Origin of the sequence: Actinocatenispora rupis (assembly GCF_016861975.1) — a bacterium.
Taxonomy (GTDB): Bacteria; Actinomycetota; Actinomycetes; order Mycobacteriales; family Micromonosporaceae; genus Actinocatenispora; species Actinocatenispora rupis.
The window spans coordinates 1-113,963 of sequence record NZ_BOMB01000007.1; the positions used below are offsets into that span (position 1 = coordinate 1).

Sequence of the window (113,963 nt, forward strand, 5' to 3'; positions counted from 1 at the left end):
GAAGCGCCGGAAGATCGGTCCGTAAGGGCCTTGATCTTCCGGCGCTTTTTCTATGCGCTGAATACGGTGCCTGGGTACTGGGAGCTGCGCGGGAATCGTTGCCCGGGGTACCGCCATCAGATCGAGCGGTACCCCGGGGACAGGTCATGCGCGACGGCGACGGCGGGCCAGGAACACCGTGGTGAGGCCGGCGGCCAGGAGCGCGATGGCGGTGGCGACCAGGGCGGTCAGCTTGCCGCCGGTGACCGGCAGCGTCGGAGCTGCGGGCTTGGTCGCCGCGGCCTGTACGACCGGCGGGCTGGTACGGGGGCCGGTGTTCGTGGTGGGGGTCGGTACGGGGGTGTTGGGGCAGGAGGACGAGGCGGCCTCGGGGGCGCGCCGGGTCTTCGCCTCGGTGCTCTCGGAGCCGTAGCCGCCCTTGCTGCTCGTCGGGGACGGGCAGGCCGGCGGTGCGCTGGCGTCGGCGTCCGCGCCGCAGTGGCCGTTGGTACCCACTCCGACTCCGGCCACGCCGACGCCGTTGCCGCAGACGTTCACGGGCGCCTGGACGGGCGCGTGTACCTGCGTCCCGTTGCCGACGCCGGTGTTGCCGCCGGACGTGTCGGCGGCGTACGCGGCGGTCGGCAGCGCCAGGGCGAAGCCGGCGGCGATGACGCCTGTGGCGACGGCAAGTCTTCTGGTGTGGCGCATGTGCTTCCCTTCGGATCCGTACCCGGCGCGGGTGGACGGCGCGGTTGCCGCGTCCGGTGCCGGGGCTCGGCGAGAGTGCTCTCGGCCTGCTAACGGACCAGGCGTACGACGGAAACGGGGAGTAGGAAAGCAAGTGCGAAGCGTGATTGTGTTCACGCGGGCAGAGTCCCGCAACCCGGTCTGCTCGGGTATTTCGGCAGGTCAGGTTCGGATCGGGTAAATCGCCGCGAAGTGCCGGGCGGTTACCGTACGGGTGCCTCGGTCGGCAGTCCGGCGGCCTTGAGTACCTTCTTGCGGGTGCGCCGGGGCAGCCGGTCGACGTACACGAGGCCGTCGAGGTGGTCGGTCTCGTGTTGGAAGCAGCGCGCGAGCATGCCGGAGCCGTCGTAGCTGACGGGTTCGCCGGTGCGGTCGACACCGACGACGCCGGCGTACGCGGGGCGGGCCAGGTCGGCGTGCTGTCCGGGTACGGAGAGGCAGCCCTCGCTGTCGTCGTCGAGCTCGCGGGGCAGGTCGGGGAGCACCAGGGTCGGGTTGACGATGTGGCCGACCTGGTTGGTGTCGGTCTCGTCGGGGCAGTCGAAGACGAACACCCGCAGGTCGACGCCGATCTGGTTGGCGGCGAGGCCGACGCCGTCCGCCGCGTACATGCTGGCGAACATGTCGTCGATGAGGGCGGCGAGGTCGTCGTCGAAGGTGTCGACGGGGCGGCAGGGGCGGTGCAGGACCGGCGTGCCGTAACGGATGATCGGTCGTGCGGTGCCGGTCGTGCTCATCTCCACCTCGCTGCTGTACGGACCCCGGCCATCGTACCGGCGGCGGAAAGCGGAAGGGCCGCCCCGGTTGCTGCCGGGACGGCCCTTCGCGAGGTGGTACGGGTGGGTCAACCGCGCGAGGCGTGCTGCACGTACTTCGCGCCGTTGGGGGTACCGAGGCCGGTCACGTCGTCGTAGCCGCGGGCCGCGGCCAGCGACGAGTCGTGGTCGAACGTGACGAGCGCCGAGCCGGACGGGGTGGCGACCGCCACCGGCGTCCGCTGCGGCAGTACGTCCCGGTACGCGCTGGACTTGTACATCGAGTACAGCATCGGGTTGGCGAAGCCGATGGCCACGTGCCGGTGGGTGCTGGCGACGGCCTGGACGCCGGCGAACAGCGGGCACGCGAGGCTGGTGCCGCCCCACGTCTCGACGGTGTACGTGCCGTCGATGGTGCGGCCGACCGCCATCCCCGTGTACGGATCGGCGAGGGCCGCCACGTCCGGGACCACGCGGGCCGGCGTGCCGCCGTACGCGCGGGAGAGGCTGGACGGGACGACGCCGCGCTGGTAGCGGGGCTGGTCGAACAGGGTGCTGGTGCCGCCGCCGGCGCCGAACACGAACTCGCCGGGCGGGGTGCTCGCGTACGCCGCCGGGTTCTGCGTGTAGTCGACCTTGGCGACGTCGGTGCCCCAGCCGGTCTCGAACTGGTACGAGTTGTCGCTGCCGAGCGCCATGCTGGTGCCGCCGACCGCCGTCACGTACGGGTCGGAGGCGGGGAAGTCGGGCTGGGCCGACGGGGTGTTGCCGGCGGTGACCTCGTCGCCCGAGTCGCCGGACGAGAAGTACATGCCGATGCCCTCGGCGGCGGCCTGGACGAAGATGGTGTGCTCGGCCTTGACCGAGCTCGCCGGGATGTCCTCGCCGGTGTTGCCCCACGAGTCGGAGACGATGTCGGCGGACCGGTTCTGGATGATCCAGTTCAGCGCCTCGTCGAGCCCGGTGTCGCAGTTCTTGGCGCCGACGTACCTGATGGTGGCGCCGGGGGCGGTGGCGTGGGCGGCCTCGACGTCGATGGCCTCCTCACCGTTCCAGCCGTCCTCGCCGCCGCACTCGTCCTGCATGTCGAACGGCTTGAAGACCTTCTCCGAGTACTGGCCGGCCGCGTACGCGCCCTGCCCGTTCTCCTGCGCGTACCGGTCGGCGTCGGCCTGCATGGTGGGCGAGGCGTACGCGTCGACGATGGCGACGGTGGTGCCGCTGCCGTCGGTGCCCTTCGCGATGGGGCCCTTCACGCCGTACCCGGACTGGAGCTGGTCCGGCGTGTAGCCGCAGAGGTACGTGGGGAACTCGGTCCGGCCGTACGCCTTGGGCAGGGTCTGGTGGTGCTCGCCCCAGAAGGTGGAGCACTTCGCCGGGGCCGGAGCGGCGCTGGGTGCGGCGCTGCGGGTCTTGGCGCTCGCCGGGTCACTGGCCCGGTGGTGGAACGGGGTGCGCAGCGGCGCGGTCTCGGCCAGCCCGTTGACGGACAGCACGAGGTTCGCCACCGAACTCGGCAGGGTCGCCTGCCGGCTCGGCGCCCGCAGGCTGTGTCCCTTGTACCGGTAGGTCGACAGGGTGGTGCCGAACGCCTTGTCGAGCTGGGCGACGGTACCGCTGGCGTCGATGTACCGGTTGCCGGCGGCGGTGCCGTCGACGCTCAGCCCCTGGCCCTTCAGGTACGAGCTGACCTGCTGGACGCTCGCGTCGCTGGGGGCGAAGCGCTTGTTGAACTGGGCGGGGCTGAGGTAGTGCCCGTACTGCCGGTTGCCCGGGGTGGACACCGCGGTGGCGAGCCGTTCCGCGGAGTCGGCGTCGCGCAGGTTGAGGAACACCTGCACGCCGACCCGGTCGGACGACTGGGGCGTGCCGGACCGGTTGGCGGACGTGGCCCAGGCAGGCGTACTTCCCGGCACGGCGTGCCGGATCGGTGCGGCGGTCGCGGCGCTCGCTGCGAACGGCAGGACCAGCGCTGTGGCGCCGGCCGCGATCGCGGCGCGTCGGATGAGGGTGTGCCGCATTGGTCTCCTTCCGTGTACTCGAAAGGGGTGAGCGGTGCGTGTCGACCGCGAAACGGGTCTATCTCCCCGTGGTGGCCGTTCCGCTCGAATCCCGGAAGTATCAGATCGGTGGCCTACGTGCCTTGTCAAGGGAAGTTTTACCCATGTCCGGCCACGGATCAGGCACAACCGCGATTCCCATGTGGACGGTCGTGTCGTACGAGCGTGGATCGAAGGGGTGGGGCCAGACCCACCCGCGCCGTGGGGGTCGATGCATTACCGCCGGGCACGCCGGACCGTACCGTGGTGCTCGGCGGGTGGCGCGGACAGGCGCGGCAGTCCGTTTGAGGAGGGGCGATTCGTGACTGAGCGGCGGTTGGAGATCGACGCCGTGTCGAAACGGTACGGCGACGTGGTTGCGTTGTCGGACATGACATTCGACGTACGTGCGGGCGAGCTGTTCGGGTTCGTTGGCAGCAACGGCGCCGGGAAGACGACGACGATGCGCATCGCGCTCGGCGTACTGGCGGCCGATTCCGGTGTGGTGCGGTGGGATTCCCGACCGGTCACAGTGGACACCCGACGCCGGATCGGGTACATGCCGGAGGAACGCGGCCTGTACCCGCGGATGAAGGTCGGCGAGCAGCTGGAGTACCTGGCGGAGCTGCACGGGATGTCGCGGTCCGCGGCGCGGAGTTCGGCGCGGCGGTGGGCGGAGCGGCTCGGGGTGTCCGGCCGGCTCGGCGACGAGGTGCAGAAGCTCAGCCTCGGCAACCAGCAGCGCGTCCAGCTGGCCGCCGCGCTGGTACACGATCCGAGCATCCTGATCCTGGACGAGCCGTTCTCCGGGCTGGATCCGGTGGCGGTGGACGTGATGAGCGACGTGTTGCGGGAGAAGGCCGCGGAGGGCATCCCGGTGGTGTTCTCCAGTCACCAGCTGGATCTGGTGCAGCGGCTGTGCGACCGGGTCGGCATCGTCCGAAGTGGACGGATGGTGGCCTGCGGGCCGGTGGCCGAGCTGCGCGCCGGCGGTACGGCACGGCTCGTGGTCGGTGCGCCGGACGCGCCGAACGGTTGGGCCGCAGGCATTCCCGGCGTCTCGGTCGCCGAACACCGGGACGGTACGACGGTGCTGGAGCTGGCGGCCGGCGCGGACGACCAGGCGGTACTGCGGGCTGCGCTGGCCACCGGGCCGGTGCACGAGTTCGCCCGGCGGCTGCCGTCGCTCACCGAACTGTTCCGCAACGTCGTCAGCGAGCACGTCGGCGGGCACACCGGTACCGAGGAGGCGCGGGTATGAACATCAGCGCGACACGAGCCGTACGCCTGGTCGCGCGGCGGGAGCTGGCGACCCGGTTGCGTTCCAAGGCATTCGTCATCAGCACACTCATCATGCTGGTGTTCATCGGCGGGTACATCGTGCTGATGAACGTCATCGGCAGCAGCTCGAACCACAGTACGGTGGGGTTCACGCCGGCGACGGGATCGCTTGCGGTGTCGGTGAAGTCGACCGGCAAGGCGGTCGGCGAGGACATCACGACGCGGACGGTGTCGGAGGCGGCCGGCCGGAAACAGGTCTCCGACGGGAAACTGGACGCGCTCGTCGTCGGCGGCCCGGGCGACTTCACCGTGGTGGTGAAGAAGAGCCTGAAGTCGGGCCTGGCGAACACGTTCAACGTACTGGCCCGGCAGGAGGCGCTGAACACGCAGATCCGTTCCCTGGGCAAGGATCCGGCGGACGTGAACCGCGCGGTGGCGTCGGCGTCGGTGCACGTGCAACCGTTGCAGCCGGCCGGGGAGTACCAGACGCAGCGGCTCGTACTCGGGATCGTGGCCGTGGTCCTGCTGTACATGTCGTTGATGATCAACGGGCAGGCGGTCGCGCAGGGCGTCGTCGAGGAGAAGTCGAGCCGGGTGGTGGAGCTGCTGCTGGCCACCGTACGGCCGTGGCAGTTGATGGCCGGCAAGGTACTCGGCATCGCGGTCGTGGGCCTGGTGCAGATGATCGTGTTCGCCGCGGTCGGGTTGGGGCTGGGCCTCGCGACGGGGGTGTTGAGCATCCCGGCCGCGCTGCTCACCGGCACCGCGGTGTGGACGATCGTCTGGTACCTGATCGGCTTCTTCATGTACGCGGTGATGCTGGCCGCGGCGGGCGCGCTGGTGTCCCGGCAGGAGGACGCGAACAGCGTGGTCACCCCGGTGCTGATGCTCATCATCGTGCCGGCCGTGATCGGCTGGTCGGTGATCCCGGCGAACCCGGACAGCCAGCTCGGCCACGTACTGTCGATGATCCCGCTGTTCTCGCCGATGCTGATGCCGATGCGGATCGCGCTGGGGGTGGCGCCCGCGTGGGAGATCGCGCTGTCGGTGGTGCTGTCGGTGGCGCTGGTCGTCGGACTCGTGGCGCTCGCCGGCCGGGTGTACCGCAACGCGGTGTTGCGCACCGGTGCCCGGGTCAAGCTGTCCGACGCGCTGCGCTCCGCCTGAGCCCGCCCGGCCGAGCCGGCCGGTCACCGCGGCCCCGGGGTCCGACCCCGGGGCCGCTGCCGTGCCCTGACGTAGGGTCGGCCCATGCGCTATCGATCTCTGGGTACGTCCGGGCTTGAGGTCTCCGTGGTCGGGCTCGGCTGCAACAACTTCGGCCGCAAGGTGGACCTGGCCGGTACGCGTGCGGTGGTGGACGCTGCGATCGACGCCGGCATCACGCTGCTCGACACCGCCGACATGTACGGCGGGGGCGGGGTATCGGAGCGGTTGCTCGGCGAGGTGTTGCAGCACCGGCGGGACCGGGTGGTGCTGGCCACCAAGTTCGGGCACCAGGGCTTCGACATGGGGTACGGCCCGGCGGCCGGCGCCAAGGGCGGCCGGGCGTACGTGCGACGCGCGGTGGAGGCGTCGCTGCGCCGGCTGCGTACCGACCACATCGACCTGTACCAGATGCACACGCCGGACCCGGTGACGCCGATCGAGGAGACGCTGGCGGCGCTGACCGAGCTGGTCGCCGAGGGCAAGGTCCGGTACGTCGGGAACTCGAACTTCGCGGGCTGGCAGATCGCCGAGGCGGCGCACGTGGCGCGGGCCGGCGGGTACGTGCCGTTCGTGTCGGCGCAGAACCTCTGGTCGCTGCTGGACCGGGAGGCGGAGCGCGAGGTCGTACCCGCGGCGCGGCACTACGGTCTCGGCGTCCTGCCGTACTACCCGCTCGGCAACGGCCTGCTGACCGGCAATGTACGCAAGGGTCGGGCGCTGCCGGCAGGCAGCCGCATCGCCGAGCGCGCGCACCTGGCGACGGAGGAGCGGATCGACACGGTGGAGCGGCTGGCCGCGTGGGGCGAGAAGCGCGACCGGTCCGTGCTCGACGTCGCGATCGGCGGGCTGGCCGCGTTCCCGGGCTGCGGCTCGGTGATCGCCGGCGCCACCACCCCCGAGCAGGTGTACGCGAACGCCGCGGCCGGCGACTGGGAGCCCACGGCCGAGGAGCTGGCCGAGATCCGCGAACTGATCGGGTAGCTCTCCGCAGTCCGGCCGGTACCGTACGGGGCCGGGGTGGGCCGGCATTTCATTCTGTGCGGACCTCTAGGGAATGATGGGGGGCCGGACGAGCGGGAGGAGGAGCCGGTGCGCTTCGAGGTGTCACGGGCGCTGGACTCGATCGAGCGGCGGCTGACCACGGATCCGACGCTGGCGCGGGCGGTCGTCGACCTGGCGCCGATCGTACGGATGCAGGAGCTGGACGGCGGTCGGCCGATGTTCCTGCTCCGGCTCGGCATGGTGATCGACGCGCTCGGCCAGTCGCTCGGCGAGCCCGGCGCCCGGGTGTACGTGGTGGTCGACCGGGCGCTCACCTCCGACCTGGAGCTGACCTCCAACGAGAAGATGGTGCTGCGCCGCTGGTCCGACGACGGGCTCGTCGAGACGCTCGGCGAGGTCGACGACCGGGTACTGGAGCTGGCGGCGTACACGGGGCTGCCGGTGATCACCCGGGACGACTTCGCGCGGTTCGCCGGCCGGCATCCGTGGGTGCAGGCGGCGCCGTTCCTCGTACCGGTCGCCGGGGTCGGCGGCGCGGCGCTCATGACGCGCCCCAACTCGTCCCCGCAGTCCCGCCCCACACCCGACCCTGCCACCCAGGGCGTCCTCTCCCGCTACTGGCGCTGCAACGAGCCCGGCTGCGTCCTCTTCGGTACTCCCGGCCCGGCGCAGCCGCCGCCCCGGATCCGCGGTGGCCGGGCCGTGTGCCCGCGGCACGACGCGCCGATGCAGGACGCCGGGCCGCGGCTGGCGTCGGTACAGCTGACGATCTGGGTGGGCGGCGAGGACCGCGGCCGGTTCCCCGTCACCGCCGGGGCTCCCGTCGTGGTGGGCCGCTCGCCGGACGGCCCGGGTGGGATCCGGCTCGGCGAGCTGCTCGACGACGAGGCCGTGCAGTGGGTCAGCCGTAACCACGTCCGGTTCGACCTTGCCGGAACCGCGCTCACCGTCACCGACACCAGTACCAACGGCACCCTCGTACGGACGCGGTCCGGGCCGGACGCCGTACCGGGTGAGGTGACGTTGAGCCGCGGCCAGCAGTACGTGCTGGACGAGTGGGACGTGGTCGAGCTGCACACCGGTGTCGCGCTGGGGCGTGCGGACCGGCAGCCGCGGCGGGCGTCGGCCGAGGACGCGCCGGTGATGGCGGAGGCGCCGACCATGGCCATCCGGCTGCCTGGCCCCGGCCAGTCGCTCTGAACGCGTCCGCGCCTGCCGTACGGGCGCCGGGTTCGCCGCCGCGCGGCCCGCTGACGGTGGTGGCGCGGCACGGCGCGCGGATCGGCCGGGCGGGGTGTGATCGGGATTCGGGTGATGCGGGAGAGGACACCGTCCGCTCCCGCGCCTTCTGTCGCCACGAGGGCGAAACCGTTGGTACACAACGGAACCGGGCACCGCGCCGGCGTACCGACCGGGCGGGTGCCGTACCACAAGGTCGTGGCGCGGGCGCGGAACGGTGGCCCGGCGGACGATCCGGGGTCGATGGCGCGCCCGTGTGCCCGGCCGGTGCGGCGGTTCGGGCGGAGGCGGATCGACCCCGGTGGTTGTCGGGGCTGCGCGGGAGTGTGGGGGAACTTAGCGGGGGAGCGGAGCGGTCTGGTCGACCGCGACCCCGGAGGTACGGACGGAGACGGTGCGACGCACCACGCGCTGACCGCGCGGACCGAGCTCCCAGCCGGTGAGAAGAAGCCACGCGGCGCGCTCGGCCGGTCGGCCCTGCGCGGCGTCCACAGTGGACGGAAGTGGCGGCTCGGTGATCAGGAGGCGGAGGGGTTGGTCACGGAACTGCGGCGAGGCGTCACCGGTGAGGTGGACGGTCTGGCCGGGTTGGGGGACGATTCCGATCATCACGGGGACCATGGTGCCCCTTATCGTCCAGCCTGCCTAGCCCGTCGTTAACCTTCACCGGGAACACTCAGGAGTGCATGACGCTTCGCGGGAACCAGGGTACGCAGGGTGATCCCGATGAGCAGCGCGACCGCCACCAGACCCCCCGTGTACGCGATGGTTGCCGGCCAGCCGCCGTGGCCGTACGCGAGGCCGCCGACCGAACCGCCGACGCTGCTGCCGAGGTAGTAGCAGAGGAGGTAAACGGCTGCACCGTGGGCTTTTCGGGCCCGGCCACGGGCGCCGGCCCAGCCGCTCGCCACCGCGTGCCCGGCGAAGAACCCGCCGGTGACGACCACCAGTCCGAGTACGACGAGGGGCAGGTTGGTGGACAGGGTGAGCGCGAGCCCGGCGAGCGTCACGACGGCCGTGACCCAGAACACCCGGGGCCTGCCGTACCGGTCGGCGAGGCGGCCGGCGAGGGCGGAGGACACCGAACCCGCCAGGTACGTGACGAAGATGAGTCCGACGACCGTGGCGGACAGGTGGAACGGGGCGGCCAGCAACCGGAACCCGAGGAAGTTGTACACCGTCACGAAGCAGCCCATCAGCAGGAAACCCACCGCGTACAGCCGGATCAGGCCGGTGTCGGTGAACGCGCGGCCGACGGTGGCCGCGAGATGCCTGGCGCGCAACGGTTCCGGCGTGAAGCGGCGGGACGCGGGGATCGCGAGCCGGAAGATCAGCGTGCAGCAGAGCCCGAGTACGCCGATGACGGCGAGCGCCCAGCGCCAGTCGGCGACGTCCGCGACCAGGCTGGCGACGAGCCGCCCGGCCATGCCGCCGATGCCGTTGCCCGCGACGTACAGGCCGGTGGCGGCGCCGAGCGAGGACGGATGCACCTCCTCCGCCAGGTACGTCATCGCGACGGCCTGCAACCCGCCGAGCGCGATCCCTTGCAGCGCACGGAAAACGAGCAGCATCCCGAAACTCGGCGCGAACGCCGCGGCGAGCCCGAGTACGCCGGCGACGAGCAGCGAGACGGTCATCATCCGGATCCGGCCCACGGTGTTGGACAGCGCGGACAGCGGGATGATCGAGATCGCGAGCCCGCCGGTGGCCACCGACACGGCCAGGCTCGCCCGCGCCGGATCCAGCCGGTACGTCCCGGAGATGGCCGGCAGCAACGCCTGCGCGCAGTACAGGAGGGTGAAGGTGGCGAGGCCGGCGGCGAACAGGGCGAGCGTGATGCGGCGGAATCCGGTGCTGCCACGGCGATGCGCCTCGCCGATCGTGGCGTCGCCGCGCCGGGGCGCGACGGTCGCGCGGACGTCGGTGGCGGGGCGGGGATCGGAGGGCTCGGCACTCACCCCGCCGACGCTACTGTCGGTACATTCATCCGTCCAATACAGTGAGATGTCTGTACTCATTCACTGACGGATGGATCATTCCGATGGCCGACACCGACCCGGCGGACCTCGCCGCGGCCCTCGCGCCCCGGCTCGCCCTGCTGCGCGCCCTCGCCGCCGACGAACACGTCACCCGCGCCGCCGACGCCGTCGGAGTCCCGCAGCCCACCGTGAGCCGGTGGCTCGCCGACCTCGCCGACACCCTCGGCGGACCGGTACTGAGCCGGCACGGCCGCGGCGTACGGCTGACCCGGGCCGGTCGTGAACTCGCCGCCGCGGCCGGCGCCGCACTGTCCACAGTGGAGGCAGGAGTACGCCGCGCCGTCGCCGAGAACGACCCCGACGCCGGCACCGTCGTCTTCGCGTTCCTGCACACCATGGGCGGCGCGCGCGTCCCCGGACTGCTGCGCGCCTTCCGCACCCACCACCCCCGGGTACGGTTCTCGCTCGTGCAAGGCGCGCACGAAGAAATGCTCCACCGCGTACTCGCCGGCGACGTCGACCTCGCACTCACCGCACCACTGCCCGTCGACCACCCGCGCCTGCACGCCGCAGTACTCGAAGAACAGCCCCTCGTCCTCGCCGTGCCCGCCACCCACCGGCTCGCCGACCGCCGCCGCGTACGCATCGCCGAACTCGCCGACGAGGAGTTCATCGGCATGAAACCCGGGTACGGGCTGCGCCGCATCACCGACGACCTGTGCGCCGCCGCCGGATTCGCGCCACGGCTGTCGTTCACCGGCGAAGAGGTCGACACGATCCGCGGGCTCGTCGTCGCGGGGCTCGGCGTGGCGGTACTGCCACCAGCGGATCAGCATGCGCCGCGCGGGATGCGGGAGATCGCCATCGTGCCGCGGGCGTACCGGACGATCGGGCTCGTGTGGCCCGCGGACCGGCCTCTTTCGCCTGCGGCCGATGGGTTTCGCGACTTCGTACTGGGGTGAGACGGGGGCGGGCGGCGGGCCGGCCGAGGGGCCGGGCGCCGCCGCCCGCGATCGATCGTTTCAGTAATCGATTGTCCAATTGTTCAACTGTCTCATTGTTGAACAATTGGACAGAACCCGGTGAGTAACGCACCGACCACAACGAGTCGGCAAGTCATCGCCGGAGCGACACCTCAGCCGATCTGCACGCCGTACGTGCTGAGCGGCTCGGTCACCGGCTGGAAGAAGGTCTCCCCGCCGGAGGAGCAGTCGCCGCTGCCGCCGGAGGTCAGGCCGAGCGCGGTGCTGCCGTCGAACAGGGGCCCGCCGCTGTCGCCACCTTCGGCGCAGACGTTGGTCTGGATGAGCCCGTTGACGGTGCCTTCCTGGTAGTTGACGGTGGCGTCGAGCGCCTCGACGGATCCGCCCTGTACCTGGGTGGTGGAGCCGGACCGCTGGACGTTCTCGCCGACCTGTGCGTCGGCGGCCTGGGTGATGGGCTGGCTGCTGCCGTAGAGGTCGACTTCGCTGGGGTGGTCGACGCCGTCGGCGTACTTGACGAGGGCGAAGTCGTTGTCGGGGAACTGGCTGTCCTGGGTGGTGCCGACTTCGGTGCTCTGCCCGGAGTCGCTGTACCAGGTGCTGGCGACGTTGCCGCAGTGTCCGGCGGTGAGGAAGTACGCGCTGCTGCCGTCGGTGACGTTGAAGCCGAGGGAGCAGCGGTAGCCGCCGCCGTAGATGGCGTCGCCACCGGCGATCTTGGTACTGAAGGTGCCCTTGGTGGTCCGTACGGTGACGGCGTCGCCGTACTGGTTGGTGACGGACCGGACCTTGCTCATCTTGGTACCGGTGACGGTCCGGTCGGTGGTGACGAGGACCCGGTCGTTGCGCGGGTCGATGGCCCAGGCGGTGCCGGGGATGCGGGCGGAGCGGCCGAGTTCGGCGGTGATGCCGTGGAGGTGCGCGGCCGAGTACCGGACGAGCCTGGGGGTGAGCCCGGCCTGGCGTACTTTCGCGGCGGTGCCGGCGTCGGTCACGGTGACGATCTGGGTGCCGTGGTCGAGGTAGCTGCCGGCGGTGTGGGTGCCGAGGGTGTGGACGAGGGACTGCACGGCCTGCCGGGACGGTTGTGCGGGGGCCGCGTGTGCGCTGGCGGCGACGGCTGCGCCCATGGTCAGGGCCGCGGCGGTGACCGCGGCGGCGCGGAACGAGGTCCGTGTGGGCCTCATGTGAGCCTCCCAGGGGTTGTGGGTGCGGCTTTCGGGTGGGCCACACCCGGTCGGCTCGCACTGAATTGATCATGTTCAATGCGAGACGCCCGCAAGTATCCCTTTTGTGTTATCGATCGGCAATGTATAGATACGCTGGTATGGCCGGTGGTTATCGCCGCGGGAGCCGGGCGGGCGGGGCGGAACGGGCACCGGACATACTCGTGAGGTGGACGAACAGCCGATCTTCGAACTCGGCACCGACGGCCCGACGGTGATCGTCGCCGGCATCGACGGCTCGCCGACCTCGCTGCGCGCCGCCGCGTACGCGACGGGTCTGGCCCGCCGCCAGGGTTCCCGCCTCCTCTTCGCGTACGTGGCGCCGCTGCCGGCGCTGCCCGGCTTCGCCGCCGGGTACGTGGGGCCGTTGGAGGAGGGGTACCAGCAGATCGCCGACGAGCTGCGGCAGGAGGTCGCCGAGGCGGCGGCCGCGCGCGGGGTGGACGCGCGGTTCGTCGTGCGGCGCGGCGACGCGTACCTGGAGCTGACCCGGGTCGCGGAGGAGGAGCAGGCCGACGCGCTCGTGGTGGGTGCGTCCATGCAGGCCGGGCACAAGCTGGTCGGTTCGCTCGCCGGCCGCCTGGTCCGCGCCGGCCGCTGGCCGGTCACCGTGGTGCCGTGAGCGCGTACTCCGGCGTGACCGAGGTCGCCGCAACGCCGACGGCGGAGCCAAACGTGGTGTGCCCGGCCGGTACCGTCGCGGTCCGGTCGGATCTGGGGAGGGTGGATGACGGGGACAGGACGACGGGTGCTGGCCGCTGGCGTGGCGCTGGTGGCGGTGGCCGGGCTCGCCGCGTGCGGTGATTCGAAGGAGGACGCGGCGACGAAGGCGCTCACCGGCTTCCTCGCGAACTGGCGGGCCGGCACGCTCCAGAAGTCCGCGTACTCGGGGGCGAGCGGCGCGACCGTGGCCGCGGCGTACAAGAGGGTGGCGGGGGATCTGGCGGGCGTGCACCCGACGCTGAAGCCGGGGAAGGTGACCGTCAAGGGCTCCAAGGCGAGCGCGCCCGTGACGGTGTCGTGGCCGCTCGGCGGCAACACCTGGTCGTATCCGACGACGGTGCGGATGGTGGCGTCCGGCGACGCGTGGAAGGTGGCGTGGTCGGGCAGTACGGTCAATCCGAAGCTGTCGGGGGACGCCGCGATCACGGTGAGCCGGGACGCGGCACCGCGCGGGTCCATTGTGGACGGTGACGGAAAGCCGCTGGTGTCCGAGCAACCCGTCGTGTACGTCGGGGTCGAGCCGGACAAGGTGAAGGACCCGGCCGGGCTGACGAGGACGCTGAGCACCGCGCTGAAGACCGACCTGTCCGACCTGCCGGGGCGGATCAGGTCGGCGCCGCCGTCCTCGTTCGTGGACGTGATCACGTTGCGCCGCAACGATTACGAGGCGGTCCGCGACCGGATCCACGACCTGCCCGGCGTCCTCTTCCGGGAGGGTACGCTGCCGCTCGCGCCGACGCGGACGTTCGGCCGGGCGCTGCTCGGTACGGTCGGCGCGGTCACCAAGGAGCAGATGGAGAAGCATCCCGGCCGGTACGAGATCGGTGACCAGGCCGGGCAGTCCGGCCTCCAGGCCGCGTACGACACCCGGCTCGGTGGCAAGGCCGGTGTGACGGTGAAGGTCGGCGGGTCGGACCCGCGGGTGCTGTGGCAGCAGCGGCCGCAGGCCGGGCAGCCGCTCGCGACCACGCTCGACCCGACGGTACAGAAGGCGGCCGATGCCGCGCTCGCCACGGAGAAGAAGCACCGCACCGCGCTGGTGGCGATCCGGATCTCCACCGGCAAGGTCCTCGCCGTCGCCAACGGGCCGGACGGCGGGTCGGACGACCTGGCGCTCACCGCGTCGGTACCGCCGGGGTCGACGTTCAAGGTGGTGTCGTCGCTGGCGTACCTGCGGGCGGGGGTGACGCCGCAGACCACGGTGAACTGCCCGAAGACGGTGACGGTGGGCGGCCGGAAGTTCCACAACGAGAACTCGTTCGTCCTCGGGCAGGTGCCGTTCCACACGGACTTCGCGCAGTCGTGCAACACCGCGTTCGCGGGGCTGTCGTCGAAGCTGGGCAACGACACGCTCACCAAGCAGGCGGCGGCGCTCGGCGTCGGCGCGGACTGGAAGCTCGGCGTCGACGTCAACACCGGCTCGGTACCGGCGGCGAACTCGGCGGTGGACAGGGCCGCCGCGGCGTTCGGCCAGGGTCGTACGACGGTGAGCCCGATCGTGATGGCCGGCATCAGCGCGGCGGTGGCGCGCGGGCACTGGACGCAGCCGGTGCTGATCACCGATCCGAAGGTCACGCCGGCGGCGGACGGGCCGGCGCTGCCGGCCGCGGATGTCAAGGACCTCAAGGGAATGATGCGCGAGGTCGTCACGTCCGGCACCGCCACCGTACTGGCGAACGTGCCCGGTGGCCCGGTCTACGGCAAGACCGGGACCGCCGAGTACGGGTCGGGGTCGGAGCCGCCGAGCCACTCGTGGTTCACCGGGTGGCAGGGCGACATCGCGTTCGCGGCGTTCGTCGAGGACGGCGGTACGCACGAGAACGCGGTGGCCGCACCGCTCGCCGCGAAGTTCCTGAAGAACCTGAACGGATAGCGCGCGCCGCACGCGAAACGGCCTCCCGTCCACTGGGCGGGAGGCCGTTTGCCGTCCCCGCCACGAACACGATAGGTTCCGTTCAGTGAGATAGGCATACCAATATATGGGAGACGGGATGGCGGGGAGACGGCGCTGGCTGATCCTGGCGGTCGGGGTGTTCGCGCAGGCGTCGGCGTGCGCCTTCCTTTACGGCATCCCGTTTCTCGTCCCCGCGATGCGCTCCGCCGAAAGCCTCGACCTGGCTCAGGCCGGTACGGTCGTCGCCGGTCCCGGCGTCGGCCTGCTGCTCACCCTGATCGCCTGGGGCGCCGCCGCCGACCGGTACGGCGAGCGTGGCGTGATGGCCGTTGGCCTGGCGTCGACCGGGATCCTCGTCGCGGTCGCCGCGCTGGCCGTCCACCCGCTCGTCCCGTTCGTCGCCGTACTCGCGGCCGGTGGTGCCGCCGCGGCGAGCGTGAACGCGGCCAGCGGACGCATGGTGATGGGCTGGTTCGCCCGGCACGAGCGCGGTGTCGCGATGGGCATCCGGCAGACCGCGCAGCCGCTCGGTGTCGGCATCGCCGCGGTGTCGCTGCCCGTCCTCGCCGAACACGTCGACTTCCGTACCGCGCTGTTGCTGCCGGCCGGGCTGTGCCTGCTGGCCGCCGTACTGGTCGCGGTCCTCGCCGCCGATCCCCCGCGTACCGCCCGGGACGGGGGCGTCGCGGAGCGCTCGCCGTACCGGACGCCGACGTTGTGGCGGCTGCACGGCGCCAGCGCCCTGCTCGTCCTGCCGCAGTTCGCGATCGCCGCGTTCGCGCTGGAGTACCTGGTGCACGAACGGAACTGGGCGGCCGGCGCGGCGGGCGCGTTCCTGGCGGTGGTGCAGGTGTGCGGGGCCGCCGGCCGCATCGCCACCGGGTACTGGTCGGACCGGGTCGGCAGCAGGCTGCGCCCGATGCGGCAGCTCGCGGTGGCGAGCATGCTGGTGATGCTGGCGTTCGCGCTCGGCGACGCCGTGGCGCCGTGGCTGGCGGTCGCGGCGATCGCGGTCGGTTCGGTGGTGACGGTCGCCGACAACGGGCTCGCGTTCACCTCCACCGCGGAACTCGCCGGGCCGTCCTGGGCGGGCCGCGCCCTCGGCGTCCAGAACACCGGGCAGAACGTCGTGTCCTCGCTCGTACCGCCGCTGCTGGGGCTGGTCGTCGGCGGCTCCGGGTACGCGGTCGGGTTCCTCGTCGCGGCCCTGTTCCCGCTGCTCGCCGTCGCCGTCACCCCGGTCGCCGCGGAATCAGCCCAACCCGAACACGCCTGACCGCCGCCGGATCCGCGGTGCCGGAACGGGCCGGGCGGCGGGCGCGCCGCGGTCGGGATTCGCGCCGAATCAGCGCCCGCCGCGGCCGAGAGGTGCGCCGGGATCGGTGGCGTGTACGGGACCGGCGGTGCGGCGTGGTCAGGGGGCGGCGTCGACGATGGCGCGCAGTGCCGCCACGTGCCCGGCGTACGCGGTGCGGCCGGTGGCGGTCAGCGACAGCCACACGCGCTGGCGGGTGTCGCGGGTGGCGCGGCGCTGCGTGACGTACCCGGCGTCCATGAGGACGGCGACGTGCTTGCTGAGTACGGAGGCGGAGACGTCGAGCCGGTCCTGCACCGTACCGAACTCGGCGGACTCGACGGCGTCCAGCAGCGCGCAGATGCGCAGCCGGTTCGGCGCGTGCACGACCGGGTCGAACCGGGCCTGCTGCGCGCTCATGCCCGCGTCCGGGCGGTGCGGCGGACCACTCCGCCGAACACCAGGACGAGGGCGGCGACCAGCCCGCTGGCGGCGAACGACGGCCAGAGCGTGTCGTACGCGAGGTGCAGGATCGCGCCGGTGACCAGGATCGCGACCACGACCAGCAGGGGTGGCAGTACGTGGCGGCGTTGGACGCGCCGCAGTCGCGGGACGAACCCGATGCGCCGCACGAACGTACCGAGGACGAGGCCGAACAGGGCGGCCCAGCACACGATGCCGACCAGGGTCGCGGTGATGCCGAGGGCGGTCGCCGGCGCGAGTTCGACGACGGGGGTGACGGCGATGAGCGCCGCGAGCGACCCGAAATACCACCACGGGGGTACGGCGTGGGCGAGGGCTGCGGCGGCGTCGGCGTCCCGGAGCGCGGTGGCGGCCTCGTCCGGTCCGATCGGGCTCCCGTTGGTTTCCATGATGGAAAGTCTGCGCATCGGTTTCCATGTTGTCAAGACACGCCTTGCCGTACTGGAAACACTCGTACCCGGGTACTAGCGGCACCCGCTACCAGGGGGTCATGTCCCGCGCCGGGCCCGTGGCCTACCGTCGTGCGCGGTGGACGCATCGACGATGGACCGGGCGCGCGGGGTGATCCGCGCCGCTCGGCATGGGCTCTGGTACCTGCTGACCGCGCGCGACAGCCGGGTGCCGTGGCCGCGCGACCGGCTGCGGCTGGTCAAGTGGCTCGTACGGGTCGTGGTCGTGCTGGTGACCGCGATCCTCTCCCCGGTCGCCATGATCACCGTCAACAACGCGCACCCGCACGTGTCGCCGGGCCTGGTCCTCACTTTGGCGCTCGCCCAGGTACTGCCGCTGCCGCTCGTCGTCCGGTACCCGCTGCTCGGGTGGCGGATCGGTTTCCTCGCCGCGCTGTTCGAACCGCTCGCCCGGGTGTCGGACATGTGGGGGAGCTGGCCGTGGGATCCGGTGCAGATCCCGGTGTTCGCGGTCGCGTTCGTCGTACTCGGGCTGCGCCGGGGCCGCGCGGTGCTGTGGTGGATGTGGGCGCTGATGCTCGTGCCCCTCTTCCTGCACGTGCACACCATGGACAACCGGCTCGGCGGCACCGTCCTGCTCACCGTGGTGGCCGCGCTGCTCGACCTGGTCGGCGGGCGGTTGCGGGCGCAGCGGGCGCTCGTCGCCGAGACCGAACGTACCGAGCTGGAGAAGGCGCGCCGGGCCGTACTGGAGGAGAAGGCCCGGATCGCCCGCGAGCTGCACGACGTCGTCGCGCACCACATGTCGCTGATCGCCGTACAGGCGGAGACCGCGCGGTACCGGCGCGACGACGTGTCGGCGGGCGCGGCCGAGGAGTTCGAGTCGATCAGCGCGCAGGCCCGCAGCGCGCTCACCGAGATGCGCCGCCTGCTCGGCGTACTCCGGGGCGGCGAGGCGGCGATGCGCGCGCCGCAACCGGCCCTGTCGGACCTGGACGGGCTGGTCGCCGGGCTGCGCCGCGCGGGCGTACGGGTGGAGCTGGCCACGGTCGGACTCGACCGGGAGCTGCCGTCCCCGGTCCAGGTCTGCGTGTACCGCGTCGTCCAGGAGGCCCTGTCCAACGCCACCCGGCACGCCCCCGGCGCACCGGTCACCGCGTCCGTCACCGTCGCCGACGGCCACGTCGCCCTCCGCGTACGCAACGGGCCGGGTGCGTCCGTCACCACCGGTGGCGCCGGGCACGGCCTCATCGGCATGCGCGAACGGGTCGCCCTGCTCGGCGGTGACCTGACCGCCGGCCGCGACCCCGACGGCGGATTCACCGTCGCCGCAACGCTTCCGACCGCCAGTCCGTCCCTCGTCTGACCCGCGGTCCGCCCCGGTTTCCCGGCGGTGCCGGACCGCCGGGGCAGGGCGCCCGCGATTCATCCCCGCCCGCGATCCATCCCCGACCGCGACCCCGTCGGCCCGACCCACGCACCCACCGCCTCGCCGGCTCGACGGGTGCGCCGCCGGCGATCGGCGGTACCCGGGTGGCCCGGGGGTGAGGGCCGGGTGGTCCGGCGGGCTAGGCCGCGGGGCGGTGCGCGGCGGGGGCGGTTGTGGTCCGCGGCCCGATGCCGTACGCGGCGCGCTCCGGGACCGTCACTGGCATGACACCCACGCCCTCACCCGCCGGTATGACAACGGATCCCGCTCCGCGGGGTGACGCCCGCGACCCGGCCGCGTCCGTAGCTTTCGCCCCGGCACCGGACGGAAGGGGCGCGTGATGCGGCGTTGGCTGGTACGGACCGTCGTGGGGTTGGCATCCGCGGCAGTGATGGTCACGCCGACGGCGGGCACGCTGCTGTCGCCGGCGTCCGCGGCACCGGCGCGGGAACCGGTCGGCGCGGCGGCCTGGGACGCGCACCACCTGCCCGATCCGGTACGCACGGATCCCGTTGCGGCGCACCGGTTCCTGGCCGGTCGGGCGGACGCCGCGCGGCTGGCGCTGGAGTACCCGGGGGTGGTGGGGGGCCTGGACGGCGCGCCGGTGTCCCTGCGGTACGCGGCGAACCGGGTGGCGATGCGCGCGGCCGGCGGCCGGTACGCGGGCTGGCACGGGAACTTCCTGCTGTTCGACCCGCGCGGCAACGGCCGGGTGGCGCAGGTGTTCGGTGACCTGACGACGGCCGACCGGATCGCCGTACTCGTGCCGGGCGTGGACTCCCGCGCGGAGAACTTCGTCCGGGGGCTGGGCGGGAAGTCGTACCGGGCGCCGGCGACGCAGGCGGCGAACCTGTACCGGGCGGCGCACGACGACAGGCTCGCGGTGATCGCCTGGCTGGGGTACGACACGCCCCGCGGGGTCGGGGTGGCCGCGGCGCGCGAGGATTTGGCGGCGACCGGATCGGTTGCGCTGCAACGGTTCCTGACCGGCCTGACGGTGGTACGCCCGGGCGCGACGATCGCGCTGTTCGGGCACAGCTACGGCTCGACGGTGATCGGCCTGGCCGCGTCGCGGCTGCCCCGGCAGGTCACCGACATCGCCGTGTTCGGCAGCCCGGGCATGGGCGTGGACCGGGCCGCCGGCCTGCACACCCGGGCGACGGTGTGGGCCGGGCAGGCCGAACGCGACTGGATCGGCTGGGTACCGGCGGTACGGCTGTTCGGGCTGGGACACGGCACCCGGCCGGCCGACCCGGCGTTCGGGGCGCGCGTGTTCCCGACGGCGGACGTCCCGGACCACGACCACTACCTGGCGCCGGGCACCGACTCGCTGGTCCACCTGGCCCGCATCGCCACCGGTACGGAGGCCCGCTCGTGAACGGCTGGGTGCGTCGGGTCGCCGACGCGACCCCGGAGTACCGGGACCGGACCGTGGATCTGTTGCGGGCGTTGGCGATCGTCGGCGTGGTGCTCGGGCACTGGCTGGTCTCCGGTACGGTCTCCGACCCGGGGCAGCCGGCGCGGTTGCACGGCGCCAGCCCGCTGTCCCACCTGCCCGCGCTGGCGCCCGTGAGCTGGCTGTTCCAGACGCTCGCGCCGTTCTTCTTCGCCGGTGGGTACGCGGCGGCCCGCAGCCTGGCGCGGCGTGCCCAGGGCCGTGGTCCGTTGTCCTGGTTGGGTTCCCGGGTGCACCGGCTGGTACGGCCGGTCGCCGCGCTGGCCGCCCTCTGGGCACCGGGGCTGCTGCTGCTCGCCGCGGTCGGCGCCCCCGGCGACACCCGGCACCTGGTCTGGTCGCTGGTGTCCCATCCGATGTGGTTCCTCCTCGTGTACCTGGTGCTGACGGCGGCGACCCCGCTCCTGCTGGCCGCCGTACGCCGGGTGGGCGGTTGGGCCCTGCTGCCCCCGGTACTCGCCGTCGCGGGGGTGGATGCCTTGCGCGGCAACGGAATCCCGACCTGGCTCGGGCTCGCCGTGGTACCGGTCGGCTGGGCGGTGCCGTACCTGCTGGGCATCCTGTACGCGGACGGCCGGCTGGCCCGGTGGCACGGCGCGGTGCTGCTGGCGGCCGCGGTCGGCGGCGGCGCGGCGCTGATCGCGGCGGGCTACCCGGCCAGCGCGGTCGGCGTACCGGGTGACGCCTTCTCCAACCTCGACCCGCCGTCGCTGTTCGCGCTGGCCCTGGCCGCCGCCCAGCTCGGCCTGTTCCTCCTGGTACGCCCGTGGTTGGCGGGGCTGCTGCGGCGGCCCGCGGCGTGGGCGCCGGTGGTCGCGCTGAACCTGGTCGCGATGACCGTGTTCTGCTGGCACCAGACGGCGTTGCTGGTGGTCACGTTCGCCGGGCTGCTCGCCGGGCGGGTACCGGGGTTGACCGACGCGCCGGACGGCCTCGGCTGGGCCGGTCACCGCCTCGCGTGGCTCCCCGTCTTCGCCGCCGTACTCGCGGTGCTCGTGGCGCTGTTCCACCGGGTCGAACGGCTGCCGCGACCGGCTCCGGCGCCGGCCGTACCGGTGGGGCATAGCGGGCAGGTGGCGCCGGTGGGCGCCGAACGGGTGTGATCCGCCGGTGCCTCCCCGCCGCCCGCCGGGGGCCGCGGGGAGGCTGGCGTTAGGCTCGGTGCCGTGTCCCAGCACCTCGTCGCCGGCGTCGCCGGGCGCGTCACCGGTGTCCTGGCCGAGTTCCTGGCGGCCGAGGTCGACACCCTCCGCGCGCTCGATCCGGCCGTCGCCGACGCCGCCGCCCCGCTGACCGACCTGGTCCTGCGCGGCGGGAAGCGGCTCCGCCCCGCCTTCGCGTACTGGGGGTGGCGCGGCGTGGTCGCCGACGGCGCCGACGACGAGCCGGTCGTACGGGCGGTCGGCGCGCTGGAGTTGCTGCACGCGTTCGCGCTGGCGCACGACGACGTGATGGACGCCTCGGCGGTCCGCCGCGGCCGGCCCACGCTGCACCGCGAGTTCGCCGACCGGCACCGTACGGGTGGCTGGCGCGGCGACCCGGACCGGTTCGGCACCTCCGTCGCCGTCCTGCTCGGTGACCTCTGCGCGGTCTGGGCCGACCGCCTCATCGGTACCAGCGGGCTGCCCGCCCCGGTGCTGCTCGCCGCCCGCCGGGTGTACGACGCGATGCGCATCGAGGCCGTGGCCGGTCAGTACCTGGACGTGTTGCACGCGGCGGGTGGCAGCGACGGGGTGGCCGCCGCGGTGAAGGTCGCGCGGTTCAAGTCCGCGTCGTACACGGTGCAGCGGCCGCTGCGGTTCGGTGCGGCGCTCGCCGGGCCGGTGCCGCCGGACGCGGTCGCGGCGTACGACCGGTTCGGGGTGGCGGTCGGCGAGGCGTTCCAGCTCCGCGACGACATCCTCGGGGTGTACGGCGAGACCGCGGTGACCGGCAAGCCGGTCGGCGACGACCTCCGCCAGGGCAAGCCGACCGTACTGGCCGAGTTGGCCCGCTCGCGCGCCACGCCGCGGCAGCGCGCCCTGCTCGACCGGACACTCGGTGCCGCCGACGCGTCGGACGCCGAGCTGGCCGAGGTCACCGCCGTGATCACGGCGTGCGGGGCGCGGGCCGAGGTGGAGGGCATGATCTCGGCGCGGGTGTCGGCCGGGCTGGCCGCGCTGGCCGCCGCGCCGGTCGCGGACCCCGCCCGACGCGAACTGTCCGCGCTGGCGCTCGCCGCCGTCCAGCGCGCCACGTAGTGCGTACCGTCGCGGGCCCGACGGACCGGGTCGTCGTGGTGGGCGCCGGGCTCGGCGGGCTGTCCTGCGCGATCCGTCTGGCCGCGGCCGGACGCCGCGTCACGGTACTGGAACGCGCGTCGGTGCCGGGTGGTCGCGCCGGGCTGCTGGCGCGCGCCGGGTACCGGTTCGACACCGGGCCGACGGTCCTGACGCTGCCGCACCTGATCGCGGACACCCTGGCGACGGTCGGCGAGGACCTGACCGACTGGCTGGACCTGGTACGGCTGGATCCGGCGTACCGGGCGCATTTCGCGGACGGGTCCACGTTGGACGTACGGACCGACACGGCCGCGATGGCCGGGGAGATCGCACGGTTGTGCGGATCCCGGGAGGCCGACGGCTACCTGCGGTTCGTGGACTTCGCCCGCGAGCTGTACCGGATCGAGTGGTACGACTTCATCGACCGCAACCTGGACGGCCCGCTCGACCTGCTCACGCCGAACCTGGCGCGGCTGGTCGCCCGCGGCGGGCTCCGGCCGCTGTCCGCCAAGGTCGGGCAGTACCTGCGCGATCCGCGCACCCGGCGCATCTTCTCCTTCCAGGCCATGTACGCCGGGCTCGCCCCGCACCGCGCCCTCGCGCTCTACGCCGTCATCTCGTACCTGGACACCGTCGCCGGGGTGTACTTCCCGCGCGGCGGCATGCACGCCGTACCCACCGCGCTCGCCGCGGTCGCCGAGAAGCACGGCGTCGAGATCGCGTACGACACGGAGGTGTCCGGGGTCGAGGTGTCCGGCGGCCGGGCACGCGCGGTGACAACCGTTGCGGGGCAACGGATCCCGGCCGACGCGGTGGTGCTCAACCCGGACCTGCCGGTCGCCCGCCGCGACCTGCTGCACGCCCCGGTCCGCCGCCCCCTGACGTACTCGCCGTCCTGCGTGGTGCTGCACGTCGGCGCCACCGCCGCGTACGCCGGGGCCGCGCACCACAACATCCACTTCGGCCGGGCCTGGCGCGGCACGTTCGACGAGGTGATCCGGCGCGGGCGGGTGATGAGCGACCCGTCGCTGCTCGTCACCAACCCGACCCGCACCGACCCGTCGCTCGCCCCGCCCGGCCGCCACGGGTACTACGTGCTCGCTCCCGCGCCGAACCTCGTCCGTGGCCGGATCGACTGGGCCGCAACGGGTCCGCGGTACGCCGACGAGTTGCTGTCCACTTTGGAGCGTCGCGGGTACCGGGGGCTGACCGGCGCGGTCGAGCTGCGCGAGGTCGTCACGCCGGCCGACTGGGCGGCGGCGGGCATGGCCGCGGGGACACCGTTCGCGGCGGCGCACACATTCGCGCAGACCGGGCCGATGCGTCCGGGCAACCTCGCACCCGGCCTCGACAACGTCGTGTTCGTCGGCTCCGGCACCCAGCCCGGCGTCGGCGTACCGATGGTGCTGGTGTCGGGTCGCCTTGCGGCGCAACGGATCACGGGATGACCAGCGGCCGACTCATCATCCACAGTGGACGGATCGGTCACCCGGGATGACCGACGTCGACCTCGTACTCGTGGGCGGCGGTGGCGCGGCGCACTGCCTGCTGCACGCGCTCGGCGCGCTCCGCGGGCTGCGCGTCGCCGTGGTGGATCCCGTACGGCACAGCGGAAACGACCGTACCTGGTGCTTCTGGGACCGGGGCCGCAGTCCGGTCGAGCAGGCTGTCACCCGGCGCTGGTCGGCGCTGCGCGTCGTCGGCCCGGACGGCGCCGCGCACCCGCTCGCCGCGCGCGGCTGGTCGTACGCGCTGGTCCGGTCCGCCGACCTGTACGCCCTGGCCCGCGAGCGCGCCGCGCACCTCGACGTGACCTGGTACGACGAACCAGCCCTGGACGTACGAGACGGCGCGGAGCGGGCGCGCGTCACCACGCCGTCCGGCGAGCTGCGCGCCCGCTGGGTGTTCGACTCCCGCCCGCTGCCACCGCCACCACGCCGCCCGCTGCTCGCCGGCCGCCGGGAGGGCGCGGAAACCGCGCTGCTGCAACACTTCCGGGGCTGGTGGCTGTCCGGCGCCGACGTCGACCCGGACACCGCGACCCTGATGGACTTCGCCGTACCCCAGCCGCCCGAGGGCCTCGCCTTCGGTTACGTACTCCCGGTTTCCGCGTCGCGCGCGCTGGTCGAGTACACGGTGTTCTCGCGGCACCGGCTGCCGACCGAGGCGTACGACGTGCTGCGCGGGCGGTTCCCCGGGGCCCGCGTCGAGTCGACCGAGGACGGCGCGATCCCGATGACCGACGCGGCGTTCCCGCGGCGTACCGGACGGCGGGTGTTCCGGCTCGGCACCGGCGGCGGCGCCACCCGACCCGCCACCGGGTACACGTTCCGCGCGATGCTCCGGCAGGCCGCGTCCGTCGCCGCCGACCTCGCCGCCGGCCGCGTACCGCTGCCGCCCCGCCCGTACCCCAGGCGGCACCTCGGGTACGACGCGGTCCTGTTGCGCGCGCTCGACCGTGGCCTGGTCGACGGCCGGCGGCTGCTCACCGACCTGCTCGCCGGAAGCCCGGACACGCTCGCGTTCCTCGACGGCACCACCACCCCGCGCCAGGAACTGTCCCTGCTCGCCGTCACCCCGCGCGGCGCCATGGCCCGCGCCACCGCCCAGGTACTCCGGGCCCGCCTCACCGGCCGCTGACACGTTCGGCCGGGCGTACGCGACGAGTTTCCGCCCCGCCACCGGTCGGTACGGGTCAGGATGGACGGACGGGAGGGAGCGCGCGATGACGGACAGGTTCGCCGCACTCGGGGCCGCCGCCGAGAAGCACGTCGGCCCGTCGGACGTACCGGGGCTCGTGGCGCTGGTGTCGCAGGGCGACGAGGTACACGTCGAGGCGCGCGGCCGGCTCGCCGTGGACGGCCCGCCCGTACGACGGGACTCGCTGTTCCGGATCTCGTCCACCACCAAGCCGATCACCGCCGCGGCCACCCTCGCGCTGGCCGGCGAGGGACTGTTCGACCTGGCCGACCCGGTCGACCGGCTGCTCCCCGAACTCGCCGACCGGCGCGTCCTGCGCCACCTGCACAGCCCACTCGACGACACCGTCCCCGCCGTACGCCCGGTCACCGTGCGGGACCTGCTGACGTTCACGTTCGGCTTCGGGATGGTCGGAGAGATGTTCGCGGCGACCGAACCGTGGCCGGTCGTCACCGCCGCCGGCGAGCTGCACCTCGCCACCTTCGGCCCGCCCGAGCCGCAGACCAAACCCGACCCCGACACCTGGATCGCCCACCTCGGCTCCCTGCCGCTGATGGCCCAGCCCGGCGAACGCTGGATGTACAACACCGGCTCCGCCGTCCTCTCCGTACTGCTCGCCCGCGCCGCCGGCACCACGTACGGCGAGGTGCTGCGGACCCGGCTGTTCGAGCCGCTCGGCATGCGCGACACCGGGTTCTTCGCCGCGGACACCGGCCGGCTGGCCACCGCGTACCGGCCGTCGCCGGACGGGCTGACCGTCCTCGACGCGCCGGACGGGGCGTGGGGCCGACCGCCCGCGTTCGAGGACGGCGCCGACGGGCTGGTGTCCACTGTGGACGATCTGCACGCGTTCGGCCGGATGCTGCTGCGCGGCGGCGACCCGGTGCTCACCCCCGCCGCCGTCCGCGCCATGACCAGCGACCAGCTCACCCCCGGCCAGAAGGCCCGCGGCGGCCTCGGCGCCGACTTCTTCGCCGAACAGTCCTGGGGGTACGGCGGCGGCGTCCTCGACAACGGCTCGTACGGCTGGGCCGGCGGCCTCGGCACCACCTGGATGATCGACCCCGCCCACGACCTCACCATCGTCGTACTCACCCAGCGCGAGTTCGAGTCGCCCAGCGCCCCCGACGTCCACCACGACCTCCAGACCGCCGTGTACGCCGCCCTCTGACTGGCGCCCGACGCCCCCGACTTCGGCAACCGGTCACCGAAAGCAATCAGTGACAGTGATGTCGTTCGGTGTGATATTGGGTGAATGTATCGAAGGATCACGAGCGGGCAGAAAACGCCGGGCAGGCTGCTGCTGGCGCAGGTACCGGGGCGCCGCGCGGGCGACTCCGAGCTGCGCGACCTCGTGACGGACGCGCTCGACGGCGGCCTGGTCGTGACCGGCGACAACGCGATCCAGACGGTACGAAGCCTGCGCCGCGACACGAGCCCGGTACTCGTCGATCGCGCGCGGTACCAGGGCAACAGCCGCACGCTCGCCGACCAGGCGTTCGACCCGACGTGGATCCGCGACCAGCGCGCGCTCGGCCTGCCCTGGGTACTGCCGGACGCGGGGTACGTCGACGCCGACGACCGCGACGGCCTGCGCAGCGTGTTGCGCCGTACCGCGCAGCTCGGCGACGACGCGGTCGCGCTGCTCGCGCTGAACCTGGCCTGGCTGAAGAACCAGAGGGTGCCCGTACTGCTCGACGCCATCCGGACCGTCGGGGTACCCGTGGCGCTGGTCCTGGAACACAAGGACGATCCGCTCGGCGTGCAGGACGCGATGCGGGGGCTGCTGCGGGTGCTGGCGCTGCCCGTACCGGTGATGCTGTTGCGTTCGGACGTGTCCGCGGTCGGCGCGTTGTGCTTCGGCGCGGTCGCCGCCGCGGTGGGCGTGGACACGTCGCTCCGGCACCTGTATCCCCGTGGTGGCGGCGGCCCGCCGGGTCGTCCGCGAGAGGCGTCCGCGCTGTTCCGGCCGTGCCTGGCGTACAAGCGGATCGGGAACATCGCGGCGGCCGTCGCGCGCGACCCGGACAACCCCGTGTGGCAGTGCCGCTGCCGGTACTGCGCCGGCCGACCGATCACGATGCTGCGTACCGCGAGCGACGTCGGATGGGCGTCCGCGCTGCACTCGCTGGACCTGCTGTACCAATTGCGCGACGAGACGCTGCACCGAACACACACCGTCCTCGACAACCAGACGAGCTGGGTCGAGAAGTGCTCGCTGGCCGCCGGCGACTGCGCCGAACTGGCCGAGCGGTACCCCGGTGGCGGGTGGGCGCCCCCGAAGGCGTTGGAGAACTGGGTCGAGTTCGGCGGCGGGTCGATCAGGCGCCCGGTGGACCGGTGAGTACGCCGTCGAGGATGAGCCGCCGGTACACGATCTCTTCGGACTCGCGGCGCAGCGCCCCGTAGCGGGAGGTCGGTGCAGGGCCGTTGTGTCCGGACTGTACGAGCCGGACGCCGCCGTCGGGCGCGGCCCGCAGAACCCCGACGCCGTACCAGAGGGCGTTGAGCAGGCCCTCGTCGCCGGGGTCCCGTTCGACCAGGAACGCGGTGGCGGCGAACCCGGAGAGCCTGCCGGCGCCGGCCATGCCGCCGCGCCAGGTGCGGTACCGGCCGCAGATCCCGACCAGCCGCACCACCCGCGGCGGGACGGTCGGCCACAGCTCCGGGAGCTCGTCCCAGGAGGTCAGCGTCGCGGCGTCCATGACGGGCGCCCAGCCGGACGCGACCCGGTCGGCGTGCGCCTGGTGGTCGACGGTGGCGACGACGGTGACGCGCTCGCCGAACATCCGGACCCGGTCGACAACGGTACCGGTCCAGCCGAGCGCGTCGATGCCGTCGAGCAGCAGCGGGTCCGGCCCGGTACGGGTGGTCGGGCGGCTGGCAGGCACGGCAGAACCTCGGCGTTCTCGGGACACAGGTCGTCTCCTCACCGATCCTAGGGACCGGCCCGCAACACCGGTCTCCGTACCCAACCGGCCAGCCCAGCGCGCGACACGCGCCGGTGCGCCGATCGGAGGACAGACCCGACGACGCGGACGACCATGCCGGCCGCACGGCGCGCCCAGACAGGGAGCCGTCCGGGACAGCGCCGCGAGCAAGCCGCGTACCCAAAGAACTCGGCCCACGGGCGGGCGTGCGTTCGCCAGCGGGCCCTTGCGCACCGACTGGCGGCTCACACGAGGGGTGCGGCTGCCGCATCGACTTCCGGGCCGTTCCGCGCGATCGGCCCAGGCGGCGCGGGGCGGACCGGTAACGTGGCCGGCGAGAGTACGCCGTCCGCGGTGCGTGGCGCCCATGAGGGCGGGAGGTGCGCTCATGACGAGCGTGGAATCCGGCAACGGCCCACTGGCCCGGTTGGCCGACCGACTCGGTACGACGCTGTCGGTCTCGCAGGTGGTCGGTACGCCGATCGAGCGGAACGGCACGACCGTCGTACCGGTCGCCAAGGTGGGCCTCGGCTTCGGCGGCGGTGTCAGCACGGCACCGGACAAGCCCGGCGAGGGTGGCGGTGGCGGCGGGGGCGCCCGGCCGGTCGGCTTCATCGAGATCCGCGACGGAGCGGCCACGTACCATCCGGTCCGGGACCCGTGGCGCGATGTCGTGGTACCCGTCGCGGTGGTACTGGCCCTGGTGGCGCCCTGGATCGTCCGGGCGCTCACCCGCCCGCGCTGATCCCGGTCCCCGGGTACCGATGCGTGCGCGGCCCGCGCCACACGCCCTGTCGTGGCCGGGCCAACGACAAGGGCCAGCCCCCGGCAGTACGCCGATGAGCTGGCCCCTCCGGTGCCCCCGGCGCGATTCGAACGCGCGACACCCGCTTTAGGAGAGCGGTGCTCTATCCCCTGAGCTACGAGGGCGTAGGCCGGTGGGACCGACCCGCTGTGCACCCCGGGTCACGTGCCAAGCTCCCGGCTGCGACCGGGCGCCCGTGCGTACCCGTGGGCTCGGACCGAGCTTACCGGCCGGTCCGCCGCGGTCTCCAGCGACATCCGTCGCGCCGCGGTACGAGGTGGCGGAAAGCGCGACGCCGGTACCGGGGCGGGGGGTGCTCCGGTACCGGCGTCGCGTTGGGGGTGGGAGTGTGGCTCAGCGCACCCGGCCGTAGCCGTCGATCGGCATGGTGTCGATGCCCGCCTTCTTCACGGGCTCGCCGTACGTCGGGGCGTGGATCACGGTGCCGCCGCCGATGTAGATGGCGACGTGCTCGTTGTTGTAGTAGAAGACCAGGTCACCGGGCTGGAGGTCGCCGCGGCCGATGCGCGCGGTCTCGTTCCACTGGGAGTACGTGCTGTGCGACAGGGAACGTCCCGCGTTCGCCCACGCGGCCATGGTGAGGCCGGAGCAGTCGTACGCGCTGGGCCCTGCCGCGTTCATCTGGTACGGCTTGCCGAGCTGGTTCCAGGCGAAGGAGACGGCCTGGCCGGCGGTGCCGGGGATGTTCGGCGGCGGGCCGTAGTCGACGGTCTGCCCGTAGTTGTCGGGCGAGCCGTACGCCTGGGTGCGCATGTCGCGCAGCTTCTGGACGTCCGCGTCGAGCTTCTTCTTCTTGGCGGCCAGGTCCTTCTTCTGCTGGTTCTCCTTGTCGACCGTCGAGGTGAGCGCGTTCTTCTGCCGGTCGAGCTCGTTCTTGGCCTTGACGAGCGCGGAGACCTGTTGGTTCTGCTGGTGCGCGATCTGGTCGAGCATGGACAGCGAGTCGAGCAGGGTGTTGGCCGACCCGTTGGCCAGGATCGAGTTGACCGCGTTGGCGGTGCCCCCGCGGTACGCCGCGGACGCGATCGAGCCGACCTGCCGCTGTGCCTTGTCGACCTTGATCTCCAGCGGCTTCAGCTTCTTCTGCAGCGCGGCGATCTTCTTGTTGTTCTTCTTGAGGTCGACCATGAGCCGGTCGTACTGCTCGACGGCCTTGTTGAACTGGTTGGACTTGGCCTGGATCTGCTTGTCCAGGTCGGCCTCGGAGGGCGTGGCGTGCGCCGGGGTGGCGAGCGCCACGAGCGCGACCGCCGAGACGGCGGCGAACAGCGCCAGCGCGAGGGTCCGCAACGGTCTCGCGGTACGGGTGATGGACACCGGGGGCCGGCTCCTTCTTCCTCAACCGCCTGTTGGGTTAGCTGACGGGTTCGGGCGGGAAGAAGTTTCGCCCTACCGCGGCCCAGGGGGCGGGCAGCGGATTCACCCCGTGAATGTGGGTCCCCAGCTCGCCGCGACGCGACGGCGCGGCGATTCGGCGGTGTCGTCCGGTGCCACCCACGGGCGGATGGCAGACATCCGGGCAGACGGTGAGTCACCTTAGAGATAACCGTCAGTCGGTGGCAAGTCGGTCCCCGCCAGTTGGTACGCGATCGCTGCATGACCCTTCGCTTCGCGTACGCACGGCTGCGCGTGGTGAGTTTATACGGTAGGGGGGTAGGGTAGAGTCGAGGTCGCGGAGGGGGATGGTGACGATGACCGAATACTGGTACAGCGACGACAAAAAGGCGCTGCTGACCCGGTTGCGCCGAATCGAGGGACAGGTCCGCGGCGTCGCCCGGATGGTCGACGAGGACCAGTACTGCATCGACATCCTGACCCAGATCTCCGCCGCGACGCGTGCCCTGCAGGGCGTGGCACTCGGCCTGCTCGACGGGCACCTGTCACATTGTGTAGCCGAGGCGACAGCGAAGGGTGGCGAGGAGGCGGACGCCAAGGTCAAGGAGGCCACGGCGGCCATCGCCCGCCTCGTCCGCTCCTGACGACCCACACGACGGAGGCGAACGGATGGCAACGCAGACGTACACGGTGAGCGGCATGACCTGCGGGCACTGCGCCAGCTCGGTACGCGAGGAGATCGGCACGCTGCCCGGCGTGCAGGACGTACGCGTCGACGTGGCGAGCGGTCGCGTCGAGGTCGACGCCGACGGGCCGCTGGCCACCGACGCGGTCCGCGCGGCCGTCGACGAGGCCGGGTACGAGCTGGTGTGAGCCGGATGGCGAGCGTCGAGCTGCGGATCGGCGGGATGACCTGCGCGTCCTGCGCCGCCCGGGTGGAACGGAAGCTGAACAAGCTGCCCGGCGTGACGGCCAGCGTGAACTTCGCCACCGAAACCGCCCGCGTCGGGTACCCGGACGAGCTGACGGTCGCGGATCTCGTCGGCACCGTCGAGGCCACCGGGTACACGGCGCGGCCGCCGGAACCGGAGCCGGTGCCGGACGACGTACGGCCGTTGCGCCGGCGGCTGGTGGGTGCGGCGGCGCTGACCGTACCGGTGCTGCTGCTCACGATGGTGCCGGCGGTGCGGTTCCCGGGCTGGCAGTGGCTGGCGCTGGCGCTCGCGGCACCGGTCGTCACGTGGGGCGCCTGGCCGTTCCACCGCGCGGCACTCACGAACCTGCGGCACGGCGCCGCCACCATGGACACCCTCGTGTCGCTCGGCGCGGCCGTGTCGTACCTGTGGAGCGTGTGGGCGGTGGTGCGGGGCGGTGCCGGCGGCGGGATGGGCGGCGTGCTGTGGGGCGCCGCCGATCGGGGGCCCCAGCCGTACCTGGAGGTCAGCGCGACGCTCACCACGTTCCTGCTCGCCGGCCGGTACGCGGAGGCGCGGGCGCGGCGGCGTGCCGGCTCGGCGCTGCGCGCGCTGTTGTCGTTGGGCGCCAAGGACGTCACGGTGCTGACCGACGGCCGGGAGCGCACCGTACCGGTCGGGCGGCTCGCCGTCGGCGACACGTTCGTCGTACGGCCGGGGGAGCGGATCGCGACCGACGGCCGGGTGCTGTCCGGTACGAGCGCGGTCGACGCGTCGATGCTCACCGGCGAGTCCGTACCGGTCGAGGTCGGGCCGGGTGACGACGTGGTCGGCGCGACCGTCAACGCCGGCGGCCGGCTGGTCGTCCGCGCGACGCGGGTCGGCGCGGACACCCAGCTCGCGCAGCTCGGCCGGCTCGTCACCGAGGCGCAGAACGGCAAGGCCCGGGTGCAACGGCTGGCCGACCGGATCTCCGCGGTGTTCGTACCGGTGGTGCTGGCGCTGGCGGTCGGTACGGTCGCGGCCTGGCTGCTGCTCGGCCACCCGCCCGTCGCGGCGGTCACCGCGGGAGTCGCGGTCCTGATCGTGGCGTGCCCGTGCGCGCTCGGCCTCGCCACGCCGACCGCGTTGCTCGTCGGTACCGGGCGCGGCGCGCAGCTCGGCATCGTCATCAAGGGCCCCGAGGTACTGGAGTCGACGCGGCGGATCGACACCGTCGTCCTCGACAAGACCGGTACCGTCACCACCGGCCGCATGACCCACACCGGTACGGTCGCCGCCGCCGGCGAGACGCCCGCCGACGTCCTGCGGTACGCGGGGGCGGTGGAGCACGCGAGCGAGCATCCGATCGGCCGGGCGGTCGCGGCCGCGGCGGGGACGGTGCCGCCGGTCGAGGACTTCGCGGCGGTCTCCGGCTTCGGCGCCGTCGGTACGGTCGCGGGACGGCGCGTCGTCGTCGGCCGCGCCGCGCTGCTGGACCAGTACGGGATGACCGTGCCGGCGGAGCTGGACGGTGCGGTGAAGCAGGCCGGCGCGACCGGTGCCACCGCCGTACTGGTCGGCTGGGACGGCAGCGCCCGCGGCGTACTGGTGGTGTCGGACGCGGTCGCGGACGGCTCGGCCGAGGCGGTCGAGGAGCTACGCGCCCTCGGCCTGCACCCCGTACTGCTGACCGGCGACCACGCCGCCGCGGCCGAGACGGTCGCCGCGCGGGTCGGCATCACCGAGGTGCACGCCGAGGTACTGCCCGCCGGCAAGGTCGACGTGGTCGCCGAACTCCAGCGGCAGGGCCGGGTCGTGGCGATGGTCGGCGACGGCGTGAACGACGCCGCCGCGCTGGCCCGCGCCGATCTCGGCATCGCCCTCGGCACCGGCACGGACGTGGCGATCGAGGCGAGCGACCTGACGCTCGTCGGCGGCGACCTGCGCTCCGCGGTCGACGCGATCCGGCTCTCCCGCCGCACCCTCCGCACCATCCGCGGCAACCTGTTCTGGGCCTTCGCGTACAACGTGGCGGCGGTGCCGCTGGCCGCGCTGGGGCTGGTGACGCCGGTCGTGGCGGCTGCGGCGATGGCGTTCTCCAGCGTGTTCGTGGTGACGAACAGCTTGCGCCTCTTCGGTTTCCGCCCCCGCCGCTGAGTTCGTCGGGTCAGGTGTCGGTGGTGAGCCGGTCGGCGAGCAGCCGGCCGAGCGCCGGGTCGACCTGCCAGGTGTCGAGCAGCGCGCGGTAGCCGGCGCGCGCGGCCGTACGCTCGGCCGGGCCGGCGCCGCGGTGGGCGCGCAGCAGCAGGTTGCGCGGGGTGTGCTTCGAGTCGACGAACTCGACGACCTCGACGCTCCAGCCGAGCGCGCGCAGCAGCTCCGCGCGTACCGTGTCGGTCAGCACGTCGGCGAACCGTTCGCGGAGGATCCCGTTGCGTACCAAGGGATCGCGGTGGGTGCGCAGTTGGCCGGCCAGCTCGTGGTGGCAGCAGGGCGCGGCGAGCAGCCAGGGCGCGTCCCAGCCGACGGCGCGGGCGATCGCGTCGTCGGTCGCGGTGTCGCAGGCGTGCAGGGCGAGGACCACGTCGGCGCCGTCGACCGGGGCGTCGGTGATCGTGCCGGCCACGAACGACACCCGGTCCGCCGCGCCCAGCCGCTCGGCCAGCGCGGTGTTGCGGTCCCGCTGGTCGGCGCGGACGTCCACGCCCACCAGCCGTACGTCGGCGCCGCGGCGCGTCGTCAGCCACCGGTACGCCGCGAACGTCAGGTACGCGTTGCCGCAGCCCAGGTCGACGACCCGGAGCGGGCTCGGCAGCCGGTCCGGGAGTGTCGCGTCGAGCGCGCGCAGGAACGCGTCGACCTGGCGCCGCTTCGCCGCGGTGCCGCCGATCGTCGCGTACAGCTCGTCGTCGGGGGCCAGCAGGTACGACTTCGCCCGGTCGTGGCCGGTGTCGGGCCGTTCGCCGGTGCCCGCGGACCGGTGCACCTGCGCCTCGCCGCGCTTCGTGACCCGCAGCTGCACCGTCTCGTCGGTGCCGGTGACGTGCCAGTTTCCGTACGGCTCGGCGAGCAGTTCGTCGACCGCGGTGCCGGCCTCGGCGCCCCATGCCACGTTCCGCGTGGTGGGGCGCTGCCCGTCGGACGCGGAGATCTGGAGCCGCGGTCCGGCCGAGAGGTCCACCGGCCGCAACTCCACCCGCGGCATCGCCGGTACGGCGCCGCGCCGCTTCCCGCTGCCGACCGCGCGTACCAGGCGGTCGGGGTCGGTGAGCAGGGCGCGGAGGTCGGCGAGCGCGGCGGCGAGCGGTTCGGGCACCCCGCAAGCCTACGAGCTGGCGTACGGCTGCCAGGATGGCGCCATGGTCGTACGGCTGGTCCCGCCCTCGGAGATCCTCGTCGCGAACGGTGTCACGCTGCGCCGCTGGCGTACCGGTGACGCCCGTGCCCTGTGCGACGTCGTTCGGGCCTCGTTGAGCCATTTGCGGCCCTGGATGCCGTGGGCGACCGACGGGTACGACATCGACGACGCCCGCGCGTTCCTCACCCACAGCGTCGAGACCTGGGACGCCGGCCAGGACTTCCAGTACGCGGTGGTGCTGGGGGCGCGGCGCGTCGTCGGCAGTATCGGCCTGATGTCGCGGATCGGCCCCGGCGCCCTGGAGATCGGCTACTGGGTCGACGTCCGGCACACCGGCCAGGGCATCGCCACCCGCGCGACCGCCGCGGTGTCCGCCGCCGGCCTCGCCGTACCGGGCATCGGGTACGTGGAGATCCGGCACGACCCGGCCAACGCCGCGAGCGCCGCCGTACCGAACCGGCTCGGGTACCGGCGGGTCGACGACACCGTGGACGCCGACGGGCGCCCGTCCTGGGCGTGGCGCCTCAGCGGTGACGACCTCGCCGCCAGCCGCGTTCCCGACGCCCTCGGCCAGCGCCGCTTCCGCTGACTCCCACCGCGCCGGATCCCTTGCGTACCAAGGGGGTCAGGCGGTGGTGGCGCGTTGCCGGTAGGTGCGGGTCTTGTTGCGGTTGCCGCAGACGCGCATGGAGCACCAGCGGCGCGACGAGTTGCGCGAGGTGTCGTAGTAGACCCAGCGGCAGTCGTCGGCGGGGCAGATCTTGAGGCGGCGCCAGGTGCCGTCGTGGCTGGCGAGGGTGACGGCGGCGAGGATCTCGCCGAGGGTGCCGACGACGCCGGTGCCGGCGGGCGCGGGCCGGGCGCCGTCCGGGCCGAACGTGGCGGCCAGCGGGATGCCCGCCGCGATCCGGTCCAGCTCGGTACGGTCCCGGTCGGTGTCGACGCCGTGGTGGGTCGCGGCCTCGGCGCGCAGTTCGGTACGCAGCCGGCGGGCGAGATCGAGGTCGGTGTCGCGGGCGGGCGCGGGGTGGCCGTGGTCGGCGAGCCACCGACGGAACGTCGGCACGTCGACCAGGTCGTCGGCGCCGCTCTCCACGTCGACGGAGTTGAGGAACGACTCGACGAGTCGCAGCGGCGCCGGTACGGACTCGGCCACCTGCACCACCTCCCGACACCACTGTACTGATGTGACCGGTCACCCACGACCCGCCGCGGTGCCACGACCGTACGGCGGAGGGCAGCGACGCACGACCCCGTCCGGGCACGCCGTAGCATCGGCAGGCGTGGCCACTCCTCCGCTGTTGGAACTCCGCGGTGTCACCCGCGTGTACGGGGAACGGCAGGCGCTCGAACCGGTCGACCTGAGCCTGCGCGCCCGCAAGTGCGTCGTCCTGCTCGGCGCGAACGGGTCGGGCAAGTCGACCCTGCTGCGCATCGCGTGCGGCCGGGACACCCCCACCGAGGGCACGGTCCGGCTCGGCGGCGTACCGCTGACCGAGGAGGACGTGCGCACCCGGACGCAGATCGGCGTGGTGGCCGACAGCGTCGGGTACTACCCGGACCTGACCGTACGGGAGCACCTGCACCTGGTCGCGGTCGCGCACGGCGCCGGCGCCGAGGCGGACGGGATGGTCGAGTCGGCGCTCGTCGACTGCCGGCTCGACGACCACGCCGACGCGCTGCCCGGTTCGCTGTCCAGCGGGCAGACCCAGGCCCTCCTGCTCGCCTCGGTACTCGTCCGCCCCCGCAAGCTCCTCGTACTGGACGAGCCGGAGCAGCGGCTCGACCCGTTCGCCCGGGACTGGCTCGCGGGCGTACTGACGGCCGAGAAGAAGGCGGGCACCGCGCTGCTGGTCGCCACCCACCACACCGATCTCGCCGCCGCGGTCGCCGACCGCGTACTCGTGCTGCGCGAGGGGCAGGTCGTCGCCGACGGCAAACCGGACGAGGTGCTCGCCGGTGACATCGCCTGATCCGGTCCTGACCACGCCGCGGCCGGAGCCCGTCGACACGCTGGACCGGGCGACCGTCGCCGCGCGTACCCGGGAGACGTTGGCGCTGCTGCGTCGACTGCGCCGGGCGCACCTGCGGGAACAGGCGGGCAGCGCGGCGTTCGCGGCGTACGCCACGGCCATCGGCCTGCTCGTGTACGGCGGTGCCCTGCTGCCCTGGCTGCGTCGGCTGTCCGCCGGCCAGCAGCAGACCACCGACGCCGCCGTACTCGGTGCCGCGGCGCCGCCCGCGCTGATCGCCCTGACCCTCCTGCTGTTCGTCGCCGTACTGCGGGACGCGCTGTGGCGCGGTCCGGTCACCGTGCCCGTACCGGCGGCGAGCTGGTTGCTGCCGCTGCCGATCGACCGGGGCCGGATCCTGCGCCCGCGGCTGCGCAACCAGCTGGTCATCGGTGCCGTCGGCGGCGCGGTACTCGGTGTCGCCGTGGCGGTCGCGCTGACCACCGGCGGCCTCGCGGTCGGCCGGTTCGGTCCGCTGCTCGGCGCGTCGGCGGGCGGGTTCGCCGCCGCGGGCGTGCTGTCGTTCGGGGTGTCCGCGCTGGTGGAGCGGTACCAGCGGGCGGCCCGGCTGGTCCGGTTGCTGGCGCCGGTCGCGGTCCTCGTCGCGGTCGCCCTCGGCGTCCAGGCCGGCCTCGCCGCGTACGGGCACGACCTGCCGGTGCTGGTGCGGGTCGAGACGTGGACCGGACCGTGGGGCTGGGCCGTACAGCCGGTCCTCGCGGTCACCGGCCCGGTCGTACCCGGGTGGCCGGTGGGGTTCGCGCTGCTGGTCGTGGCCGCGCTCGCGGCGGCCGTCGTGGCGATGGTCGTCTGCCCCGGCGTCTCCGGCCGTACGTTGCGGATCCGGGCGCGGTCGGTCGCCGGCTTCACCGCCGGCCTGACCACCCTCAACCCGCGCGCCGCGGCCCTGGAGATCCGGGCCGCGCGCAGCCGACCCGCGCGTACGTTGCGGCTGCCGCGGCCACACCACCCGCGGCTGATCATCCCGTGGCGGGACGCGACCGCGCTGGTCCGCTCCCCGTCCCGGCCCGCCTGGGCGGTACTGCTGACCGCGGTCGGCTTCCTGCTGATCCGGCTGTCCACCGGCGCCGCCAACCTGTACCTGTCGCTCGCGTTGCTCGCCGCCGGGCTCGTCGCCGGCTACCTGGCCGCCGCGCAGCTCACCGAGCCGGCCCGGTTGGACGCCGACGACCCGCGCCGCGCCGGCTCCCTGCCGTACGCGTTCGACCGGTTGGCGTTGCGCCACGTGGTGGTGCCGCTCGTCGTCGCCGGCGTCCTGGCCGAGGTGTGCGCCGTGGTCGCGGTCGCCCTGACCGGCTCGGTCACCGCCCTGCTGGTACCGGTGATCTGCGTGCCGGCGCTGGTGTTCGCCGCGCTCGTCTCCGCGTACCGGGGGCCGGTGCCGGCCGCCGCGATGAACGGCCCCGACACCCCGGCCGGCAACCTCGGCATGGTCACCGTCGTCGCCTGGTACGTGGCGGGTCCGCTCGTCGCGGTCGTCCTGCTGCTGCCGCCGATGCACCTCACGCTGGGCGCGCACGCCCCCGGCTCGGTGCTCAACTACGTACTGTGGGGTCTCGCCGTCGCCGCGATCCTCGCCTTCTGGTCCGTACGCCGGGCGCACAACCGCGCCAACGACATCCACCCCTGAGCCGTCGTACCGCCCCGCCGGGTCAGACGGCGGCGGGGCGGGTGGCGGTGGTGAAGATCTCGTCGTACACGGTGGGGTCGTGGGACAGCACGATCGGGAAGCCGGCACCGCGCTCGCCGCCGGTCCACCGCACCTCGACGCCGGGGTTGTGCCACTCGCTGCCGTCCGGCAGGAACACGTGCGGGCTGCCGGCCACCGCCCGGTCCTTCGCCGTACGCCACTGGCTGATGACCTCGGGGCGCCCGGAACCCAGGTACAGCGCCTTGGTCAGCGCGGCGGTGTTGACGCTCGCGCAGGACTCGGCGACGGCCAGTACTTCCGGCAGCAGCGTGATGCAGCGGCTCTCCGCGAACAGCGCGTGCCGCAGCGCCGCGTCCAGTTCGTCGCTCGCGGCGAGACCGCCGACGTCCGGACGCTTCGCCGCCTGTACCGCCTCCTGCGGCAGCAGGGTGGACGCCGGCCAGAGCGAGTCCGCCGCCTGCCACATCTGCCAGCCGAGCGTCTCGTCCAGCCCGCCGATCACCGGGATCTCCGCGTCCACCACCCGTTTCGGGTTCGGCCGGCCGAGCAGCTCCTGCGGGTACGCGCGCAGGTCGATGCGTACGCGGGTGAGGCCGAGCCGGCGCCGTGCCCGCCGCAACCCGGTCAGCGCCAGGGTCGCCCACGGGCACGCGATCTCGGAGTAGACGGTCAGTACGCCAGGTTCCGGGTTGAACTCGGGTTCCTTACGCGGCACGGGACCTCCCGGGTGTGAGCACGTGATTGTCCAGGATCGCGCAGGGAGTGGCATCCGCGCGGCCCGGTCGGTCCATCCGGAGAGTGTTTCCCGGCGCCCCGAATGGGGGACAATCGCACTCGGGTACGCCGGCGTACGGCGGGAGGTGCGTGATGGAGCGGACCGTTCCGTTCGTGGTGGTGGGGATCGACGGCCAGGAGGCGTCGACCGCGGCGCTGCGCTGGGCCATCGCCGAGGCGTGGGCGCACCGCGCGCGGGTCGTCGCGGTGCACGCGTTCACCGAACCGGCGGTGAGTGACGTGACGATGGTGCCGCCGGACGCGTTGGCGCACGCCGAGGACGCGCACCGGGCCGCGGTGCAGTGGCGGGACGAGGCGCTGGCCGCGCTCCCCGAGTACCCGGAGGCCGACGTCGAGGTCCAGGTACGCCTGGGTCCGGCGGGTCCGGCGCTGACCGAGGCGGCGTGCGGCGCGCTGCTTCTGGTGGTCGGCAGCCACGGCCACCATCCCCTGCACCGCCTCGTGTACGGGTCGGTCAGTCACTACTGCGTGGGGCATGCCCCGTGCCCGGTGGTCGCCGTCCCGTTCCAGCCGCGGCTGCCGGTGGACGCACCTCGCCCGGAGTGACCGCCGTCGTATTGCACCGGTCGATGCAAAACCGGTAGCGTGCCGGTATGGCCCGACCGAGGACGTTCGACGAGGACCGCGCGCTGGACACGGCGATGCGCACGTTCTGGGCCAACGGGTACGAGGGCACCTCGACCCGCGACCTGTGCGACGCGCTGAACCTCGACCGCAGCAGCGTGTACAACGCCTTCCGCAGCAAGCACGAGCTGTTCGCCCGCGCGCTCGCCCGGTACATCGAGACGATGAACGCGCAGCAGCTCGCGATCCTCGCCGACCCCGACCTGTCCGCGGTGGCGCGGATCCGGGCACTGTTCGACCGGATCATCGACACCGAGTTCGAGCACCGGCGGCACGGGCGCGGCCTCGGCTGCCTCACCGTCAACAGCACCGTCGAACTCGCCGGCCGGGACGAGCGCGTCACCCGGATGCTCGACCGCGACCTTGCCGTACGGCTCGACGCGCTGCGTACCGTGATCGAGGCGGGGCGGGCGGCGGGCGAGGTGACCTCGGGTCGGGACGCCGACGATCTGGCCCGCTTCGTCAATGCGGTCATCGCCGGGATGCGGGTGGCCGCGCAGGGCGGCGCGTCCCGGGCGGCGCTGACCGCGATCGCCGCGACGGCGGTGGACGCCCTGACCGCCTGACCTCGTCGCGTGGAGCGACGCGCCTTCTGCTGTCTCAATTCTGCACCGATCGATGCAAAACCAGGAGACCCACCGTGCCCCGATCCACGTACGTCCTCGCGCTCGGCATCTTCGCGATGGTCACCAGCGAGTTCGCCGTCGCCGGTCTGATGCCCCAACTCGCCGCCGGCCTGCACGTCACCGTCCCGCAGGTCGGCTACCTCATCACCGCGTACGCCGTGGCCATGGCGCTCGGCGGCCCCCTCGTGTCCGCCGCCGTACTCCGGCTCCGCGCCCGCACCGCCCTCGTCGTACTCTCCGCCGTCTTCCTCGCCGGCAACGTGCTCGCCGCCGCCGCACCCACGTACCCGGTGATGGTCGTGGCGCGGATCGTCACCGGCGCCACCGCCCAGGCGTACTTCGGGGTCGCGGTGTCGCTCGCGGTCCGGCTCGCCCGGCCCGAGCTGCGCGGCCGCGCCGTCGCCGTCGTCATGAACGGGCTGATGCTCGGCACCCTGCTCGGCCTGCCGCTCGCCACCCTCGTCGGCGAACGCTTCGGCTGGCGCGCCGCGTTCGGCGCCGTCGGCATCCTCACCGTCCTCGCCGCCGCGGTCACCGGCCGCGCCGTCCCCAACATCGCGTACGCCGACGCCGACGGTGTCCCGCTGCGCCGGCGGCTCGCCGTCTTCACCCGCCCGCGACTCTGGCTCACCCTGTCGACCAGCACGTTCGTCATCGGCGCGACGTTCGCCGCGTTCAGCTACCTCAACCCGATCCTGACCGGCGTCACCGGCTTCCGGCCGTCCACCGTCCCGCTCCTGCTCATCGCGTACGGCGCGGCCACGGTCCTCGGCAACACCGTCGTCGGCCGCCTCGCCGACCGGTACGCCGTGCCCGTCGTCGCCAGCGGGCTCGCGCTCAACCTCGCGTTCCTGGTCGGGTTCGCGCTCTTCGCCCGGCACGCGCCGGTCGCCGTCGCGTGCCTGCTCGGCATCGGCCTCGTCGGCGTCACGATGAACCCCGCCCTGGCCACCCGCGTCCAACGCGCCGGCGACACCGGGCCGCTCGTCAACACCGTGCACTCGTCGTTCATCACCGGCGGGGTGGTCGTCGGATCCTCGCTCGGCGGCCTCGTCATCGCCGGCGCCGGGCTGCTCGGCACCCTCTGGCTCGGCGCCGCGCTCGCCGCCGTCGGCCTCCTCACCCTCGTCCCCGGCCTTCGCCGGACCGCCGCGGCCGCAGCGTCCGAACCGTCCCGCCAGCCGTGCCCAGCCACCAGCCCCGGCACGGAAGCCGCCTGACCCGGCCCCCGATCCCTTGGTACGAAAGGAAACGGGGCCGGTCGGTCCGTCGGTGGCTCGGCGATGTCGGGGTCAGGCGGAGTCGAGGCGGCGGGACTCGCCGATCGCGAGGTCCCACAGGTCCGCGGCGGGTCGGCCGGCGGCGGCCCACGCGGCGCGTACCCGGGTGAGTGGTTCGGTGGCCGGCTCGGTCGTCATCGCGAACGTGCCCCAGTGCATGGACGCCAGGTGCGGCGCGCCCAGCTCGACGCACGCCTGCACGGCCTCCTCCGGGTTCATGTGCACCGGCCGCATGAACCACCGCGGGTGGTACGCGCCGATCGGCAGCATCGCCACGTCGATCCCCGGGTACCGGCGGGCGATCTCACCGAACCAGCGGCCGTATCCGGTGTCGCCCGCGAAGTACGCCCGGTGGCCGCCCGGCGCGGTCAGTACCCAGCCGCCCCAGAGGCTGCGACAGGTGTCGGCGAGGCCGCGCTTGCTCCAGTGGTGCGCCGGTACGAAGTCGAACCGCACGCCGCCCAGCTCGGCCGACTCCCACCAGTCCAGCTCGGTCACGGCCCGGAAGCCGCGGCGCCGGAACCACTCGCCGAGCGCCGCCGGTACGAAGACCGCGGTGTCCCGCGGTAGCCGTTTGATGGTCGGCGCGTCGAGGTGGTCGTAGTGGTTGTGGCTGATCACGACGGCGTCGACGCGGCGCAGGTCGGCGAACGCCACGCCCGGCGGCACGAAGCGGGGCCGGATGCCGGGGATGCGCCGCGACCAGACCGGGTCGGTGAGCACCCGCAGCCCGCCGATCTGTACGACGAACGTGGCGTGCCCGACCCAGGTCAGCGCCGTGGTCGTGGCGGGGACGGTGGGCAGGCCGTCGCGCCGGACCGGGATCCGGTCGGTGTCGCCGATCGCCGCCAGCGGGCCGCCGACCCGTACCAGCCGGAGCATGTCGCGTACGCCGGGCAGCGGTTCGGTCAGCCGGTCCGCGAAGTTCTTCGGCCAGACCCGCCCCGTGTCGCGTGGGGTACTGGCGGGGCGGAGTGGGGAGGCGGTCTGGTCCATCCGGTGTCCTTCCCCGGGCGTCGCATCCGGTCCGGCCGGTCCCGGTTCGCCCGCTGCTGCGGCCCCGCGACCTCGTCCGGCATCCGTTGTACCGACGCGCGGTGAATCGGGGCCGGCGTCCCGGCCAACGATGTCGGTCGATCTCCTCACGACCTCAGTGTGCTGTGCCGAACGCCCGTTCGGACCGGATACGCTCGGCGCGAGGGCCGGCCCGCGGCCGGCGCGGGCGACCGGACGGCGGTCGCAGGAGGTACGACATCGGGAGCGACACGGTGGGCAGGTACGACGACGAGCGCGAGGTCGAGCTCGACGACGAGCAGGCGGTCCTGCCGGACCAGACCGCGGACGACACCGACGCCGGCTGGGGTGAGCGGCACCAGGACAACGACGACCGGCTGCTCGCCGACCGTCCGCCGCACTGGGACTGACCCCAGCCGACCGGCGACCGTCAGGCGGTCGGATCCACCTGCGCGGTGCAGAACGAGCAACGCGACGCCGCCGCCGGGATGCTCGACAGGCACTCCGGGCAGTCCCGCTTCGGTGCGTCCAGCTTCGCCGGGAAGAACCGCCGCAGCATCCGGTCCACCGGTACGACGACCAGGAAGTAGAGCACGGCGGCGACGATCAGGAACGCGAACACCGCGTTGATGAACACCCCGTACTTGAACTGGCTGCCGTTCAGCGTGAAGTAGAGACTGCTGAAGTCCTGCTTGCCGCCGATGGCCGCGATGAGCGGCGTGATGAAGCTGCTGACCAGCGCGTTGACCACGGCGGTGAACGCCGCGCCGATCACGATGCCGACCGCCAGGTCGACGACGTTGCCGCGCAGGATGAAGTCTCGGAAACCCTTGAGCACCGGTTCGCTCTCCTCGATGTGGTGCGCTCGGCACGCAGTACGTCAGCCGGGCCGGAGCGCGACCCCGATGCGGGCGGACGGCTCGGCACCGGCGACCCGGCGTGCCTCGTCTTCGGACATCGCCAAATACACCACGGAATCGCCCGCGGTGTCCGCTGAATGGCCGGGTGTCCCTCGAAGAACCAGCGCGCCGCGCACGATCACCTCGGCCGTACGGGAGTCGGCGCGGGTGACGGTCAGGTCCACCCGGTCGCCCGGTCGTACCAACCCGGTCACGTCGGGTTGGGCCACGGTCACCGCCAGCCCCACCTCGCCCGCCGGTACGCGGTCGCCCGGTGGCGCGGTCGCCCGGGTCGTCGGGCGCGGATGCACCGCGCACCGCTCGGCCGCCGCCGGCCCCGCTCCCGAGACCAGCACCCCGGCCGCCACGAGCAGCAGCGCCGCCACCGCGGCCCCGCGCAGCAGCCGCCCGCGCCGCCGCGGCGACCAGCGCACCGGGTCGAGCCGCTCGGCCCGCCGCCGGCCCCGCCCGGCACTCTTCTCCGACCTGTCCACGACAAACTCCCTCCGCCGCGGGGAACCGTAGACACCGGGTCGGGGTCGTCACCACCACCGGCCAGTACCTGTGGACAACGCCTGTGGACAACCGCCGGCCGATCCCGTACGCGTGGTAAAGGGGAGGGATGGCGTCGATGGACGGTGACGTGGTCGAACGACCGGTGCGGGTGCACCGGCCGGGCGGTGTCGTGCCCGGCGTGCTGTGGCTGCCGGCCGCCGCGTCCGCGCCGCCGCCCCTGGTACTGCTGGGACACGGCGGCAGCGGGCACAAGCGCAGCGCTCGGGTACTGGACCACGCGCGCTGGTTCGCGTCGGCCGGGCTCGCGTCGTACGCGATCGACGGGCCGTACCACGGGGAGCGGGTGACACGGCCGCTGGCGGCTGCCGAGTACCAGAAGCTGATGGTGGGGGCGGGGCTCGGGCGGGTCCTCGACGGGATGGTGGGCGACTGGGCGGCGGGGGTGGCGGCGCTGGCCGCGGAGGGGGTCGTGGACGGCGACCGGCTCGGCTACCTGGGGCTGTCGCTGGGGACCAGGTTCGGGTTACCGGTGGCGGCGGAGCTGGGCGACCGGCTCCGCTGCGCGGTGTTCGGCAAGTTTGGGCTGCGGCAGTGCGCCGCCATGGACCCGGGTCTGGACGCGCCGGAGCGGGTCGCCGCGGACGCCCGGCGCGTCACCGCGCCGCTGCTGTTCCACGTGCAGTGGCAGGACGAGATCTTTCCCCGGGACGGTCAGCTCGACCTCTTCGACACCCTGGGATCGGCGGACCGCACCCTGCTCGCCCACACCGGTACGCACGCGCAGACGCGCCCGGCCGCGTCGACGGCGTGGCGTCGGTTCGTCGCGGACCACCTGGCCGCGGGGGCGTGAGGCCGCGTCAGGCGCTGGCGGCGACCTTGCCGCCCGAACTGCCGCTGGAACTGGCGCCGGAGCCGCCACCCGAGGAGCCCGACGAACCGGACGAACCCGAGGTCGACGAGGACGAGCTGGACTTCGCGGAGTCCGACTTCGCGCCGTCGCCCGAACCCGACGACGAACCGGCGGAGTCGGCCGTGGACTTCGACTTCTCGCCGCTGATCGTGGACGAGGAGGAGCCGTTGCGTGAGTCGGTCCGGTAGAAACCCGAGCCCTTGAACACGACACCGACGGCCGAGAAGACCTTGCGCAGCTTGCCGCCGCAGTTGGGGCACTCGGTCAGCGGGCCGTCGGTGAACGACTGGACCGCTTCGAGCTGGTGGCCGCACTCGGTGCAGGCGTACTGATAGGTGGGCACCCTCTGCCTCCGCTGGCACTCTCAGTTTCTGAGTGCTAATCATCCGCCATCGGGGGCCCGTCCGTCCACCCGGGGTGGTGCGGTAGACAGCGTGGTCAGCCCGCCGTGGGGCCGATCCGGCGGAACCCGGCCGCCGGCGTGACCACCGCGTTGACCCGGCGGTCGTGCGGCTCGTGCGGCAACAGGTCGTCGACCAGTTCCCCGTCGTACAGCAGGGCGACGACGAGCGTGCGGCGCGGCACCCGGGACAGCGCCCGGTCGTACGACCCGCCGCCGCGGCCGAGGCGGGTGCCGGTCCGGTCCACCGCGAGCGCCGGCACCACCAACACCGACGCGGTACTCACGGCGCCGCGTCCGAGCCGCGGCCCGTCCGGTTCGCACAGCCGCCAGCGCGCCCGTTGCAGGCAGTCCGGCCCGGTGTACTCGGCCCAGTCGAGGTCCAGGTCGCTGCGCAGGACGGGGAGCAGCACCCGGTCGCCCCAGGTACCGAGGACGTCGGGGAGCGCGGCGCCGCCGGGTTCGCCGTCGGACGGCACGTACCCGGCGACGGAACGGCGGGCGGCGCCCACGGCGGGACGGCCCACCGGACGCCCGGCGCGCAGCAGATCCCGTACCACGGCGCGGATCGCGGCGTCGGCGGCGGAACGGTACGCCGGGGCACGATCGCGCCGTTCGGCGACCAACCGGTCGCGCAGGGACGACTTTTCGGAAAGTGCGTGCATTTCGCTGGGTCCAACCTCGCCGGGTGGGCGGTACCTCCGGATGCTGTGACAGCATCGCACCTGCGGGCTGTCGTCCCGGGCACGGATCGCCGAGACCGACACACCCATCGTGCACCGGCCGGAGCTACCACGGGAGGACGCGTGACGCTGCGCGCGCGGCTCACCGCCGCGTTCCTGGCCGTGGTGCTCGGGCCCGTGCTGATCGGGGCCGTGTTCGTCGGGATCACGGTGTCCGAGGTCAGCGCCCGGCGGGCGACCGAACGGTTGCAGATGGCGCAGACCACCGTCCGCACCACCGTCGACGCCGCCTGCCACGAGCTGCGGTCCGCCGCGCAGGTCGCCGCCCGGACGTACGGCGGGGGCACGGCGGGCGAGCGGGCCGCTGCCGCGCGCGAGGGCGTACAGACGGGGCTGGCGACGGCGGTGCAGGTGACCGACGAGGCGGGGGTGACCCGGTCGTCGGCCGGTCAGCTGCCCGGACCGTGGGCGGACTGCGCCGGCACCGGCACCACGAGTACGAACCGGCCGGAAACGCTGGTGGCGAAGGTACGGATGACCGACCGGGCCGGGCACACCATCGGCCAGGTCGTCGCCGGTACGCCGGTGGACCGGGCGTTCGTGACGCGGCTCGGCTCGGCCGCCGGCGTCGACGTGACGCTGCTCGACGACGGCGCGCCGGTGTCCACCGAAACCCGGCAGCAGGCCAACGAGGTCGCCGACACGGCGCTGCGGATGCGCGGCGACCAGGTGCGCGCCACCGGCGACGGGACGTACGTGCGGCTCGTGCCGGCGACCGTCGAGCAGCCGCTGCACCTCGCGCTGTCGTCCGGCCACTCCGGCTCCGAGGCGCTGTACGCGGTGCTCATCGGCGTGGTCGTGCTCGCCGGCCTGATCGCCGTCGGTGCCGCGTGGTGGCTCGCGAACTCCACCACCCGGCCGCTGTTCGAGCTGGCGTCGGCCGCCGACCGGGTCGCCGGCGGTGACCTCGACGCCCGGGTACCGGTGCGCAGCCGGGACGAGGTCGGCAAGCTGGGCAGCGCGTTCAACCGGATGACCCGCGAGATGCAGGCGTACGTGCACGCCCTGACGGCGAGCCGGGACCAGCTGCGCGGCAACCTCGGCCTGCTGGGCGACACCCTGTCCAGTACGCACGACCTGGACGGGATCCTCACCGTCATCCTGGAGACGGCGATGGCGGCGACCGGCGCGCAGTCCGGTGTCGTACTGCTGGTGGACAAGCCGGACGGCAAGTACCCGAACCAGCTGGTGGCGCGCTGCTCGGACGGCCTGGACGACCGGGCGCGGTCGCTGTCGGACATCCGGGTGGCGCTGGGCGAGGGCCTGCTGGGCGCGGTGGCGCAGGCCGGCGAGCCGCGCCGGGGCCGCGTCGACGGCATCGAACTCTCGCCGAACGAGCCGCGCTGCCGCACGTACATCGCGGTGCCGTTCTCCGGGGCGAGCCGCGCCACCGAACGCGAGGACGAGACCGGCCCGCAGCCCGGCCGGCTGCGCGGCGTCCTCGCCCTGTACGACCGGCTCGGCCAGGACGACTTCGACGACGCCGACCTCGGCACGCTGCGTACGTTCGCCGGGCAGGCCGCGGTCGCGGTGGACAACGTGCTGCTGCACCAGGAGACGGAGCGGCTGTCGCTCACCGACCCGCTCACCGACCTGTGGAACTACCGCTACCTGCGCGTCTCGCTGCACCGGGAGGTCGAGCGCGCGACCCGCTTCGACCGCCACCTGTCCGTACTCGCGATGGACCTGGACCGGTTCAAGGAGGTCAACGACACGTACGGGCACTCGGCCGGGGACGCGGTGCTCGTCGCGTTCGCGAACCGGATCCAGCAGGAGATCCGGGAGGTCGACCTGGCGTGCCGGCAGGGCGGCGAGGAGTTCGTCGTCCTGCTGCCGGAGACCGACGAGCACGGCGCCGGCCGGCTCGCCGAACGGATCTGCGGCGCCGTCCGCGACATGCGGGTACGGCTGCCCGATCCCGGCCCGGACGGCCCGATCGACATCGGTGTCACCGTCTCCATCGGCGTCGCCGTCTACCCCGAGCACGGCGCCACCGGCCAGGAGGTACTCGACGCCGCCGACGACGCGCTGTACGACGCGAAGGCGGACGGCCGGGACATCTGGCGGGTGGCGGCGGTCGGGCCGCGCCGCCGGCACCGTACGCGTGGGGGCGGCGACCGGGCGGCCGACGACTTCCCGCCCGCCGCGGACGGCTGGCCGGACGGCGACTCGGGCGGCGCGTCGCGGCGGGCACGACCGCCCAGGCAGACCCGGGGCGGTTAGTCTCGGCCCATGCCCGACCACGTCACCACCCCCGACTTCTCCTCCCCGGCCGACCGCGGGGTCCGCGCCACCAAGGCGGTCATCCCGGCGGCCGGGCTCGCCACCCGGTTCCTGCCCGCCAGCAAGGCGGTGCCCAAGGAACTGTTCCCGGTGGTGGACAAACCGGCCCTGCAGTACATCGTGGAAGAGGCCGCCACGGCCGGCATCAGCGACGTCCTGCTGATCACGGGGCGCGGCAAGAGTTCGATGGTGGACCACTTCGACCGGCGGCTCGACCTGGAGGCCGCGCTGGAGGCCAAGGGCGACACCGAACGCCTGGAGGCCGTGCGCCGCCCGGGTGAGCTGGCCGCGCTGCACTCGTCCCGCCAGCCGGAGCCGCTCGGCCTCGGGCACGCCGTGTCCTGCGCCGAGGACCATGTCGGCAACGTCCCCTTCGCCGTACTGCTGGGTGACGACCTGGTCGACGAGCGCGACCCGCTGCTGCCGACGATGCTCGACCTGCAGGCGGAGACCGGCGGCATCGTGCTCGCCCTGCTGGAGGTCCCGTGGGAGGAGGTCCACAAGTACGGCGTGGCCTCCGTGCGGGAGACCGACACGCCGGACGTCGTCGAGGTCACCGGCCTCGTCGAGAAGCCGGCTCGGGAGGACGCCCCCAGCAACCTCACCGTCGTCGGGCGGTACGTGCTGCCCGCGTCGATCTTCGACGCGATCCGGCGTACCGGTCCGGACAAGCGCGGCGAGATCCAGCTGACCGACGCGATGGCGCTGCTGCTGTCCGAGGGCACGCCGGTGCACGGCGTCGTCTTCCGCGGCCGGCGGTACGACACGGGCAACCCGACCGGATACCTGAAGGCCGTCGTGCAGCTCGCGACCGCGCGCTCCGACATCGGGCCGGACTTCCGCGCCTGGCTCGCGCAGTTCGTGGCGGACGGCTTCGACACGGTCGACGACAAGCCCGCCGGCACCGAGTAGACGAAGGGCGCCGATGGCCACCGTCACGCTGACCCCGCTGGCCGACTTCCTCCAGCAGGTACTCGCCAAGATCCGTCCGCTGCCCCCGCTGGACCTGGAGCTGACCCAGGCGTACGGCAACGTCTTCGCCGAGGACGTGGTGGCTCCCGGGCCGCTGCCGGCGTTCGACCACGCCGCCATCGACGGGTACGCGGTGCGGCTCGACGACGTGGCGGGCGCCCGCGAGGACCGGCCGGTGCGGCTGAACGTGGTCGGTGACGTCGGCGCGGCGTCGTGGCGGCCGGTCCGGGTCGGTTCGGGCAGCTGCCTGTCGATCGCGGCGGGCGCGCCGATGCCCGCCGCCGCCGACGCCGTCGTACCGATGGCGTGGACGGACGAGGGCATGGCGTCGGTGGAGATCTACGCGTCGCCCAAGCGCGGCCACGGCGTACGGCGGGCCGGTGACGAGCTGGCCGCCGGGTCCGCGGTCGCCTCCGCCGGTACCGCGGTGACCGCGCCGGTCGTCGCCCTGCTGGCCGCCGCCGGCGTCGCCCACGTCGTCGTACGCCCGTGCCCGCGCGTGGTGGTCGTCGCGACCGGCGACGAACTCGTCGAGACCGGCCGGATGTCCGCACCCGGCCAGGTCGTCGACGTCAACTCGCACGCGCTGACCGCGGCGGCGGTCGAGGCCGGCGCGCTCGCGTACCGGATCGGGATCTGTGACGACGACCCCGAGGGACTGCGCGCCGTCCTGGAGGACCAGACGCTGCGCAGCGACCTGATCGTGATGACCGGCGGCACCGGCCTCGGCCCCGGCGACATGGTCCGCCGCATCTTCGGCCGCGACGGCACCGTCCCCTTCACCGACCTCTCCGTGTACCCGTGTTCGTCGCTCGGGTTCGGCACCGTCGGCGTCGAGGAGGTCCCGATCGTCTGCCTGCCGGGCGATCCGGGCGCCGCCCTCATCGGCTTCGAGATCCTGGTACGCCCGGTCATCCAGCGGCTGTCCGGCGCGGAGCCCGTGTTCCGGCCGAGTATCAAGGCGCACCTGCTGGAGACGCTGTCGTCGCCGGCCGGGTTGCGCGAGTTCCGGCCGGCGCAGGTGTCGGAGCGCCGCGGCGGCGGTTACACCGTGCAGCCGCTGGCCGGTGGGCCGTACACTCTGTCGGGCCTTGCCGAGGCGAACGGGTTGCTGGTGCTGGGGGAGCGGGTCTCCACCGCCGCGGCAGGCTCCACAGTGGACGTACTGCTGATCGATCGGCGGAGATGAACGCGCATCCTGGCTGGCCGGCCGTCCTGACCGACGGCGACGTGACCCTCCGGCCGTACACCCGGGCCGACGCCGCCGCCTGGGTCGAGGTACGCCTCGCGAACGAGGCGTGGCTGTCGCCGTGGGAGCCGGACCCGCCGGGTCGCTGGCAGGACGTGCACACCGTCCGCGCCTTCCGGTACGTGTACCGCGACCTGAAACGGTCGGCCGCGGACGGCAGCACGATGCCATGGGCGGTGTGTTGGCAGGGCACGTTCGTCGGCCAGCTCACCATCGGCAACATCGTGCGCCGCGCCTTCTGCTCCGGCTACGCCGGCTACTGGATCGACCACCGGCACGCCGGAAAGGGCATCACGCCGACCGCGCTCGCGCTCGCCGTCGACCACGCGTTCGGCCGTGGCGGGCTGCACCGCGTCGAGGTCAACATCCGCCCGGAGAACAAGCCGAGCCGGCGCGTCGTGGAGAAGCTCGGCTTCCGCGAGGAGTCGTACCACCACCGGTACCTCTACATCGCCGGCGGCTGGCGCGACCACCTCGGGTACGCGCTGACCACCGAGGACGTCGCCGCCGACGGCGGCCTCCTCGCCCGCCTCCACCGAAACCGCAGCGACCGCCCCACCTCCTGACCCCCGTTACCGCCAGGTAGGCGCCCCGGTGTGGCGCCGCGGAAATGCAGCGTCCCGGCCGTAGCCTCGGATGACAGCATGTGACTACCTGACGGGAGGGGTCCGGGGGTGCCGACGTCGGTGCTCCTCGCCGTACTGGCGGCGGCGGGCCTGCTCGCTCTCGCACCGGCCCTCGTGCGCCGGTACGACACCACGGAGCGGCAGGTCGCGGAGCGCGAGTGGTCCACGGCGCGGGTCCTGTCCCGCCCGCGCCGCCGACGCACCGTGCCACGTGGCCGCCCGGTCAACCCGCCCCGCCGCGACGCCGCCCCGTCCACCGCCGTACCGGACGCGGCCGGCTCGCCCCGACGCGCCGACCGCCACGGCCCCGCCCGCCGCGACCTCGCCCGCCGGCGCCGGCGCCGCGCGTTCCGTCGGCTGCGCCGCGCCCCGCTGGCCCGGCTGCTGCGCGGCGGACTCCGCGGCCGCCCGCCCGCCGACCTCACCGACGAGCAGCGCCGCCGCTGGTGGCGCTACCACCGCCGCCGCGTACTCGTGGTCCTCCTCGCCGTACTGGTGGTCCAGCTCGGGCTCGGCGCCGGCCTCGCACCCGCGTTCTTCGTCGGCGCCGGCGCCACCGTGCTGCTCACCTGCGCGTACCTGGTGCACCTGCGGAACCGGGCGCTCGCCGACGCGCGTCGCCGCCGCGAGGCCGCCCGCCGGTACGCCGAGGAGGAGATTCGCGAGGCCCGCGCCCGGGCGCTGCGCCGCCGTCGTGCCGCGGCCCTCGCCGCCGCCCGCCGCGCCACCCTGGAACGCGAGTTCGCCGAGGCGCGGGAACGTGCGCTGGCCGCGGAGCGCGAACTCGCCGACGGTACGTACGGCGCGCCGTTCCTGCGGGGCCGTCCGTACCAGGCGCGCGCCGTCAACCTCTGACAACCGACCGGCCCGCCGCGCAGCGCGCGCCAGGAAACGAATGCTCCCGGGAGACGAATCAGGCGACGCCGTCCGCTTTCCCGCGGACACGCGTCGCCTGATTTCCGAACGTGGAGCTGAGGGGAGTTGAACCCCTGACCCCCTCGATGCGAACGAGGTGCGCTACCAGACTGCGCCACAGCCCCTTGCGGAATGAAGGTTAGCAGGTGGTGCCGGAGGGGTGCGAACCGATACCCCGGTGCCGCGGTCGAGTCGGGTCCGGGGCCTCGGGCGCCGGCGTCGACGGTGTGGCGGGGGCGACGCGGACGCGACCCGACGAGTACCGGACCTCGCGTCGGTGGCTGGTCGGCCCGCGCTGGCGTACGCGACGAAGGGGTGTCGACCGTTACGGTACGAGCGACCGTCTTCGTCACCCGCTGAGCGCACAGTCTGAAATCACGGATCGTGCTGGTGCAGGTGGGAGCGCTGTGACCCAGCTGTCGCACCTCTTGTGCGATCCGGGGGCGTCCGGTTAGGTGATGATCGGTCCGGTCGCCGGGGGACGCGACGTGAGTGGAGCCGACTGGACTGTTATGGTCTCCGATGTGCGCGTTTGCCCTGCGCGCGGCGATCATCGGGGCTCGGGTCGTTCGCCGTGGGTGGTCGCTCGGTGTCCCTGTTCGTTCCCTGTTCGTGTACGTTCCGTGATGAGGCCCGCCATCCATGAGCGTTCGCACCTGGTCGATTCGATCCCGACTCGTAGCCCTGGTGACCGTCCCGATCGTCTGCTTGGTCGTGTTCTGGGGGTTCGCCAACTACCTGACCCTCGGTGACGGTCTCCGGCTCTACAACCAGGGCACGCTGATCAACAAGCTCACCGTGCCCGTCGACAACATCGTCCGCGCGGTACAGGCGGAGCGGCGTGCCTCGGTGGTGTACCTGGCCGCCCCGTCGGCGCAGAACCAGGAGTCGCTGGCCGCGGCGCGCAAGGTCGTCGACCGCGACATCGCCGAGTACCGGAAGGATCTGTCGGACAGCTCGGTGCGCAGTGTCGCGACCGACCGGATGATGGGTCTCGCCCGCGACGAGCTGACCAGGCTCGACGGGTTGCGCAAGCTGCGCGACGACGTGGACGGGCGGAGCATCTCCACGCCCACCCTGATGTCGTCGATGACCGACATGCTGGACGGCGTCAACCTGCTGTACTCGCAGGTCACGAACTTCCCCGACGAGGAGACCGCCGCCGAGGGCCGGTCGCTGGCGATGCTGTCGCACGCCCGCGAGCTGCGGTCGCGCGAGGACGCGGTGCTGGCCGGGGCGCTCGCCACCGGCAAGTTCAGCGGCGAGTCGTACCGGATGTTCGTGCAGGCCGTGGGCGTGCAGCAGTACCAGTACCACGAGGCGTACGCCGCGCTGACGCCCGAGGACCAGAAGCTGTACGACGCGTTCGTCGCGAAGGCGCCGTTCCCCGAGCTTGCCGCGATGGAACGCAGCGCGATCGACAAGGGCAGGCCGGGCCATGCCGTACCGGTGAACGAGACGCAGTGGGCGCAGGCGAACGCCACCGCGCTCAGCTCGCAGTACACGTTCGAGCAGCACCTGAACGCGGTGCTCAGCGACCACGCGAAGGCCCCGTCGTACCTGATCTTCCTGCGGCTCGGGCTGGCCGGGCTGCTCGGCCTGATCGTGATCGTCATCTCGGTACTGGTGGCGCGCCGGGTGTCCCGCTCGCTGATCAAGCAGCTGCGCGCGCTGCGCGACTCGGCCCGCGACCTCGCCTGGGTACGACTGCCGGCGGTGGTGCAGCGGCTGAGTTCCGGGCAGTCGGTGGACGTCGACCGCGAGGTGCCGTCGCTGCCCGCGGGCAAGGACGAGATCGGCCAGGTCTCCGAGGCGTTCAACGAGGTCGGCCGTACCGCGGTCCGCGCGGCGAACGAGCAGGCCGAGCTGCGTTCCGGCGTGGCGAACGTGTTCCTCAACATCGCGCGGCGCAGCCAGACGCTGCTGCAGCGGCAGATCGGCCACCTCGACGTGATGGAGCGCAAGGCGGCCGAGCCGGAGGCGCTGGAGGACCTGTTCCGGATCGACCACCTGGCCACCCGGATGCGCCGCAACGCCGAGAACCTGGTCATCCTCGGTGGCGGCCAGCCCGGCCGGGTCTGGCACGAGCCGATGCCGCTGCTCGACGTGCTGCGCAGCGCGGCCAGCGAGGTCGAGCAGTACGAGCGGGTCCGGGTGCTGCCGTTCCCGCCGATGATGCTGGCCGGTTCGGTGATCTCCGACGTGGTGCACCTGACCGCGGAGCTGATCGACAACGCGACCGCGTTCTCGCCGCCGCACACCAAGGTGAACGTGACCGGCCAGGCCGTACCGAAGGGGTTCGCGGTCGAGATCGAGGACCGCGGTCTCGGCATGAAGCCGGAGGACGTGGCCGCGGCGAACCGCTGGCTCGCCACACCGCCCGAGTTCGACGTGCTGGCCCTGTCGGAGAACGCGCGGCTCGGCATGTTCGTGGTGGCGCGGATCGCCGCGCGGCACGGGATCCGCGTCCATCTGCGGCCCTCGCCGTACGGCGGGACGACGGCGATCATCCTGCTGCCGAGCGAGCTGGTCGCCGAGGCCGGCGCGGTGGACGAGCTGTCCGCCCGCGACGCGGACCGTACCGCGGTCGGGGAGGCGGACGACGAGGCGTTGGTACCGGCGGACGTCAGCCCGGTGCGCGGCCCGGTGCTCGTCTCCGCCGGCGTACGGGACGGCGACGAGTCGGAGGCCGCCGTCGCCGAGCCGACCCGCCTCCCCGTACGCAGTGGCGGGATGCACCGCGCGCCCAGCGAGCTGGAGGAGTCCGCCGGGCCGGACGAGTCGCCCGCGCCGGCCGACCCGGCGATCGCGGCGCGCACCGACGAGCAGTCGACGCGCCCCGAGGGCCCCACCCCGCGGTACGAGGAGCCGCCCGTGCGCCACGAGGACCCGGTGACGCGGTACGAGGAGTCGACGGTGCGGCACGAGGAACCGGCGACGTCCGGCTGGCCGACCCTGACGTACCCGTCGGGCGACGGCGAGCCGGCCGGGCTGACGCCACGGGCGGTACCGCCGGCCATGTCGGCGATCGACTCGCCGACCGTGGAGACCCGCATCATCGACGCCCGCCGGGTCGTCGCGCCGCCGGCCGAACCGCCGCGCGCCGAGCCGCCCCGGCCGGAGCCGCCCCGTGCGGACCCGCCACGGGTGGAACCGCCGCGGCCGAGTCCGCGCCCGGATTCGGCGCCGCCGAGCCCGCGGCCGCGTACCGAGCCGGTGGCGGCCGAGTCCACGGCCGAGGCACCGGCAGCGTCGCCGGAGTCGGACCCGGTGGAGGGTGGCACCCACCTCGGCCTTCCCAAGCGAGTGCGTCAGGCCAACCTGGCGCCCGGTCTCCGCAACGGCCCGCCCCGGCCCGGACCGAACGGTCCGCAGACGCCCAGCGCGCCGCAGCGCAGTCCGGAGGAGATCCGGAAGATGATGAGTTCGTACCAGCGGGGCACGACGCGCGGCCGGCTGCCGGACGCGCCGCCTGACGGTGAGAAGGGCGACGAGGCGCCAACCCTCGGCACCCCACCACAGGCACAGAATCTGACCACGGTCGAGAGCGGTAGGGAGGACGGCTGATGACGCAGCACACCACATCATCCAGAGATGCGGACTGGCTGCTCGAAGATCTGGTACATCGGGTGGCCGAGATCAAGCACGCGGTACTGCTGTCCGCCGACGGGCTGCTGATCGGCTCCTCCGACGCGCTGAGCCGCGCGGACGCCGAACACCTGGCAGCGGTCGCGTCCGGCTTCCAGAGCCTGGCGCGGGGCGCGGGTCGGCACTTCCAGGCCGGAGAGATCCGGCAGACGGTGATCGAGATGGACACCGCGTTCCTGTTCGTCACGGCTGCCGGCCACGGGGCCTGCCTGGCGGTGTTCGCGGACGCGGACTCCGACGTCGGGCTCGTCGCGTTCGAGATGAACCTGCTGGTCCAGCGGGTCGGGCAGAACCTGGCGACCACGGTGCGGTCGCCGCTGATGACCGCGCCACCATCGCCCGCCGACCCGCTCTTCCAGCAGTAGGTCGGGGGGCCGCGGTGTACCAGACGGGTCAACACGCAGTACCGGACGGCGCGGGGCCGCTGGTCCGCCCGTACGCGATGACGCATGGGCGGACCAGACCGTCGTCCGACAACTTCGACCTGATCGCGCTGGTCGTCGCGGCGGACGTACCCACGCCCACGGTCGGGCTGGAGCCGGAGCACCACGTGGTGCTCCGGCTGGCCCAGCAGCCGATCTCGGTGGCCGAGATCGCGGCGCACGCCGACCTTCCCGTCGGCGTGGTCCGGATCCTCCTGGACGACCTGCGCGCCGGTGGGTGCGTCCAGGTGAAGGCGCCGATGTCGGTGGCAAAGATGCCCAACACGCGGGTGCTGCGGGCCGTGATCAACGGCCTGCGTGCGCTGTAGCGCAATAGGACGACGACGGAGTGTCTACTGTGGACGAGATTCCCTACGCGATCAAGATCCTGATCGCGGGCGGTTTCGGCGCGGGAAAGACCACCATGGTCGGCTCGGTCTCCGAGATCGAGCCACTGCGCACCGAGGAGGTCATCACCGCCGAGTCCGTCGGCATCGACGACCTCGCCGGCGTCGAGGAGAAGACCACCACCACGGTGGCCATGGACTTCGGCCGGATCACCCTCAACGACGGGCTCGTGCTCTACCTGTTCGGTACGCCGGGGCAGGACCGGTTCTGGTTCATGTGGGACGAGCTGTCGCTCGGCGCGGTCGGCGCGGTCGTCCTCGCGGACACCCGGCGGCTCGCCGACTGCTTCCCCTCGATCGACTACTTCGAGCAGCGCGGCACGCCGTTCATCGTCGCCGTGAACTGCTTCGACGGGGCCAAGCAGTACCGGACGGAGGACGTGCGGATCGCGCTGGACCTGGACGACCACGTCCCGGTACTCCTGTGCGACGCGCGGAAGCGCGAGTCGAGCAAGAGCGTACTCATCACGCTGGTGGAGTACGTGTTGCAGCGGTTCTCCGGCGAGCTGGAGAACACGTCCGAGGTCATGGCCTGACCGCTGACGCACGACGGCGCGCCACCCGGCAGGGCGGCGCGCCGTTCGTCGTCGGAGGTGTCAGCCGACCTTCATGGCGGCCAGCCGGGCGCGCGCCTCGGCGACCGGGGCGCTGCCCTGGCCGATCAGGTTCACCGCGAGCTGCGCCGGAGTGCCGTCCGCGACGCTGGCCGACAGCGTGGGGACCCCGCTGCCGGACAACGCCACCGTGACGGTCGCCCCGGTACCGGCGGGTGCGGTGCTGGGGAGCCGGACCGCGCCGGCGCCGATCACCCGGTAGCCGTCCGGCGCGTACCGCGAGGTGGAGGGGCCGTCGGACTCCTCCAGCAGGGTGAAGTCGACCTGCCCCGCCCCGTCCGCGGTACTGGTCAGCTCGTGGCTGGTGGACGCCGGCAGCGCCGCGTGCGCCTCCACCACCACCGCGTACTCCGCGTCGTCGGTGAGGCGGGAGCCGGGCCGGGGCGCCAACGCGTACCCCCGGGCGGAGACGCGGCCGATGCTGCGCGCCGCCATCCGGTCCTCGGCGTCGGCGGACAGCCCGGACTGGCTGGCCATCCGCGCCGCGCCGGTCGTGTCGCCGGACGCGGCGAGCCGCCGGTACGTCTCCTCGAACGCGTACCACGCGGCGCCGCGGGCGACGGCCAGGTCCGGGTCGTGCAGCCGCGGCTCGATGCCGAACTCGGCGCCCACCCGCGCCGCGACAGCCGGCATCCGCGACGAGCCGCCGACCAGCAGTACCTCGTCGATCCGCGGTACGCCACGCTCGGCGGCGGCGGCCAGGACCTGCCGGGTCACCTCGATCGTGCGGTCCAGCAGGTCCGCGGTCAGCTCCTCGAACCGCTCCCGGGTGATCGGCACGGACGTGACCCGACCCTCGTGCATGACCCGGACGGTCCGCTCGGTCTCCTCGGACAGCCGGCGCTTCGCCTCCTCGACGCGCGCCCGGATGTCCTGCACCGTCGCCGAGTTGTCGAACGGGTGCGACACGTCCGGGTGCGCGGTGCAGAACGCGTCCACCACGTACTCCGCGAGGCGCTCGTCGAAGTCGACGCCGCCCAGCTCCACGTCGCCGCCGGTGGCGACCTCGTGCAGCCCCTTCGCGCTGACCGTGACGACCGTCGTGTCGAACGTGCCGCCACCCAGGTCGTACACGAGGATGGCGCGGTCGGCGCCGGTCTCGCCGACGCGGTAGCTGTGCGCGGCGGCCAGCGGCTCGGACAGTACGTCGATGACGGTCAGCCCGGCCAGCTCGCCCGCGCGCCGGGTCGCCGCGCGCTCCGCGAGCCCGAAGTACGCCGGGACGGTGATGACGGCCTCATCGATCTGCTCGCCGGTGGCGTCGGCCGCGTCGGACACGAGCCGGCGCAGGATCAGCGCGGAGACCTCCTCGGCGCTGAACGTCTGCCCGTGCATGGTCAGCGTCGTGTGCCGGCCCAGCTCGCGCTTGATCAGCTCGACCACCAGGTCCGGCTCCAGCACCGCGGTGTCCTTCGCCTTGGCGCCCACCACCACGCTGTCCGCGGTCGAGAAGTACACCGCGGAGGGGGTGGAGTCGCCGCCCTCGCGGCTGCGGACCACGGTGGGGCGACCAGTCGCGTCGAGGTACGCGACGCTGGAGTACGTCGTGCCCAGGTCAATCCCGAATACGGCCACGTTGTTCGCTTTCTCTCCGGTTCGCTCGGCGCCTGATCCCCGCGTCAGCGCCCGGTCAGTTGTGCCACCACCACGTCGGCCCGCCGGGCGATCTGCTCACCCCGGACGAAACCAGAAGATACCGTTTCGACCACGAGGCCGTCCCACGCCGGATCGTCCACCGGCACGGTGTCCACGGGGCGGTGCAGAGCCATGTCGTACCGCTCGCCCTTGGCGACGTCGAACGGCTCGACCCCGGTACGCCCCAGCACCTCGACGGTCTCCTCGGCGAACGCGGCGAACAGGGCGCCGACCTGGCCGGAGAACATCGCGTACAGCGAGGCGTCGGACTGCGGGTTGTTCGGGTCCGGGTTGTTCTCCCGGCCGGCCATCGACCAGCGGTCCGCCTCCCGGCGGGCGTAGTCGTACAGCCGGTAGAGGCCGGCGCGGACCGGCTCCAGCGTCGCCTCCAGTTCGCTGCGGCGCAGCGACTGGTTCTCCGAGTGCAGGCGGTCGATGATCTCCTCGCGGAACGCGGCGCGTTCCTGCTCGCGGGCGACCGCCGAGTGCAGCTCGGCGAGCCGCTCGGGCAGGTGGCTGAGCGCGGTGAGCTGCGCGCGGATCACGACAAGCTCGGCGCGCAGCGGTCCGAGCGCGTCGGCCCGTAGTGGACCGATCGCGCCGGAAACGTCGTCGGGCTCGGGCACCGCACACCCCCTCCGGCGGATCCCACCGCGCCCGGGTGCGCTTCACCCGGGCGCCGGTCGAGATGCCGCTGATGTCGAACTTATCGACCCGCCGCACGGACGCCGACGGCCGGCTGCGTCGCCGATGTTGTCGTCGGTCGTGGACGGTCTGGATTCAATCTAGTCACGCCGATGTGTGCCGCGCCGCATGCCTTGTCCGTCAGATCCATTTGTTACCGAGCCACATCCGCGCGAACCAGTCCGAGTACGGAATCGTCTCACCCACGTACAGCGGATAGAAGTACAGGAAGCAGAGGGCGACGATCGCCACGTACCCGCCGGCGACGAGTGCGCCGACGAGCCGTCGCTCGGCCGTCGCCGTCCGTGGTCCGATGACCATGCCGAGTGCCATGGTCACCGCGAGTACCAGGAAGGGTTCGGCGGGCAGCGCGTAGAAGTAGAACATGGTGCGGTGGTCGGAGAACTGGTAGTACAGCCACGGGACGATCCCCATCGCCGCGCCGACCAGGACGAACCAGCCGCGCCAGTCGCGCTTCGCGATCGCCCACCAGGCGGTCGCGCCCAGTGCCGGGACGAACGCCCACCACAGCGCCGGCGTACCGAGCAGCAGCACCTCGGCGGCGCACTGGTTCGAGCCGCACGGTCCGTTCGCCGAGTAGTAGTAGGACACCGGGCGGGCCAGCGTCAGCCACTGCAACGGCCACGACTGGTACCCGTGCTTGGTGGTCAGGCCGGTGTGGAACGCCAGGATGTCCCGGTGGTACTCGAACAGGTTGACCAGCGCGCCGATCACCGGCGGCTCCGGCATGTGGTGGTCGCGCAGCCAGTGCCGGTCCCAGCTGTGGTCGTTGGCGAACCAGCCGGACCAGGCCGCGAGGTACACCACGACGATCACCCCGAGCGACGCGAGCAGCCAGCCGAACTCGTCGAGGATCGCGTCCCGCCACGGATGCCGTACGCCGGCGGCGCGGCGCGCGTGCGCGTCCCACACGTACGCCAGCACGAAGAACAGCAGGATGTACCAGACGGCACTCCACTTGACGGCCATGCCGGCGCCGAGGAGTACCGCGGCGGCCAGCCGCCACCACGGAACGCCGTGCGCCGGGCGCTCGGTCGCCGGGTCGCCGCCCCGCTCCAGCAGGCCCAGCCAGCGCGCGCGGACCGCCTCCCGGTCCATCACCAGGCAGGCGAACGCGGCCAGGACGAACATCATCAGGAAGATGTCCAGCAGCGCCACCCGGCTGGACACGAACGCCATCCCGTCCAGCGTCATGAGCAGCCCGGCCGTACAGCCGAGGAGGGTGGAGCGGAACATCCGGCGCGCCAGCCGTACCAGGATCACGACCGAGACCACGCCGGCCACGACCGACATGATCCGCCAGCCGGTCTCGTTGTTCCCGAACAGCAACTCGCCGACGCCGATGATCCACTTACCGAGCGGCGGATGGGCGATGAACGAGCCGCTGTCGGTCTTGTCGTCCCACTCGACGCCGTGCAGCAGCAGGTTGTGCGCGTCGGTCGCGTAGTAGATCTCGTCGAAGATCTTGCCCTTGGGGTGGGCCAGGCCGACCAGCCGCAGCAGCGCCGCGACAGCCGCCACCGCGGCCGTGAACAGCCACGACGCCGGGCCGTCCGCCGGCATCGGCGGCCTCAGCCGGCGCCGCACGTCCGCACCGACGGGTCGCCGCTGGCCGGGCTCGACTGTCAACTCCGCGACTGGCACCCGACGATCGTAGGCTTCACTCACCATCGGCGGTACGGCCCCTGCCCGTCACCGCGGGCAGAGCGGCGGAAAGGGCACACGGTACGCATGGCGGACGATCACCGCGGACAACTGGTCCTGGCCGGGGCACCACTCGGCAACACGGCCGACGCCAGCGAACGGCTGCGCGCCGCGCTCGCCGACGCGGACCTCGTCGCCGCCGAGGACACCCGCCGCCTCCACCGGCTCGCCGCCGAACTGTCCGTGACCCTCCCACCCCGGATCGTCTCGTACTTCGAGGGCAACGAGGAACGCCGCACCCCCGAACTCCTCGCCGAACTCACCGCCGGCACCCGCGTCACGCTCATCACCGACGGCGGGATGCCGAGCGTCTCCGACCCCGGGTACCGGCTGGTGCGGGCGGCGATCGACGCCGGCGTGGCGGTGACCGCGGTGCCCGGCCCCAGCGCGGTGACCACGGCGCTCGCCGTCTCCGGGCTGCCCTGCGACCGCTTCTGCTTCGAGGGGTTCCCGCCGCGCAAGCCCGCCGAACGCCGCTCCCGGTACGCGGAGCTGGCGGCGGAGCCGCGCACGCTGGTGTTCTTCGAGTCGCCGCACCGGATCGCCGGGTCGCTCGCCGACCTGGCCGCGGCGTTCGGGGCGGACCGGCCGGCGGCGCTGTGCCGCGAGCTGACCAAGACGTACGAGCAGGTGCGGCGGGGTGCGCTCGGCGAGCTGGCCGCGGGCGTGGCCGACGACCCGCCGCGCGGCGAGATCACGCTGGTCGTGGCGGGCGCGCCGGCGGTACCGCGGGTGGCGCGCAGCGCGGCGGAACTGGCCGCGGCGGTCGACGCGCAGCAGGCCACCGGGCTGTCCCGGCGCGACGCGATAGCCGCCGTGGCCGCCGAGACCGGCACCCCGCGCCGCGAGGTGTACGCCGCGGCCGTCGCGCGCCGCTGACCGCGCGGTGTCTGCTGACCGCTGACCGCGGCCGTCCGCGCCGTGACCGCTGACCGCGGCGGCCGCGCGCCGCTGACCGCGCCGTGGCCGTCCGCGCGGTGACTTCGGCGAAGTCTTGACCTGGACCGCGCTCCAGGTGGCAGTGTCGCCCTCGTGCGGCGGTCCGCACCCGCCGTACGGACCGACAGTGGAAGGGACGGGCATGCGTACTCGCAGGCTGGGGCGGCTGGACCAGGACAGCTCGGTGATCATCTACGGCGCGGCGATGCTGGGCGGCGTCGATCAGGACACCGCCGACGAGTCGATCCAGTACGCGCTGGACAGCGGCATCAACCACTTCGACGTGGCCGCCTCGTACGGGGAGGCGGAGCTGCGGCTCGGACCGTGGATGCCGCGGATCCGGGACCGGATCTTCCTCGCCACCAAGACGGGCGAGAAGGACGCCGACGCGGCGTACCGGCAGATCAACGCGTCGCTGGAGCGGCTGCAGACCGACCACCTGGACCTGATCCAGCTGCACGCGGTGTGCGACCACGAGGACCTGGACCGGCGTACCGGGGCGGGTGGTGCGCTGGCCGGCGCCGTCCGGGCGCTCGACGCGGGGCTGGTCGGCGCGATCGGCATCACCGGGCACGGGCACGAGGCACCCGCCGTCCACCTGGAGGCGATCCGCCGGTACGACTTCGCCACGGTGATCACGCCGCTCAACCACGCGCTCACCCGCCAGCCCGGGTACTACGACGACTTCCGGGCGCTCGCCGCCGAGACCGCCCGGCGCGGCGTGGGGCTGATGACCATCAAGAGCGGCGCCCGGCGAAACTGGCCGTCGGGTGGCACCGACGGCCCCTACACCACCTGGTACGAGCCGCTCGACGAGCAGCGGTACATCACGGCGTCGGTGTCCTGGGTGCTGTCCCACCCGGAGATCACCGGCATCCCGACCGCCTCCGACGTCCGCCTGCTCCCGCTGTACGTCGAGGCGGAGCGGTCCACGGTCGGCGCCGAGGAGGCCGTCGCGACGCTCGCCGAGGTGGACGACTACACGTCGCCGTTCCTGCGCCAGGTGATCTGACGGCGGCGGGGTGTCCGGGAGCCGGGCACCCCGCCGCCGGGCGCTTCGCCGGCGGTACCGGGCGCGGGTTCGGCCGCGCGCCCGTCACCAGGCGGCGGCGAGCAGGCCGGCGGTGATGACCAGCGGGCCGAGCATGCTCAGCGTGCAGGCGACCGCGCGCTGCCGGCCGCGCAGCCGCCACGCGCCGGTGGCCAACGCGATCAGCAGGCCCAGCACCAGGACCAGCGCGAGCGGTACGGCCCAGCGCAGGAGCAGCCCGAGCGAGTCCCCGACGTACGCCTGGCGGCCGGTCTGCGACACCATCCGGGCCGGGCGCCGTACGCCGACCGGGGCGGCGTCCCCGCCGGACACCGGTACGCCACGCACCCGGTAGCGGTCGCCGCCGGCGGCGAAGTCGCCGACGCAGCGCTTCAGTACGCCGTGGCCGGTGCATCGGGTGACGGTGACGGTGCCGCGGTCGGCGTGCCCGACGGCCAGCCAGAACGGCTCCGCACCCACCCACGCGAAGAACGCCGCGAGCAGCGCGAACACCACCAGCAGCGGCAAGCCCACGCCGGGCCGGCGCGGCGCGCGGAACGGTACCGGTCGGGACTCGGGACGGGTGAGGGTCGCCGCGCGGGCGCGCCCCCCGTCCGGCCACAGCGGGAACTCGCCCGACCCGCCGACGTCGGCCGGGCGGACCGGACCACCGTCCACGTGGTACTCGTCGACCAGGCCGGTCTCCGGGTCGCGGGTCTCGTCGTCGAGATCGTCGTGGCGGTCGTCGTCGTGGAGGTCGAGGGGCGCCGCGCCCGGGGCGCCCGCGTCGGCCGAGTCGCGGTCGACCCGCGGCTCGGGCACCGGGTGACTGTCGGCGTCCTGAGTGGTCACGCCCCTCATTCCACACCTGTCGGGCAGCGGGGACGCGGTGCCACACCGGCGCCGGCGCCGGGAAATCGGCTCGCCGCCCCCGATAGAGTTGCCGCATGAGTCACGTCTTGACAGCAGTCGCCTGGCCGTACGCGAACGGCCCGCGACACATCGGCCACGTGTCCGGTTTCGGGGTGCCCTCCGATGTCTTCAGCCGGTACATGCGGATGGCCGGTCACGACGTGCTGATGGTCTCCGGCACCGACGAGCACGGCACCCCGATCCTGGTACAGGCGGAGCAGGAGGGCGTGTCGCCGCGCGCGCTCGCCGACCGGTACAACCGGGTGATCGTGGAGGACCTGCACGCGCTCGGCCTGTCGTACGACCTGTTCACGCGGACCACGACGCGCAACCACGCGGCGGTGGCGCAGGAGCTGTTCCGCACCGTGTACAAGAACGGCTACCTGATCGAGAAGAAGACGTCGGGGGCGATCTCGCCGTCGACCGGCCGCACCCTGCCCGACCGGTACATCGAGGGCACCTGCCCGATCTGCGGGTACGACGGGGCCCGCGGCGACCAGTGCGACAACTGCGGCAACCAGCTCGACCCGACGGACCTGATCAACCCGCGGTCCCGGATCAACGGCGAGAAGCCGAAGTTCATCGAGACCGAGCACTTCTTCCTCGACCTGCCGGCGCTGGCCGACGCGCTCGGCGACTGGCTGCGCAGCCGCCAGGGCTGGCGGCCGAACGTGCTGAAGTTCTCCCTCAACCTGCTCGACGACCTGCGGCCGCGGGCGATGACCCGGGACATCGACTGGGGCATCCCGGTGCCGCTGCCCGGCTGGGAGGAGAACCCCAACAAGCGGCTGTACGTGTGGTTCGACGCCGTCATCGGGTACCTGTCGGCGGCGATCGAGTGGGCCCGGCGGGGCAAGGACCCGGAGGCGTGGCGGCGCTGGTGGTCCGACCCGGCGGCCCGGCAGTACTACTTCATGGGCAAGGACAACATCACGTTCCACTCCCAGATCTGGCCGGCCGAGCTGCTGGCGTACGACGGGAAGGGCGCGAAGGGCGGCAGCCCGGGGAAGTACGGCGAGCTGAACCTGCCGACCGAGGTGGTGTCGAGCGAGTACCTGACGATCGGCGGGCAGCAGTTCTCCACCTCCCGCAACGTGGTGATCTACGTACGGGACATGCTCGCCCGGTACCAGCCCGACGCCCTGCGGTACTACATCGCCGTGGCCGGGCCGGAGACGCACGACGCGGCGTTCACCTGGCCGGAGTTCCTGCGGCGGACGAACGACGAGCTGGTCGCCGGCTGGGGCAACCTGGTCAACCGTTCGATCTCGATGGCCGCGAAGAACTTCGGCCGGGTGCCGGCGCCGGGCGAGCTGACCGGCACCGACCGGGCGCTGCTGGAGCACTCCCGCGCCGGGTTCGCCACGGTCGGCGAGCAGCTCGGCCGGCACCGGCAGAAGGCGGCGATCACCGAGGCGATGCGGGTCGTCGCCGAGGCGAACAAGTACATCTCGGAGTCGGCGCCGTGGAAGCTGGGCGACGACCCGGAGCGGCAGGGCACCATCCTGAACACCGCGCTGCAGGTGGTCAGCGACTGCAACACGATGCTGTCGCCGTTCCTGCCGCACTCGTCGCAGCGGGTGCACGAGCTGCTCGGCGGTACGGGGGAGTTCGCGCCGCAGCCGACGATCCAGGAGGTCGACGACCTGGACGGCGGCCCGGGGTACCCGGTGCTCACCGGTGTCTACGACTTCCCCGCGTGGGAGTCGACGCCGCTGCCCGCCGGCCGGGAGCTGGCGAAGCCGAAGCCGGTGTTCACCAAGCTCGACCCGGGCATCGTGGACGAGGAACTGGCCCGGATGGCCGGCGAGTAGCTGGTCATGGCTGGTCATTCCCACGGGCGGCGGGGCGACCCGCCGCCCGCTCCCGAGCCGCTGCCGGTCGCGGTCGCCGACGCGCACACCCACCTGTACATCGCGGCCCCGGACGATCCGGCCGGTGCGCTCGCCGCGGCCCGCGCCGTCGGCGTCGACCGGGTCGTCGAGGTGGGCTGCGACGTACCGTCGTCGCGGGCGGCGGTGGCGCTGGCCGAGGCGTACCCGGGGGTGCTGGCGGCGGTGGCCGTGCACCCGAACGACGCGCCCGACCTGCCGGACCTGCCGGCCGCGCTGGCGGAGATCGACGCGCTGGCCGCCCGCCCGCGGGTCCGCGCGGTGGGCGAGACGGGGCTGGACCGGTTCCGTACCGGGGATGCGGGGCGTGCGGCGCAGGAGGAGTCGTTCCGGGCGCACATCGCGATCGCGAAGCGGCACGGCAAGCCGCTGATGATCCACGACCGGGACGCGCACGACGACATCTTCCGGGTACTCGAATCCGAGGGTGCGCCGGACACCGTGGTCTTCCACTGCTTCTCGGGCGACGCGACGATGGCGCGGCACTGCGCCGACCGCGGGTGGTACGCGAGCTTCGCCGGGAACGTGACGTTCAAGAACGCGGCGGAGCTGCGCGCGGCGGCCGCGGTACTGCCGGCGGAGCTGCTGCTGGTGGAGACCGACGCGCCGTACCTGACGCCGATGCCGTACCGGGGGCGGCCGAACGCGCCGTACCTGGTGCCGTTGACGGTGCGCGCGCTGGCCGAGGTCCGGGGCGTGGCAGTGGACGAGCTGTGCGGCGCGCTGTCCGCGAACGCCGGCCGGGTGTTCGGGACGTGGTGACCCGGGGCAGCGTGGCGCCCGCCGAGTTCGTACAGTTTCGTTCTCGTGGGTACCCCATACCGCGCGCGGCGCGGCCAGCGGTCCGGGTGGAAGTCCTTCGCGGCGATCGGCGTGCAGCTCGTGGCGCTGGTCGCGGTGCTGGGTACGGCCGGTTTCTTCCTCGCCCGGACGCACACCGTGACCGTCGTGGATGACGGCGCGGCCCGCCAGGTCCGGTCGTACGCTTGGACCGTCGGTGGCGTGCTGCGGCAGGCCGGCGTACGGCTCGGCCCGCACGACACGGTGTCGCCGCACCCCGACGACATGGTCGGCGGCCGGATCGTGGTCGGCCGCGGCCGACCCGTGACGCTCACCCTGGACGGCCGGCGCAGCCGCCGCTGGGTGACCGCGCGCAGCGTCGACGGGCTGCTGGCGACTCTGGGGCTGGCGCACCGGCCGGTCAGGGTGTCGGGGCCGGCGGACGGGGCGATCGGGCGGGACGGAGCGGCGGTCGAGGTGCGTACCCGGAAGCGGCTGACGCTCGTGTCGGACGGACACCGCACCACGGTCAGCACGTACGCGGCGACGGTGCGGGACCTGATCGCGGAGCGCCACCTGAAGCTCGGTACGAGTGACGAGACGGAGCCGGCGGCGGGGCACACCCTCGCCGGCGTGCCGACCGTGTCGGTGTTCCGGGTGACCCGGCGTACGGCGACGGAGACGGTGACGGTCAAGGCGCCGCTGAAGACCGAGAAGCGCAGCGACTGGATGCTCGACCAGCAGGGCGTGGTCGACGACGGCCGGAACGGCGAGCGCCGGGAGAAGGTGGAGTACATCTACCGCGACGGGAAGAAGTACCAGCGGAAGGTGCTGTCGTCGACGACGGTGGTCACGGCGAAGCCGCGGGTCGTCGCCAAGGGCACCACGCCGTACCCGGCGGACGACACGGGGCTGAACTGGTCGGCGCTCGCCCAGTGCGAGTCGGGCGGCAACCCGCAGCGGGTGTCCGCCGACGGCCAGTTCATGGGGCTGTACCAGTTCAGCGCGGACACCTGGCAGCGGATGGGCGGCATCGGCCTGCCGTCGGAGGCCACCGCGCGGGAGCAGACGTACCGGGCGATCCAGCTGTACAAGCGGTCCGGCAAGGGGCAGTGGCCGGTGTGCGGGGCGAAGCTGTGACGAACGATCCGGGTACCGCGCCGGCGAGCCGGCCGCTCGGCCCCGCCGAGGTACGCGCGATGGCCGGCGCGATCGGTGTGTCCCCGACGAAGACCCTCGGGCAGAACTTCGTGCACGACCCGAACACGGTGCGCCGGATCGCGGCGGTGGCCGGCGCCGACGGGGACGTGGTCGTCGAGGTCGGCCCGGGTCTCGGCTCGCTCACGCTGGCGCTGCTGCCCACCGTCCAGCACCTGTACGCGGTGGAGATCGACCCGCGGCTCGCCGCCGCCCTGCCCGGTACGGTCGCGGACCGGGCACCCGACCTCGCCGACCGGCTGACCGTACTGACCGCGGACGCGCTCCGGATCGACGCCGGCGACCTGGGCCCGTACCCACCGACCGCGCTGGTCGCGAACCTGCCGTACAACGTGGCGGTGCCGGTGCTGCTGCACCTGCTGGCGGTGCTGCCGACGCTGCGGCACGGGCTGGTCATGGTGCAGCAGGAGGTCGCCGACCGGCTGACCGCGGGCCCCGGTTCCCGCACGTACGGGGTGCCCAGCGCCAAGCTCGCCTGGTACGCGGCGGCCCGGCCCGCCGGGTCCGTCCCGCGTGCGGTGTTCTGGCCGGTGCCGAACGTGGACTCCGGGCTCGTCGCCTTCACCCGCCGGGAACCGCCGTCCCCGGGCGTCGGGCGTACCGCGGTGTTCGAGGTGGTGGACGCGGCGTTCGCGCAGCGCCGGAAGACGTTGCGGGCGGCGTTGGGCCGGTGGGCGGGCAGCCCGGCGGAGGCGGAGCGCGTGCTGCGCGCGGCGGGGGTCGATCCCGGCGCCCGCGGCGAGTCGCTCACCATAGAGGAGTTCGGTCGGATCGCGGCGGCCCGGCACGCAGGATGACGGTGCCGCCGGAGGAGAGAGGCGGCGCGTTGTCCGAGGCAGTGGAACCGGCGGCCGGGTACGACGGGCCGCGGCTGGCGGCGTCCGGCTCGGTCCGCGTCCGGGTGCCCGCGAAGATCAACCTGCACCTGGGGGTCGGCCCGCGCCGGCCCGACGGGTTCCACGAGCTGACCACCGTCTACCAGGCCATCTCCCTGTACGACGAGCTGACCGCGGACCGCGCCGACCGGCTGGAGCTGGTCGTCGAGGGCGAGGGCGCCGACGTCCTGCCCACCGACGAGAACAACCTCGCCGTACGCGCGGCCGTGCTGCTCGCCGACCACCTCGGCGTCCCGCCCCGGGTACGGCTGCACCTGCGCAAGCAGATCCCGCTCGCCGGCGGGCTTGCCGGCGGCAGCGCCGACGCCGCCGCCGCGTTGGTGGCCTGCGACGCGCTGTGGGACGGCGGACTCGACCGGAACGAGCTGGCCACGCTCGCCGCCGACCTCGGCAGCGACGTGCCGTTCCTCGTACCGGGGGGCACGGCGCTCGGTACCGGTCGGGGCGAGGTGCTCAGCCCGGTCCTCGCGGTCGGCACCTGGCACTGGGTCGTCGCGGTCGCCGACGGCGGCCTGTCCACCCCCACCGTGTACGCGAAGCTCGACGCGTTGCGCGACGCCGGGACCGTACCGGCGGAGGGGGTGGGTGCGCCGGACGAGCTGCTGGCCGCGCTGCGCCAGCACGATCCGCGCGTACTCGCCGCGGCGCTGGCGAACGACATGCAGGCGGCGGCGCTCGCGTTGCGCCCGACCCTCGCCCGTACGCTCGACGCCGGGCTGGCGGAGGGGGCGCTCGCCGCGCTGGTGTCGGGGTCCGGGCCGAGCTGCCTGTTCCTCGCCGCCGACGCCGACCACGCCGCCTCGGTCGCCGCCCGGCTCACCACCCACGGCGTCTGCCGTACGGTGCGCACCGCGCACGGCCCCGTCCCCGGCGCCCGCACCACCCCCTGAACCGCCGCGCGGGGCGGCGACGACAGGTACGGACGAACGGCAGGGAGCACAGCAGTGGCGAACATTGTCAACATGGACCGGGTCTCGAAGGGGTACGCCTCGGCGCAGCTCCTGGACGAGGTGTCGCTCGGTCTCGACGACGGCGACCGGGTCGGGGTGGTCGGCCTCAACGGTGCCGGCAAGTCGACCCTGCTGCGGCTGCTCACCGGTACCGAGGAGCCCGACTCCGGTCGGGTCACGCAGCGCCGCGGGCTGACGGTGGGCGCGCTGCCGCAGTCGATCGACCTGCCGCCGACGGCGACGGTCCGCGACGTGGTGATCGGGGACGTGTGGCTGCCGGCGTTCGGCGCCGAGCACGAGTGGGCGGGCGACGCCGGGATCCGCGCCGTACTCGGCGGTCTGGGCATGCCGGGCCTCGGGCTGGACACCGAGGTCGGCCCGCTGTCCGGTGGGGAACGGCGCCGCGTCGCGCTCGCCGCCCTGCTGGTACGGCCGGCGGATCTGCTGATCCTCGACGAGCCGACGAACCACCTCGACGTGGCCGGCGTGTCCTGGCTGGCGGCGTGGTTGACCCGCGAGCACCGCGGCGCGCTCGTCGTCGTCACGCACGACCGCTGGTTCCTCGACGCGGTGTGTACGGCCACGTGGGAGGTCGCCGACGGCTCCGTCCACGCGTACGAGGGGGGCTACGCGGCCTGGACGCTGGCCCGCGCCGAGCGGTCCCGGCGGGAGGCCGTCGCCGAGGAGCGCCGGCAGAACCTGCTGCGCAAGGAACTCGCGTGGCTGCGCCGCGGGGCGCCGGCCCGTACCAGCAAGCCGAAGTTCCGGATCGACGCGGCGAACGCGCTGATCGCCGACGTACCGGAGCCGCGGGACACGGTGTCGCTGCACAAGCTCGCCACCGCCCGCCTCGGCAAGCAGGTGTACGACCTGGAGGACGTGACCGTCGCGTACGGCGAGCGGAAGGTGCTGGACGACGCGACGTTCCGGGTGGGGCCGGGCGACCGGATCGCGCTGGTCGGCGTGAACGGGGCCGGCAAGTCCACGCTGATCCGGCTGCTCACCGGCCAGCGGCAGCCCGACTCGGGCACGGTCCGCGCCGGCCAGACCGTCCGCGCCGGCCACCTGTCCCAGGAACTCGACGAGCTGCCCCGCGACATCCGCGTACTGGAGGCCGTCGAGCAGGTCGCCCGCCGGGTACGCCTCGGCGACCGGGAACTGTCGGCGGCGCAGCTGGCCGAGCTGTTCGGCTTCGGGGAGCGCCGGCTGTGGTCGGTCGTCGGCGACCTGTCCGGCGGCGAGCGCCGGCGCCTGCAACTGCTGCGACTGCTCGCCGGCGAGCCGAACGTGCTGCTGCTCGACGAGCCGACGAACGACCTGGACACCGACACGCTGGCCGCGCTGGAGGACCTGCTGGACTCCTGGCCGGGCACCCTCGTCGTCGCCAGCCACGACCGCTACCTGGTCGAACGTGTCTGCGACACGGTCGTGGCGCTGCTCGGCGACGGGAAGCTGACCGGCCTGCCCGGCGGCATCGAGCAGTTCCTCACGCTGCTGCCGGACCCGACCGAGCAGGGCACCGGGACGCTCACCGCGACCGCGCCGAAGGCCGCCGCGGACCGTACCGGGCCCAGTGCCGCGGAAGTACGCGCCGGGAAGAAGGAACTCGCCCGGCTCGAACGGCTCGTGAACCGGCTGGAGACGCGGGAGTCCGAGCTGCACGCCCAGCTCGCCGAGCACGCCACCGACTACGGCAAGGTCACCGAACTCGACGCGCACCTCGCCGAGGTACGCGCCGAGCTGGCCGCCGCGGAGGAGGAGTGGCTGGCGCTCGCCGACCAGCTCGGCTGACCGCGCGGGTCGGGTCTTGCGGGTCAGGTCTTGGAGGACCGGGCCCACAGGTTGATCGCGGACTCCTCGGCGTACCGGTCGATCTCGGTGAGTTCGTCGGCGGTGAACGCGAGGTTGTCGAGCGCGGCCACGTTGTCCTCCAGCTGGCGTACGCTGCTCGCCCCGATCAGGACGCTCGTGACCCGCGGGTCGCGCAGCGCCCACGCCAGCGCCAGCTGCGCCAGCGTCTGGCCGCGCCGTCCGGCGATCTCGTTCAGGGCGCGGATCCGGCCCATCGCCTCGTCGGTCAGCAGCTCCGGCGACAGCGACTTCCCTTGCGCCGCACGGGAATCCGCCGGTACTCCGGACAGGTACCGGTCGGTCAGCATGCCCTGCGCGAGCGGCGAGAACGCGATGCAGCCGGCGCCCACGTCTTCCAGGGTGTCCAGCAGGTCCGGCTCGATCCAGCGGTTGAGCATCGAGTACGAGGGCTGGTGGATGAGCAGCGGCGTACCGAGTTCGCGGAGGATCTCGGCGGCGCGCGCGGTGTCCTCCGGGGAGTACGAGGAGATGCCGGCGTAGAGCGCCTTGCCCTGCTGCACTGCGGAGTGCAGCGCGCCCATCGTCTCCTCCAGCGGCGTGTCCGGGTCGAACCGGTGGGAGTAGAAGATGTCGACGTGGTCGAGGCCCATCCGGGACAGCGACTGGTCCAAGCTCGCCAGCAGGTACTTCCGCGACCCCCACTCGCCGTACGGCCCGGGCCACATGTCGTAGCCCGCCTTGGTGGAGATCACCAGCTCGTCGCGGTACCGGCGGAAGTCGGCGGCCAGGTGCCGGCCGAAGTTCCGCTCCGCCGACCCGTACGGCGGGCCGTAGTTGTTGGCCAGGTCCAAGTGCGTGACGCCCAGGTCGAACGCCCGGCGCAGGATCGCCCGCTGCGTGTCGAACGCCCGGTCGTCGCCGAAGTTGTGCCACAACCCGAGCGACACGGCCGGCAGGCGCAGCCCGCTCCGACCCGAGCGGCGGTACGTCATCGACCGGTACCGGTCGTCGGCTGCCTGATAGTCCATGGCCGCATCCTCCCACCCGTACCGGGTGCCCGCGGTGTGACGTGACGACGCGCGGACCGGGGGTGTCGGCGGTGCGCCGGCCACCCATGGGGAAGAATCCGCGGTAGCACGCGAAGATCCGAGGAGGATGCGCGACCATGGCCAGCCACCTGCCCGTCAACCACCCGATGCGCGGCTTCTGGCGCGTACTGTCGACCCTGGCCGGCCTGTACGTGCTGATCTTCGGCATCGCCGGCGTCGTGCAGACCTCCGGCATGGCCACGTTCGACACGCACGGCGAGCGGGTGCTGGGCCTGACCACCAACCCCGGCTTCTCGATGATCTCCATCGTCGTCGGCGCGCTGATCTTCCTGGCCTCGATCATCGGCCGGAACGTCGACGTCGTGGTGAACCTGGTGTTCGCCGTGGTCTTCGTGCTCGCCGGCCTGTTCAGCCTGGCGTTCCTGCGCACCGACCTGAACTACTTCGCGTTCTCGGTCACCAACTGCATCGTGTCGTACGTGCTCGCCACGATCGTCGGCATGTCCTCGCTGTTCGGCCGGGTACGCCGGGCGCCGCTGCCGCGCCCCGGCGCGCATGCCGCCGCCTGAGCCGCCTCAGCGCTCCTCGGTGACCCGGTACGGGTCGTGTTGGAGCCCGGACAGCCCGTTCCACACCAGGTTCACCAGGTGCGCGGCCACCACCTCGCGCGGCGGCTGCCGTACGTCCAGCCACCACCGCCCGGTGAACGCCACCAGCCCGGTCAACGCCTGCGCGTACAGCTCGGCCAGGTCCCGGTCGTACCCGCGGGCGGCGAAGCCGGCGGCGACGTGGCCCTTCACCCGGTGCGCCACCTCGTTCAGCAGGCCGGCGAAGCTGCCGCCGCCGGACATCATCGGCGAGTCCCGCATCAGTACGCGGAACCCGTCGGTGTCGTCCTCGATGTACCCGAGCAGCGCGAGCGTCGCCTGCTCCAGCAGCCGGCGGGGATGCCCGGCGGTGAGCGCCGCGGTCAGCCGGTCCAGCAGCGCCCGGACCTCCCGGTCCACGACCGCGTGGTACAGCTTCTCCTTGTCGCCGAAGTGCTCGTACACCACCGGTTTGGACACGCCGGCGCGGGCGGCGACCTCCTCCATGCTCGCCCCGTCGTACCCCCGCTCGGCGAACACCTGACGTCCGATCCCGAGCACCTGCTCGCGGCGCTGCGGAGCCGACATCCGCACCCGCCGCCCCACGTCGCCCATCCCCCCATCCAACCATCCCCCCGGGTACCCCCGCCCCCGCTCGCCGCCCGCCTCCGCGCGCCCGTCGGTACCGGTCGGGGCGGGGCCCTGTGCGTGCGGCCCGCTCTCCCGACATGGAATGATGACGGCACGGTTCGGTCGGGCACGTGGTGTCCGATCGGCGGGCAGGGCCCTGGGGTGTGGTGTAATCGGCAGCACAGGGGTTTTTGGTACCTCTAGTCCGGGTTCGAGTCCTGGCACCCCAGCTCACTGACAGAACACACGGTTCCGGCCCCGACGCCGGCCGGGCCGTCTTCCCCCGCCACGGTCCCGGTACGGCCCGGGCGGCTAGCATGGGCCGCGGTTCGCAGGAGTCGCCGAGAGGGAGCCCGCACGGTGAGCGAGCAGGCCAGCCAGCCAGGTCCGGTTCGGCAGGACGGCGAGGCGCCCCGGCGTACCGTCGTGGTGCTCGCCGCGGGGCTGGGCAAGCGGATGAAGTCGGCGAAGCCCAAGATGCTGCACGAGATCCTGGGCCGCAGCCTCGTCGGACACGTACTGGCGGCGGCCGAGCCGCTGGCCGCGGCACGCACCCTGGTGGTCGTCGGCGCCGCCGCCGATCAGGTCCGTGCGCATCTCGCCGAGGTGGCGCCGGCCGCCGAGCCGGTGTACCAGGCGGAGCAGCGCGGCACCGGGCACGCGACGCGGGTGGCGCTGGCGGAGGCGCCGGACGTGTCGGGCACGGTCGTGGTACTGACCGGCGACACGCCGCTGCTGCGGCCGGACACCCTGGCCGAGCTGGTACGGGTGCACGAGGAGGCCGACAACGCCGCCACCGTACTGACGGCCGCGCCGGCGGACGTGTCCGGCCTGGGCCGGATCATCCGCGACGAGCAGGGCCACGTCACCGCGATCGTCGAGGAGCGCGACGCGTCGCCCGAGCAGCGCGCGATCCGCGAGATCAACTCGGGCATCATCGCGTTCCGCGCGGCGGACCTGCGCGCCACGCTGGCCGAGCTGACCGCGGACAACGACCAGGGCGAGGAGTACCTGACGGACACGATCGGCCTGCTGGTGAAGGCCGGCCGCCGGGTCGGTGGGTACGTGGCGGTCGACGCGACGGAGACGCTGGGCTGCAACGACCGGGCGCAGCTGGCGCAGCTGGCGGCCCTGCTCCGCGACCGGGTGAACGGCGCCTGGATGCGGTCCGGGGTGACCATGGTCGACCCGGCCACGACCTGGGTGGACGTGACGGTGACGGTCGGCGTGGACGCGGTCATCGAGCCGCACGTCCAGCTCCGCGGCGCGACGACGGTGGGGTCGGGCGCGACGGTGGGGCCGGACACGACGCTGGTGGACACCGAGGTGGGCGCCGGTGCGTCGGTCGTCCGGGCACAGGCGCAGTCGGCCGTGGTGGGGCCGGAGTGCTCGGTCGGCCCGTTCGCGTACCTGCGGCCCGGGACGCGGCTGCACCGCAAGGCCAAGATCGGCACGTACGTCGAGACGAAGAACGCGGAGATCGGCGCCGGCAGCAAGGTCCCGCACCTGTCGTACGTGGGGGACGCGACGATCGGCGAGCAGACCAACATCGGCGCGGCGACCGTGTTCGTCAACTACGACGGGGTGCGCAAGCAGCACAGCACGATCGGCAGTTTCGCGCGTACCGGGGCGGACAATATGTTCGTGGCCCCGGTACAGGTCGGCGACGGCGCGTACACCGGCGCGGGCGCGGTGATCCGCCGCGACGTCCCGCCGGGCGCCCTGTCGTACTCGGGCGGGCCGCAGAAGGTCGTGGAGCGCTGGACCCTGACCCGACGCGCCGGTACGCCGGCGGCGGACGCGGCGGCGGCGGCGCTGGGCGAGCCGGCGGCGGGTGCGACGAACGACACGCCCGGGGTTGCCGCCGGGGGTACGGCAGGCGACCCGGGGGAGACTGCGGCGCGGCCGTCGGACGCCAGTGGCCAGCCCGGTTCGTGGACGGCCACCGGCATCGAGGACCCCGTGCCGGGCACCGGCTCCGGCACGTCTGCGTAGGGCTCACACACCGTAGGGGGGCGGCGGCCGATGGGCAGCATCGTCGCGGAGAACCACAAGTCGTTGATGCTCTTCTCCGGCCGGGCGTACCCCGCCCTGGCGGAGGAGATCGGTGAGGCGCTGGGCGTGTCGCCGACGCCGACCGACGCGTACGACTTCGCCAACGGCGAGATCTACGTGCGCTACAACGAGTCGGTACGCGGCTCGGACGCCTTCGTGGTGCAGAGCATGACGGAGCCGATCAACCAGTGGGTCATGGAGACCCTGCTGATGATCGACGCGTTGAAACGCGGCTCGGCGAAGCGGATCACCATCGTCGTGCCCTTCTACCCGTACGCGCGGCAGGACAAGAAGCACCGCGGCCGGGAGCCGATCTCCGCGCGGCTGATGGCGGACATGTTCAAGACTGCCGGCGCCGACCGGATCCTCACGGTCGACCTGCACACCGCGCAGATCCAGGGCTTCTTCGACGGCCCGGTGGACCACCTGTTCGCGCTGGACCTCCTCGCCGACTACGTGCGGAACAAGTACGACGGCCGGGACATGACCGTCGTGTCGCCCGACTCGGGCCGGGTACGCCTGGCGGAGCGCTGGACGGAGCGGCTCGGCGGCTGTCCGCTGGCGTTCATCCACAAGACCCGCGACATCAGCCGGCCGAACGAGGTGGCCGTCAACCGGGTCGTCGGCGAGGTCGAGGGCCGGGTCTGCGTCGCGATCGACGACATCATCGATTCGGGCGGCACGATCTGCAAGGCCGTCGACGCGCTGTTCGAGGCGGGCGCGGCGGACGTGATCGTCGCGGCGACGCACGGCGTCCTGTCCGACCCGGCCACCGAACGGCTGAAGAACTCGCGCGTCTCCGAGGTGATCCTCACCAACACCCTTCCGGTACCGCCGGAGAAGCGGTTGGACAAGATCACCCAGTTGTCGATCGCTCCGCTGATCGCGCGGGCGATCCGCGAGGTCTTCGCGGACGGTTCGGTCACGACCCTGTTCGGTGGGTTGTCCGGATAACACCCCGTGGTTCCGGCCGCACCGGTACCGTGGTGCGGCCGGAACCGGCGGACCCGGCCACGTGCGCCGACGGGCGAGGGATAGACTGGTCAGGTTGCCATGGCGAGGGTGCCCGCGGTCAAGATCTTTTCCCGTTGGTTGCCGTTATCGACACGGTGTTGAGCCAGCACGGTCGACCGGGTCGCGTCGCGCTTCCGCCCCGGCACCGCAGTGACCGGCATCCCTGTCGGCACATGTCGCAACCAGACCGCAGCATCATCGGAGGAGTACTCCCGTGTCCGAGGTCCGTATCAGCGCCGAGCCCCGTACAGAGTTCGGCAAGGGTGGTGCCCGCCGTACTCGTCGGGCCGGGAAGGTTCCCGCCGTGCTGTACGGCCACGGCGAGAAGCCGAAGCACATCGCCCTGCCCGCGCGCGACTTCGCGAACGCGCTGCGGCACGGTGGTTCCAACACGCTGTTCTCGATCGAGCTGGCCGACGGCACCAAGACCCTGGCGCTGCCGAAGGCGCTCCAGCGCGACCCGATCAAGGACACCATCGACCACGTCGACCTGCTCATCGTCCGCCGTGGCGAGAAGGTCTCGGTCGAGGTGGCCGTGCACGTGACCGGCGAGGTGGCCAAGGAGGCCGACGGCCTGGTCGTGCAGGAGCTGGACACCCTGGCCGTGCTGGTCGAGGCCACGCACGTACCGGAGCAGTTCGAGGTGTCGATCGAGGGCCTGGGCGTGGGCGACCACGTGACCGCCGGGCAGATCACGCTCCCCGCCGGTGCCGAGCTGGTCACCGACCCGGAGAACATCGTGGTGGCCATCGTCGCCGCGCCGACCGCCGCGCAGGTCGACGCCGACCTGGGCGAGGGCGAGACCGCCGAGGCGCCCGCCGAGGCCGCACCGGCCGAGGCCGAGAAGGTCGAGGCCTGAGGGCCGTACCGCACCACCACCAGCAGGGACGTGCACCGCACGTCCCTGCTTTGGCTTACCCGGGCGGGTACCGGCCTGCGGTGCCCCGGCCCGGCCACGATCCATCAGGCAGGTCGTAGGAGGTTGGCGTGGCCGGACCGTACCTGATCGTGGGGCTGGGCAACCCCGGCCCGGAGTACGCGGCGCACCGGCACAACGTCGGGTTCATGGTCGCGGACCTGCTCGCGGCGCGGCTCGGCGCCGGCTTCAAGCGGCACGGCCGGGCCCGGGCGCAGGTCGCCGAGGGCTGGCTCGGCGGCCCCGGCGGTACGAAACTCGTCCTCGCGAAACCGCAGTCGTTCATGAACCTCGCGGGCGGCCCGGTGGCCGGACTCGCCGGGTTCTTCTCCGTCGGCGTGGACCGGATCGTCGTCGTCCACGACGAGCTCGACCTGCCGTACGGGACGCTCAAGCTCAAGCGCGGCGGCGGCGAGGGCGGCCACAACGGCCTGCGGTCCATCTCGCGCTCGCTGGCCAGCAAGGAGTACACCCGGGTGCGGTTCGGCATCGGCCGCCCGCCCGGCCGGCAGGACCCGGCCGACTTCGTACTGAAGCCGTTCTCGTCGGTCGAACGCAAGGAGTTGGACGTACTGCTGGAGACGGCCGCGGACGCGACCGAAGCCGTCGTCCAGCACGGCCTGGAGTGGGCGCAGAACGCCTTCCACGCCGCCTGACCCGCGTCTCGCCGGCCGGCCACGCTCGTCCGCCCGCCTGATCTCCACGGCGCGGCACACGCCACGCCGCCGCCCGCACGATGTGGCCGGCACGTGCCACGCTCGTCCGCCGCCTGACGCTCCGCGAGTCAGCACACGCCACCTTTCCCGCGCGGCCCGGTGCGCTCCGCGTAGCCCCGCACGCGCAAGGCTTTTCACGCGGCCCGGCGCGCTCCGCGCTGGTACGCGCCACGCTCGTCCGCCGCCTTGGTCTCCATGGGGCGGCTGCGCCACTTTCCCACGCGGCCGGGCGCGCTCCGCGTAGCCGGCGCAAGGCTTGTGGCAATCGGGGGCGCGACGTGCGGTCGGCTGGGTGTACGGCGCGCATCGAACGTTCTCCGGCCCGGCTGGCCTTCCACGCGTGGCTGACCGGGCCGCCCGCACTGCGCTACCGCCGCTTGGCGCCGGCACGCCCACCGTGTCCCGTACGCCTGGATCCGTGACGCGGAACGTCTCCACGTCGGCGGGTACGGCTGTCGCGACCGTACCGGGGAAGCGTTTTCCGTTGCGGGTGACCGCGCTGGCGGAGGGTTTCGTCAGGCGTCTCGGGTACGCAGGCGGGGGGCTTCGTGGGGTCGGCGGACTCGGCGCGGGAGTACGCCGGGGTGGTTGGCTTATAGCAACGGAACGATCACGAACCGTGACGCATCCGCGGCGTTCCGCGTTGTCACCACCGAACGGGGTGACGACGGGGGAGGAAAGCCGTGCCGGTGGTCGAACTGGCGGTGTCGGAGTCCCCGGCGCCCCCGCGTGCGCTGCCGGCGCGGGCGGCCCGGCCCCGTCGCTGCGGCTGGGAGAACCGGTACCTGCGGGTGGTGCTCGCGGCCGACGTGCTCGTGGCGCTCGCGGTCGGCGCGGTCGCGTTCGGAGTGCGGTTCGGCGTGGTCACCACGTACAACCAGGGGTATCTCGCGTTGGCGGCGCTGCTGCCGGCGGTGTGGGCGCTGGTGTTGGGCTTCGCGCAGGCGTACGACAAGCGGCATCTGTTCGTGGGGACGGCGGAGTACCAGCGGGTGCTGCGGGCGGGGGTGACGCTGGCCGCGGGGTTGACGTTCGTGTCGTACGCGGCGGACATCCGGCTGGCCCGCGGGTACGTGGTGATCGTGTTGCCGTTGACGGTGCTGGCGACGGTGGTGGTGCGGTTCGCGCTGCGGAAGCGGCTGCACCGGGCGCGTTCGCGCGGGCGGCACCTGCGCCGGGTGGTCGTGATGGGGCACCGGCGGGCGGTCGCGGACCTGTGCCGGCAGCTGCGCCGCGAGCGGTACCACGGGCTGGAGGTGGTGGGCGCGTGCGTGCCGGAGCGGCGGCCGCGGCCGACCCTGGGGCCGGTGCCGGACCTGGGCGTCCCGGTGTACGGCACGTTCGCGGACGCGCCCGAGGCGGTGACGGTGGCCGGCGCGGACACCGTCGTCGTACTGTCCTGCCCGGAGCTGGACGGGGTGGCGCTGCGCCGACTCGGCTGGCAGCTCGAACGGGACGACGTGGACCTGATCGTGGCGAGCGCGCTGATCGACGTGGCGGGCGGGCGTACCACGATCCGGCCGGTGGACGGGCTGCCGATGCTGCACGTCGAGCACGCCCGGCTGCGCGGGTCGCGGCGGGTGGCGAAGGAGATCGTGGACCGGTGCGGCGCGGCGCTGCTGCTGGTGGGACTGGCGCCGCTGCTGGCGGCGGTGGCGCTGCTGATCCGCGCCGACTCGCCAGGCCCGGCACTGTTCCGGCAGCCGCGGGTGGGTCGGGGCGGCGCGCTGTTCGACATCGTCAAGTTCCGCACCATGTACACCGACGCGGAGGCGCGGCTGGCGGAGCTGCGCGGTGCGAACGAGGGCGCCGGCGTGCTGTTCAAGATGCGGGACGACCCGCGGGTCACGCGCGTCGGCCGGTACCTGCGGCGCTTCTCCCTGGACGAGCTGCCCCAGCTAGTGAACGTCCTTGCCGGGCAGATGTCGCTGGTGGGACCGCGCCCACCGCTGCCGGCCGAGGTCGCCGAGTACCCGGAGGACATGCTGCGCCGGCTGGTGGTGAAGCCGGGCCTGACCGGGCTGTGGCAGGTGTCCGGCCGGTCGGACCTGCCGTGGGAGGAGGCCATCCGGCTGGACCTCCGGTACGTCGAGAACTGGTCCCTGTCGTTGGACCTGGTGATCCTGCTGCGTACCGTTACGGCCGTGGTACGAACATCCGGGGCGTACTGAGGGAGTGGCCGTGGTGAGGGAGCTGACGGCAGTGACCGGGTCCGGACTGGTGGCGCCGGCCGGCGACGCGGCGTTCGCGCGCTGGCTGGCCGGCCGGGCCGGCACCGGGCTGTGCGAGCTGCGCGAGGAGCTGGGTTTCGGCGACGCGGCGGCGCTGCGGGCGGCCGGTGACCGGCGTTCGCACGAGCTGCTGACCTCCGAGCTGGCCCGCTGGCGGCCCGGCGATGCGGTGCTGTCGGAGGAGGACGAGCAGCACGACCACGCGCGGCTGTCCGCGGAGCGGGTCTGGATCGTCGACCCGCTGGACGGTACGCGGGAGTTCGCCGAGGCGGGCCGCGCCGACTGGGCGGTGCACGTGGCGCTGTGGCAGCGGAGTTCGGGCGGCGGCGGTACGCCGGTCGGGGCGGGGCGGCTGGTGGCCGGCGCGGTGGCGCTGCCCGCGCAGGCCGGCGGCACCGTACTGGGCACGGACGCGCCGCCGGCGTACCCGCCGATGCACGGTGGGCCGATCCGCCTGGCGGCGAGCCGGACCAGGCCGCCGGGGTTCCTGGCCGACCTGTGCGAGCGGGTCGACGGGGAGGTCGTACCGATGGGCTCGGCCGGCGCGAAGATGGCCGCCGTCGTCCAGGGCACCGTCGACGCGTACGTGCACGCGGGCGGCCAGTACGAGTGGGACTCGGCGGCCCCGGTGGCGGTGGCGCTGGCGGCCGGGCTGCACGCCTCGCGGGTGGACGGCTCGCCGCTGGCGTACAACCGGCCGGATCCGTGGCTGCCGGACGTGCTGGTGTGCCGCCGGGACCTGGCGCCGCGGCTGCTGGAGGTTCTGCGTGAGCTGGGAGTCGGCCGGGAGAACGATGCGATGTGACGCACACCGTGGACGCACCCGGCCGCGTCCGGCAGCATGACACGCAATCCCACGGGCCCGCATTGCCCAGTGATCCCATCTGCATGATCGACAATGCCGTCTGATCAATTTCGCCCGAACGTTCCGACGGGAGCGGACGCATGAGCCCGACCTGCGACTACCGGTTCAGCCAGCTCGACGCGCTGGAGGCCGAGAGCATCTTCGTGTTCCGTGAGGTGGCGGCGGAGTTCGAGCGACCGTGTCTGCTCTTCTCGGGCGGCAAGGACTCGATCGTCATGCTGCGGCTGGCGGAGAAGGCGTTCCATCCGGCGCCGATCCCGTTCCCGGTCATGCACGTCGACACCGGACACAACTTCCCCGAGGTACTCGCGTTCCGGGACCGGCGGGTGGCCGAGCTGGGCGTACAGCTGGTCGTGGCGAGCGTGCCGGAGGCGCTGGAGACCGGCCTCGTGGTCGAGCCGGCGAGCGGGGTGCGCAACCGGATCCAGACCCCGGTACTGCTGGACGCGGTCGAGAAGTACCGGTTCGACGCGCTGTTCGGCGGGGCCCGGCGGGACGAGGAGAAGGCGCGGGCGAAGGAGCGGATGTTCAGCTTCCGCGACGAGTTCGGCCAGTGGGATCCGAAGAACCAGCGGCCCGAGCTGTGGTCGCTGTACAACGCGAAGGTCCATCCGGGCGAGTCGATCCGGGTCTTCCCGCTGTCGAACTGGACCGAGCTGGACATCTGGCACTACATCGCCCGGGAGGGCATCGCCCTGCCCGACGTGTACTACGCGCACGACCGCGACGTCGTCGAGCGTGACGGCATGCTGTACGCGGTGAACGAGTTCATCAGCGCCGCCGACGGCGAGCAGGTCCGCACCGAGCGCGTGCGGTACCGGACGGTCGGGGACGCGACGTGCACCGCGGCGGTCCGGTCGGACGCGGACACGGTGGCGAAGGTGATCGACGAGGTGGCCGCCACGCGGATCACCGAGCGCGGCGCGACCCGGGGCGACGACCGGGTCAGCGAGGCCGCCATGGAGGACCGCAAGCGGGAGGGGTACTTCTGATGAGCACGGACCTGGCCACGGATCCGGTGGGCGCGGCGCCGACCGACGCCGTGGACCTGTTGCGGTTCGCCACCGCGGGCAGCGTCGACGACGGCAAGTCCACCCTCATCGGCCGCCTGCTGTACGACTCGAAGTCGATCTTCGAGGACCAGCTCGCGGCGGTGGAGAGCACGTCCGCGGCGCGCGGCGACGAGTACACGGATCTGGCTCTGTTGACGGACGGGCTGCGGGCCGAGCGGGAGCAGGGCATCACGATCGACGTGGCGTACCGCTACTTCGCGACGCCGAAGCGGAAGTTCATCATCGCCGACACCCCGGGCCACATCCAGTACACGCGGAACATGGTGACGGGGGCGTCCACGGCCGACCTGGCGCTGATCCTGGTCGACGCGCGCAAGGGGCTGGTCGAGCAGTCGCGGCGACACGCGTTCCTGTGCTCGCTGCTGCGGGTGCCGCACCTGGTGCTGTGCGTCAACAAGATGGACCTGGTGGACTACTCGCAGGAGGTCTTCGAGCGGATCCACGCGGAGTTCACCGCGTTCGCCACGAAGCTGGAGATCGCCGACCTGACCGTCATCCCGATCTCCGCGCTGCGCGGCGACAACGTGGTCTCCCGTTCGGCCACCATGCCCTGGTACGAGGGGCCGTCGCTGCTGCACCACCTGGAGAACGTGCACATCGCCTCCGACCGCAACCTGGTCGACGCGCGTTTCCCGGTGCAGTACGTGATCCGGCCGCACTCGTCGAGCAACCACGACTACCGGGGGTACGCCGGGCAGATCGCGTCCGGGGTGTTCAAGCCGGGCGACGAGGTGATGGTGCTGCCGTCCGGCTTCACCACGCGGATCGCGGGCATCGACACCGCGGACGGGCCGCTGGCGGAGGCGTTCGCGCCGATGTCGGTGACGATCCGGCTGGCCGACGAACTCGACGTGTCGCGCGGTGACCTGATCTGCCGGCCGCACAACGCGCCGACGCAGGCGCAGGACATCGACGCGATGGTGTGCTGGATGGACGAGCAGCGGCCGCTGCGCCCGCGCGGGAAGTACGCGATCAAGCACACGACGCACTCGGCCCGCGCCATGGTCCGCGACCTGCAGTACCGGCTGGACGTGAACTCGCTGCACCGGGACGAGGCGGCGGATTCGTTGGCGCTCAACGAGATCGGCCGGGTACGCCTGCGCACGACGCGGCCGCTGCTGGCCGACGAGTACCGGCGGAACCGGACGACCGGCGGGTTCATCCTCATCGACGAGCAGACCAACCGTACGGTGGCCGCCGGCATGATCGTCTCGGCCGACTGAGCCGGCACCGGCGTACGGGAACTGCGGGGAGGCGGGACTGGTGCCCGCCTCCTTCCGCGTCCGCGGGGTGGCTTTCGCACCGCCGGCTTTCGGGTTCCCGGGCCGGTCAGTCGCCGACCCGGTGCGCGGCGAGGAAGATCTTGGCGATGGCCGCGGCGAGATCGCCGGGGCGTACCGAGTTGAGGGCCTGGCCGCCGGTGGCCTTCTCCATCGCGGTCAGGCTGCCCATGTCGGCCGAGGCGCCGTAGCCCACCGCGTACACGGGGACGGGGCGGCGGCGGTCGGACTGGGCGGCCAGGCGGCGCAGGAACGTCGCGCGGCGCATCGCGTACGGCGAGTCCTCGTCCTTGCCGTCCGAGATCACCACCACCATGGTGTACGCGTCCGGCCGGTACCGCTTGGCCATGTCGGCGCGGCCGCGCAGAACCGACTCGTACAGCGGGGTGCCGCTGCGGCGGGGGACCGCGAACCGCGACACCGCGGCCGTCAGTACCGAGCGGCGGGTGGCGTGGCCGACCCGGCCGTCGATCGGCCCGTACGGCACGATCGTGGTGTCCGGGTGTCCCGGCCGCGCCGTGTTGAACACGCGCAGCTCCAGGCTCGTCTCGCCGCCGAACAGCGCGCTCGCCCGCGCCCCGGCCAGGCGTACCAGTTCGGCCTTGGTACGGGCGCGGCCGTCGCCGCCCGTCACCCGCTCGTTCATCGACGCCGAGCCGTCCACCAGGATCAACACCTGGAACGGCAGCAGCCGGTACTGCGCCCAACTCGCCACCGCCGTACCGCCGTCGCGGGTGTCCGGCACCGCCGCTGCCGGGTACGTGCGGTCCAGGCCCGGCGCGGCCGGCACGATGCCCGCCGTGTCCGCGTCCCGGCTCGCCCCGCGCAGCCCGTGCGCGGCCAGCGCACGCACCACGTCGTCGGCCGCGAACCGTTTCGCCAGCGAGTCCGCGAACGCCCGGCCGCCCGCGCCCAGCCGGCTCGACACCGCCAGCGGATAGTCCGCCTCGACCTCCGCGTCCGCCGGGTACAGCGCACGGACCGGCACCGTCGGGTGCGCCCGCTGGTACGCCCAGACCTGTTGTTCCGTCGCCGTGAACGCGCCCACCGACGTCGGGTCCGACGCCGTACGCACCGATCCCAGCAACGCCAACGGGTCGGCGTCCGCGCTCGCCAACCGGCTGCGGAACGTCAAGACCCGCATCGTCGCGATGCCCGGATCCGGCTCCGCGCCGCCCATCGCGATCCGCACCGCGTTCACCGACAGCATCCCGACCGTGCTGCCCATCGCGTCCGCCATGCTGAACCGCGGCGCGTTCGGCCGCGTCAACCGGTCCGCGAAGTCCAACCACCGGGTACGGTCGCCGAACCGGTCCGCCAGCCTCGTCGGCGCCGCGATCACCACCGGCGTACGTGCCAGCGACGGGCCCGTCGACGCGAACGCCGTCGAACCCGACGCCCGCGCCAACACCAGCCACGCCGTCGAATCCGGCACCCAGACGTCCACATCGGACGGTGCCGACCGACCCGACATCCGTTGGTACTGAGCCGGAGCGGGCACTGCCGACACGTGCACCGCCGTACACCCGGCGCGCACACCGGGCAGCGCCGCCGCCGTCGACCGCAGTACCGGAGCGATGTCCGGCGCCGCCGCGATGCGCACCGACGCCGGCGCGCCCGCGGCACACCCCGGCCCACCGAACTCCCGGCCCAGCAACACCGTTCCCGCACCCGCCAACGCCAACACGACGAGTACCGCGACCGCCAGCCGCCACCGGCCACGGCGCCGCCGGTGCGGGTACCCGGGTGGGGGCACCGCGACCTCCCGCCCGGGGCGCGCTGCTGTGGCCGGCGGTACGGACGTGACGGGTGGGGCGCTGGTCGTCGGGGCCGGGCGCGCGTGTTCCGGGTGGGCCGCTTCTGCTTGTGGCGCAACGGAACCGGGCGATCCAGTCGGCAGGCTACGGTGCCCCGACGGCGTCCACGCCTCCCACAGCGGCGATCCGGCCGGTCGTACGCCAGCGGCCTGCTGCGGGGGTGCGGTGTCGGCTGCTGCCGGCGCGTCCCGGGGTGCCTCGGTCGGCGGGCCGGACGGAGTTCCCTGCGACGCCGGGGATCTGTCGTCCTCCGTGTCTGGATTCGCCTGTGGTGCCGCGGTTCCCTCGGGTGATGCGACCGGGTTCGCTTGTGGTACTGGGGTTCCGGAGGTCGCTGCGGCGGAGACTGCCCGCGGCGTCGCTACTCCGGTGCCAGGAGCTGCCTGTGACGACGCGTTGCCGTGCGGCGCAGTGGTTGCGGTTGCCTGCGGGGTTCTGGCGCCTGCTGCACCTGGGGTTGCTCGTGTGGTCGGGGTACTGGTGCCCGGAGCGGCGGGTGTTGCCTGTGGCGATCGGGTTTCGTGGTTCGCGGCGGTGCGGTTCGTTTGTGGCGCTGCGGATGTGGGCGTTGGTACGGCGGGGTCTGGTGCGGTCGTGCGGGAAGGGCTGACGGCGGCGGGTGACTGGGATGCGCTTCGTACCCGAGGGGCCGGGGTGGCGCGGGACTCCGGTGCGGCGGCCGGTGCCGCGGTCGGATCGGGTACCGGGGGAGCGAAGGGGGACGGTGTCGCCTCGGCGCCGGGCGCGGTTGTGGCCGGGGACGTGGTGGTGGGCGAGGTGGTCGTGGGCTCTGGCCGTGGCGCGGCGGGCGGTTCCGCGGTCGGCGAGGCGTCGCGCCGTGCGTCGGTGGGCGCCGGTGGCTCGGACTCGGCGGGCGCGGCATCGGCGCGGCGCGGCGCGGGTCGGGCGGGGACGAACGTCGAGGACGTGTCGGCGAGGCTGCCGGCCAGTCGTTGCCGGATCGACATCGTGGCGGGCGGCGCCCACGGGCCCGCGTCGTCCGGCGTACGCGGCGCGGCCGGCGCGGCCGTACCGGTCAGGTCGGGCAACAGCCCAGGTGGTACGGGGTGATCGTCCCGCTCGTCGGTCACGATGCGACACCAACCATCGTGCCCTGCCTCCCCGTCCCGCATGAACATTGACCGATATCAATATCATCATCGCCCCGGAAAAGCGACCCGCCACAGTGGACGGTCCACTCCCCGGGCCCGGCGATCTCCCCGATGCACCGGCACTCCGGCACGCCCGTGGACCCTGGCCTCGCTCGCCGCCGCAATCACCACATCCCGCTCGGTACGGTTCACCCCGCACCCGCGCCAGCCATCCGCGAGGGCCGTCCGCGCCATCCGCGGCGACCGATCGCCGCGGAGAACCACCCGCTCAATCCGGAACGCGCCGGGCGCAGGTGAACGACGACCGTCGCGCTGTCGTACCTGTCGGGCGGTGCAGGGGCGGCGGCGCACGGGACGCGAGCGTATCGACGGGTCGGCGTTGCGTGTGCTGGGCCGCGACTGCGCTGACGGGTCGGGGAGCGCGTATCGGGATGGGGTCGCGCCGACGGTCAGGTCGGGGAGTGCGCGTCGGGATGAGGCCGTACCGGCGGGTGGGTTGTGCGTGCGGGCCGCGACTGCGGCGGCGGGTGGATGGCGCCGGGCCGACGGGTCGGGTCCTGTCGGGCGTGCACCGTGCCGGCGGGGCACGGGGATGTGTTGGTGGGCAGGCGGTTCCGGGTCAGATGCCGCGGCCGCGGCGGTGCAGGGTGCCGAGTACGGATTCGACGGAGACGAGGCGGGCGGCGGCGGCGAGGGCGATGGCGGCGCGGGGTTCGCCCGGGTTGCGGCGCAGCGACCGGCGTGCCCACCGCACGGCGGTACGGCGGTCGCCGGCGGCGGCGTGCCAGCAGGCGAGCTGGCCGTACACGCGGGCGGAGCCGGCGCGGCAGGCGGACAGTTCGGGGTGCCGGTCGAGCATCCAGGTCAGCGACGCGATCTTCGTCCGGTACTCGCGGGCGAAGAACGAGCCGCGCCCCCACCGTACGTGCACGAGCGGTCGGTCGACGTGGGCGATGGGCCGGCGTCGGGCGGCGCGGAGGAGGAGGTCGTAGTCCTCGTTCTGGCTGCCGGGGGCGTCTTCGGCGACGAGCCCGATGCGGTCGTCGGCGAGCGCGGTACGGCGGACCAGGAACGTCGACGCGTGCAGCATCGCCATCCGGGACCGGGCGAGGTCGTCGAGGACGACGACGTCGGTGCCGGCGAGCCGCGGGTGCGTGACCCCGTCGTACGCGACCTCGATGGCGCAGGTGGCGAACTCGGCGCCGGGGTGCGCGGCGAGTGCGGCGACCTGCGCGGTGAGCTTGCCGGGCAGCCACGCGTCGTCGTCGTCGCAGAACGCGACCAGGTCGACCGGACCGTCCACTTCGGACAGTGCGCGGATGCCGGTGTTGCGGGCGCCGGCGAGTCCGGGCGTACGCGTGTTGGCCACGACGGTGACGTCGTCGGCGGCGAGCGTACGGTCGGGTTCGGCCCGGTCGTACACGACGACGATCCGGACGGTGCCGTCGTACTCCTGGCCGCGGACGGAGGCGATCGCGGCGCGGAGCAGTTCGGGCCGGTCGTGCGTGGGAATCACCACCCCCACGCTCGGCGCCACGACACCCGCACCCGCGGATCCCGTGCCATCTGGCAGGTTCGACGTGTTGGTGCCGGTCATCGGGGGCCTCCGAGGGGATAGCCGTACGCGCCGAGCAGCGGTGCGGTGAGCGCGCCGACCAGCCGCCGTTGGGGCGCGGGAAGTTCGCGGCGCCACGCGTCGTCGCAGCGGAGTTCGACGTCGCCGGTGGCGAACCGCATGGGGTTGCCGGCGGCGGAGTGGCAGCGGCCGAGCCGGGCGGTGCCGGGGCCGAGGAAGCCGAGGGCGGCGGGATCCGGTGGCAGGTCGGCGAACCGGCGGATCTCGTCGACGGTACGTGCCGGCTCGGCGACGAACTCCTCGTACCGGAGGCGGTGCACAGGTGTGCCGATCCGTTCGAGCACGCCGAAGGCGGCGTTGAGCGTGTTCCAGAGCAGCGCGGAGCGGGCCGGTGGGTACCGGGTCATCTCGGCGTGGCCGTCGGCCTCGGGGCGGACCTTCTGCTTGGTCCAGGAGTACGCGACGCCGCGCGAGTCGCGGACGACGTGGACGACGCGCAGGTCGACGTCGGGGCACCAGCGCAGGCAGAACGCGAGCGACGCGTGTTTCGACGAGTCGACGACGACGCGGGCGCCGGACACCTCGACGGCCGCCCGGTACACCTGCGCGTACGCCTGGGTGTACTCGCTGACGAGCCGGGCGCGGACGGCGCGCAGCCGGGGCGCGGCGAGTCCGGGGAGGTGGCGGGTGCGTTCGACGGCGGTACGCAGGCCGACCATGCGGCGGGCCAGGTCGGGTGTCCAGCCGCCGAACGCGGTGGCGCCGACGCGCTGCCAGAAGTCGCAGCGGGAGAACCGTTCGCCGCAGCCGCAGCGTTCGTCGTCGAGGACGTCCCGGTGCCACAGGTGGACGACCTCGCCGAGTGGGCACACCCCGGGCAGTTCGCCCAGGATCCGTTCCAGCAGCGTGGTTCCGCTGCGTCCGAGTCCGCCCAGGAACAGCACCCGTACCACCGGCTACCCCCTTGATCAAACCGCCCCCGGGTACAACGACGCGACACGCCACAGGCAACTGTACGTGTGCTTTCAACGACTCTCGGTCGACGCTCGGCTAGGGTCTGCGATCGTGTCCGCACCTGCCGCCCCGTCCGCGACCGTCGTGCTGTCCGGCGTGGGATTCCATCCGCTCACCGAGGCCGAGGTCGTCTCGCGGGTCGTCGCCGACCTGTGCGCGGGGGTCGGCGGCACGCTCGTCACCCCCAACGTCGACATCCTCCGCCTGGTACGCCGGGACGCGGAGGCGCGCGGCCACGTCGAGTCCGCCAGCTACGTCGTCGCCGACGGTGCGCCGCTGGTGTGGGCGAGCCGGCTGGCCGGAACCGCGCTGCCCGAACGGGTCGCCGGCTCCAGCCTGATCTGGTCGCTGTCCGCGGCCGTCGCCGCCGAGTCCCGTTCCGTGTACCTGCTGGGCGGCGCGCCCGGGGTCGCCGCCCGCGCCGGCGAGGTACTGGCCGAGCGGTACCCCGGCCTGCGGGTCGCCGGCACCTCGTGCCCGCCGTACGGGTTCGAGGACGATCCCGTTGCGGTGGAACGGATCCGCGCCGAGGTGACCGCCGCCCGCCCCGACCTGGTGTACGTCGGGCTCGGCTTTCCGAAGCAGGAGCGGCTGATCGCCCGCCTGACGCCCGACCTACCCGGTACGTGGTTCGTCGGGTGCGGCGCCGCGATCGGCTTCGTGGCGGGCGTACGGCGACGGGCGCCGCGGTGGATGCAACGTACCGGGCTGGAATGGGCGCACCGGTTGGGAAGCGAGCCGACCCGACTGTTCCGGCGGTACGTTGTGCACGACGCTCCGTTCGCCCTGCGACTGCTCGCTGCGAGCGCGCTGCGCCGCCGCTGACGGTCCGGGTATCCGCCGCTCACCGCGCGTCGACCGACAGCGACGCGAAAGCGCGGAGTAAGCGCCGACTGGTTCGCTCTGCTGGCGCCGGGATGCCCCGGCGTGGGGGAGTTCGACGGGGTCCGCGTCCGGTCCCGCCGTACGGCCAACGACCGTGCGGCGGGCCGGCGCGGAACGTCTTGGCGCCACCCGCCCCAGGTGCCGCCGGTCGGGGTCTCCCCGGTGCGCTGCTGCCGTTGTGCACCAAGCGATCCCGTACACCAATCGGCTTCATCGGAGGGTATCCATGTCAGTCCACGCCGTGAGGCGCGTCGGCGCGGTCGCCGGTCTCGGCCTGCTCGCGTCCGCCGGTATCGGGATGGTCGCGGTGGCCACCCCGGCGGTCGCCGCTCCGTCGAACGACCACGCGCTGCACGCCTCGGCGACGACGCCGGACGCGGTCGCGCCGGGGGGCTCCGGCACGTTCCACTACGCCATCCAGAACGTGAGCGGCAAGGCCACCGACGGCGTCCTGATGAACGTCTCGATCCCGCGGTACGTCTCGCTGCCGAACGTCACGCAGGACAAGCACTGCAAGCAGACCGGTACCACGAAGATGGCCGTGCTGTGGAGCTGCGCGTTCACCGACCAGAGCGGCAAGCTCCAGCCGGGACAGACGGTCAGCGCCGACCCGACGTACACGCTGGCGAAGAACACGCCCGGCCCGGCGCAGGACACCATCGGCGTCCTGGTCGTGCCGCTGGACGCGAACGGTCAGCCGACCGAGTCGTGGAAGGACCTGAGCGGCCCGAACACCGTCAAGGTGCCGATCCGCAGCACCGCGAACCACTACGACTACAAGGTCTCCGCCGGTACGGCGAAGGGCGCGGTCGGCGACACGGTGACCGTGCACGCCAGCGGTACCAACGCGGGCCCGTCCGACTTCGTCGGCGGCGTCGTCGACATCGTCGCCCCGACCGGTACGAAGCTGGCCGAGCTGCCGAAGGGCTGCGCCTGGAAGACCCAGGGCCGTTCGGTGCACTGCGAGGCCAAGGACGAGGTGGTGCCGGCCGGCAGCACCCAGTCGATGGACCTGAAGTTCACCATCACCGACCAGAAGATCGGTGCCGACGGGAAGGTGTCGGTCGCGACCACCACGCCCGGCGAAACCAACAAGGACAACAACTCCGCCCCCATCCGGATCACCGCGACCGGTGGCCAGGGCGGCGGCGGCGGAACGCTGCCGGTGACCGGTTCCAGCACTGCCACGGTGGCCGGCACCGGCGCCGCGGTACTGCTCGCCGGTGCCGCGCTGTTCGTCGTGGGCCGGCGTCGGTACCGCGCCCGGCACCGCTGATCCGGACGAGCGACGGCGCCGGCCCCCACGGGGGTCGGCGCCGTCGTCGTACGTGCGGGTGGATCAGGCGGCGGAGCTGAACACCGGCAGGTAGCCGCCGGACTGGCCGGCCGCCGTCGGGTGGTACGACTCGGTGATGTCGGCGAAGTTCAACGCGTGCAGCCACTTGGTACCGCCGCTGCACAGCTGGTGACCGACCCAGATGTCGCGTACGTCGGCGAACGCGAATCCGCTCTGCCGGCCCACCGCGTCGCGGGTGATGTCGTCCAGCAGGTTGATGCCCTCGTCGATCTTCGCCCGCGACGTCTCGCTCAGCCCGACGCAGCCGGACGTGTTGAGCTGGTAGAAGACCGGGTAGCTGAGGACGACGACGTGCGCGTTCGGCGCGTGCGACCGGATGTTCGCGTACGTGTTGTCGAGCTTGCCGGGCATCTCGGACCGTGCGGTGTCCTCGGCGGCCTGCACCGCGTTCACGCAGGCCGTGGTGCCCTGGAGGGCGCAGGTCTGCATGATGTTGGCGAAGCCGACGTCGTTGCCGCCGATGGTGATGCTGACGAGCGTGGTGTCCGCGCTGAGCGCCGACACCTGGCTGCCGTTGACGTCGTCGGTGGTCGCGCCGGAGCACGCCACCGTCTGGTACGAGGCGGGCGAGTTCGCGCTCGCCCACAGCGCCGAGTACGCGTTCTGGCTCTGCAGACAGGAACCGGACTCGCCGCCGGCGCCGACACCCGACGAGTACGAGTCGCCGAGGGCGACGTAGTTGACGCTGGCGGCCTGGGCGGGGGCGGCCATGGCCAGGGTGATGCCGAGGGCGGCGGCCAGGCCGGCGATGGGGGCGATGAGACGAGATCTGCGCATCGTCATCCTCCGGGTAGGGATCCGATCGGGTGGGGGGTGGGATCTCGGATCGCCCTCGTATCAGAACATTACCGGCGGGTACGAGGGAAGTGTCTGGCAACAACCTTTTCCCATAACTTGCCGAGTAAGGACCGAGTCGGGCGGGATCAGGATTTCGGGTTGAACCAGGGATCGCGGGCCATGTCGGCGAACGCGCGGAGCGCGGCCGGATCGCCGCGCAGCGCGTACCGTTCGACCGGGCGGTCGCGGTCCGGATCGGAGTCGTAGTAGCAGGCGGCGCGGATCTGCGGGTTGGCCTTGAACTCGGCCGCGGCACCGCGCAGCCACTCGGCCCGCACCGCCGGGCCGTACGACTTCGGCGCCCCGTACTCGCCGACGATGATCGGCTTGCGGTGCCCCCGGGCCCACGTCAGGAACGGCGCGAGCACGGTCGACAGCGGCCGCACCCGCCGCCCCGGGTACGCGTCGACGCACAGCCAGTCGACCTCGTCGTCGCCCGGGTAGAACGCCGGCGCGTCGCCACCCGCGGCGAAGCCGTCCGCGGTCGGGCACCACACCCAGGACGCGTTCGTCACGTGCTGCGCGGCGAACACCCCGCGCAGGTGCCGCCACGCCGCGACGTACTCGGCCGGCGAACCCATCTGCGCGCGCAGGTTCGGCCGGTCCATCTCCCACCGCCACTCCAACAAAACCGGCCGGCCCATCGCCCGGATCTGCCGGGCCCGCCGCGCGATCAGCCCGTCGTACCGGCCGGCGGTGATCTGGTGGGTGTCGGTGCCGGCCCAGGAGTACAGGAGGACGGCCCCGCCGGCCTGGAACGCGCGGTCGGACGCGGTGTCGAACGGGTCGGCCCACTTCCGGTACGTGTGCACGACGTCCAGCCGCCGGCCGAGCTGACCCTGGAGGTCGTCGACGGCCATGATGCGGCCCGGCTGCGTGACCGGATCCGGCTTCGCGTACGCGCCGAGGTACGCGCCGCGCGCGGGTGGCCGTACCGGCCCGCCGTCGAGCGGCCCGCGGTCGGTGGCGATCGGCCGGGGCGTACCGGCGCCGGTGGTGGTGTGGTGCGCCGAGGTGCCGCCGCAGCCGGTCAGCGCGGCGGCCAGCAGTACCGCGAGTGCCGTCGCCAGCCGGCGCATCACGGCAGCCGGCGCGCGACGTACAGCACGTCGGTGGACAGCGACGGCAGCCGCGGCGCCAGGTACGTGTCGAGCAGACCGGCGGGCGCGCGCAGCACCGCGGTCTTGTACCAGGCCGGGGTGGTCAGCGCGAAGCCGTACGTGCCAACGAGTTCGAAGCCGTGCCGGGCGAGCAGGTCGCGCACCGTACGGTCGGACAGCTCGGAGAACCACGGGTCGCCGCGGTGCCGCCAGCGGCCGAGGTGGCGCAGCGACCGGCTGCGTCCGTGGTTCTCCAGGACGAGCAGCCCGGAGTCCCGGTGCGGCAGTGCCGCGGCGGCGAACGCCAGCGCCCGGTCGCGTACCGGCTCGGTGGCGTTGAGCAGCAGGCGGAACATCGTCACCAGCGTCGGACCGGTGGTGCGCGCGGGCATCGGGACCGGACCGTCCGGCGGTACCAGGTGCAGGTCGGCGGTGCAGCCGGCATCCCGCGCGCCGCGCAGCATCGCCGGCGACACGTCGTACCCGTGGCCGGCGCAAACCAGGTCCGCCAGCATCAGCAGCGCCCGCCCGGTACCGCAGGCGAAGTCGTGCTGCACCGGCGGTTCCGGGAACCAGCGGCGGATCTGGCCGCGCAGCACGTCCCGCTGCCGCGCGCTGATCGAGGCGGAGTACCCGCCCGGCCGGTAGACGACGTTCTCGTACTTGCTGACCGCGGCGTCGTCCCGGAACAGTTCGGGATAGTCAGTGCGCATGGCGGAACCTCTCGACGATTCGGCGGGGCAATAGGTCGGTGAGTCCGAGGCGGTCGCGCGCCAGCACGCAGGCCGTGGCGTACGCGGGGACGGCGACGGCGAGGGCGGCGGCGAGCCCGACGAGACCCGGACCGAGCAGTACGCGGGCGCAGATCGCCGGTACCGCAACGCATCCGGCACCGAGCAGCGCCGCGTACCCGGTGGCGCGGCCGAACGGGTGCAGCCGCAGCGCGACCGCGATCTGGACCACCGGCACCAGGTTCTTGACGAGCAGCGCGGCGGCCCAGCCGAGCGCCGCGCCCATGATGCCCAGCGGCGGGATCAGGAGCAGGTCGAGCCCGACGTTGACGGTGAGCGCGAGCGCCACGTTCGCCAGGTTCCAGGTGGTACGGCCGCCCATCGTGAGGACCATGTCGACCATGCCGCAGGCGCCGGCGACGAGCATCGCGCCGCACAGTACGGCGACCACGAGCGCGGTGCCGGTCCCCGCGTACCCGGCGCCGAAGACCCCCAGGTACGCCGGCGCGAAGACCGCGACGAGCAGGTACATCGGCCAGGTGAGCAGCACGACCCAGGCGGTCGACGTCTGGTAGAGCAGGCGTACGGCGGCGGTGTCGCGGCGGGCGAGCAGTTCGGCGAGGCGCGGCTGGACGGCGCTGCCGATGGCCTGGTTGCCGAGCTGGCCGACCACGATGAACCGGGTGGCCACGGTGTAGAGCGCCGCGGCCGGGAAGCCGAGCATCCCGGCGACGAGCAGCACGTCCAGCCGTTGCAGCGCCACCTGCGCGATGCTGGACAGCGCGCGCGGCGCGGTGAACCGCCAGAACGCCGGACCCAGCCGCTCCGGTACGACGACGTCCACAGTGGACCGTCCGGGGACCGGCCGGCGGCGGGCGGCATGGTCCACAGTGGACAGGAACCAGGCCGCCAGTACCACGCTCACCACGTACGGCCCGGCCCAGGCCACCGAGTCCAGCGTCGTGCTCGTCGACAGCAGTACCACCAGCAGGACGGCGAGTTGCAGCGACGGGCGGATCACCTTGTCCACCAAGGCGGTCGGCCGCATCGTCCGGTACCCGCGGGTCGCGGACAGCAGCGCGTCGGACAGCGCCGCGGCCGGCAGGAACAGCGCGAGGACCCGGAGCTGCCGGGCGAAGTCGCCGGCGTGCGCGTGCCGCCCGGCCAACACCGACAGGTGCGCCAGGTACGGCGCGGCGGTGAACAGCACGGCGGCGGCGAGCACCGAGGCGGCGAGTACCGGCAGGAGGGCGCGGCGCAGCAGCCGGTGCAGCAGGTCGAAGCGGCGCACCGCGCGCAGCCGGGCCAACCAGTACACGAGGCCGGTGTCGGTGCCGAGCTTGGCGAGCATCTGCGCGAGCAGGAACGCCGAGGTGGCGGAGAAGAACACGCCGGCCTGCGCGTGCCCGAGCCCGCGCGCGACCAGCGTGGTGATCGCGAGCCCGGCGAGGCCGGAGAAGCCGGCCGCGGCGAGGTTCAGCACCCCGCCGCGGGCCACCCCGCCGAGGCCGACCTGCCGTCCGGTACCGGCGGCCGGACCGACCACAGTGGACATTCCTCAGCGCTCCAGGAACGACGGCCGGTACCCGAGCCACTCCACCAGCCGCCGGTTGTACGGCTCGAAGTGCCCTTCCAACAGCTCCCGGGTACGGTCCGGCATCGGCCCGCGGCGGCGCGCGTTGTGCCGCTCGAACCGCGGGTACCCGAGATCGGGCAGGCCCAGGAACGACAGCACCGAGTCGTACACCGGCTCGGGGTCGGTGAAGAACATCTCGGCGTCGACCACGTGCAGGCGCTCCCGGCCGAACACGGACTCCAGCCGCAGCAGGTGATCGATGTACTGGCCGCGCTCGGCGTACGCGTGGTGCTGGTGGGAATGGCTGTGGTACGCGGGATCCGCGCGCAGCCGCTCCGCCTCGCCGGCCAGCCGGCCCGGCTCGCGGCCCAGCGCGACCGAGAAGTCCCGCTCGGTCTCGAAGCCGCGCGCCACCTCGTGCGCGTGCTGCGAGTACGCCCGCTCGACCGGGTCGCGGATCAGCACGATGAGCTTCACGTCCGGCAGCGCCGCGGCGATCCGTTCCGCCGCAAGCGGATGGTACATGTAGTACGGGCTGGACTCGAAGGTCTGCGCGCGGGCGCCGGTGCGGTCGCTGACCCGGCGGGCGGTGCGCCGCAACGGAAAGTGCCCGCGGTACCAGTCCGGGCCGCGGTGGTAGTCCACGTCGAAGTAGTGGACTCCCTTGTGCAGTACGGCTTTCAGTACCGCGGGGTGCGCGGCGAGCGCCCGGTACATTGACGTCGTGCCACACCGCTGGCCGCCCGCGATGAGGAACGACGGCAGCATCCGGGAGCCCGCCGACAACCGGCCCAACGTCACGGATCCGGTGTGCACCAACCGCTTCACGGGCGCCGGTACGGAGGAACGCAAGGGCATGTCAGCTCACCTCGGTTGGCGAAGGGTCGTCCACCGCGCGGACCGCGGCGACGAGTTCGGGCAGCAGCCAGGTACCGAGCACGCCCAGCCGGGCGCCCGCCTCCGCCTGCTTGTCACCCAGGTACCGCGCCGCCAGGTCGACCAGGTACAGCAGGGCGGTGACCCGCGCCGCCTCCGCCGGTACGCCCGCGTCGGCGAGCAGCGGGCCGGCCGCGTCGAGGCACTCGGTCACCGCGGCCCGGGGTTCCCGGCCGTCGCGGACGATCGCGGCCTGCAGCCGGTAGTGCAGCGGGTCGAAGCCCACCGGTACGCCGGTGTCGAAGCGCTCCCAGTCCCACACCAGCAGCCCCTCGGTGGTGGACGCCATGTTCCACGGCGTCCAGTCCCCGTGCCACGCACCGAACTCCAGCCGCAGACCACCGGTGCGGAGTACCAGGTCGCGGCCGGCTGCGGCGAGCGCCCGGCCGTCCTCGGTCGCGGTGAGGCCGGCGAGCCTGGCGCGCAGCCGGGCCCAGTACCGGCTGTCGGCGAGGCGTTGCCGGCGCAGCCCGGTCACCCCGGCCACCTCCCGCATCGCGGCGACCAGCGTCTCCCGCGTCAGCGGTACGCGGGGCCGGTCGATCGGCAGCGCCGACGAGGCGAGCAGTTCGTGCCCGCGCCACTGCCCGGTCGACAGTACGGCCGGCGCGGACAGGTGCCGGAAGCCGGCGTTCGCGACGGTGAGCAGCGCGCGCGCCTCGGCCCGTACCAGGCCGCGGGTCAGTTCGTTGATGCCGAGCTTGACGAACGCGATGGTCCGGCCGACCTCGTCGAGCAGTTGCAGCACCGGTTTCCGGTTGGCCCGCGCCGGTCCGATGTGGACGGACGGGACCAGGCTGACGCCGAGCAGCTCGCGCAGGCAGCGTTCGATGTTGTCGGCACCGTCCGGTGTGGACACCCGGACCCGGTCGCGCAGCAGTACCCGGGACGCCCCGGTACGCAACGCCGCCACGACCGCGCCGCGCTTCATCCGCGACGTCAGCGACTGGGGCTCGGAGTACCGGCGGACGGCGCCGACGGTCACCCGGGTACTGCCGGCCGGGGCGAGCAGCCGCGCCCGCCGCATGTCCGGCAGCACCACGTACTCCCGGCTCGTGTCGTCCACAGTGGACGTTCCGGGCAGCGACACCGCGCAGGGCGGCGGGTACAGCAGCGGCAGCACCTCGGTCAGGTACGCCGCGCGCCGGGCCGCCTCACCGGCGGTCAGTTCGGCCGGCACGGTCATGAAGCGTTCTCCTCAACGGGATCGGTGGCGTTGCGCCAGAGCAGGACGTACGACAGGAACGTGAACGCCAGCGGCGTGACGAGAGCGTTGTAGTAGAACATCGAGGCGAGCGAGACGACGATCGCGCCGGACGCGGCCAACCCGGTCGGCGTACCGTCGCGGCGGTAGCGCCACAGCACCACCACGAAGAAACCGATGTAGAGCGCGGTACCGAGCAGCCCGTGCAGGTAGAGGACCTGCCAGAGCTGGCCGTTGCCGCCGATCGTGTGGCCGCCGCAGCGCTTGCAGCTGCCGGTGTCGCCGACCGCGATCGACCTGTCGCTGCCCTGCGTCGCGCGGGTCGTACCGAGCCCGACGACCGGCGACTGCCACACCCCGTCCAGCGCCCGCTCGGTCACGAACATCCGCACGTTGTTGGACTTGCCGTTCGCCATCCGGTCGCGCACCACCTGGCCGAGCGGCGTCGCCAGCACCAGTACGGCGACCACCAGCACCGCCGCGGCCGCCGTACCGATCGCCCACAGCCGGCCGCGCAACGCGAGCCGTACCGCCAGGTACCCGGCGAGCAGGCCGAGGTCGATCCACAGCCCGCGGTTCAGGGAGTACACGGTGGGGATGACGGCGAGGGCCAGCACCCCGAGCGCGACCCACCGTCCACATCGGACCAACCGGGCGGATCCCTCGTACCGCAACGAGAACGCGGCGACCACGAACCAGCCGGCCAGCAGCGCCAGGTTGTTGCCCCAGGTGTTCGTGTACCCCCAGGGCGCGGCCGGCCGCGGCGCCGCGTATCCGAGGACCTCCATGACCTGCGCGGCGGCCGGGTGTACCAGCGACGCGACGAAGCTGTTGGCCCGTACGTGCGGCGGCAGCAGCAGCTCCACCGGCGAGGAGAACTCGAAGTGCCCGGCGAACGTGCCGAGCAGCCCGCCGCCCACCGTCACCACGAACAGCCACCCGAGCAGCAGCACCAGCCGCCGCTTCGGCAACTCCCGTTCGGTCCGGGTTCCCGCGTACAGCAACAGAACCGTGAGCGACGCGTACTCGACGAGCCGGAACGCGACGCCCGGCAGCCGGCTCGTCGCGCTGCCCGGGATGGTGCCGGCCGGGTTGAGTCCGAGCGCGGCCAGCCCGGCGATCGTGACGAGCAGGAACAGCAGCCACAGCGCCAGTTCCGGCGGCAGGCGCAGCGGGCGGCGACGCGCGACCGCCGCCGCCATCGGTACGGCCATGATCGGGAAGATCAGGACGCCGAGCCCGAGCGCCCACCAGACCGGGTACCCGGCGAGCAGCCAGGTCAGCGGCCAGCACGCGTCGAGCCAGCGACGGGTCCGCGGCGGCGCGGCGAGTACCGCCCGGGGCGGGGCCTGCGCGACAGTCACGCGCTCAGGCCCCGCGTACCGCTGCCGGCGAACCGTCGCCGACCGCCACCGGCTCCGGCCCGGCGTCCGCCGCCGTCCCGTCCTTCGCGCCGGATTCCCCGTCCGACCGGGCATCCCGGTCCGCCGCGGCGTCCTCGTCCGACCGGACTTCCCTGCCCACCGCGGACACTCCGGAATTCTTGTCCGACGGCGAATCCTCTTCCGCCACACCGGAGTCCGGCGCGGAGTCCCGGTCCGTCCGCGGCGCCGGTACGGCGGTCGGCGTGGCGGCCGCGGGGGCCGGGGGCGGCAGCACGACGGCGCCGAGCAGCGGCGTACCGACACCGCGGAGCTGGTCCACCGCGTCCCGTACGTCCTCGCGCCGGGTGGCGCGCAGCTCGACCGCGAGTACGGCGGCGTCGGCGAGGCTGGCGAGGGTCTGCGCGTCCGGGCCGGTGGCGGTGTCCGGCGTGACCAGCACGACCTGCTCGGCCCGCTCCCGCAGCCGCCGCAGCGCCGTACGCGCCGGCTCGACGGACGGCCGCCCGGCGCCCGCGCCGGCCGCGAGTACCCAGAGGTTGGGTTCGTCGGCGGCGCGGTGCAGGGCCTCGGCCAGGTCGGTACCGGCGAGCACGTCGGACAGTCCGGGCTCCGCCGGTACGCCGGTCAGCGCGGCCACGTCGCCGTCCGCGCCGGACGCGACGAGGACGGTGTCCGTGCCGGCCCGTCCGTACGCCGCGGCCAGGTTCGCGGCGACCAGCGCGCCGGCACCACCCGCGGTCGTACCGAGGACGGCGATGACGGCGTGGTCGCCGGGGGTGGCGGTGAGTTCGTTGCGCAGCCGGGAGAAGGTCCGCTCGCCGTCGGCCGCCGCCAGCCCGTCCGGCGCCGCCGTCAGCTCCGCCAGCACCGGTACGCCGAGCCGGTGCCGCAGGTCGTCGGCGTACCGGACGCGGCGGTCGAACCGGGACCGGAGCAGCGCCGCGGCCAGCCCGACGAGCAGCCCGAGGACGAACCCGGCGGCCAGGTTCACCGGTACCGACGGGCTGGCCGGCGCGGTCGGCAGCGCCGCGTCGCTGATGATGCGGCCGGGGCTGGCGGGCGGCGCGGTGGCGTCGCTGAGCCGGCCGGTCAGCGTGTCGAGCTGGTTGGACAGGCTGCGCCGCCGGGTCTCCAGGTAGACCTTCTGCGAGGAGCCGTCGGTCGCGGCGGCGATCTGGTCGGAGGTGTCCTGGAGCTGCTTGGTCACCGAGGACACCTGGGACCGCAGGGCCCCGGCGGTGGCGTTGTTCGCCGACGCCGCGCCGTCCGCCCGGTTCGCCAGGTACGCCTCGGCGAACGCGTGCGAGCCGGCCCGCGCGAGTGCCGGATCGCCTGCGCTGTAAGCGATCTGGAGCACGGTACTGTTCGGCGGCACCGCGACGGTCACCGCGTCGATCAGGTCGCCGGTCGCCGTCGGGCTGTGCAGCAGCGTCCGGGCCCGGTCGCCGACCGCGGTCGACTTGACGAGCTGCGCCTCGGTGTCGAGGTTGATCGTCTCCTTGGTACGCCCGCCGGCCGCGTTGGCGTCCTGGTTCCCCGTCGGCAGCACCAGTACGGAGGTGGTCGACTCGTACGTCCGCGGCAGGAGGGCGGTGGCGGCCCCCGCGGCGGCCACGCCGAGGATCGTGCAGACGACGACGAGCCACCAGCCGCGGCGTACCGCGTCGAGGTGGCCGGCGAGGTCGGTCGGTGCGGTGACATCCATGGGGGTGCGCCTTTCGCCTACTGGGCGGGTTCGTGCCGAGCTGACGGGTTCGGCCCGACGGCGGGTCACGTGGGCAGCACCGAGAGGCCAGAGACCACACCTTAAGTGATTCCGCGACTACCTCTTGTGTCGGCCCCCGTCGCGGCGGCTCCCCGCGTACGCCCGGTCTGTGCCCCGCGTGGCGACCGCACCCGGCCTGTCGCGTCCCACGATGGTGTCGGCCCCACGTACGAAACATCGGAAATCGACGATGTATCGGTCAGTGACCTGCTACTCCTGAGTCATGTGGTGATCAACGGCGAGGAGTCACGAGATGCGGCGGCTACGCGCGCGGACCGTACTGGCCCTGACCGCGGTGGGTGGTGTCCTGGCCCTCTGCGTCACGATGACCGAGGGGCCGCCGTCGCCCGCCCGGGCCGGCGCCAGCCTGGCCCCGGAGCCGTCCGGCAGCAGCACTCCGGCCGACCCGTCCAGCCCACCCGCCGGTACGTGCGGCGTCGACGCCAAGCTCGTACCGACGTGCGGGGTGCTGTGGGGCGCCGCCACCGGTGGACACAGCGGTACGTCGACCGCCTCCTCGCTCGGCGCGTTCGAGCAGGAGACCGGGCGGACCCAGACCGTGTTCCACACGTACCACCGGGGGACCGGGACGGTGTTCCCGACGGCCGAGGAGATCGCGCTGGCCGACGACACCGCACACCCCCGGATCCTCTTCACGAACTGGAAGCCCGCCGAGGCGAGCTGGGCGGCCATCGCCGCCGGCGACCCCAAGATCGACGGCTTCCTGGACCGGGTGGCCACGAACATCAAGGCGAAGTTCCCACACCGGTTCTTCCTGACGATCCACCACGAGCCGGAGAACGACGTCGTGGCGACGCCCGGCTCCGGGTACACCGCCGCCGACTACGCCGCCATGTACCGGCACGTGGTGCAGCGGCTGCGCGGGGACGGCGTGACCAACGCGGTGTACGTCATGGACTACATGGCCTACCCGAAGTGGGCCATGGCGCCCTGGCACGACGACCTGTACCCGGGTGACGACGTCGTCGACTGGATCGCCTGGGACACCTACGCCTACTCGACCCCCGGGTACGGCTACGGCGACTTCGACGAGATGGTCAACCGCGGCGGCGTCCCCTCCGACCTCGTACTCGACGGCCTGTACCCGCTGGTCGGCTGGCCCGGCTTCTACAGCTGGGCGAGCGCGCGGTTCCCGGACAAGCCGCTGATGCTCGGCGAGTGGGGCGTCTGGAACGGCGCGGACCGCGGCCACAAGGCGTGGTTCTACCGCGACGTCGCCGCCTCGATCGGCCACTTCCCGCGCCTCAAGGCCCTGGTGTACTTCGACACGCCGGCGGAGAAGGACTCGCGGGTGAACAACCCGGCGCAGGCGCTCGGCGCGTACCGGGATCTGGGGGCACTGCCGATCTTCCAGGTGGGCCCGACCGGCCCGACCGGCTCGCCGAGTCCGTCGCCGTCCACGTCGCCGAGCCCGTCGGCGTCGCCGTCCGGTTCGCCGTCGCCGTCGACCTCGCCGTCCGGATCCGTGCCGCCGTCGAGTACTCCGGCGCCGACCGGGTCGTCCAGCCCGGCGCCGACGTCGACGTTCCCGCGGATCCCGTAGCGACCCACAAGACAGACCCGAGCGATTTAGTAGGTTTATTCGGTACGACGATCGGATGCGGTGGCCGCCGCAACGCGGGCGTGCAGCCGGGGGCGCAGCACCCGCCAGCCCGGCACGCACACCAGTACGCCGACGGCCACCGCGGCCAGCAGCGCCACGTTGCCCACGCCGAGCATCTTCAGCCCGCTCGCCAGCAGCACCAACCCGAGCGCCCGGCGTACGACGGCGGACGGGGCGCGGGACGACAGCCGGGCGCCCAGGTACACCCCGGGAAGGGCGCCGACCAGCAGGAACGCCGTCAGCGTCAGCCGGAAGTCGCCGAACAGCAGGTGCGCCAGCGACGCCGCCGCCACCAGCGGTACGGCCTGGACCAGGTCCGTACCGACGAGGTCGCGCGCGGAGAGCACCGGGTACAGCGCGAGCAGCGCGACGATGATCAACGACCCGGACCCGACCGAGGTCAGGCCGACGATCAGCCCGCCGACCGCACCCACCAGTACGGTCGGGACCGGGCGGACCCGCAGCGGCGCCGCGGCCTGCGGTACGGCACCGCCCAGCGCGTCCTCCCGTACGGCGACGAACGCGCGGGCCGACAGCCCCACCACCGCCAGCAGCAGCGCCACGCCGAGCGCCGTGGAGACGACCCGCTGCACCGACTCGCCCGTACCGAAGGCGCGGGCCAACAGCACCCCGCCGAACGCGCACGGCACGCTGCCCAGGCACAACCAGCCCACCAGTCGCCGGTCCACCGTGCCGCGGCGCAGGTGCACCAGGCCGCCGACCGGCTTCATCACCAGGCTCGCCACCAGGTCGCTGGACACCGCGGCCAGCGGCGGTACGCCGAAGAACAGCACCAGCAGCGGCGTCATCAGCGCGCCGCCGCCCATACCGGTGAGGCCGACGACCACGCCGACCCCGAGACCCGCGACCACCAGCAGCGCGTCGTGCATCAGTCGATGGCGTCCAGCCAGCCGCCCGCGACCAGGTGGTCGAGCACCGTGTCGACCGCCTCGTCCACCGTCAGCTTGGACGTGTCCAGCGTGAGGTCCGCGTCCGTGGGCACCTCGTACGGGTCGGTCACGCCGGTGAACGCGGGGACCTGGCCGGCGCGGGCCTTCGCGTACAGGCCCTTGCGGTCGCGTTCCTCGCAGACCTCCAGCGGCGTCGCCACGTGTACGAGCACGAAGTCGCCGCCGACGGCGCGGACCATGGCGCGCACCTCGGCACGGGTCCGCGCGTACGGCGCGATGGGGGCGCACAGCGCGATCCCGCCGTGCCGGGCCACCTCGGCGGCCACGAAGCCGATCCGGCGGATGTTGCGGTCCCGGTCCTCGGCGGAGAAGCCGAGCCCGGCCGACAGCATCCGGCGTACGACGTCGCCGTCCAGCGTGGTGACCGTACGCTCGCCGGACTCGGCCAGCGCGTCACCCACGCCGCGGGCGATCGTCGACTTGCCCGCCCCGGACAGCCCCGTGAACAGCAGTACCAAGCCGCGGTTGTGCCGCGGCGGCCGGGCCCGGCGCAGCTCCTCCGCCACCGCCGGCGGCGTGTGCCACTCCGGCAGCGGCGAGCCGCGGTCCAGCAGGTCGTCGATCTCCCCCTGCGACATCGCCGTACGACGGCGGCGCGGTGGGATGTCGTCCATCGGCCGCCACTGCCCGTCCCGGTTGTCGTACGCCAGGTCGCGGGGGACGACGATGCGGATGCCGCCGCCGACGGCGACACCGGTGGACAGCAGGTGCGTCGCCCCGTAGTTCGCGGCGACGCGGGCGCGGAGCAACCCGTCCCGTACCTCGTCGCCGCGGGACGCGAGCGGCACCGCCACGACCGTCGCCGAGGGCAGCCGCTCGCGGGCGGCGAGCACCGTGCGCACGAGTACCTCGGGGGCGAGGCCCTCGGGGGTCGGGCCGGCGACCGGTACGAAGATCAGCAGGTGCGCGCCGATGGTGCGGGCGGCGTTGCCGATCTGCGCGAGCTGCGGCCGGTGCAGCGGGCGGGTGGCGATGACGCCGAGGATCCGGCCCTCCGGCAGCAGCTCCCGGGTTTCCGCCGGATCCAGCCGCAGCGAACGGAACGCGCCGTGCTCGGGCGCGCCGACCCGTCGTACCGGGCCGGCGACGCGGAACCAGCCGCCGCGTACCTCGGACAGCTCGGTGGCCTCGACCGCGGCGACCGGCGCGCCCTCCGGGTCGGTCAGGATCAGCAGCCGGCGCATCGCGTGCCCGGGGTCCAGCCGCTCGGCGACCTCCGCCGGTACGGCCAGCGTCACCGGCACGGGCCACGCCGTCCCGTCGACGAGCGCGCCGCGGCGCAGCACGCTCGCCACGTCGTCCTCGGCCAGGAAGCCGGTGAGCGGCGCGTACGCCCCGGAGAGCAGCAGCTCCAGGTCGGCGAGCTCGGCCGGGCGCGGCGTGTACGACGGCGCGTCGCGCAGCACCCCGTCGGGCAGGACCCATTCGGACATCGCACCCCCATTCGCGGGCCGCCGCGGCGGCGTACGTCGGCCGGCACCCGGTGTCTGCACAGTCTCGCAGTCCGCCCCGGCCCCGGTCGACCGCCCCCTTCGACCGGCCGACGTACCGGTACGGGAGCCGGCGTGCCGGACCGGCGGCGAGGTCCGCGTCCGCCGCCGGTCGGGTCCGTCGCGGCCGTCAGCCCGTGTTGCGCAGGCCGGCGGCGATCCCGTTGACGGTCGACAGCAGGGCGCGTTCCAGCAGTTCGTCGCGGTTCTCCGCGGCCGACCCGCCGGCCGCCGCGTACTTCGACAGCAGCGCCACCTGCAGGTGGTGCAGCGGCTCCAGGTACGTGTCGCGGACGGCGAGCGTGCGCTGGAGTACCGGCTGGGCGTCGAGCAGCTCCGCCTCGCCGGTGATCGCCAGCACCTCGGCGACGGTGCGGGTGTACTCGGCCTCGATCTGGTCGAGGAAGCCGCGCAGCTCGTCGTCCGGCACCAGCGCCTCGACGTACCGCCGGGCGATGGACAGGTCGGTCTTCGCCAGCATCATCTCGACATTGGAGACGAACGTGCGGAAGAACTGCCACCGCTGGTACATGGCGCGCAACGTGCCGGTCAGGCCGGCCTCGTTGGCGGCGGCGAGGCCGGTGCCCACGCCGTACCACCCGGGGACGATCTGCCGGGTCTGCGTCCAGCCGAACACCCACGGGATCGCGCGCAGCCCGTCCAGGCCGGCGGACGTGTTGGGCCGCTTCGACGGCCGGGAGCCGATGTTGAGCGCGCCGAGCAGCGACGTCGGCGTGCACGCCCAGAAGTAGTCCGGCAGCCGCGGGTGCTCGACCAGCTCCCGGTACTTCGCCTCGGCGGCGCCCGCGACCGTCTCCATCGCCGAGTCCCACACCGCCAGCTCCTCGGCCGGCTGCCGCGGCTCGGTGTGCAGCAGCGTCGCCTGCAACACGGCCGACACCGTCAGCTCCAGGTTCTCCCGGGCCAGCGCCGGCAGCGTGTACTTGTCGGAGATGACCTCGCCCTGCTCGGTGACCTTGATCGACCCGTCGAGCGTCCCGTACGGCTGGGCCAGGATCGCCTCGTGGGTGGGGCCGCCGCCGCGCCCGACCGTACCGCCGCGGCCGTGGAACAGGCGCAGCGTCACGCCGTGCCGGGCCGCCGTGTCCCGCATCGACCGCTGCGCCTGGTGGATGGACCACTGGCTCGCCGCGATCCCGGCCTCCTTGTTGGAGTCCGAGTAGCCCAGCATGATCTCCTGCACGTCGCCGCGCGCCGCCACGATCCGCCGGTACTCCGGGATGGCGAGCAGGCGGTCCAGCAGCTCGCCGCCGGTCTTCAGCTCGTGCACCGTCTCCAGCAGCGGTACGAAGCCGATCCGGGCGTGCCCGGCGTGCACGTCGACCAGGCCGTTCTCCCGGGCCAGGACGGCGGCGGCGAGCAGGTCGTCGATGCCGTGCGTCATCGAGATGATGTAGCTCTCGATCACCTCCGGCCCGAACGTGTCCTGCACCTCGCGGATCGTCCCGAACACGTCGTACGTCCGGCGCTCCGGCCCGGCCAGTGCACTGTCCGGTGTGGACAGTGGCCGGCGCCCGGCCAGCTCGCGCACCAGCAGCTCGGTGCGCTGCTCGCGGTCCAGCGCGGCGTAGTCCACCTCGCCGACCGCCGCGTACAGCTGGGCGAGTACGGCGTGGTGCTTCTCCGAGTGCTCCCGGACGTCCAGTGTCGCCAGCTGCAACCCGAACGCCTCCGCCGCGCGGATCGCGTCCGACACCCGGCCGTCCGCCACCAGCGTGCCGCCGTTCGCCGTCAGCGACGCGCGCATCAGCTCCAGATCCGCCACGTACTCCGCGGTGCCCAGGTAGTCGCGGCCCGGTTCGTGCCGCCGCCGCGCCGCCAGCCGCGCCCGGGTGTTCGCCAGCTTCTGCTTCACGCAGCGTGCCTTCAGCCGGTACGGCTCCTCGGCGTTGACCCGCCGGAACCGCGCCGGCAGCTCCGGCAGCGCCGCCAGGTCCGCCGCCAGGCTGTCCGCCAGCTCCGGCGTGACCCCCGCGTACCGGTCGGACAGGGACAGGTCGCTGACCAGCCCGTCCATCGCCTTCTCCGCCGCCCGGATCCCGTACTCGTGCTGCAGCACCAGCACGTTCGCCGTGACCTCGGGCGTCACGTACGGATTGCCGTCGCGGTCGCCGCCGATCCACGTGCCGAACGTGACCGGCTGCGCCGTCACCGGCACCTCCGCGCCCAGATCCGCCAGCGTGTCGTGCAGGTCGGCCAGTACCCGCGGCGCGGCGTCGGCGTACAGCTCGGTCAGGTAGTAGATGGCGTTGCGGGCCTCGTCCGTCGGCTCCGGCTTCGTCAACCGCAGCTCGTCGGTCTGCCACAGCAGGTCGATCAGCTCCGCCAACCGCCGGTCGTACGCCGCGGTATCGCCGCCGCCGCCCAGCGCCTTCTCCGCCGCCTCCAAGTCGAGCACGTCCGCCAGCGCGCGCTGCTTCACCAGGATCGACCGGCGCGCCGCCTCCGTCGGGTGCGCCGTGAACACCGGGCGGATCGCCAGCCGGCCCGCCGCCGCCGCGATGTCCGCCGCCGGCGTACCCGCCTTGCGGATCAGCTCGGCGGTCTCGCGCAGCCAGCCGCCCGTCACCGCACGCGCGGCCCGCAGGTCCCGGGCCCGGTGCACCTGCTCCGTCACGTTCGCCAGGTGGAAGTACGTCGAGAACGCGCGGCCCAGCCGGATCCCCGTCGCCACGTCCAGCTCGGCCAGCCGGCCCGCCACCGTGCTCGCCGAGTCGGTACGGACCAGCGCCCGGACCTCCTCGACCAGGTCCAGCAGCCCCTGGCCCTCCTGCCGGACCAGCGCCTCGCCCAGCAGGGTGCCCAGCCGCCTGATGTCGGCCCGCAGTGCCGCGTCCGGCGCGCCTGCCTTCGGACTCTCGGTCATCTTCAGAAGCTCCCTTCCGCCGTACCAGCAGAGCCTCCGACGACACTGTCCGAGATCGACCCGATCGTAACGGCGGCGTGGGAGGGCGCGGACCACGGCGTGAGAACGTTCACTCTTCGAGACGGCCCGCTCCCGAAACGTGGACAGCACGGCGGTCAGCGCGCCCGCAACGTCCGATCCGCGCGGGTATCCAGCCCACGCTCCGTAGGCCGTAGCGCGCGTCCCACCCGGCCCGGGACCGACACCCCTGGCTCCCGTTTCGTCCCGTCCGGTACGTCCCCGCCGCGGTCCCGCGCCCGGCCGCGCCCGAGGCGTACCCGGGGCCGATGCGTGGTTCGACGTCGGTTGTTGCGTTCGTCCGATATGAAGTCCGGGCCGTTCGCCCTGCCCGGGTGCCTGGCGTGTCGGCCGCGGGCACGGCGCCGTGCTCGGACTGGTCGGCCGTCCGGAGGGCAGCCGGCCGCACCTGACCGACGCCGGCACGGTCTTCGTCGTACTCGTCATCTGCGCGGTCGTGCACGGCGTGCACCCGCGCACTCCCGGCCGACCCGGCCGGTACCGCGTCGGGGGTACTTCCAGGCGCCTGTCAGGGTGGCCCGTAGGTCGGAAGTCAGGGTGCACGTACTCCGGTCGTCCGACGACAGCCCACCGACCGGGACGTACGGTCAGGTCGTGGCAATCATCACGACGCAGGGACTCACCAAGAGGTACGCGGAGCGGGTGACCGCGCTGGCCGACCTCACGGTGGAGATCGAACCGGGGATCACCGGCCTGGTCGGCGCGAACGGTGCCGGCAAGTCGACGCTGATCAAGACGATGCTCGGGCTGTTGACCCCCACCGCGGGCCAGCTCCGGGTGCTGGGGATGGATCCGACCAGCCAGGGCGAGCAGGTCCGGGCGCGCGTCGGGTACATGCCGGAGAACGACTGCCTGCCGCCGGACGTGAGCGCGGCGGAGTTCGTCACGCACATGGGCCGGATGTCGGGGCTGCCGAAGACGGCGGCACGCGAGCGCGCGTCCGAGACGCTGCGCCACGTCGGCCTGTACGAGGAGCGCTACCGCCAGATCGGCGGGTACTCGACGGGCATGAAGCAGCGGGTGAAGCTGGCGCAGTCGCTGGTGCACGACCCGGATCTGCTGCTGCTGGACGAGCCGACGAACGGGCTGGATCCGGCGGGCCGGGACGGGATGCTGGACCTGGTGCACCGGATCGGTACGGAGTTCGGGATCGCGGTGGTGGTGTGCTCGCACCTGCTGGGTGAGGTGGAGCAGATCGCGGACGGGCTGGTGGCGATCGAGTCGGGCCGGCTGCTGCGGGCGGACCGGGTGTCGGCGATGACGACCCGTACCGCGGTGTTGACGGTCGAGGTGGACGAGGGCACCGACGCGTTGGCGGCGGCGCTGTCCGAGCGCGGTCTGCGGATCGGCCGGGACGGCGCGGCGCTGGTCACCCCGGTCGAGTCCGACTCGACGTACGACCTGGTCCGTGACCTGATCGTGGACCTGGACCTGCCGCTGCACCGGCTGGAGGAACGCCGGCACCGGGTGGCCGAGCTGTTCAACACTCCGAGCGCGGGAGGCCCGACCAATGGCTGACGTGGCGAACACCGGCACGATCCACGACATCGGCTACCAGCGGTACACGGGGCAGCGGCTGGGCCGCGGGCACGCGGTGCGCAGCCTGTACGTGTACAGCTTCCGGACGGTGTTCGGGATGGGCCGCAGCGCGAAGGCGAAGATCTTCCCGTTCTCGGTGGCGGGCATCCTGCTGGTCATCGCGGTCGTCGCGGCGGCGGTCAAGGCGCAGTTCAAGGTGGAGATCCCGCAACTGTCCTATGTGGACTTCCCGGGCACCCTGAGCTTCCTGCTCGTCCTGCTGCTCGCCGCGGTCGCGCCCGAGCTGGCGTCCCGCGACCTGCGCAACAAGGTCCTCCCGCTGTACTTCTCGCGTCCCATCGGCCGCGACGACTACGTACTCGCGAAGCTGGCGGCGCTGGTGACGGCGGTGTCGCTGATCCTGGCCGTACCGCTGTTCGTGATGTTCCTGGGCGGCGCGTTCTCCGGCTCCGGGCTGAGCGGGGCGTGGGGCCAGTTCACCGACTTCCTGCCCGGCCTGCTGAACGCCGTGATCTACGCGATCGTACTGTCCGCCGTCGCGCTGCTGATCGCCTCGCTCAGCTCCCGGCGCACCATCGCCGCCGGTGCCGTGGTGGCCGTCTTCCTGGTCACCACACCGATCTCCGGCGTACTCCAGGTGGTCGGCACCGAGACGATGCGCCAGCTCGCGTCGCTGTTCAGCATCACCGGCATCCTCAGCGGCCTGCGCAACTGGCTGTTCGGCGGCAGCGCCGAGCCGGCCATCGGCTCCTTCGGCCCGCTGTACGCCGGGGCCGCGGTGGTCCTGGTCGCCCTTTGCACCGCCCTGTTGGTCTACCGGTACCGGAAGGTGGCGTCCTGATGAGCGAGCGTGAGCGAGCGAACCGTGAGAATCGCGCGTGGTGCCTCGTCGGGCTTCCGACGAAGGAGGAAGGCCGATGAGCGAGCGTCAGCGAGCGAACCGTGAGAATCGCGCGTGGTGCCTCATCGGGCTTCCGACGAAGGAGGAAGGCCGATGAGCGAGCGTCAGCGAGCGAACCGTAAGAATCGCGCGTGGTGCCTCATCGGGCTTCCGACGAAGGAGGAAGGCCGATGAGCATCGGCACCGAGCCGGCGACCGAGCGCGCGGCCACCCCGGCGGCACCCGCCGTCCTCGAACTCGCGAACGTCTCCCGGTGGTACGGCAACGTCGTCGCGGTCAACGACGTGACGATGAGCCTCGGCCCCGGCGTCACCGGCCTCCTCGGCCCGAACGGCGCGGGCAAGACCACGCTGCTGCACATGATGGCCGGCTTCCTCGCCCCGTCCCGCGGTACGGTCCGGGTCGCCGGCAGGCCGACCTGGCGCAACCCGGACGTGTACCGGGATCTGGGCCTGGTCACCGAGCGGGAGAACGTGCACGGCTTCCTGACGGCGCGGGAGTTCATCCGGGCGTCGGCGAAGCTGCAGCGGCTGCCCGACGCGGAGGCCGCGACGAGGCGCGCGATCGACATGGTCGACCTCGCCTCCGCCGCCGACCGCCGCATCGACACGTACTCGAAGGGCATGCGGCAGCGCGCCCGGGTCGCCGCGGCGCTCGTGCACGACCCCCGGGTGCTGCTGCTGGACGAGCCGTTCAACGGCATGGACCCGCGGCAGCGGATGCACATGATGGAACTGCTGCACCAGATGGCCGCGGCCGGCCGTACGGTGCTGTTCTCCTCGCACATCCTGGAGGAGGTCGAGCAGCTCTCCGGCACCGTGCAGGTGATCGTGGCGGGTCGGCTCGCCGCCTCCGGCGACTACCGGAAGATCCGCCGGCTGATGACGAGCCGGCCGCACGAGTTCGTGATCTCGTCGTCGGACGACCGGGCGCTGGCGGTGGCGCTGATGGCCGAGGACTCGGTCGCCGGGGTCGAGATCGTCGCGCACACCGGCCGCGGTCGCGGGGCGACGGCGGGCGGGTTGAAGATCCGCGCCGCCGACTACGGCCGGTTCTCGCGGGCGTTGCCGCGCATCGCCCGTACCGGCGGGATCCGGCTGCTGACCGTCGTCCCGGCCGACGAGTCCCTGGAAAGCGTCTTCTCCTACCTGGTGGGTGCCCGATGACCAGCAGCTCCACGGTGGCGCCCGCCCGCGGTGCGCGCCTCTTCAACCCGACGATCGCGTCGATCACGCTGCGCGGCCTGCTCGGCCGGAAGCGTTCGCTGCTGCTGATCCCGCTGCCGCTGATCCTGGTGGGGCTGTCGGCGCTCGTCGCGTCCCGGCACGCGTCGCCGGAGCACTCCGTCTCGGTCGTACTCGTCGGGCTCGGCATCGCCGTCGTACTCCCGCTCACGGCGCTGATCATCGGTACCAGCGTGATCGGCTCGGAGGTGGACGACGGCACGATCGTGCACATCCTCACGAAACCGTTGCCGCGCCGGGAGATCCTGCTGACCAAGTACCTGGTGGCGGCGGTGGTGAGCGCCGTGGTGGTGGCCGTACCGATGCTGCTGTCGGGTCTGATCATCGACTCGCTGTCGCTCGGGGTCGGCCTGGCGGTCGGGTCCGCGATCGGCGCGTTCGTCTACTCGGCGTTGTTCGTGATGGCGAGCCTGCTGATCCGCCGCGCCGTCCTGGTCGGGCTGGCGTACATCCTGTTGTGGGAGGGGCTGCTCGGCAACCTGCTGGACGGCACCAAGGTCCTGAGCGTGCAGAAGTACGTGACGGAGTTCGCGGCGGAGATCTCCGGCAGCCCCCTGCTGCACGGCCCGATGTCGCTGGTGGTGGCGATCGTCATGGCCGCGGTACTGACCGTCGGCACGCTGGTCGTCGCCGTCGACCGGCTGCGTTCGTTCTCCGTGGCGGGCGAGACGAGCTGACTCTCCCGCCACCGCAGCGCCCGGCCGCCCCACCCGGCCGGGCGCTGCGCCGTCTCACCACCCGCGCAGGGCGTTCTTGTCCGGCTTGCCGAGCGCGGTGAGCGGCAGCGCGTCGACGTACCGGACGTCGCGGGGAGCGTGGACGGCGCCGAGCCGGGCGGTGACGAGCGCGCGCAACTCGTCCGGGTCGACGGGCGCGTCCACCACCACGTACGCGACGATCGCCTCGCCGGTGGTCTCGTCGGGTACCCCGACCACGGCCGCGGCGCGTACCCGGGGGTGGTCGGTCAGCGCGGCCTCGATCGGTACGGCGTAACAGTTCCGGCCGCCGACGACGACCATGTCGCGGGCCCGGCCGACCAGGTACAGGTAGCCGTCGGGGTCGAGGCGGCCGAGGTCGCCGGTGTGCAGCCAGCCGTCCCGGAGTACGGCGGCGGTCTCGTCGGGGCGCCGCCAGTACCCGGTCATGACCGAACGGGAACGTACGCAGACCTCGCCGACGTCGCCGTCCGCCACCGGCGTACCGGACGGGTCGCGGAGGGACAGCTCGACGCCGGGCAGCGCGCGACCGACGGAGGACAGCAGTTCGGGGCGGGCGTGGTCGGCGGCGGTCAGCGCGGTGATGGCGGGTGCCTCGGTCGACGCGTACCCCTGCTGGAGCACCGGGCCGAACCGGTCGAGCGCGGCGCGCAGCCGGGCGGGCGACGCGGGGGCGCTGCCGTACACGAGGAGCGACAGCGCGCGGGTGTCGGTGCGCGGCAGGTCGGGGTGGTCGAGGAGTTGGCTCAACAGAGCCGGATACAGGTACGTGAGGATCGTGTCGTCGGGCGAGTCGGCCAGCGTGCGCAGCATCCGGCCGGGCTCGAAGTCGTACGTCTCGACGGCGACGCCGAGCGTCAGCATGATCAGCGCGAGGTCGCCGGCGACGTGCGCGACCGGGGTGACGGCGAGGAACCGGGCCCGGTCGGTCCGGTCGGCGAGCCCGTCGCGCGCCGCGGCGGCACCGGCGACGGCGGAGCGGGCCGCGGCGTGCAGCGCCCCGTACGTGGTGGGCACGCCCTTCGGCAGCCCCGTCGTGCCCCCCGTGTACGTGACGCGCGCGAGGTCGTCGTCCTCGGCGGCCACCGGCACCGGCTCCGCCGGCTCGGCCGCGGCGAGCGCGGCCAGTTCGCCCGCGTGTACCCACCGGGGGCGAGGCGTGGCGGGGTGCGGGTCGCCGGCGGTGACCACGAGCGCGGGCGCGGCGTCGGCCACGATGTGCGGCACGGTCGGCATCGCCGGTTCGAGGTGCACGTGCGTGAACC

Annotated in this window: 100 protein-coding genes, 3 tRNA genes and 1 riboswitch (1 of these 104 running past the window's edge); of the genes, 62 read left to right on the top strand and 41 right to left on the bottom strand. The window is 73.2% G+C overall.

Annotated features, from left to right (window positions below; genetic code table 11):
- Nucleotides 1–144 precede the first annotated feature (144 nt).
- The 3 genes from Aru02nite_RS05595 to Aru02nite_RS05605 form a co-directional block, all read right to left on the bottom strand.
- Nucleotides 145–690, bottom strand: a complete 546-nt coding sequence (locus tag Aru02nite_RS05595) for a chaplin family protein (protein ID WP_203655461.1) — start codon at nt 688–690, stop codon at nt 145–147.
- Nucleotides 691–932: 242 nt separating this feature from the next.
- The gene (gene def / locus Aru02nite_RS05600) at nt 933–1,466 is read right to left on the bottom strand and encodes a peptide deformylase (protein ID WP_203655462.1); all 534 of its coding nucleotides are present in this window, start codon (nt 1,464–1,466) and stop codon (nt 933–935) included.
- Between the two features lie 107 nt (nt 1,467–1,573).
- Nucleotides 1,574–3,505, bottom strand: coding sequence for a S53 family peptidase (locus Aru02nite_RS05605; protein WP_203655464.1), 1,932 nt, complete (start codon nt 3,503–3,505; stop codon nt 1,574–1,576).
- 409 nt (nt 3,506–3,914) lie between these two features.
- Between Aru02nite_RS05605 and Aru02nite_RS05610 the strand changes: the two genes are divergently transcribed.
- The 4 genes from Aru02nite_RS05610 (at nt 3,915) to Aru02nite_RS05625 (ending at nt 8,215) form a co-directional block, all read left to right on the top strand.
- The gene (locus Aru02nite_RS05610; protein WP_239076452.1) at nt 3,915–4,784 is read left to right on the top strand and encodes an ABC transporter ATP-binding protein; all 870 of its coding nucleotides are present in this window, start codon (nt 3,915–3,917) and stop codon (nt 4,782–4,784) included.
- Nucleotides 4,781–5,971: an ABC transporter permease gene (locus tag Aru02nite_RS05615; protein WP_203655466.1), complete on the top strand. Its 1,191-nt coding sequence runs from the start codon at nt 4,781–4,783 to the stop codon at nt 5,969–5,971. The genes Aru02nite_RS05610 and Aru02nite_RS05615 overlap by 4 nt, the downstream gene beginning before the upstream one ends.
- 84 nt (nt 5,972–6,055) lie before the next feature.
- On the top strand, nt 6,056–6,994 hold the full coding sequence (locus tag Aru02nite_RS05620; RefSeq protein WP_203655467.1) for an aldo/keto reductase: 939 nt from the start codon (nt 6,056–6,058) through the stop codon (nt 6,992–6,994).
- A 108-nt stretch (nt 6,995–7,102) separates the two neighbouring features.
- Nucleotides 7,103–8,215, top strand: a complete 1,113-nt coding sequence (locus Aru02nite_RS05625; protein ID WP_203655468.1) for an FHA domain-containing protein — start codon at nt 7,103–7,105, stop codon at nt 8,213–8,215.
- A gap of 375 nt (nt 8,216–8,590) precedes the next feature.
- Here Aru02nite_RS05625 and Aru02nite_RS05630 read toward each other — a convergent pair whose 3' ends face one another.
- Together Aru02nite_RS05630 and Aru02nite_RS05635 are read right to left on the bottom strand one after the other, a co-directional pair.
- Nucleotides 8,591–8,863, bottom strand: coding sequence for a hypothetical protein (locus Aru02nite_RS05630; protein ID WP_203655469.1), 273 nt, complete (start codon nt 8,861–8,863; stop codon nt 8,591–8,593).
- 47 nt (nt 8,864–8,910) lie between these two features.
- The gene (locus Aru02nite_RS05635) at nt 8,911–10,212 is read right to left on the bottom strand and encodes an MFS transporter (protein WP_203655471.1); all 1,302 of its coding nucleotides are present in this window, start codon (nt 10,210–10,212) and stop codon (nt 8,911–8,913) included.
- 83 nt (nt 10,213–10,295) lie between these two features.
- Here Aru02nite_RS05635 and Aru02nite_RS05640 point away from each other — a divergent pair, with 83 nt between their 5' ends.
- Nucleotides 10,296–11,195, top strand: coding sequence for a LysR family transcriptional regulator (locus Aru02nite_RS05640; RefSeq protein WP_203655472.1), 900 nt, complete (start codon nt 10,296–10,298; stop codon nt 11,193–11,195).
- A 173-nt stretch (nt 11,196–11,368) separates the two neighbouring features.
- Here the strand turns inward: Aru02nite_RS05640 and Aru02nite_RS05645 are convergent, their stop codons facing one another.
- Nucleotides 11,369–12,403: a S1 family peptidase gene (locus tag Aru02nite_RS05645; protein WP_203655473.1), complete on the bottom strand. Its 1,035-nt coding sequence runs from the start codon at nt 12,401–12,403 to the stop codon at nt 11,369–11,371.
- 208 nt (nt 12,404–12,611) lie between these two features.
- Between Aru02nite_RS05645 and Aru02nite_RS05650 the strand changes: the two genes are divergently transcribed.
- The 3 genes from Aru02nite_RS05650 to Aru02nite_RS05660 all read left to right on the top strand — a co-directional run bounded on the left by Aru02nite_RS05650 (nt 12,612) and on the right by Aru02nite_RS05660 (nt 16,335).
- The gene (locus tag Aru02nite_RS05650; protein WP_203655474.1) at nt 12,612–13,064 is read left to right on the top strand and encodes a universal stress protein; all 453 of its coding nucleotides are present in this window, start codon (nt 12,612–12,614) and stop codon (nt 13,062–13,064) included.
- 105 nt (nt 13,065–13,169) lie between these two features.
- Nucleotides 13,170–15,038: a penicillin-binding transpeptidase domain-containing protein gene (locus tag Aru02nite_RS05655; RefSeq protein ID WP_203655475.1), complete on the top strand. Its 1,869-nt coding sequence runs from the start codon at nt 13,170–13,172 to the stop codon at nt 15,036–15,038.
- A 118-nt stretch (nt 15,039–15,156) separates the two neighbouring features.
- Nucleotides 15,157–16,335: an MFS transporter gene (locus Aru02nite_RS05660; protein ID WP_203655476.1), complete on the top strand. Its 1,179-nt coding sequence runs from the start codon at nt 15,157–15,159 to the stop codon at nt 16,333–16,335.
- A 138-nt stretch (nt 16,336–16,473) separates the two neighbouring features.
- Here Aru02nite_RS05660 and Aru02nite_RS05665 read toward each other — a convergent pair whose 3' ends face one another.
- A complete protein-coding gene (locus tag Aru02nite_RS05665; RefSeq protein ID WP_203655477.1) occupies nt 16,474–16,773 on the bottom strand; it encodes a transcriptional regulator in 300 nt (99 codons plus the stop codon).
- On the bottom strand, nt 16,770–17,225 hold the full coding sequence (locus Aru02nite_RS05670) for a hypothetical protein (RefSeq protein WP_203655480.1): 456 nt from the start codon (nt 17,223–17,225) through the stop codon (nt 16,770–16,772). The genes Aru02nite_RS05665 and Aru02nite_RS05670 overlap by 4 nt, the downstream gene beginning before the upstream one ends.
- Nucleotides 17,226–17,364: 139 nt before the next feature.
- On the opposite strand from Aru02nite_RS05670, the gene Aru02nite_RS05675 reads away from it, so the two are divergent.
- The 8 genes from Aru02nite_RS05675 (at nt 17,365) to Aru02nite_RS05710 (ending at nt 27,436) form a co-directional block, all read left to right on the top strand.
- Entirely contained in the window at nt 17,365–18,612 is a 1,248-nt protein-coding gene (locus Aru02nite_RS05675) for a sensor histidine kinase (protein ID WP_203655482.1), read from the top strand.
- 403 nt (nt 18,613–19,015) lie between these two features.
- Nucleotides 19,016–20,053 carry an alpha/beta hydrolase gene (locus Aru02nite_RS05680; RefSeq protein WP_203655484.1) on the top strand — a complete coding sequence of 346 codons (1,038 nt, stop codon included), beginning with the start codon at nt 19,016–19,018 and terminating at the stop codon, nt 20,051–20,053.
- On the top strand, nt 20,050–21,234 hold the full coding sequence (locus Aru02nite_RS05685) for an acyltransferase family protein (RefSeq protein WP_203655486.1): 1,185 nt from the start codon (nt 20,050–20,052) through the stop codon (nt 21,232–21,234). Before Aru02nite_RS05680 ends, Aru02nite_RS05685 begins: the two co-directional genes overlap by 4 nt.
- 63 nt (nt 21,235–21,297) lie before the next feature.
- Complete coding sequence (locus tag Aru02nite_RS05690) at nt 21,298–22,371, top strand: polyprenyl synthetase family protein (RefSeq protein WP_203655488.1); 1,074 nt, start codon at nt 21,298–21,300, stop codon at nt 22,369–22,371.
- Nucleotides 22,371–23,840 carry a phytoene desaturase family protein gene (gene crtI, locus Aru02nite_RS05695; protein WP_203655490.1) on the top strand — a complete coding sequence of 490 codons (1,470 nt, stop codon included), beginning with the start codon at nt 22,371–22,373 and terminating at the stop codon, nt 23,838–23,840. The genes Aru02nite_RS05690 and crtI overlap by 1 nt, the downstream gene beginning before the upstream one ends.
- Nucleotides 23,841–23,886: 46 nt before the next feature.
- The gene (locus Aru02nite_RS05700) at nt 23,887–25,032 is read left to right on the top strand and encodes a lycopene cyclase family protein (RefSeq protein ID WP_203655492.1); all 1,146 of its coding nucleotides are present in this window, start codon (nt 23,887–23,889) and stop codon (nt 25,030–25,032) included.
- Nucleotides 25,033–25,117: 85 nt separating this feature from the next.
- Nucleotides 25,118–26,263: a serine hydrolase domain-containing protein gene (locus tag Aru02nite_RS05705; protein ID WP_203655493.1), complete on the top strand. Its 1,146-nt coding sequence runs from the start codon at nt 25,118–25,120 to the stop codon at nt 26,261–26,263.
- Nucleotides 26,264–26,347: 84 nt separating this feature from the next.
- Nucleotides 26,348–27,436 carry a hypothetical protein gene (locus Aru02nite_RS05710; protein WP_203655494.1) on the top strand — a complete coding sequence of 363 codons (1,089 nt, stop codon included), beginning with the start codon at nt 26,348–26,350 and terminating at the stop codon, nt 27,434–27,436.
- Here Aru02nite_RS05710 and Aru02nite_RS05715 read toward each other — a convergent pair.
- The gene (locus tag Aru02nite_RS05715) at nt 27,414–27,983 is read right to left on the bottom strand and encodes a hypothetical protein (protein WP_203655495.1); all 570 of its coding nucleotides are present in this window, start codon (nt 27,981–27,983) and stop codon (nt 27,414–27,416) included. The genes Aru02nite_RS05710 and Aru02nite_RS05715 overlap by 23 nt on opposite strands.
- A 427-nt stretch (nt 27,984–28,410) precedes the next feature.
- On the opposite strand from Aru02nite_RS05715, the gene Aru02nite_RS05720 reads away from it, so the two are divergent.
- Complete coding sequence (locus Aru02nite_RS05720; protein ID WP_203655496.1) at nt 28,411–28,767, top strand: GerW family sporulation protein; 357 nt, start codon at nt 28,411–28,413, stop codon at nt 28,765–28,767.
- 112 nt (nt 28,768–28,879) lie between these two features.
- Here Aru02nite_RS05720 and Aru02nite_RS05725 read toward each other — a convergent pair.
- Both Aru02nite_RS05725 and Aru02nite_RS05730 read right to left on the bottom strand, forming a co-directional pair.
- A tRNA-Arg gene (locus Aru02nite_RS05725) sits at nt 28,880–28,952 on the bottom strand.
- A 229-nt stretch (nt 28,953–29,181) separates the two neighbouring features.
- Nucleotides 29,182–30,165 carry a C40 family peptidase gene (locus tag Aru02nite_RS05730; protein WP_203655497.1) on the bottom strand — a complete coding sequence of 328 codons (984 nt, stop codon included), beginning with the start codon at nt 30,163–30,165 and terminating at the stop codon, nt 29,182–29,184.
- 11 nt (nt 30,166–30,176) lie between these two features.
- Nucleotides 30,177–30,335, bottom strand: a riboswitch (cyclic di-AMP (ydaO/yuaA leader).
- A 204-nt stretch (nt 30,336–30,539) separates the two neighbouring features.
- Between Aru02nite_RS05730 and Aru02nite_RS05735 the strand changes: the two genes are divergently transcribed.
- Genes Aru02nite_RS05735 through Aru02nite_RS05745 form a run of 3 tightly spaced genes read left to right on the top strand, consistent with a single transcriptional unit; the run spans nt 30,540 to nt 33,236 of the window.
- Nucleotides 30,540–30,827, top strand: coding sequence for a metal-sensitive transcriptional regulator (locus Aru02nite_RS05735; RefSeq protein ID WP_203655721.1), 288 nt, complete (start codon nt 30,540–30,542; stop codon nt 30,825–30,827).
- Nucleotides 30,828–30,852: 25 nt separating this feature from the next.
- A complete protein-coding gene (locus Aru02nite_RS05740; protein ID WP_203655498.1) occupies nt 30,853–31,056 on the top strand; it encodes a heavy-metal-associated domain-containing protein in 204 nt (67 codons plus the stop codon).
- Between the two features lie 5 nt (nt 31,057–31,061).
- Entirely contained in the window at nt 31,062–33,236 is a 2,175-nt protein-coding gene (locus tag Aru02nite_RS05745; protein ID WP_203655499.1) for a heavy metal translocating P-type ATPase, read from the top strand.
- 10 nt (nt 33,237–33,246) lie between these two features.
- Here Aru02nite_RS05745 and Aru02nite_RS05750 read toward each other — a convergent pair whose 3' ends face one another.
- Nucleotides 33,247–34,395 (bottom strand): class I SAM-dependent methyltransferase, encoded by a 1,149-nt coding sequence (locus Aru02nite_RS05750; RefSeq protein ID WP_203655500.1) that lies wholly within the window; start codon nt 34,393–34,395, stop codon nt 33,247–33,249.
- A gap of 43 nt (nt 34,396–34,438) precedes the next feature.
- On the opposite strand from Aru02nite_RS05750, the gene Aru02nite_RS05755 reads away from it, so the two are divergent.
- Nucleotides 34,439–35,026: a GNAT family N-acetyltransferase gene (locus Aru02nite_RS05755; RefSeq protein ID WP_203655501.1), complete on the top strand. Its 588-nt coding sequence runs from the start codon at nt 34,439–34,441 to the stop codon at nt 35,024–35,026.
- Nucleotides 35,027–35,062: 36 nt separating this feature from the next.
- Here Aru02nite_RS05755 and Aru02nite_RS36475 read toward each other — a convergent pair whose 3' ends face one another.
- On the bottom strand, nt 35,063–35,593 hold the full coding sequence (locus Aru02nite_RS36475; protein ID WP_239076426.1) for a CGNR zinc finger domain-containing protein: 531 nt from the start codon (nt 35,591–35,593) through the stop codon (nt 35,063–35,065).
- A gap of 127 nt (nt 35,594–35,720) precedes the next feature.
- Between Aru02nite_RS36475 and Aru02nite_RS05765 the strand changes: the two genes are divergently transcribed.
- Both Aru02nite_RS05765 and Aru02nite_RS05770 read left to right on the top strand, forming a co-directional pair.
- Nucleotides 35,721–36,410: an ABC transporter ATP-binding protein gene (locus Aru02nite_RS05765; protein WP_203655502.1), complete on the top strand. Its 690-nt coding sequence runs from the start codon at nt 35,721–35,723 to the stop codon at nt 36,408–36,410.
- Nucleotides 36,397–38,100, top strand: coding sequence for a DUF6297 family protein (locus tag Aru02nite_RS05770; protein ID WP_203655503.1), 1,704 nt, complete (start codon nt 36,397–36,399; stop codon nt 38,098–38,100). The genes Aru02nite_RS05765 and Aru02nite_RS05770 overlap by 14 nt, the downstream gene beginning before the upstream one ends.
- A gap of 22 nt (nt 38,101–38,122) precedes the next feature.
- Here Aru02nite_RS05770 and Aru02nite_RS05775 read toward each other — a convergent pair whose 3' ends face one another.
- Nucleotides 38,123–38,836: a hypothetical protein gene (locus tag Aru02nite_RS05775; RefSeq protein ID WP_203655504.1), complete on the bottom strand. Its 714-nt coding sequence runs from the start codon at nt 38,834–38,836 to the stop codon at nt 38,123–38,125.
- A gap of 152 nt (nt 38,837–38,988) precedes the next feature.
- On the opposite strand from Aru02nite_RS05775, the gene Aru02nite_RS05780 reads away from it, so the two are divergent.
- From Aru02nite_RS05780 to Aru02nite_RS05790, 3 genes are all read left to right on the top strand, one after another.
- Nucleotides 38,989–39,462: a universal stress protein gene (locus Aru02nite_RS05780; RefSeq protein ID WP_203655505.1), complete on the top strand. Its 474-nt coding sequence runs from the start codon at nt 38,989–38,991 to the stop codon at nt 39,460–39,462.
- A gap of 47 nt (nt 39,463–39,509) precedes the next feature.
- Nucleotides 39,510–40,106: a TetR/AcrR family transcriptional regulator gene (locus tag Aru02nite_RS05785; RefSeq protein WP_203655507.1), complete on the top strand. Its 597-nt coding sequence runs from the start codon at nt 39,510–39,512 to the stop codon at nt 40,104–40,106.
- Nucleotides 40,107–40,180: 74 nt separating this feature from the next.
- Nucleotides 40,181–41,386 carry an MFS transporter gene (locus Aru02nite_RS05790; protein ID WP_203655509.1) on the top strand — a complete coding sequence of 402 codons (1,206 nt, stop codon included), beginning with the start codon at nt 40,181–40,183 and terminating at the stop codon, nt 41,384–41,386.
- A 72-nt stretch (nt 41,387–41,458) separates the two neighbouring features.
- On the opposite strand, the gene Aru02nite_RS05795 is transcribed toward Aru02nite_RS05790, so the two are convergent.
- Entirely contained in the window at nt 41,459–42,442 is a 984-nt protein-coding gene (locus Aru02nite_RS05795) for an MBL fold metallo-hydrolase (protein ID WP_203655511.1), read from the bottom strand.
- Nucleotides 42,443–42,714: 272 nt separating this feature from the next.
- On the opposite strand from Aru02nite_RS05795, the gene Aru02nite_RS05800 reads away from it, so the two are divergent.
- Nucleotides 42,715–42,870, top strand: coding sequence for a hypothetical protein (locus Aru02nite_RS05800; RefSeq protein ID WP_203655513.1), 156 nt, complete (start codon nt 42,715–42,717; stop codon nt 42,868–42,870).
- A 20-nt stretch (nt 42,871–42,890) separates the two neighbouring features.
- Here Aru02nite_RS05800 and mscL read toward each other — a convergent pair whose 3' ends face one another.
- Together mscL and Aru02nite_RS05810 are read right to left on the bottom strand one after the other, a co-directional pair.
- The gene (gene mscL / locus Aru02nite_RS05805) at nt 42,891–43,298 is read right to left on the bottom strand and encodes a large conductance mechanosensitive channel protein MscL (protein WP_203655514.1); all 408 of its coding nucleotides are present in this window, start codon (nt 43,296–43,298) and stop codon (nt 42,891–42,893) included.
- 42 nt (nt 43,299–43,340) lie between these two features.
- Nucleotides 43,341–43,853 (bottom strand): RcpC/CpaB family pilus assembly protein, encoded by a 513-nt coding sequence (locus Aru02nite_RS05810; RefSeq protein ID WP_203655515.1) that lies wholly within the window; start codon nt 43,851–43,853, stop codon nt 43,341–43,343.
- A 137-nt stretch (nt 43,854–43,990) separates the two neighbouring features.
- Here Aru02nite_RS05810 and Aru02nite_RS05815 point away from each other — a divergent pair, with 137 nt between their 5' ends.
- Complete coding sequence (locus Aru02nite_RS05815) at nt 43,991–44,725, top strand: dienelactone hydrolase family protein (protein WP_203655516.1); 735 nt, start codon at nt 43,991–43,993, stop codon at nt 44,723–44,725.
- A gap of 7 nt (nt 44,726–44,732) precedes the next feature.
- On the opposite strand, the gene Aru02nite_RS05820 is transcribed toward Aru02nite_RS05815, so the two are convergent.
- Together Aru02nite_RS05820 and Aru02nite_RS05825 are read right to left on the bottom strand one after the other, a co-directional pair.
- Nucleotides 44,733–45,128, bottom strand: a complete 396-nt coding sequence (locus Aru02nite_RS05820; RefSeq protein ID WP_203655517.1) for an FmdB family zinc ribbon protein — start codon at nt 45,126–45,128, stop codon at nt 44,733–44,735.
- 95 nt (nt 45,129–45,223) lie between these two features.
- Entirely contained in the window at nt 45,224–45,850 is a 627-nt protein-coding gene (locus Aru02nite_RS05825) for a 5-formyltetrahydrofolate cyclo-ligase (protein ID WP_203655518.1), read from the bottom strand.
- A gap of 141 nt (nt 45,851–45,991) precedes the next feature.
- Here Aru02nite_RS05825 and Aru02nite_RS05830 point away from each other — a divergent pair, with 141 nt between their 5' ends.
- The 5 genes from Aru02nite_RS05830 to Aru02nite_RS05850 all read left to right on the top strand — a co-directional run bounded on the left by Aru02nite_RS05830 (nt 45,992) and on the right by Aru02nite_RS05850 (nt 51,913).
- Nucleotides 45,992–48,151 carry a GGDEF domain-containing protein gene (locus Aru02nite_RS05830; protein WP_239076427.1) on the top strand — a complete coding sequence of 720 codons (2,160 nt, stop codon included), beginning with the start codon at nt 45,992–45,994 and terminating at the stop codon, nt 48,149–48,151.
- Nucleotides 48,152–48,160: 9 nt separating this feature from the next.
- Entirely contained in the window at nt 48,161–49,123 is a 963-nt protein-coding gene (locus Aru02nite_RS05835; RefSeq protein ID WP_203655519.1) for a UTP--glucose-1-phosphate uridylyltransferase, read from the top strand.
- Nucleotides 49,124–49,136: 13 nt separating this feature from the next.
- Complete coding sequence (locus tag Aru02nite_RS05840; RefSeq protein WP_203655520.1) at nt 49,137–50,372, top strand: molybdopterin molybdotransferase MoeA; 1,236 nt, start codon at nt 49,137–49,139, stop codon at nt 50,370–50,372.
- Nucleotides 50,369–50,998, top strand: a complete 630-nt coding sequence (locus Aru02nite_RS05845) for a GNAT family N-acetyltransferase (protein ID WP_203655521.1) — start codon at nt 50,369–50,371, stop codon at nt 50,996–50,998. Before Aru02nite_RS05840 ends, Aru02nite_RS05845 begins: the two co-directional genes overlap by 4 nt.
- 108 nt (nt 50,999–51,106) lie before the next feature.
- Nucleotides 51,107–51,913: a hypothetical protein gene (locus Aru02nite_RS05850; RefSeq protein WP_203655522.1), complete on the top strand. Its 807-nt coding sequence runs from the start codon at nt 51,107–51,109 to the stop codon at nt 51,911–51,913.
- A 111-nt stretch (nt 51,914–52,024) separates the two neighbouring features.
- Here Aru02nite_RS05850 and Aru02nite_RS05855 read toward each other — a convergent pair.
- Nucleotides 52,025–52,098: transfer RNA gene (locus tag Aru02nite_RS05855), tRNA-Ala, on the bottom strand.
- 562 nt (nt 52,099–52,660) lie between these two features.
- Between Aru02nite_RS05855 and Aru02nite_RS05860 the strand changes: the two genes are divergently transcribed.
- Genes Aru02nite_RS05860 through Aru02nite_RS05875 form a run of 4 tightly spaced genes read left to right on the top strand, consistent with a single transcriptional unit; the run spans nt 52,661 to nt 56,986 of the window.
- Nucleotides 52,661–55,540: a sensor histidine kinase gene (locus Aru02nite_RS05860; RefSeq protein WP_203655524.1), complete on the top strand. Its 2,880-nt coding sequence runs from the start codon at nt 52,661–52,663 to the stop codon at nt 55,538–55,540.
- Nucleotides 55,540–55,986: a roadblock/LC7 domain-containing protein gene (locus Aru02nite_RS05865; RefSeq protein ID WP_203655526.1), complete on the top strand. Its 447-nt coding sequence runs from the start codon at nt 55,540–55,542 to the stop codon at nt 55,984–55,986. The genes Aru02nite_RS05860 and Aru02nite_RS05865 overlap by 1 nt, the downstream gene beginning before the upstream one ends.
- A 14-nt stretch (nt 55,987–56,000) precedes the next feature.
- Nucleotides 56,001–56,372 (top strand): DUF742 domain-containing protein, encoded by a 372-nt coding sequence (locus Aru02nite_RS05870; protein ID WP_275408585.1) that lies wholly within the window; start codon nt 56,001–56,003, stop codon nt 56,370–56,372.
- 29 nt (nt 56,373–56,401) lie between these two features.
- On the top strand, nt 56,402–56,986 hold the full coding sequence (locus tag Aru02nite_RS05875) for a GTP-binding protein (RefSeq protein ID WP_373324845.1): 585 nt from the start codon (nt 56,402–56,404) through the stop codon (nt 56,984–56,986).
- A 60-nt stretch (nt 56,987–57,046) separates the two neighbouring features.
- Here the strand turns inward: Aru02nite_RS05875 and Aru02nite_RS05880 are convergent, their stop codons facing one another.
- From Aru02nite_RS05880 to Aru02nite_RS05890, 3 genes are all read right to left on the bottom strand, one after another.
- On the bottom strand, nt 57,047–58,639 hold the full coding sequence (locus Aru02nite_RS05880) for an Hsp70 family protein (RefSeq protein ID WP_203655530.1): 1,593 nt from the start codon (nt 58,637–58,639) through the stop codon (nt 57,047–57,049).
- Between the two features lie 44 nt (nt 58,640–58,683).
- Entirely contained in the window at nt 58,684–59,325 is a 642-nt protein-coding gene (gene grpE / locus Aru02nite_RS05885) for a nucleotide exchange factor GrpE (RefSeq protein WP_203655531.1), read from the bottom strand.
- A gap of 199 nt (nt 59,326–59,524) precedes the next feature.
- Nucleotides 59,525–61,075, bottom strand: a complete 1,551-nt coding sequence (locus Aru02nite_RS05890; protein ID WP_373324846.1) for a dolichyl-phosphate-mannose--protein mannosyltransferase — start codon at nt 61,073–61,075, stop codon at nt 59,525–59,527.
- Between the two features lie 60 nt (nt 61,076–61,135).
- Here Aru02nite_RS05890 and rsmI point away from each other — a divergent pair, with 60 nt between their 5' ends.
- Both rsmI and Aru02nite_RS05900 read left to right on the top strand, forming a co-directional pair.
- A complete protein-coding gene (gene rsmI / locus Aru02nite_RS05895; protein ID WP_203655532.1) occupies nt 61,136–61,987 on the top strand; it encodes a 16S rRNA (cytidine(1402)-2'-O)-methyltransferase in 852 nt (283 codons plus the stop codon).
- A gap of 202 nt (nt 61,988–62,189) precedes the next feature.
- Nucleotides 62,190–63,059: an aldo/keto reductase gene (locus Aru02nite_RS05900; RefSeq protein ID WP_203655533.1), complete on the top strand. Its 870-nt coding sequence runs from the start codon at nt 62,190–62,192 to the stop codon at nt 63,057–63,059.
- 84 nt (nt 63,060–63,143) lie between these two features.
- Here Aru02nite_RS05900 and Aru02nite_RS05905 read toward each other — a convergent pair whose 3' ends face one another.
- Entirely contained in the window at nt 63,144–63,929 is a 786-nt protein-coding gene (locus Aru02nite_RS05905; RefSeq protein WP_203655534.1) for a hypothetical protein, read from the bottom strand.
- A 95-nt stretch (nt 63,930–64,024) separates the two neighbouring features.
- On the opposite strand from Aru02nite_RS05905, the gene metG reads away from it, so the two are divergent.
- Genes metG through Aru02nite_RS05935 form a run of 6 tightly spaced genes read left to right on the top strand, consistent with a single transcriptional unit; the run spans nt 64,025 to nt 71,516 of the window.
- Nucleotides 64,025–65,803, top strand: coding sequence for a methionine--tRNA ligase (gene metG, locus Aru02nite_RS05910; RefSeq protein ID WP_203655535.1), 1,779 nt, complete (start codon nt 64,025–64,027; stop codon nt 65,801–65,803).
- A gap of 6 nt (nt 65,804–65,809) precedes the next feature.
- Complete coding sequence (locus Aru02nite_RS05915) at nt 65,810–66,643, top strand: TatD family hydrolase (RefSeq protein WP_203655536.1); 834 nt, start codon at nt 65,810–65,812, stop codon at nt 66,641–66,643.
- A gap of 45 nt (nt 66,644–66,688) precedes the next feature.
- On the top strand, nt 66,689–67,801 hold the full coding sequence (locus Aru02nite_RS05920) for a resuscitation-promoting factor (protein WP_203655538.1): 1,113 nt from the start codon (nt 66,689–66,691) through the stop codon (nt 67,799–67,801).
- 59 nt (nt 67,802–67,860) lie between these two features.
- A complete protein-coding gene (gene rsmA / locus Aru02nite_RS05925) occupies nt 67,861–68,676 on the top strand; it encodes a 16S rRNA (adenine(1518)-N(6)/adenine(1519)-N(6))-dimethyltransferase RsmA (protein WP_203655731.1) in 816 nt (271 codons plus the stop codon).
- A 29-nt stretch (nt 68,677–68,705) separates the two neighbouring features.
- Complete coding sequence (locus Aru02nite_RS05930) at nt 68,706–69,665, top strand: 4-(cytidine 5'-diphospho)-2-C-methyl-D-erythritol kinase (RefSeq protein ID WP_373324847.1); 960 nt, start codon at nt 68,706–68,708, stop codon at nt 69,663–69,665.
- 54 nt (nt 69,666–69,719) lie between these two features.
- Entirely contained in the window at nt 69,720–71,516 is a 1,797-nt protein-coding gene (locus Aru02nite_RS05935; protein ID WP_203655542.1) for an ABC-F family ATP-binding cassette domain-containing protein, read from the top strand.
- A gap of 23 nt (nt 71,517–71,539) precedes the next feature.
- Here Aru02nite_RS05935 and mgrA read toward each other — a convergent pair whose 3' ends face one another.
- Nucleotides 71,540–72,565, bottom strand: coding sequence for an L-glyceraldehyde 3-phosphate reductase (gene mgrA, locus Aru02nite_RS05940; RefSeq protein ID WP_203655544.1), 1,026 nt, complete (start codon nt 72,563–72,565; stop codon nt 71,540–71,542).
- Nucleotides 72,566–72,702: 137 nt separating this feature from the next.
- Between mgrA and Aru02nite_RS05945 the strand changes: the two genes are divergently transcribed.
- Nucleotides 72,703–73,155, top strand: a complete 453-nt coding sequence (locus tag Aru02nite_RS05945; protein WP_203655545.1) for a DUF4383 domain-containing protein — start codon at nt 72,703–72,705, stop codon at nt 73,153–73,155.
- 6 nt (nt 73,156–73,161) lie between these two features.
- Here Aru02nite_RS05945 and Aru02nite_RS05950 read toward each other — a convergent pair whose 3' ends face one another.
- On the bottom strand, nt 73,162–73,788 hold the full coding sequence (locus Aru02nite_RS05950) for a TetR/AcrR family transcriptional regulator (protein ID WP_203655546.1): 627 nt from the start codon (nt 73,786–73,788) through the stop codon (nt 73,162–73,164).
- Nucleotides 73,789–73,961: 173 nt separating this feature from the next.
- Here Aru02nite_RS05950 and Aru02nite_RS05955 point away from each other — a divergent pair.
- The 9 genes from Aru02nite_RS05955 (at nt 73,962) to cysN (ending at nt 83,896) form a co-directional block, all read left to right on the top strand.
- Nucleotides 73,962–74,033, top strand: a tRNA-Gln gene (locus Aru02nite_RS05955).
- Between the two features lie 130 nt (nt 74,034–74,163).
- On the top strand, nt 74,164–75,798 hold the full coding sequence (gene glmU, locus Aru02nite_RS05960; RefSeq protein ID WP_308446255.1) for a bifunctional UDP-N-acetylglucosamine diphosphorylase/glucosamine-1-phosphate N-acetyltransferase GlmU: 1,635 nt from the start codon (nt 74,164–74,166) through the stop codon (nt 75,796–75,798).
- 30 nt (nt 75,799–75,828) lie between these two features.
- Nucleotides 75,829–76,812 (top strand): ribose-phosphate diphosphokinase, encoded by a 984-nt coding sequence (locus Aru02nite_RS05965; RefSeq protein WP_203655547.1) that lies wholly within the window; start codon nt 75,829–75,831, stop codon nt 76,810–76,812.
- A 274-nt stretch (nt 76,813–77,086) separates the two neighbouring features.
- Complete coding sequence (locus Aru02nite_RS05970; protein WP_203655548.1) at nt 77,087–77,731, top strand: 50S ribosomal protein L25/general stress protein Ctc; 645 nt, start codon at nt 77,087–77,089, stop codon at nt 77,729–77,731.
- Between the two features lie 128 nt (nt 77,732–77,859).
- Entirely contained in the window at nt 77,860–78,444 is a 585-nt protein-coding gene (gene pth, locus Aru02nite_RS05975; protein WP_203655549.1) for an aminoacyl-tRNA hydrolase, read from the top strand.
- A 749-nt stretch (nt 78,445–79,193) separates the two neighbouring features.
- Entirely contained in the window at nt 79,194–80,675 is a 1,482-nt protein-coding gene (locus tag Aru02nite_RS05980; protein ID WP_239076455.1) for a sugar transferase, read from the top strand.
- 46 nt (nt 80,676–80,721) lie between these two features.
- Nucleotides 80,722–81,540 carry an inositol monophosphatase family protein gene (locus Aru02nite_RS05985; RefSeq protein ID WP_203655738.1) on the top strand — a complete coding sequence of 273 codons (819 nt, stop codon included), beginning with the start codon at nt 80,722–80,724 and terminating at the stop codon, nt 81,538–81,540.
- Between the two features lie 140 nt (nt 81,541–81,680).
- Nucleotides 81,681–82,592 carry a sulfate adenylyltransferase subunit CysD gene (gene cysD / locus Aru02nite_RS05990; protein ID WP_203655550.1) on the top strand — a complete coding sequence of 304 codons (912 nt, stop codon included), beginning with the start codon at nt 81,681–81,683 and terminating at the stop codon, nt 82,590–82,592.
- Nucleotides 82,592–83,896 (top strand): sulfate adenylyltransferase subunit CysN, encoded by a 1,305-nt coding sequence (cysN, locus tag Aru02nite_RS05995; RefSeq protein WP_203655552.1) that lies wholly within the window; start codon nt 82,592–82,594, stop codon nt 83,894–83,896. Before cysD ends, cysN begins: the two co-directional genes overlap by 1 nt.
- A gap of 106 nt (nt 83,897–84,002) precedes the next feature.
- Here the strand turns inward: cysN and Aru02nite_RS06000 are convergent, their stop codons facing one another.
- The 3 genes from Aru02nite_RS06000 to Aru02nite_RS06010 form a co-directional block, all read right to left on the bottom strand.
- Nucleotides 84,003–85,709 carry a substrate-binding domain-containing protein gene (locus Aru02nite_RS06000; RefSeq protein WP_203655553.1) on the bottom strand — a complete coding sequence of 569 codons (1,707 nt, stop codon included), beginning with the start codon at nt 85,707–85,709 and terminating at the stop codon, nt 84,003–84,005.
- A gap of 1,792 nt (nt 85,710–87,501) precedes the next feature.
- Nucleotides 87,502–88,479, bottom strand: a complete 978-nt coding sequence (locus Aru02nite_RS06005; RefSeq protein ID WP_203655554.1) for a glycosyltransferase family 2 protein — start codon at nt 88,477–88,479, stop codon at nt 87,502–87,504.
- A complete protein-coding gene (locus Aru02nite_RS06010; RefSeq protein ID WP_203655555.1) occupies nt 88,476–89,411 on the bottom strand; it encodes a sulfotransferase in 936 nt (311 codons plus the stop codon). The genes Aru02nite_RS06005 and Aru02nite_RS06010 overlap by 4 nt, the downstream gene beginning before the upstream one ends.
- Nucleotides 89,412–89,523: 112 nt before the next feature.
- Here Aru02nite_RS06010 and Aru02nite_RS06015 point away from each other — a divergent pair, with 112 nt between their 5' ends.
- Together Aru02nite_RS06015 and Aru02nite_RS06020 are read left to right on the top strand one after the other, a co-directional pair.
- Nucleotides 89,524–90,297 (top strand): WecB/TagA/CpsF family glycosyltransferase, encoded by a 774-nt coding sequence (locus Aru02nite_RS06015; protein WP_203655556.1) that lies wholly within the window; start codon nt 89,524–89,526, stop codon nt 90,295–90,297.
- Between the two features lie 286 nt (nt 90,298–90,583).
- A complete protein-coding gene (locus tag Aru02nite_RS06020; protein WP_203655557.1) occupies nt 90,584–91,633 on the top strand; it encodes an LPXTG cell wall anchor domain-containing protein in 1,050 nt (349 codons plus the stop codon).
- A 63-nt stretch (nt 91,634–91,696) separates the two neighbouring features.
- Here Aru02nite_RS06020 and Aru02nite_RS06025 read toward each other — a convergent pair whose 3' ends face one another.
- From Aru02nite_RS06025 to Aru02nite_RS06060, 8 genes are all read right to left on the bottom strand, one after another.
- A complete protein-coding gene (locus Aru02nite_RS06025; RefSeq protein ID WP_203655558.1) occupies nt 91,697–92,491 on the bottom strand; it encodes an SGNH/GDSL hydrolase family protein in 795 nt (264 codons plus the stop codon).
- 146 nt (nt 92,492–92,637) lie between these two features.
- Nucleotides 92,638–93,630, bottom strand: coding sequence for a glycoside hydrolase family 26 protein (locus tag Aru02nite_RS06030; RefSeq protein ID WP_203655559.1), 993 nt, complete (start codon nt 93,628–93,630; stop codon nt 92,638–92,640).
- Nucleotides 93,630–94,364, bottom strand: a complete 735-nt coding sequence (locus Aru02nite_RS06035) for a methyltransferase domain-containing protein (RefSeq protein ID WP_203655560.1) — start codon at nt 94,362–94,364, stop codon at nt 93,630–93,632. The genes Aru02nite_RS06030 and Aru02nite_RS06035 overlap by 1 nt, the downstream gene beginning before the upstream one ends.
- Nucleotides 94,354–95,937 (bottom strand): lipopolysaccharide biosynthesis protein, encoded by a 1,584-nt coding sequence (locus Aru02nite_RS06040; RefSeq protein WP_203655561.1) that lies wholly within the window; start codon nt 95,935–95,937, stop codon nt 94,354–94,356. The genes Aru02nite_RS06035 and Aru02nite_RS06040 overlap by 11 nt, the downstream gene beginning before the upstream one ends.
- A gap of 3 nt (nt 95,938–95,940) precedes the next feature.
- Entirely contained in the window at nt 95,941–96,816 is an 876-nt protein-coding gene (locus Aru02nite_RS06045; RefSeq protein WP_203655562.1) for a sulfotransferase domain-containing protein, read from the bottom strand.
- A 1-nt stretch (nt 96,817) separates the two neighbouring features.
- On the bottom strand, nt 96,818–98,080 hold the full coding sequence (locus Aru02nite_RS06050) for a hypothetical protein (RefSeq protein WP_203655563.1): 1,263 nt from the start codon (nt 98,078–98,080) through the stop codon (nt 96,818–96,820).
- The gene (locus Aru02nite_RS06055; protein ID WP_239076430.1) at nt 98,077–99,462 is read right to left on the bottom strand and encodes an O-antigen ligase family protein; all 1,386 of its coding nucleotides are present in this window, start codon (nt 99,460–99,462) and stop codon (nt 98,077–98,079) included. Before Aru02nite_RS06055 ends, Aru02nite_RS06050 begins: the two co-directional genes overlap by 4 nt.
- 4 nt (nt 99,463–99,466) lie before the next feature.
- Nucleotides 99,467–101,188 carry a Wzz/FepE/Etk N-terminal domain-containing protein gene (locus Aru02nite_RS06060; RefSeq protein WP_203655565.1) on the bottom strand — a complete coding sequence of 574 codons (1,722 nt, stop codon included), beginning with the start codon at nt 101,186–101,188 and terminating at the stop codon, nt 99,467–99,469.
- 313 nt (nt 101,189–101,501) lie between these two features.
- On the opposite strand from Aru02nite_RS06060, the gene Aru02nite_RS06065 reads away from it, so the two are divergent.
- Nucleotides 101,502–102,812: a glycoside hydrolase family 26 protein gene (locus tag Aru02nite_RS06065; RefSeq protein ID WP_203655566.1), complete on the top strand. Its 1,311-nt coding sequence runs from the start codon at nt 101,502–101,504 to the stop codon at nt 102,810–102,812.
- A 35-nt stretch (nt 102,813–102,847) separates the two neighbouring features.
- Here the strand turns inward: Aru02nite_RS06065 and Aru02nite_RS06070 are convergent, their stop codons facing one another.
- From Aru02nite_RS06070 to ppc, 3 genes are all read right to left on the bottom strand, one after another.
- Nucleotides 102,848–103,762 carry a sulfite exporter TauE/SafE family protein gene (locus Aru02nite_RS06070; protein WP_203655567.1) on the bottom strand — a complete coding sequence of 305 codons (915 nt, stop codon included), beginning with the start codon at nt 103,760–103,762 and terminating at the stop codon, nt 102,848–102,850.
- Complete coding sequence (gene cysC / locus Aru02nite_RS06075) at nt 103,762–105,276, bottom strand: adenylyl-sulfate kinase (RefSeq protein WP_203655568.1); 1,515 nt, start codon at nt 105,274–105,276, stop codon at nt 103,762–103,764. The genes Aru02nite_RS06070 and cysC overlap by 1 nt, the downstream gene beginning before the upstream one ends.
- Before the next feature lie 187 nt (nt 105,277–105,463).
- On the bottom strand, nt 105,464–108,220 hold the full coding sequence (ppc, locus tag Aru02nite_RS06080) for a phosphoenolpyruvate carboxylase (RefSeq protein ID WP_203655569.1): 2,757 nt from the start codon (nt 108,218–108,220) through the stop codon (nt 105,464–105,466).
- Between the two features lie 672 nt (nt 108,221–108,892).
- Here ppc and Aru02nite_RS06085 point away from each other — a divergent pair.
- From Aru02nite_RS06085 to Aru02nite_RS06100, 4 genes are all read left to right on the top strand, one after another.
- Entirely contained in the window at nt 108,893–109,816 is a 924-nt protein-coding gene (locus Aru02nite_RS06085; RefSeq protein ID WP_203655570.1) for an ABC transporter ATP-binding protein, read from the top strand.
- The gene (locus tag Aru02nite_RS06090; RefSeq protein WP_203655571.1) at nt 109,809–110,678 is read left to right on the top strand and encodes an ABC transporter permease; all 870 of its coding nucleotides are present in this window, start codon (nt 109,809–109,811) and stop codon (nt 110,676–110,678) included. The genes Aru02nite_RS06085 and Aru02nite_RS06090 overlap by 8 nt, the downstream gene beginning before the upstream one ends.
- A 230-nt stretch (nt 110,679–110,908) precedes the next feature.
- Nucleotides 110,909–111,904: an ABC transporter ATP-binding protein gene (locus Aru02nite_RS06095; protein WP_203655572.1), complete on the top strand. Its 996-nt coding sequence runs from the start codon at nt 110,909–110,911 to the stop codon at nt 111,902–111,904.
- Nucleotides 111,901–112,659, top strand: a complete 759-nt coding sequence (locus Aru02nite_RS06100) for an ABC transporter permease (protein WP_203655573.1) — start codon at nt 111,901–111,903, stop codon at nt 112,657–112,659. The genes Aru02nite_RS06095 and Aru02nite_RS06100 overlap by 4 nt, the downstream gene beginning before the upstream one ends.
- Before the next feature lie 54 nt (nt 112,660–112,713).
- Here the strand turns inward: Aru02nite_RS06100 and Aru02nite_RS06105 are convergent, their stop codons facing one another.
- Nucleotides 112,714–113,963: the 3' portion of an AMP-binding protein gene (locus Aru02nite_RS06105; RefSeq protein WP_203655574.1), read on the bottom strand. Its footprint extends 238 nt past the window's final position; only the last 1,250 of its 1,488 coding nucleotides appear in the window; the start codon falls outside the window, past its right edge; it ends in the stop codon at nt 112,714–112,716.

Excerpts from the sequence above, each read along its gene's own strand:
- Aru02nite_RS05595 (WP_203655461.1), bottom strand. The coding sequence starts at position 690 with ATGCGCCACACCAGAAGACTTGCCGTCGCCACAGGCGTCATCGCCGCC.
- def (WP_203655462.1), bottom strand. The coding sequence starts at position 1,466 with ATGAGCACGACCGGCACCGCACGACCGATCATCCGTTACGGCACGCCG.
- Aru02nite_RS05605 (WP_203655464.1), bottom strand. The coding sequence starts at position 3,505 with ATGCGGCACACCCTCATCCGACGCGCCGCGATCGCGGCCGGCGCCACA.
- Aru02nite_RS05610 (WP_239076452.1), top strand. The coding sequence starts at position 3,915 with ATGACATTCGACGTACGTGCGGGCGAGCTGTTCGGGTTCGTTGGCAGC.
- Aru02nite_RS05615 (WP_203655466.1), top strand. The coding sequence starts at position 4,781 with ATGAACATCAGCGCGACACGAGCCGTACGCCTGGTCGCGCGGCGGGAG.
- Aru02nite_RS05620 (WP_203655467.1), top strand. The coding sequence starts at position 6,056 with ATGCGCTATCGATCTCTGGGTACGTCCGGGCTTGAGGTCTCCGTGGTC.
- Aru02nite_RS05630 (WP_203655469.1), bottom strand. The coding sequence starts at position 8,863 with ATGATCGGAATCGTCCCCCAACCCGGCCAGACCGTCCACCTCACCGGT.
- Aru02nite_RS05640 (WP_203655472.1), top strand. The coding sequence starts at position 10,296 with ATGGCCGACACCGACCCGGCGGACCTCGCCGCGGCCCTCGCGCCCCGG.
- Aru02nite_RS05645 (WP_203655473.1), bottom strand. The coding sequence starts at position 12,403 with ATGAGGCCCACACGGACCTCGTTCCGCGCCGCCGCGGTCACCGCCGCG.
- Aru02nite_RS05655 (WP_203655475.1), top strand. The coding sequence starts at position 13,170 with ATGACGGGGACAGGACGACGGGTGCTGGCCGCTGGCGTGGCGCTGGTG.
- Aru02nite_RS05660 (WP_203655476.1), top strand. The coding sequence starts at position 15,157 with ATGGCGGGGAGACGGCGCTGGCTGATCCTGGCGGTCGGGGTGTTCGCG.
- Aru02nite_RS05665 (WP_203655477.1), bottom strand. The coding sequence starts at position 16,773 with ATGAGCGCGCAGCAGGCCCGGTTCGACCCGGTCGTGCACGCGCCGAAC.
- Aru02nite_RS05670 (WP_203655480.1), bottom strand. The coding sequence starts at position 17,225 with ATGGAAACCAACGGGAGCCCGATCGGACCGGACGAGGCCGCCACCGCG.
- Aru02nite_RS05680 (WP_203655484.1), top strand. The coding sequence starts at position 19,016 with ATGCGGCGTTGGCTGGTACGGACCGTCGTGGGGTTGGCATCCGCGGCA.
- Aru02nite_RS05700 (WP_203655492.1), top strand. The coding sequence starts at position 23,887 with ATGACCGACGTCGACCTCGTACTCGTGGGCGGCGGTGGCGCGGCGCAC.
- Aru02nite_RS05705 (WP_203655493.1), top strand. The coding sequence starts at position 25,118 with ATGACGGACAGGTTCGCCGCACTCGGGGCCGCCGCCGAGAAGCACGTC.
- Aru02nite_RS05710 (WP_203655494.1), top strand. The coding sequence starts at position 26,348 with ATGTATCGAAGGATCACGAGCGGGCAGAAAACGCCGGGCAGGCTGCTG.
- Aru02nite_RS05720 (WP_203655496.1), top strand. The coding sequence starts at position 28,411 with ATGACGAGCGTGGAATCCGGCAACGGCCCACTGGCCCGGTTGGCCGAC.
- Aru02nite_RS05735 (WP_203655721.1), top strand. The coding sequence starts at position 30,540 with ATGACCGAATACTGGTACAGCGACGACAAAAAGGCGCTGCTGACCCGG.
- Aru02nite_RS05740 (WP_203655498.1), top strand. The coding sequence starts at position 30,853 with ATGGCAACGCAGACGTACACGGTGAGCGGCATGACCTGCGGGCACTGC.
- Aru02nite_RS05745 (WP_203655499.1), top strand. The coding sequence starts at position 31,062 with ATGGCGAGCGTCGAGCTGCGGATCGGCGGGATGACCTGCGCGTCCTGC.
- Aru02nite_RS05755 (WP_203655501.1), top strand. The coding sequence starts at position 34,439 with ATGGTCGTACGGCTGGTCCCGCCCTCGGAGATCCTCGTCGCGAACGGT.
- Aru02nite_RS05780 (WP_203655505.1), top strand. The coding sequence starts at position 38,989 with ATGGAGCGGACCGTTCCGTTCGTGGTGGTGGGGATCGACGGCCAGGAG.
- Aru02nite_RS05785 (WP_203655507.1), top strand. The coding sequence starts at position 39,510 with ATGGCCCGACCGAGGACGTTCGACGAGGACCGCGCGCTGGACACGGCG.
- Aru02nite_RS05795 (WP_203655511.1), bottom strand. The coding sequence starts at position 42,442 with ATGGACCAGACCGCCTCCCCACTCCGCCCCGCCAGTACCCCACGCGAC.
- Aru02nite_RS05815 (WP_203655516.1), top strand. The coding sequence starts at position 43,991 with ATGGACGGTGACGTGGTCGAACGACCGGTGCGGGTGCACCGGCCGGGC.
- Aru02nite_RS05825 (WP_203655518.1), bottom strand. The coding sequence starts at position 45,850 with ATGCACGCACTTTCCGAAAAGTCGTCCCTGCGCGACCGGTTGGTCGCC.
- Aru02nite_RS05835 (WP_203655519.1), top strand. The coding sequence starts at position 48,161 with ATGCCCGACCACGTCACCACCCCCGACTTCTCCTCCCCGGCCGACCGC.
- Aru02nite_RS05840 (WP_203655520.1), top strand. The coding sequence starts at position 49,137 with ATGGCCACCGTCACGCTGACCCCGCTGGCCGACTTCCTCCAGCAGGTA.
- Aru02nite_RS05845 (WP_203655521.1), top strand. The coding sequence starts at position 50,369 with ATGAACGCGCATCCTGGCTGGCCGGCCGTCCTGACCGACGGCGACGTG.
- Aru02nite_RS05865 (WP_203655526.1), top strand. The coding sequence starts at position 55,540 with ATGACGCAGCACACCACATCATCCAGAGATGCGGACTGGCTGCTCGAA.
- Aru02nite_RS05890 (WP_373324846.1), bottom strand. The coding sequence starts at position 61,075 with ATGGTGAGTGAAGCCTACGATCGTCGGGTGCCAGTCGCGGAGTTGACA.
- rsmI (WP_203655532.1), top strand. The coding sequence starts at position 61,136 with ATGGCGGACGATCACCGCGGACAACTGGTCCTGGCCGGGGCACCACTC.
- Aru02nite_RS05900 (WP_203655533.1), top strand. The coding sequence starts at position 62,190 with ATGCGTACTCGCAGGCTGGGGCGGCTGGACCAGGACAGCTCGGTGATC.
- metG (WP_203655535.1), top strand. The coding sequence starts at position 64,025 with ATGAGTCACGTCTTGACAGCAGTCGCCTGGCCGTACGCGAACGGCCCG.
- Aru02nite_RS05915 (WP_203655536.1), top strand. The coding sequence starts at position 65,810 with ATGGCTGGTCATTCCCACGGGCGGCGGGGCGACCCGCCGCCCGCTCCC.
- rsmA (WP_203655731.1), top strand. The coding sequence starts at position 67,861 with ATGGCCGGCGCGATCGGTGTGTCCCCGACGAAGACCCTCGGGCAGAAC.
- mgrA (WP_203655544.1), bottom strand. The coding sequence starts at position 72,565 with ATGGACTATCAGGCAGCCGACGACCGGTACCGGTCGATGACGTACCGC.
- Aru02nite_RS05945 (WP_203655545.1), top strand. The coding sequence starts at position 72,703 with ATGGCCAGCCACCTGCCCGTCAACCACCCGATGCGCGGCTTCTGGCGC.
- Aru02nite_RS05950 (WP_203655546.1), bottom strand. The coding sequence starts at position 73,788 with ATGGGCGACGTGGGGCGGCGGGTGCGGATGTCGGCTCCGCAGCGCCGC.
- Aru02nite_RS05965 (WP_203655547.1), top strand. The coding sequence starts at position 75,829 with ATGGGCAGCATCGTCGCGGAGAACCACAAGTCGTTGATGCTCTTCTCC.
- cysD (WP_203655550.1), top strand. The coding sequence starts at position 81,681 with ATGAGCCCGACCTGCGACTACCGGTTCAGCCAGCTCGACGCGCTGGAG.
- cysN (WP_203655552.1), top strand. The coding sequence starts at position 82,592 with ATGAGCACGGACCTGGCCACGGATCCGGTGGGCGCGGCGCCGACCGAC.
- Aru02nite_RS06005 (WP_203655554.1), bottom strand. The coding sequence starts at position 88,479 with ATGACCGGCACCAACACGTCGAACCTGCCAGATGGCACGGGATCCGCG.
- Aru02nite_RS06020 (WP_203655557.1), top strand. The coding sequence starts at position 90,584 with ATGTCAGTCCACGCCGTGAGGCGCGTCGGCGCGGTCGCCGGTCTCGGC.
- Aru02nite_RS06025 (WP_203655558.1), bottom strand. The coding sequence starts at position 92,491 with ATGCGCAGATCTCGTCTCATCGCCCCCATCGCCGGCCTGGCCGCCGCC.
- Aru02nite_RS06030 (WP_203655559.1), bottom strand. The coding sequence starts at position 93,630 with ATGCGCCGGCTGGCGACGGCACTCGCGGTACTGCTGGCCGCCGCGCTG.
- Aru02nite_RS06035 (WP_203655560.1), bottom strand. The coding sequence starts at position 94,364 with ATGCGCACTGACTATCCCGAACTGTTCCGGGACGACGCCGCGGTCAGC.
- Aru02nite_RS06040 (WP_203655561.1), bottom strand. The coding sequence starts at position 95,937 with ATGTCCACTGTGGTCGGTCCGGCCGCCGGTACCGGACGGCAGGTCGGC.
- Aru02nite_RS06045 (WP_203655562.1), bottom strand. The coding sequence starts at position 96,816 with ATGCCCTTGCGTTCCTCCGTACCGGCGCCCGTGAAGCGGTTGGTGCAC.
- Aru02nite_RS06050 (WP_203655563.1), bottom strand. The coding sequence starts at position 98,080 with ATGACCGTGCCGGCCGAACTGACCGCCGGTGAGGCGGCCCGGCGCGCG.
- Aru02nite_RS06060 (WP_203655565.1), bottom strand. The coding sequence starts at position 101,188 with ATGGATGTCACCGCACCGACCGACCTCGCCGGCCACCTCGACGCGGTA.
- Aru02nite_RS06065 (WP_203655566.1), top strand. The coding sequence starts at position 101,502 with ATGCGGCGGCTACGCGCGCGGACCGTACTGGCCCTGACCGCGGTGGGT.
- Aru02nite_RS06070 (WP_203655567.1), bottom strand. The coding sequence starts at position 103,762 with ATGCACGACGCGCTGCTGGTGGTCGCGGGTCTCGGGGTCGGCGTGGTC.
- cysC (WP_203655568.1), bottom strand. The coding sequence starts at position 105,276 with ATGTCCGAATGGGTCCTGCCCGACGGGGTGCTGCGCGACGCGCCGTCG.
- ppc (WP_203655569.1), bottom strand. The coding sequence starts at position 108,220 with ATGACCGAGAGTCCGAAGGCAGGCGCGCCGGACGCGGCACTGCGGGCC.
- Aru02nite_RS06090 (WP_203655571.1), top strand. The coding sequence starts at position 109,809 with ATGGCTGACGTGGCGAACACCGGCACGATCCACGACATCGGCTACCAG.
- Aru02nite_RS06095 (WP_203655572.1), top strand. The coding sequence starts at position 110,909 with ATGAGCATCGGCACCGAGCCGGCGACCGAGCGCGCGGCCACCCCGGCG.
- Aru02nite_RS06100 (WP_203655573.1), top strand. The coding sequence starts at position 111,901 with ATGACCAGCAGCTCCACGGTGGCGCCCGCCCGCGGTGCGCGCCTCTTC.